Annotated in this window: 94 protein-coding genes and 3 tRNA genes (2 of these 97 cut by a window edge); 50 read left to right on the top strand and 47 right to left on the bottom strand. The window is 53.5% G+C overall.

Features of this window, described 5'->3' with window-relative positions; genetic code table 11:
• A protein-coding gene (locus tag ACFPMF_RS00685; protein ID WP_379840492.1) for a DUF349 domain-containing protein crosses the window boundary here: on the bottom strand, nucleotides 1-1,341 show its 5' portion. It extends 873 nt beyond the left edge of the window; the window shows 1,341 of its 2,214 coding nt (coding positions 1-1,341); it begins with the start codon at nucleotides 1,339-1,341; the stop codon falls past the left edge of the window.
• Between the two features lie 95 nt (nucleotides 1,342-1,436).
• On the opposite strand from ACFPMF_RS00685, the gene pdxH reads away from it, so the two are divergent.
• A complete protein-coding gene (pdxH, locus tag ACFPMF_RS00680) occupies nucleotides 1,437-2,078 on the top strand; it encodes a pyridoxamine 5'-phosphate oxidase (protein WP_379840491.1) in 642 nt (213 codons plus the stop codon).
• Between the two features lie 48 nt (nucleotides 2,079-2,126).
• Here the strand turns inward: pdxH and bshB1 are convergent, their stop codons facing one another.
• The 5 genes from bshB1 to ACFPMF_RS00655 form a co-directional block, all read right to left on the bottom strand.
• Complete coding sequence (gene bshB1, locus ACFPMF_RS00675; protein ID WP_379840490.1) at nucleotides 2,127-2,861, bottom strand: bacillithiol biosynthesis deacetylase BshB1; 735 nt, start codon at nucleotides 2,859-2,861, stop codon at nucleotides 2,127-2,129.
• Nucleotides 2,862-2,942: 81 nt separating this feature from the next.
• Nucleotides 2,943-4,016 (bottom strand): peptidoglycan DD-metalloendopeptidase family protein, encoded by a 1,074-nt coding sequence (locus ACFPMF_RS00670; protein ID WP_379840489.1) that lies wholly within the window; start codon nucleotides 4,014-4,016, stop codon nucleotides 2,943-2,945.
• Nucleotides 4,017-4,147: 131 nt separating this feature from the next.
• A complete protein-coding gene (gene trxB, locus ACFPMF_RS00665; protein ID WP_379840488.1) occupies nucleotides 4,148-5,101 on the bottom strand; it encodes a thioredoxin-disulfide reductase in 954 nt (317 codons plus the stop codon).
• 214 nt (nucleotides 5,102-5,315) lie between these two features.
• Nucleotides 5,316-7,319, bottom strand: a complete 2,004-nt coding sequence (locus tag ACFPMF_RS00660) for an OmpA family protein (protein WP_379840487.1) — start codon at nucleotides 7,317-7,319, stop codon at nucleotides 5,316-5,318.
• Nucleotides 7,274-7,906: a 7-carboxy-7-deazaguanine synthase QueE gene (locus tag ACFPMF_RS00655; protein WP_379840486.1), complete on the bottom strand. Its 633-nt coding sequence runs from the start codon at nucleotides 7,904-7,906 to the stop codon at nucleotides 7,274-7,276. The genes ACFPMF_RS00660 and ACFPMF_RS00655 overlap by 46 nt, the downstream gene beginning before the upstream one ends.
• A 63-nt stretch (nucleotides 7,907-7,969) precedes the next feature.
• On the opposite strand from ACFPMF_RS00655, the gene ACFPMF_RS00650 reads away from it, so the two are divergent.
• Together ACFPMF_RS00650 and ACFPMF_RS00645 are read left to right on the top strand one after the other, a co-directional pair.
• Nucleotides 7,970-9,352 carry a sulfatase family protein gene (locus ACFPMF_RS00650; RefSeq protein WP_379840485.1) on the top strand — a complete coding sequence of 461 codons (1,383 nt, stop codon included), beginning with the start codon at nucleotides 7,970-7,972 and terminating at the stop codon, nucleotides 9,350-9,352.
• Between the two features lie 65 nt (nucleotides 9,353-9,417).
• The gene (locus tag ACFPMF_RS00645; RefSeq protein WP_379840484.1) at nucleotides 9,418-10,113 is read left to right on the top strand and encodes a head GIN domain-containing protein; all 696 of its coding nucleotides are present in this window, start codon (nucleotides 9,418-9,420) and stop codon (nucleotides 10,111-10,113) included.
• Here the strand turns inward: ACFPMF_RS00645 and ACFPMF_RS00640 are convergent.
• From ACFPMF_RS00640 to ACFPMF_RS00610, 7 genes are all read right to left on the bottom strand, one after another.
• Entirely contained in the window at nucleotides 10,110-11,111 is a 1,002-nt protein-coding gene (locus ACFPMF_RS00640) for an ABC transporter ATP-binding protein (protein ID WP_379840482.1), read from the bottom strand. The two genes, ACFPMF_RS00645 and ACFPMF_RS00640, sit on opposite strands and share 4 nt — an antisense overlap.
• Nucleotides 11,112-11,335: 224 nt before the next feature.
• The gene (locus tag ACFPMF_RS00635; protein ID WP_379840480.1) at nucleotides 11,336-12,436 is read right to left on the bottom strand and encodes a TFIIB-type zinc ribbon-containing protein; all 1,101 of its coding nucleotides are present in this window, start codon (nucleotides 12,434-12,436) and stop codon (nucleotides 11,336-11,338) included.
• An 82-nt stretch (nucleotides 12,437-12,518) separates the two neighbouring features.
• Complete coding sequence (locus tag ACFPMF_RS00630; protein ID WP_379840479.1) at nucleotides 12,519-13,502, bottom strand: SPFH domain-containing protein; 984 nt, start codon at nucleotides 13,500-13,502, stop codon at nucleotides 12,519-12,521.
• Between the two features lie 161 nt (nucleotides 13,503-13,663).
• A complete protein-coding gene (locus ACFPMF_RS00625; protein ID WP_379840478.1) occupies nucleotides 13,664-14,497 on the bottom strand; it encodes a hypothetical protein in 834 nt (277 codons plus the stop codon).
• A 56-nt stretch (nucleotides 14,498-14,553) separates the two neighbouring features.
• A complete protein-coding gene (locus ACFPMF_RS00620) occupies nucleotides 14,554-15,618 on the bottom strand; it encodes an NADH:flavin oxidoreductase/NADH oxidase (protein WP_379840477.1) in 1,065 nt (354 codons plus the stop codon).
• Between the two features lie 85 nt (nucleotides 15,619-15,703).
• Nucleotides 15,704-17,893 (bottom strand): alpha-galactosidase, encoded by a 2,190-nt coding sequence (locus ACFPMF_RS00615; RefSeq protein WP_379840476.1) that lies wholly within the window; start codon nucleotides 17,891-17,893, stop codon nucleotides 15,704-15,706.
• Between the two features lie 69 nt (nucleotides 17,894-17,962).
• Nucleotides 17,963-19,438, bottom strand: a complete 1,476-nt coding sequence (locus ACFPMF_RS00610; RefSeq protein WP_379840475.1) for a M48 family metalloprotease — start codon at nucleotides 19,436-19,438, stop codon at nucleotides 17,963-17,965.
• 179 nt (nucleotides 19,439-19,617) lie between these two features.
• Here ACFPMF_RS00610 and ACFPMF_RS00605 point away from each other — a divergent pair, with 179 nt between their 5' ends.
• Nucleotides 19,618-20,763 (top strand): redoxin domain-containing protein, encoded by a 1,146-nt coding sequence (locus ACFPMF_RS00605; RefSeq protein WP_379840474.1) that lies wholly within the window; start codon nucleotides 19,618-19,620, stop codon nucleotides 20,761-20,763.
• Between the two features lie 129 nt (nucleotides 20,764-20,892).
• Here the strand turns inward: ACFPMF_RS00605 and ACFPMF_RS00600 are convergent, their stop codons facing one another.
• The gene (locus ACFPMF_RS00600; protein WP_379840473.1) at nucleotides 20,893-23,313 is read right to left on the bottom strand and encodes a PAS domain S-box protein; all 2,421 of its coding nucleotides are present in this window, start codon (nucleotides 23,311-23,313) and stop codon (nucleotides 20,893-20,895) included.
• A 10-nt stretch (nucleotides 23,314-23,323) separates the two neighbouring features.
• The gene (locus tag ACFPMF_RS00595; RefSeq protein WP_379840472.1) at nucleotides 23,324-23,725 is read right to left on the bottom strand and encodes a response regulator; all 402 of its coding nucleotides are present in this window, start codon (nucleotides 23,723-23,725) and stop codon (nucleotides 23,324-23,326) included.
• A 174-nt stretch (nucleotides 23,726-23,899) separates the two neighbouring features.
• On the opposite strand from ACFPMF_RS00595, the gene ACFPMF_RS00590 reads away from it, so the two are divergent.
• Nucleotides 23,900-25,606: an IlvD/Edd family dehydratase gene (locus ACFPMF_RS00590; RefSeq protein ID WP_379840471.1), complete on the top strand. Its 1,707-nt coding sequence runs from the start codon at nucleotides 23,900-23,902 to the stop codon at nucleotides 25,604-25,606.
• A 93-nt stretch (nucleotides 25,607-25,699) separates the two neighbouring features.
• On the opposite strand, the gene ACFPMF_RS00585 is transcribed toward ACFPMF_RS00590, so the two are convergent.
• The 3 genes from ACFPMF_RS00585 to ACFPMF_RS00575 all read right to left on the bottom strand — a co-directional run bounded on the left by ACFPMF_RS00585 (nucleotide 25,700) and on the right by ACFPMF_RS00575 (nucleotide 28,565).
• Nucleotides 25,700-26,635 (bottom strand): sugar phosphate isomerase/epimerase family protein, encoded by a 936-nt coding sequence (locus tag ACFPMF_RS00585; RefSeq protein WP_379840470.1) that lies wholly within the window; start codon nucleotides 26,633-26,635, stop codon nucleotides 25,700-25,702.
• Nucleotides 26,636-26,806: 171 nt separating this feature from the next.
• Nucleotides 26,807-27,712, bottom strand: a complete 906-nt coding sequence (locus tag ACFPMF_RS00580; protein WP_379840469.1) for an EamA/RhaT family transporter — start codon at nucleotides 27,710-27,712, stop codon at nucleotides 26,807-26,809.
• A gap of 166 nt (nucleotides 27,713-27,878) precedes the next feature.
• Complete coding sequence (locus tag ACFPMF_RS00575; protein WP_379840468.1) at nucleotides 27,879-28,565, bottom strand: fasciclin domain-containing protein; 687 nt, start codon at nucleotides 28,563-28,565, stop codon at nucleotides 27,879-27,881.
• Nucleotides 28,566-28,788: 223 nt separating this feature from the next.
• Here ACFPMF_RS00575 and ACFPMF_RS00570 point away from each other — a divergent pair, with 223 nt between their 5' ends.
• Together ACFPMF_RS00570 and ACFPMF_RS00565 are read left to right on the top strand one after the other, a co-directional pair.
• Complete coding sequence (locus ACFPMF_RS00570) at nucleotides 28,789-29,259, top strand: FKBP-type peptidyl-prolyl cis-trans isomerase (RefSeq protein WP_379840467.1); 471 nt, start codon at nucleotides 28,789-28,791, stop codon at nucleotides 29,257-29,259.
• A gap of 90 nt (nucleotides 29,260-29,349) precedes the next feature.
• Complete coding sequence (locus ACFPMF_RS00565; protein ID WP_379840466.1) at nucleotides 29,350-29,943, top strand: hypothetical protein; 594 nt, start codon at nucleotides 29,350-29,352, stop codon at nucleotides 29,941-29,943.
• An 89-nt stretch (nucleotides 29,944-30,032) separates the two neighbouring features.
• Here ACFPMF_RS00565 and ACFPMF_RS00560 read toward each other — a convergent pair whose 3' ends face one another.
• Nucleotides 30,033-30,773 (bottom strand): EcsC family protein, encoded by a 741-nt coding sequence (locus ACFPMF_RS00560; RefSeq protein WP_379840465.1) that lies wholly within the window; start codon nucleotides 30,771-30,773, stop codon nucleotides 30,033-30,035.
• 21 nt (nucleotides 30,774-30,794) lie between these two features.
• Complete coding sequence (locus ACFPMF_RS00555; RefSeq protein ID WP_379840464.1) at nucleotides 30,795-32,240, bottom strand: pectate lyase family protein; 1,446 nt, start codon at nucleotides 32,238-32,240, stop codon at nucleotides 30,795-30,797.
• A 93-nt stretch (nucleotides 32,241-32,333) separates the two neighbouring features.
• Between ACFPMF_RS00555 and ACFPMF_RS00550 the strand changes: the two genes are divergently transcribed.
• Nucleotides 32,334-33,023 carry a murein L,D-transpeptidase catalytic domain family protein gene (locus ACFPMF_RS00550; protein ID WP_379840463.1) on the top strand — a complete coding sequence of 230 codons (690 nt, stop codon included), beginning with the start codon at nucleotides 32,334-32,336 and terminating at the stop codon, nucleotides 33,021-33,023.
• Here ACFPMF_RS00550 and ACFPMF_RS00545 read toward each other — a convergent pair.
• Nucleotides 33,011-34,219, bottom strand: a complete 1,209-nt coding sequence (locus ACFPMF_RS00545; RefSeq protein WP_379840462.1) for a L,D-transpeptidase family protein — start codon at nucleotides 34,217-34,219, stop codon at nucleotides 33,011-33,013. The genes ACFPMF_RS00550 and ACFPMF_RS00545 overlap by 13 nt on opposite strands.
• Before the next feature lie 146 nt (nucleotides 34,220-34,365).
• On the bottom strand, nucleotides 34,366-35,328 hold the full coding sequence (locus ACFPMF_RS00540) for an MBL fold metallo-hydrolase (RefSeq protein WP_379840461.1): 963 nt from the start codon (nucleotides 35,326-35,328) through the stop codon (nucleotides 34,366-34,368).
• 369 nt (nucleotides 35,329-35,697) lie between these two features.
• Here ACFPMF_RS00540 and ACFPMF_RS00535 point away from each other — a divergent pair, with 369 nt between their 5' ends.
• The gene (locus ACFPMF_RS00535; protein WP_379840460.1) at nucleotides 35,698-36,000 is read left to right on the top strand and encodes a hypothetical protein; all 303 of its coding nucleotides are present in this window, start codon (nucleotides 35,698-35,700) and stop codon (nucleotides 35,998-36,000) included.
• Here the strand turns inward: ACFPMF_RS00535 and ACFPMF_RS00530 are convergent.
• The gene (locus ACFPMF_RS00530; RefSeq protein ID WP_379840459.1) at nucleotides 35,997-36,749 is read right to left on the bottom strand and encodes a DeoR/GlpR family DNA-binding transcription regulator; all 753 of its coding nucleotides are present in this window, start codon (nucleotides 36,747-36,749) and stop codon (nucleotides 35,997-35,999) included. The two genes, ACFPMF_RS00535 and ACFPMF_RS00530, sit on opposite strands and share 4 nt — an antisense overlap.
• A 67-nt stretch (nucleotides 36,750-36,816) precedes the next feature.
• Here ACFPMF_RS00530 and nudK point away from each other — a divergent pair, with 67 nt between their 5' ends.
• Together nudK and ACFPMF_RS00520 are read left to right on the top strand one after the other, a co-directional pair.
• On the top strand, nucleotides 36,817-37,398 hold the full coding sequence (gene nudK / locus ACFPMF_RS00525) for a GDP-mannose pyrophosphatase NudK (RefSeq protein ID WP_379840458.1): 582 nt from the start codon (nucleotides 36,817-36,819) through the stop codon (nucleotides 37,396-37,398).
• Nucleotides 37,399-37,503: 105 nt separating this feature from the next.
• The gene (locus ACFPMF_RS00520) at nucleotides 37,504-39,213 is read left to right on the top strand and encodes a serine hydrolase (RefSeq protein WP_379840457.1); all 1,710 of its coding nucleotides are present in this window, start codon (nucleotides 37,504-37,506) and stop codon (nucleotides 39,211-39,213) included.
• 72 nt (nucleotides 39,214-39,285) lie between these two features.
• On the opposite strand, the gene ACFPMF_RS00515 is transcribed toward ACFPMF_RS00520, so the two are convergent.
• On the bottom strand, nucleotides 39,286-39,489 hold the full coding sequence (locus tag ACFPMF_RS00515; protein ID WP_379840455.1) for a hypothetical protein: 204 nt from the start codon (nucleotides 39,487-39,489) through the stop codon (nucleotides 39,286-39,288).
• A gap of 243 nt (nucleotides 39,490-39,732) precedes the next feature.
• Between ACFPMF_RS00515 and ACFPMF_RS00510 the strand changes: the two genes are divergently transcribed.
• From ACFPMF_RS00510 to ACFPMF_RS00495, 4 genes are all read left to right on the top strand, one after another.
• A complete protein-coding gene (locus ACFPMF_RS00510; protein ID WP_379840454.1) occupies nucleotides 39,733-39,996 on the top strand; it encodes a hypothetical protein in 264 nt (87 codons plus the stop codon).
• A 115-nt stretch (nucleotides 39,997-40,111) separates the two neighbouring features.
• Entirely contained in the window at nucleotides 40,112-40,303 is a 192-nt protein-coding gene (locus tag ACFPMF_RS00505) for a cold-shock protein (RefSeq protein ID WP_379840453.1), read from the top strand.
• A 166-nt stretch (nucleotides 40,304-40,469) separates the two neighbouring features.
• Entirely contained in the window at nucleotides 40,470-42,602 is a 2,133-nt protein-coding gene (locus ACFPMF_RS00500) for a Tex family protein (protein ID WP_379840452.1), read from the top strand.
• A 140-nt stretch (nucleotides 42,603-42,742) separates the two neighbouring features.
• Nucleotides 42,743-43,318: a C40 family peptidase gene (locus ACFPMF_RS00495; RefSeq protein WP_379840451.1), complete on the top strand. Its 576-nt coding sequence runs from the start codon at nucleotides 42,743-42,745 to the stop codon at nucleotides 43,316-43,318.
• On the opposite strand, the gene ACFPMF_RS00490 is transcribed toward ACFPMF_RS00495, so the two are convergent.
• The 9 genes from ACFPMF_RS00490 to ACFPMF_RS00450 all read right to left on the bottom strand — a co-directional run bounded on the left by ACFPMF_RS00490 (nucleotide 43,315) and on the right by ACFPMF_RS00450 (nucleotide 49,733).
• Nucleotides 43,315-43,932 carry an NUDIX hydrolase gene (locus ACFPMF_RS00490; RefSeq protein WP_379840450.1) on the bottom strand — a complete coding sequence of 206 codons (618 nt, stop codon included), beginning with the start codon at nucleotides 43,930-43,932 and terminating at the stop codon, nucleotides 43,315-43,317. The two genes, ACFPMF_RS00495 and ACFPMF_RS00490, sit on opposite strands and share 4 nt — an antisense overlap.
• Nucleotides 43,933-43,982: 50 nt before the next feature.
• Nucleotides 43,983-44,663: a ClpP family protease gene (locus ACFPMF_RS00485; protein WP_379840449.1), complete on the bottom strand. Its 681-nt coding sequence runs from the start codon at nucleotides 44,661-44,663 to the stop codon at nucleotides 43,983-43,985.
• A gap of 94 nt (nucleotides 44,664-44,757) precedes the next feature.
• Nucleotides 44,758-44,976 (bottom strand): hypothetical protein, encoded by a 219-nt coding sequence (locus ACFPMF_RS00480; RefSeq protein WP_379840448.1) that lies wholly within the window; start codon nucleotides 44,974-44,976, stop codon nucleotides 44,758-44,760.
• 5 nt (nucleotides 44,977-44,981) lie between these two features.
• Nucleotides 44,982-45,542, bottom strand: a complete 561-nt coding sequence (locus ACFPMF_RS00475) for an RNA polymerase sigma factor (protein ID WP_379840447.1) — start codon at nucleotides 45,540-45,542, stop codon at nucleotides 44,982-44,984.
• Between the two features lie 591 nt (nucleotides 45,543-46,133).
• Nucleotides 46,134-46,207, bottom strand: a tRNA-Pro gene (locus ACFPMF_RS00470).
• Between the two features lie 307 nt (nucleotides 46,208-46,514).
• The gene (locus ACFPMF_RS00465) at nucleotides 46,515-47,603 is read right to left on the bottom strand and encodes a serine hydrolase domain-containing protein (RefSeq protein WP_379840446.1); all 1,089 of its coding nucleotides are present in this window, start codon (nucleotides 47,601-47,603) and stop codon (nucleotides 46,515-46,517) included.
• A 305-nt stretch (nucleotides 47,604-47,908) separates the two neighbouring features.
• Nucleotides 47,909-48,802: a bestrophin family protein gene (locus tag ACFPMF_RS00460; RefSeq protein ID WP_379840445.1), complete on the bottom strand. Its 894-nt coding sequence runs from the start codon at nucleotides 48,800-48,802 to the stop codon at nucleotides 47,909-47,911.
• A 179-nt stretch (nucleotides 48,803-48,981) separates the two neighbouring features.
• Nucleotides 48,982-49,506 carry a DUF4468 domain-containing protein gene (locus ACFPMF_RS00455; protein WP_379840444.1) on the bottom strand — a complete coding sequence of 175 codons (525 nt, stop codon included), beginning with the start codon at nucleotides 49,504-49,506 and terminating at the stop codon, nucleotides 48,982-48,984.
• Nucleotides 49,507-49,645: 139 nt separating this feature from the next.
• Nucleotides 49,646-49,733: transfer RNA gene (locus ACFPMF_RS00450), tRNA-Ser, on the bottom strand.
• 207 nt (nucleotides 49,734-49,940) lie between these two features.
• On the opposite strand from ACFPMF_RS00450, the gene ACFPMF_RS00445 reads away from it, so the two are divergent.
• Genes ACFPMF_RS00445 through ACFPMF_RS00425 form a run of 5 tightly spaced genes read left to right on the top strand, consistent with a single transcriptional unit; the run spans nucleotide 49,941 to nucleotide 54,298 of the window.
• Nucleotides 49,941-50,903, top strand: a complete 963-nt coding sequence (locus ACFPMF_RS00445) for a VWA domain-containing protein (protein ID WP_379840443.1) — start codon at nucleotides 49,941-49,943, stop codon at nucleotides 50,901-50,903.
• Between the two features lie 58 nt (nucleotides 50,904-50,961).
• Nucleotides 50,962-51,669 carry a tetratricopeptide repeat protein gene (locus tag ACFPMF_RS00440; RefSeq protein WP_379840442.1) on the top strand — a complete coding sequence of 236 codons (708 nt, stop codon included), beginning with the start codon at nucleotides 50,962-50,964 and terminating at the stop codon, nucleotides 51,667-51,669.
• Nucleotides 51,670-51,711: 42 nt separating this feature from the next.
• Nucleotides 51,712-52,887 carry a thiolase family protein gene (locus tag ACFPMF_RS00435; protein WP_379842731.1) on the top strand — a complete coding sequence of 392 codons (1,176 nt, stop codon included), beginning with the start codon at nucleotides 51,712-51,714 and terminating at the stop codon, nucleotides 52,885-52,887.
• Nucleotides 52,888-52,909: 22 nt separating this feature from the next.
• Nucleotides 52,910-53,869 carry a phosphoribosylaminoimidazolesuccinocarboxamide synthase gene (locus ACFPMF_RS00430; protein ID WP_379840441.1) on the top strand — a complete coding sequence of 320 codons (960 nt, stop codon included), beginning with the start codon at nucleotides 52,910-52,912 and terminating at the stop codon, nucleotides 53,867-53,869.
• Between the two features lie 21 nt (nucleotides 53,870-53,890).
• Nucleotides 53,891-54,298, top strand: coding sequence for an STAS domain-containing protein (locus ACFPMF_RS00425; protein ID WP_379840440.1), 408 nt, complete (start codon nucleotides 53,891-53,893; stop codon nucleotides 54,296-54,298).
• A 205-nt stretch (nucleotides 54,299-54,503) separates the two neighbouring features.
• Here ACFPMF_RS00425 and ACFPMF_RS00420 read toward each other — a convergent pair whose 3' ends face one another.
• The 3 genes from ACFPMF_RS00420 to deoC form a co-directional block, all read right to left on the bottom strand.
• Complete coding sequence (locus tag ACFPMF_RS00420) at nucleotides 54,504-55,532, bottom strand: Gfo/Idh/MocA family protein (protein ID WP_379840439.1); 1,029 nt, start codon at nucleotides 55,530-55,532, stop codon at nucleotides 54,504-54,506.
• A gap of 121 nt (nucleotides 55,533-55,653) precedes the next feature.
• Complete coding sequence (locus ACFPMF_RS00415; protein WP_379840438.1) at nucleotides 55,654-56,568, bottom strand: sugar phosphate isomerase/epimerase family protein; 915 nt, start codon at nucleotides 56,566-56,568, stop codon at nucleotides 55,654-55,656.
• A 108-nt stretch (nucleotides 56,569-56,676) separates the two neighbouring features.
• On the bottom strand, nucleotides 56,677-57,444 hold the full coding sequence (deoC, locus tag ACFPMF_RS00410; protein ID WP_379840437.1) for a deoxyribose-phosphate aldolase: 768 nt from the start codon (nucleotides 57,442-57,444) through the stop codon (nucleotides 56,677-56,679).
• Between the two features lie 57 nt (nucleotides 57,445-57,501).
• Here deoC and ACFPMF_RS00405 point away from each other — a divergent pair, with 57 nt between their 5' ends.
• On the top strand, nucleotides 57,502-58,413 hold the full coding sequence (locus ACFPMF_RS00405; protein WP_379840436.1) for a ribonuclease Z: 912 nt from the start codon (nucleotides 57,502-57,504) through the stop codon (nucleotides 58,411-58,413).
• 78 nt (nucleotides 58,414-58,491) lie between these two features.
• Here ACFPMF_RS00405 and ACFPMF_RS00400 read toward each other — a convergent pair whose 3' ends face one another.
• Together ACFPMF_RS00400 and ACFPMF_RS00395 are read right to left on the bottom strand one after the other, a co-directional pair.
• Nucleotides 58,492-61,752, bottom strand: coding sequence for a M4 family metallopeptidase (locus ACFPMF_RS00400; RefSeq protein WP_379840435.1), 3,261 nt, complete (start codon nucleotides 61,750-61,752; stop codon nucleotides 58,492-58,494).
• Between the two features lie 35 nt (nucleotides 61,753-61,787).
• Nucleotides 61,788-62,228 (bottom strand): FAD-binding oxidoreductase, encoded by a 441-nt coding sequence (locus tag ACFPMF_RS00395; protein ID WP_379840434.1) that lies wholly within the window; start codon nucleotides 62,226-62,228, stop codon nucleotides 61,788-61,790.
• 784 nt (nucleotides 62,229-63,012) lie between these two features.
• Here ACFPMF_RS00395 and gltB point away from each other — a divergent pair.
• The 5 genes from gltB (at nucleotide 63,013) to ACFPMF_RS00370 (ending at nucleotide 72,299) form a co-directional block, all read left to right on the top strand.
• Nucleotides 63,013-67,587 (top strand): glutamate synthase large subunit, encoded by a 4,575-nt coding sequence (gene gltB, locus ACFPMF_RS00390; protein WP_379840433.1) that lies wholly within the window; start codon nucleotides 63,013-63,015, stop codon nucleotides 67,585-67,587.
• A 31-nt stretch (nucleotides 67,588-67,618) separates the two neighbouring features.
• Nucleotides 67,619-69,106, top strand: a complete 1,488-nt coding sequence (locus ACFPMF_RS00385; RefSeq protein WP_379840432.1) for a glutamate synthase subunit beta — start codon at nucleotides 67,619-67,621, stop codon at nucleotides 69,104-69,106.
• Between the two features lie 141 nt (nucleotides 69,107-69,247).
• Nucleotides 69,248-70,459 (top strand): pyridoxal phosphate-dependent aminotransferase, encoded by a 1,212-nt coding sequence (locus ACFPMF_RS00380; RefSeq protein WP_379840431.1) that lies wholly within the window; start codon nucleotides 69,248-69,250, stop codon nucleotides 70,457-70,459.
• 117 nt (nucleotides 70,460-70,576) lie between these two features.
• Nucleotides 70,577-71,362 carry a queuosine precursor transporter gene (locus ACFPMF_RS00375; protein ID WP_379840430.1) on the top strand — a complete coding sequence of 262 codons (786 nt, stop codon included), beginning with the start codon at nucleotides 70,577-70,579 and terminating at the stop codon, nucleotides 71,360-71,362.
• Nucleotides 71,363-71,411: 49 nt separating this feature from the next.
• Entirely contained in the window at nucleotides 71,412-72,299 is an 888-nt protein-coding gene (locus tag ACFPMF_RS00370) for a YybH family protein (protein ID WP_379840429.1), read from the top strand.
• Between the two features lie 189 nt (nucleotides 72,300-72,488).
• Here the strand turns inward: ACFPMF_RS00370 and ACFPMF_RS00365 are convergent, their stop codons facing one another.
• From ACFPMF_RS00365 to ACFPMF_RS00340, 6 genes are all read right to left on the bottom strand, one after another.
• Nucleotides 72,489-72,932, bottom strand: coding sequence for a hypothetical protein (locus tag ACFPMF_RS00365; RefSeq protein WP_379840428.1), 444 nt, complete (start codon nucleotides 72,930-72,932; stop codon nucleotides 72,489-72,491).
• A gap of 229 nt (nucleotides 72,933-73,161) precedes the next feature.
• A complete protein-coding gene (locus tag ACFPMF_RS00360; protein WP_379840427.1) occupies nucleotides 73,162-74,703 on the bottom strand; it encodes a SusD/RagB family nutrient-binding outer membrane lipoprotein in 1,542 nt (513 codons plus the stop codon).
• Between the two features lie 23 nt (nucleotides 74,704-74,726).
• Nucleotides 74,727-77,921, bottom strand: coding sequence for a SusC/RagA family TonB-linked outer membrane protein (locus tag ACFPMF_RS00355; protein ID WP_379840426.1), 3,195 nt, complete (start codon nucleotides 77,919-77,921; stop codon nucleotides 74,727-74,729).
• A 276-nt stretch (nucleotides 77,922-78,197) separates the two neighbouring features.
• On the bottom strand, nucleotides 78,198-78,848 hold the full coding sequence (locus tag ACFPMF_RS00350; RefSeq protein WP_379840425.1) for a response regulator: 651 nt from the start codon (nucleotides 78,846-78,848) through the stop codon (nucleotides 78,198-78,200).
• A gap of 124 nt (nucleotides 78,849-78,972) precedes the next feature.
• Nucleotides 78,973-82,203, bottom strand: coding sequence for a ligand-binding sensor domain-containing protein (locus tag ACFPMF_RS00345; protein WP_379840424.1), 3,231 nt, complete (start codon nucleotides 82,201-82,203; stop codon nucleotides 78,973-78,975).
• A 180-nt stretch (nucleotides 82,204-82,383) separates the two neighbouring features.
• The gene (locus tag ACFPMF_RS00340; protein ID WP_379840423.1) at nucleotides 82,384-83,139 is read right to left on the bottom strand and encodes a TrmH family RNA methyltransferase; all 756 of its coding nucleotides are present in this window, start codon (nucleotides 83,137-83,139) and stop codon (nucleotides 82,384-82,386) included.
• Here ACFPMF_RS00340 and tamL point away from each other — a divergent pair.
• From tamL to ACFPMF_RS00305, 7 genes are all read left to right on the top strand, one after another.
• Nucleotides 83,138-85,858, top strand: coding sequence for a translocation and assembly module lipoprotein TamL (gene tamL / locus ACFPMF_RS00335; RefSeq protein ID WP_379840422.1), 2,721 nt, complete (start codon nucleotides 83,138-83,140; stop codon nucleotides 85,856-85,858). The two genes, ACFPMF_RS00340 and tamL, sit on opposite strands and share 2 nt — an antisense overlap.
• Before the next feature lie 193 nt (nucleotides 85,859-86,051).
• The gene (gene miaB, locus ACFPMF_RS00330; RefSeq protein WP_379840421.1) at nucleotides 86,052-87,476 is read left to right on the top strand and encodes a tRNA (N6-isopentenyl adenosine(37)-C2)-methylthiotransferase MiaB; all 1,425 of its coding nucleotides are present in this window, start codon (nucleotides 86,052-86,054) and stop codon (nucleotides 87,474-87,476) included.
• 18 nt (nucleotides 87,477-87,494) lie between these two features.
• Nucleotides 87,495-88,799, top strand: coding sequence for a sigma-54 interaction domain-containing protein (locus tag ACFPMF_RS00325; protein ID WP_379840420.1), 1,305 nt, complete (start codon nucleotides 87,495-87,497; stop codon nucleotides 88,797-88,799).
• A gap of 28 nt (nucleotides 88,800-88,827) precedes the next feature.
• The gene (locus tag ACFPMF_RS00320; RefSeq protein WP_379840419.1) at nucleotides 88,828-89,343 is read left to right on the top strand and encodes an LptE family protein; all 516 of its coding nucleotides are present in this window, start codon (nucleotides 88,828-88,830) and stop codon (nucleotides 89,341-89,343) included.
• 129 nt (nucleotides 89,344-89,472) lie between these two features.
• Entirely contained in the window at nucleotides 89,473-90,345 is an 873-nt protein-coding gene (locus ACFPMF_RS00315; protein WP_379840418.1) for a hypothetical protein, read from the top strand.
• 54 nt (nucleotides 90,346-90,399) lie between these two features.
• Nucleotides 90,400-90,774, top strand: a complete 375-nt coding sequence (gene secG, locus ACFPMF_RS00310) for a preprotein translocase subunit SecG (protein WP_379840416.1) — start codon at nucleotides 90,400-90,402, stop codon at nucleotides 90,772-90,774.
• A gap of 175 nt (nucleotides 90,775-90,949) precedes the next feature.
• Entirely contained in the window at nucleotides 90,950-91,540 is a 591-nt protein-coding gene (locus ACFPMF_RS00305) for a hypothetical protein (protein ID WP_379840415.1), read from the top strand.
• Between the two features lie 104 nt (nucleotides 91,541-91,644).
• Here the strand turns inward: ACFPMF_RS00305 and ACFPMF_RS00300 are convergent, their stop codons facing one another.
• Nucleotides 91,645-92,037, bottom strand: a complete 393-nt coding sequence (locus ACFPMF_RS00300) for a DUF4870 domain-containing protein (protein WP_379840414.1) — start codon at nucleotides 92,035-92,037, stop codon at nucleotides 91,645-91,647.
• An 89-nt stretch (nucleotides 92,038-92,126) separates the two neighbouring features.
• Here ACFPMF_RS00300 and ACFPMF_RS00295 point away from each other — a divergent pair, with 89 nt between their 5' ends.
• From ACFPMF_RS00295 to ACFPMF_RS00285, 3 genes are all read left to right on the top strand, one after another.
• Nucleotides 92,127-92,693: a Crp/Fnr family transcriptional regulator gene (locus ACFPMF_RS00295; protein ID WP_379840413.1), complete on the top strand. Its 567-nt coding sequence runs from the start codon at nucleotides 92,127-92,129 to the stop codon at nucleotides 92,691-92,693.
• 87 nt (nucleotides 92,694-92,780) lie between these two features.
• Nucleotides 92,781-93,500, top strand: coding sequence for a sterol desaturase family protein (locus ACFPMF_RS00290; protein ID WP_379840412.1), 720 nt, complete (start codon nucleotides 92,781-92,783; stop codon nucleotides 93,498-93,500).
• Between the two features lie 22 nt (nucleotides 93,501-93,522).
• On the top strand, nucleotides 93,523-93,801 hold the full coding sequence (locus tag ACFPMF_RS00285) for an Rdx family protein (RefSeq protein WP_379840411.1): 279 nt from the start codon (nucleotides 93,523-93,525) through the stop codon (nucleotides 93,799-93,801).
• Nucleotides 93,802-93,831: 30 nt separating this feature from the next.
• Here ACFPMF_RS00285 and ACFPMF_RS00280 read toward each other — a convergent pair whose 3' ends face one another.
• Nucleotides 93,832-97,284 carry a pyruvate carboxylase gene (locus ACFPMF_RS00280; RefSeq protein WP_379840410.1) on the bottom strand — a complete coding sequence of 1,151 codons (3,453 nt, stop codon included), beginning with the start codon at nucleotides 97,282-97,284 and terminating at the stop codon, nucleotides 93,832-93,834.
• A gap of 295 nt (nucleotides 97,285-97,579) precedes the next feature.
• Nucleotides 97,580-98,965, bottom strand: coding sequence for an MATE family efflux transporter (locus tag ACFPMF_RS00275; protein WP_379840409.1), 1,386 nt, complete (start codon nucleotides 98,963-98,965; stop codon nucleotides 97,580-97,582).
• 449 nt (nucleotides 98,966-99,414) lie between these two features.
• Between ACFPMF_RS00275 and hflX the strand changes: the two genes are divergently transcribed.
• The 14 genes from hflX to ACFPMF_RS00205 all read left to right on the top strand — a co-directional run.
• Entirely contained in the window at nucleotides 99,415-100,683 is a 1,269-nt protein-coding gene (hflX, locus tag ACFPMF_RS00270) for a GTPase HflX (RefSeq protein WP_379840408.1), read from the top strand.
• Between the two features lie 77 nt (nucleotides 100,684-100,760).
• A tRNA-Arg gene (locus tag ACFPMF_RS00265) sits at nucleotides 100,761-100,832 on the top strand.
• Nucleotides 100,833-101,250: 418 nt separating this feature from the next.
• Nucleotides 101,251-102,609 (top strand): sigma-54-dependent transcriptional regulator, encoded by a 1,359-nt coding sequence (locus ACFPMF_RS00260; RefSeq protein ID WP_379840407.1) that lies wholly within the window; start codon nucleotides 101,251-101,253, stop codon nucleotides 102,607-102,609.
• Between the two features lie 322 nt (nucleotides 102,610-102,931).
• Nucleotides 102,932-103,012 (top strand): K(+)-transporting ATPase subunit F, encoded by an 81-nt coding sequence (kdpF, locus tag ACFPMF_RS00255; RefSeq protein ID WP_379842730.1) that lies wholly within the window; start codon nucleotides 102,932-102,934, stop codon nucleotides 103,010-103,012.
• Nucleotides 103,013-103,029: 17 nt separating this feature from the next.
• Nucleotides 103,030-104,760 (top strand): potassium-transporting ATPase subunit KdpA, encoded by a 1,731-nt coding sequence (gene kdpA, locus ACFPMF_RS00250; RefSeq protein WP_379840406.1) that lies wholly within the window; start codon nucleotides 103,030-103,032, stop codon nucleotides 104,758-104,760.
• Nucleotides 104,761-104,808: 48 nt separating this feature from the next.
• On the top strand, nucleotides 104,809-106,893 hold the full coding sequence (kdpB, locus tag ACFPMF_RS00245; protein ID WP_379840405.1) for a potassium-transporting ATPase subunit KdpB: 2,085 nt from the start codon (nucleotides 104,809-104,811) through the stop codon (nucleotides 106,891-106,893).
• A gap of 39 nt (nucleotides 106,894-106,932) precedes the next feature.
• Nucleotides 106,933-107,496, top strand: a complete 564-nt coding sequence (locus tag ACFPMF_RS00240; RefSeq protein ID WP_379840404.1) for a K(+)-transporting ATPase subunit C — start codon at nucleotides 106,933-106,935, stop codon at nucleotides 107,494-107,496.
• A gap of 10 nt (nucleotides 107,497-107,506) precedes the next feature.
• Nucleotides 107,507-108,646, top strand: coding sequence for a porin (locus tag ACFPMF_RS00235; RefSeq protein WP_379840403.1), 1,140 nt, complete (start codon nucleotides 107,507-107,509; stop codon nucleotides 108,644-108,646).
• Between the two features lie 37 nt (nucleotides 108,647-108,683).
• The gene (locus ACFPMF_RS00230) at nucleotides 108,684-109,814 is read left to right on the top strand and encodes a sensor protein KdpD (RefSeq protein ID WP_379840402.1); all 1,131 of its coding nucleotides are present in this window, start codon (nucleotides 108,684-108,686) and stop codon (nucleotides 109,812-109,814) included.
• Nucleotides 109,811-111,598: a sensor histidine kinase gene (locus tag ACFPMF_RS00225; protein WP_379840401.1), complete on the top strand. Its 1,788-nt coding sequence runs from the start codon at nucleotides 109,811-109,813 to the stop codon at nucleotides 111,596-111,598. The genes ACFPMF_RS00230 and ACFPMF_RS00225 overlap by 4 nt, the downstream gene beginning before the upstream one ends.
• A gap of 407 nt (nucleotides 111,599-112,005) precedes the next feature.
• Complete coding sequence (locus ACFPMF_RS00220; RefSeq protein WP_379840400.1) at nucleotides 112,006-112,707, top strand: ABC transporter ATP-binding protein; 702 nt, start codon at nucleotides 112,006-112,008, stop codon at nucleotides 112,705-112,707.
• 15 nt (nucleotides 112,708-112,722) lie between these two features.
• A complete protein-coding gene (locus ACFPMF_RS00215) occupies nucleotides 112,723-113,676 on the top strand; it encodes an HlyD family secretion protein (protein ID WP_379840399.1) in 954 nt (317 codons plus the stop codon).
• Nucleotides 113,677-113,679: 3 nt separating this feature from the next.
• A complete protein-coding gene (locus tag ACFPMF_RS00210) occupies nucleotides 113,680-114,816 on the top strand; it encodes an ABC transporter permease (RefSeq protein WP_379840398.1) in 1,137 nt (378 codons plus the stop codon).
• Nucleotides 114,817-114,832: 16 nt separating this feature from the next.
• Nucleotides 114,833-115,343 carry the 5' end (the start) of a TolC family protein gene (locus tag ACFPMF_RS00205; RefSeq protein WP_379840397.1) on the top strand. 827 nt of this gene lie beyond the right edge of the window, so the window shows 511 of its 1,338 coding nt (coding positions 1-511); it begins with the start codon at nucleotides 114,833-114,835; its stop codon lies off the right edge, out of view.

The following is a 115,343-nucleotide window of genomic DNA, read 5'->3' as shown; positions in this document are numbered from 1 at the left end:
TTCGTTCCAGTCGTTGATACTGCTGGACGTAAAGGTGGTAAACGGCACGAGTCCTTCGTAAAGTTTCGATTTTTCTTCGTACAACTGGGCACCTTCCCGCCGAATCTCCTCATTCTGGCCCCGGCGACGATCGTAAAGCGTATCCAGTGCTTTTTTGAAACGCTGCCACAGTGCCTCCTGCTCCGATTTCGGGGCCGGGCCAACGTGTTTATATTCCTCGAAAAGGGCGTTAGCCTCGTCGATGATCGCTTTGGTTACCGGACTGCCTTCGTTGGCTGAAACCAGCGCTTCCACCTTCTCGCAGAGTTCGGTTTTCAGCGTCTGATTCTTTTTCCGATCCAGCTCTTTTAACTCAAAATAAATATTGCGATTGCTGTAATAACGGTCGACCAGCGCGTGGTAGGTAGCCCAGAGGGTCGCATTATGCGGAGACGACACATTTCCGGCTGCTTTCCATTCGTCCTGAATCTGTTTAAAACCGTTCCAGCTGGTTTTGGGATCACCGGCATTGTTTTCGTCGGTTTCCACCAGTTCACGCAACCGGCGCAACAAGTCGGTTTTGACGTTAAAGTTGGTATCCTTCGCCTTTTCTACCTGCTGAAAATACTGGTTTTTCTGATCCTTAATCTGTTTATACAGACTTTCGAATCGACTCACCACCTCATCGTGCTTGTATTCAAACCCTTCTTCGGAACCGGTGTCCTGAATATAACGCTGCAATGCTTCAGCCCGATCAGCGGCTTTCGACTGATCAAACAAGGGGCGAATCTCTTTCAATACCTCGTCAGCCCGGCGGTAATCCCCGGTCGACACGGTGTCGGTTTTGAGCGACGACAACTGTTTTTCCAACACACCCACCAGTTCCACCTTCGATAACTGGCTGTAATCGACGGTCGGCGCAGCATCCTCCAGTTCCGATTCTGCTCCGTCGGATGGATCGGCATGCATTTCCAGCACCTCCGCCGATTCCGGGGTTTCCACCGTCGGTTCTGACGGTGCCGGCTCAACGGAATCCATGGGCCCGGATTCGGCCATAGCGCTGGGTTCCGGAACCGTTTCGTCCGCAACGACGGGTTCTTCCCCTGGCCATTCGCTACCGGGCGATGGTTCTTCGGCCAACGCAGGCGCTGCCAGGTCTGCCGTAGCAGCTGGTTCCTCCGTCGGCTCGGGTGCCGCATCACCGGTTTCGACCGCTTCGGCGGACACTTCCGGGCTTGCTTCACCCATCGGCTCTTCGGTGGGTATTACCGCATCAGTCGGTTCAGTTTCCGGTTTTTCTTCCTGGACAGGGTTCGGATTCTGGTCCTTGCGTTCAGTTATTTCTTGCTCTTCGCTCGCCATACGATTTTTTAGGAATCGTTACTTTTGCAAAAGTAAGAAAAAAAGCGGATTATTATTTTTTTGCACACCGTACTATAGTTAGACCTCCAACTTCCATGTTATCTCCCCTGGCTGATCTCCGAAAAGAGTATACCCTAAACGGTTTAGACCCGAAGGATGTTTCCCCAAGTCCGTTCGCTCAATTTCAGCGCTGGTTCTCGGAAGCCCTGACGGCTGAAGTCCCGGAACCCAACGCCATGCATTTGGCCACGGTGGGAGCCGATGGGCGGCCATCCGGCCGGATTGTCTTATTGAAAGGGTTTGACGAAGGCGGTTTTTCGTTTTTCACCAATTACCAAAGCCGGAAAGGCTCGGAGATTGCCCTGCATCCGTTTGCCTCACTCACCTTTTTCTACCCGGAACTTGAAAGACAGATTCGGATTGAAGGCTTCCTTACGAAAGTAACCGACGAGGAGTCCGATCGGTATTTCCAAAGCCGACCGCGCGGCAGCCAGATCGGGGCCTGGGTTTCGCACCAAAGTTCCGTTGTCGAAAACCGGACGGTTCTGGAAGAACGACAAATGGAACTGGAGCAGCAGTTTGCCAATCAACCCATTCCTCGCCCACCGCATTGGGGCGGTTATCAGCTTGTTCCCGACCGGATCGAATTCTGGCAGGGCCGCCCCAGCCGGCTGCACGACCGGGTTCTGTACCGGAAAGAAGACGAAAACTGGCGAATTGAGCGACTTTCGCCGTAGATGAAGGCCGCAGGAGCACGTAAACCGACGAGCCCAATTCGCCAATCCTTATTTCAAATCAAAGAGATTCGTGACCCCAATGGTCCGGTCTACCGTGAAGCCTTCGCCATATTTTACCCCGATCACGTGACCGAACTCTTCGGCGCGGGCGCGCAGAAACTCCATGAATTCCTTGCTGGCGATATAGCTCATGGGTTCTTTACTGGTCGGATCGTAAAACTGGCTTCGGTAGGCCAGCAGGGATTCCTGCTTTTTGTCGTAAAAATCAGTGATATCGACAATAAAATCCGGTTTGATATACCGGTCCTGAATAAGATGGTAAACGTGTTTCGGACGCCAGGCAACCTGGTCTTCCCCCGTGGCATCCGCTCCTAGATTATCCACGGTTTTGATTTGCCGCAGGCCGGAATAAAAACAGGCATCGACCACCAGCGCCGACGCCCGTCCGTGGTCAGGGTGGCGGTCGGTGATGGCATTCGTAATCACAATTTCCGGCTGGTATTTCCGAATGGCCGCAATCAGCGCCAGTTGGTGTTCTTCGTCATTTCGAAAAAAACCGTCCCGGAAATTCATGTTTTCCCGGGCCGACAGTCCGAGAATTTCGGCGGCCGCTGCGGCTTCCTGCAACCGGATTTCGGGGGTTCCACGGGTGCCCAATTCGCCCCGGGTGAGGTCCACGATACCGACCTTTTTACCTTGCGCAACCAGCGAGAGAATAGTTCCGGCGCTGCCCAGTTCAGCATCGTCGGGGTGAACAGCAATGACAAGCAAATCCAGTTTCATTCGTTGTATCAGCAGGAAGAGGTTCGGTTCGAGCCCAGGGGGCCGTTTTATACTTGAAATAAAATGAAAGCCCGTGGTCAATCAGTGAACCCGCAGTTTCTGGCCGGGCCGTATCCGGGAGCGGGTCGACAGGTGGTTTTTACGGGCCAGTGTTGACGCCGACAACCCGTAGCGCCGGGCGATGCTACTCAGGGTTTCCCCGGAACGAACCCGGTGCAAAACCGTCCGCTTGTACCGGGGTTTGAAACCCGCCAGGTTCACATTTTTGCCCCGCAGGTAATCCCAAACGGAAGCGGTCAAAATAAAGTGGTCCGAAATCAGGGAGTTGGTCGGAAAATCGTAGAGGTGTACGGGGCTAAACGGGTTGCCCTCATACCGGGTTTCAAAGTGCAGATGCGAACCAAAGCTCCGCCCGGTATTCCCACCCAGCGCAATCTGATCACCGGCTTTGATCAATTGACCCGATTCGACCAGCGTTTTGGACAAATGGCCGTAAATGGTTTCCAGGCCGTTATAATGCCGGAGCAGCAGGTAACGACCGAAACCGCCCCCGTCCCATCCGACCACGCGGACGATGCCATCAAAAGCCGCAAAAACCGGGTCGCCGGTCTCCAGATCCAGGTCCATTCCCTTATGCCAGCGACCCCAGCGCGGGCCAAAAATAGAGGTCACTTTACCGTCCACCGTCGGGGCCGACCAGAACCGGTTTTGGGCCGGGTCGTATAATTTCAGATCAATTACTTCATCAAACTGAAGCGGGTCGATTCCGTACGGATCGACGTTATGCGGGTCCCAGATGGCAAAATAATCGGCAATTTTTACCCAATCATCCCCAACCTGAACGGAATCGATGTATTCGACCACCGCCGGTTCCCCTTCGTCGATCGTGGAAGTATCTTCGGCTACGACGGGATTGATTTCTTTCTTGGGTTCGAACTGACTGTTAAACCGTAGGTTGGAGGGTTCCTGTTCAAATTCCTCCTCCGGCTCTTCAGTCGATTGTTTTGCGGAAGACTTCGGATTTTCGCTCTCTGTTTTCTTGGGCTTGATGCTCAGGTTCTTTTTAAACTTTCCTCGCTCCTGTGCTTCTACGGTCGTGACGCTTGCCAACAGGCAAACGCTGGCGAACAGCCACCAGACTGCCAGTTTTCTCATCCTTGGGGATAAAGTTTGCCAAAAGGGAGTTACGCGTTATGGGTTAAGAAGGAAGCGTTAACATGCCTTGGCCAACGTTTCCTTCTTAACCCATAACGCGTAACTCCTTTCTGTGGTGGTTACAAATTCGGTTACACTTCAGCGTGCATTTCAACTTCTTTCATGGCCAGGTACCGCTCGGCGTCGAGGGCGGCCATACAACCCGTACCGGCGGCCGTGATGGCCTGACGGTACACATTATCCTGAGCATCACCGCAGGCAAACACACCCGGCACGCTGGTTCGGGTACTGCCTTTTTCGGTGATGATATACCCCGTCTCGTCCATTTCGACGAACGGCTTGAAAATCTCGGTATTGGGCTTGTGACCGATCGCAACGAAAAAACCGGAAATGTCCAGCACCCGTTGCGCACCCGTCACGGTGTTTTTAATCAGCGCACCCGTCACCCCTTCTTCGCCTAACACCTCTTCGGTTTCACTGTTCCACAAAATCTCAATATTCGGCAGTGACTTCACCCGGTTCTGCATGAATTTCGACGCCCGCATTTCATCCCGGCGGACAATCATGTATACCTTCCGGCACAGATTGGCCAGATAGCTCGCTTCTTCGGCGGCCGTGTCACCGGCGCCAACGATCGCAACATCCTTACCCCGGAAGAAAAAACCGTCACAAACCGCACAGGCCGAAACGCCCAGGCCGTTCAGCCGCATTTCGGACGGCAAACCCAGCCACTTGGCCGAAGCACCCGTGGAGATAATCACCACATTGGCACTGATTTCCAGCTGATCATCCACGACGGCTTTGTGAATCGGGCCGGTAAAATCGACCGCCGTCACGAGCCCGTAGCGAATATCGGTTCCGAATCGACGGGCCTGCTGTTCGAGGTCCATCATCATTTGCGGGCCGTTTACGCCTTCCGGATAGCCGGGGAAATTATCAACTTCATTGGTGATGGTCAATTGACCGCCGGGTTGCATTCCCTGGTATAAAACAGGCTTCATGCCCGCGCGGGAGGCATAAATGGCGGCAGTATATCCGGCCGGGCCGGAACCGATAATAAGGCAATTGACGTGTTCGGTGGTCATTGGCTGACAAAAATAGATTGTTTAAACCCGCTGGGGCATTACGGAAAAACCACCCCAGTCACGGAAAAAACAAGCGCAAAGATGCAAAAAATTCCCCGGCAAACCAAGTTAACGGTTTATGAACAATTAACAACGAATAATGAACAATTCGGGTTAAAAACCGCATTGCGCGGTCTGGCTCCCCGCTATCCGATAGCCAGACCGGCCGCATTCCTTACAGGATTTTCCACTCAATCCGCCGGTTCAGCTTGCGGTTTTCGTCACTGGTATTGGGCGCTACCGGGCGGGTTTCACCATAACCGGCTGATTTTATACGGGCAACCGGAATGCCAGCGTTGACCAGATACTCAACGACCGACTGCGCCCGTTTTCTGGACAACTCCAGGTTGTTGGCCGCCCCGCCCTGATCGTCGGTATGTCCGGAAATTTCGATTTTGACGGATGGATTCACCTCCAGGAATTTGGCCAGCCGATCGAGTTCCGTCCGTGATTTCTCGGCCAGATCGTACCGCCCGGTTTCGAAGAAAAGGTTGTTCAGCGTTTCTTTCGAAGCCGCTCCGCCATCGGCCGGTTTGATCGGTTCGAGCGGTACGCTCATGGTTAACCCTTCGCCTTCACGCTTCTGCGTAAAATCGAACGACACGCTTTTGAACAGATAGCCCGGTCCAACCACGTACAGGGCGTACTCGCCACCCGTCGGCAAAACCGCCGTATACTGCCCGGTCTGGGGGTCGGACTGCACGCGCGTCACGAGCTGATTGGTGGCCAGATCAATCAGTTCGATGGTGGCATTGAGCGGTTTTTTCGTACGGGCATCGGCCACCAGTCCTTTCAGGTAGCTAACCGGACGAACTTTCTGGCGCAACGACTCCGGCAGGTCGAACCGGTACAGTTTGGACCGTTGTTTGCCATCGCCCGACGCCTGTTCCTGCGAATAATAGGCGTGGGCGCCATTGGCCGACACAAACAAGGCTGCCTGATCATCGGACGTATTGATAGGGTACCCGAGATTCTGCGGATTTGACCAGCCCGCAGCCGTGCTGTCGGCTACGAACAGATCGTAACCGCCCATCCCCATATGTCCGTCCGACGCAAAAAACAGGCTCAGCCCGTTGGCGTGAATAAACGGCGAGGCTTCGTCGAAGGGCGTATTGATGTTTTTCAGGTTGTACGGCGGTTTCCACTCGCCATCGTCGCCCAGTTCGCTGCACCAGATGTCCCGCCGACCCAAGCCGCCTTTCCGATCGGAGACAAAATACAACCGGCGGCCATCGGCCGAAAGGGCCGGCTGTGATTCCCAGGATTGCGTATTGATTGAAGGGCCAAGATTCTGCGGTTCGGACCAGGTGTTACCGGTTTTGTGGCTGATGTACAGATCACAACTACCATAGCCGGTTCGTCCCTGGCAGGCCGTAAACACCAGCGTTCGCCCATCGGCCGAAAGCGATGGTGTTCCTTCATTATTGATCGTGTTGATGCGCGGGGAGATGGATTCGGGCGGACTCCAGGTTTCGCCTTTTTGGGTAGAAACCATCAGATCTTCATCCCCTTCGGGTTTCAGAACCGTGTAGACGAGTGTCTGCTCATCGGCGGTTAAAACCGGAAAATACTGCGAAGGAAAGGCCTGTACGGTGGCCGGCAAGGGTTGCGGTTTGACGGCCAGCGGATTCAGAATGGCCTGCGCCCCAAAATGGGCGGTTTGCAGCAGGCGATCCACTTTTTTCCACTGAAGGGTATTCGGGGTAAACTGCTTCCGGTACTGTTCGATGTATGGAATCGCCACCTGGTAGTTTCCTTTCCTGAGCAGATAAGCGGTAACAAATTGATACGCCAGTCCCGCAATCGGTTTATCGGGCTGTTGGCGAATGACCCGCTGGTAAAGCTGGAACGCCTGATCGGGTTTACGCATAAATTCGTAGACCTGTCCCAGTTTCACATACGCTTCGGTATACCCGGTATCGCGTTCAACGGCCTGATGAAACAATTCCAGTGCTTCGGGCATTTGCCGCTGCTCCAGCGCACTCATCGCCTTTTTATAGGATTCTGCGGCTTTTTTGTTCTGAGCAACGGAAGAAAGAAGGAAAGGAGGAAACAAGAAAAGGAAGAACAGCAGGCGGATTAACCGGATGCCTCCCATCCGGTCATCCTTCCCCCCTTTCGTCCTTTCTTCCGTTACGGAATATCCATGTACTTGTGTGTTTGCAACGAAACGTGCCATTGCGGATGCTGTTTTACATACTCAACGATAAGAGGTAGCATTTCATTGGATCGGCTCCACTCCGGTTGTAAAAACAATTTACACTGCGGTTGCAGCAATTCGACAAAGGACTCCGCAAACGCAAAATCGCTTCTGTTGTACACGATTACTTTCAGTTCATCGGCCCGTTGAAAAATACCCGGATGCGGTTCCTTGAATTTCTTGGGTGAAAAGCAAATCCAGTCCCATTCGCCACTGACCGGGTAAACGCCCGAGGTTTCGATATTGGTGCGAAAACCGGCTTTTTTTAAGGCCAGGGTCAGGTCGGTCAGGTCGTGCATGAGCGGTTCTCCCCCCGTGATAACGGCCATTCGACCGGGATACTGCAAAGCCTGTTCCACCATTTCGGGAATGGTCCGTTTCGGATGAACATCCGCATCCCACGACTCCTTGACGTCGCACCAGTGACAACCCACATCGCAGCCGCCGAGCCGGATGAAATAGGCCGCTTTCCCCGTATGCGCTCCCTCGCCCTGCAGGGTATAGAACGCTTCCATCACCGGAAGCCGGTTAATCATATCCGTTTGTTGATCCAGCACTTGATTCATGCCACAAAGTTACGGAATTTGCGGCCGATGCCTCATGTGTTCCAGCGGCTTTCCGTAGCCTTTATGAAATACCACCCTTTTATTTTGGCAGGCACGCTGCTGCTGGCCGGAATCAGCGTTTCGCTCGTTCCCCATTCCCCGAACGCCCCGGCACCAAAGCCTAATATCGTTTTCATCCTGGCCGACGATCTGGGCTGGGGCGACCTTTCCGCTTACGGGGCCACCGATTTGAAAACGCCGACCATCGACAGTCTGCTGCGGGCCGGCCTGCGGTTTACCAGTTTCTACGCCAACAGCCCGGTTTGCTCGCCCAGCCGGGCGTCGCTGCTGTCGGGGCGCTGGCCGGAACAGATGGGGGTGCCGGGCGTCATCCGGGATGATTCGACCGATAGCTGGGGGTATCTGGCGCCCGGGCCCCTCCTGCCCGATTACCTGCAACAGGCCGGTTACCACACGGCGTTGGTCGGCAAATGGCATTTGGGTCTGGAATCGCCGAACACCCCCAACGAACACGGTTTCCTGGAATTCGACGGTTTTCTGGGCGACATGATGGACGATTATTATACCAAACGGCGGAACCGGCATAATTTCATGCGTCATAACCGGCAGATTACCGATCCGCCCGGCCACGCTACGGATGTGTTTACGGACGGTGCCATCCGGTACGTGAATACCCGTAAAGGCAAGGCCAATCCGTTTTTTCTGTACCTCGCCTACAACGCTCCGCACAACCCGCTGCAACCACCCGCCGAGTGGCTGGAAAAAGTCCGGCACCGCGAACCGGCCCTTGATCCGACGCGGGCGCGGCTGGTGGCGCTGATCGAACACCTGGACGCCAGCATCGGGCGGCTGCTGGCCACCCTGAAAGCCAACGGCCAATTGCAAAACACGCTGATCGTTTTTACGAGCGATAACGGCGGCTGGGGACCCGCCAAGGCGAATAATGGTCCCGTGCGGGCCTTTAAGGGAACCATGTACGAAGGCGGCATCCGGATTCCGGCGGGGGTCGTCTGGGCGAATCACATCAAACCGGGTCGGGTGTCGGACGAACGGCTGCAACTCATCGACTGGTTGCCCACGTTTCTGGAGCTGGCCGGTCGGAAAGCGACGGCACCGATCGACGGGAAATCGCTGGTCAGCCTGTTACTGAACGAAAAACCGGACGATCCGGCCCTGGAAAGCCTCCGGCAACGGCCGCTGTTTTTCATCCGGCGCGAAGGCAGCGACGCCTTCAAAGGCCTGACCACGCAGGCCGTTCGGCTGGGCCACTGGAAATTGTTACAGGCCAGTCCGTTCTCGCCGTACGAGTTATACAACCTGCAGGACGATCCGAAGGAAACGACCGATCTGGCCGGGAAGGAAAAAACCAAAGCCGCCGAATTAACCCGTCTGTTGATGGAGCATATCCGGCAAAGCGGCTCGGTTCCGTGGCAAAAAAGAAAATAAAACCGGTGCAACTTTCGGCCGAAAGTTTGCATCTTCTGAGCACCAACCCCAACTCGATACCGAACATGCGTACCCCATCGTTTTATTTTTTTGTCCTGTTTGTGGCCGTAACCGTGGGTAACTCTCAGGCTCAATCCGTTACGAAGCAATTCAAGATCAAGTCGTTCGACCGTATCGATGTGGCCAATGCCATTGATGTGGAAGTCCGAAAAGGGAGTTTCGAGGTGGTGGCCGACCTTTCGCCCGGCGAAACCGACTACCTATCGATCAATAGCGAAAACGGCGTCCTGACCGCCCGCTTCAACCGACCGGCCGGGCAATGGCTTCCGGGCAAAAACCGGCGGTCGCCACGCCTGATCATTACCATGCCGGCTTTACGCGGCATTACACTGTCCGGCGCGTCGGATGCTGACGTAAACGATTCATTCGATAGTCAGGATCTGGAAATTAATCTCTCCGGCGCGGCTGATCTTTCGATGAAGGACATAACGGCCAACCGCATCCGGCTGAAAGCGTCCGGGGCCTCGGACACAAAACTACGGGGGAGAACCCGGCTGCTGGACGTGGAGATTTCGGGCGCTTCCGATTTATCGGGGTATGACCTGACCGCCGAAGAAGCCATTATCCGGGCATCGGGTGCCAGCGATGCTTCCATCACCGTTACCAAACGACTGGAAAAGACAACGCGCGGGGGAGCCGATGTGTCGCACCGGGGTAATCCGCAAACCGTCGTTTCCAACCAGAAAAAATCCGACGACTAGGACGAACCCCGCATCCAGTGAACCGCATCCGGAGCCATTTCCAGCCCCAGAACATCCCCCACTTTGATTTTTTCGTTGGAGGGAGCGAGGAACGTCAAATTCACAAACCGATTCATTTCGACCTCCACTTCACAATACGCCCCCTTGAAGAACACATGGCGCACGGTTCCGCCGAAGCGGCCGCGATCGCTCAACCGAATATGTTCGGGACGAATGCAGGCCAGGGCGTTGGGCTGATACGCGTGAATAATGCCCATTAAGGGCAAATGCTTCGCCCGAACCAGATTGGCCGGGCCGGTCATCTGCGCGACGTACGCATTGTAGGGACGGCGGTAAACATCCATCGGGGCGCCCATCTGCACCAGCTGGCCTTCCTGCAAAATTCCGATGCGGTTCGAGATAGAGAGGGCATCCATCGAATCGTGCGTCACGAACAGACAGGCGGTTTTTTCATTCCGTACCAGATCCAGCAACATACTCCGAATCAGTTCCCGGTTGGGCAGATCGAGGTGGCTGAACGGTTCGTCGAGCAACAGAACCGCTGGTTTTTCGGCAATGGCGCGGGCAATGGCCGTCCGCTGCTTTTCTCCGCCCGACACCTGCCGGGGCACACGGTGCTGCACCGACTCCAGGCGGCACAGACGAATCAATTGCTCAACCCGGAAATCCTGGTACCGTTTTTCGTAAAACCGAAGCGCGTATGAAATATTTTCCCGAATGGAAACATTCGGCATGAGCTGGTACTCCTGATGCACCAGCTTGATATGAGCATGTCCCGGAACCAATTGCTCCGAGGGGCCTTTCACCCGTTCGCCATTGAGTTTAACGACGCCTTCCGTTGCATCGACCAAACCGGCCAGCAGATTCAGCAAGGTACTCTTTCCCGACCCACTGGCTCCAATCAATCCGACTACCTCACCCGGTTTTATGACCAACGAAACACCCCGAACGGCTGTCACGTCCCCGAAAGACTTTACAAGTTGGATTGCTTCAAGCAAGGATAGTTGACCTTTTCAAATTGTGCAAAACTCTACAAATCAGCTTATTATTGATTCTTTTACAGAAAACAATGTTCGCCGAGCCTGCAAAATTAACCATTTATAGGAACAACCGGGCGATCAGAAATGACGGAATGGCAAAAATATTTTCCGTCTCTTCGCGCATACTGTTGGTATGAATAAATGATCAATTATTTGAAAAGACACCCTTCAGAAGGCGCATTTTATCGTTTCCCGAGCCAGTAGAAGAACAGGATCAAGAGGAGAAATCCGCCTACCAGCATCGCTATTTTCCAGGCCGATTTGGGGCGTTCTCCCGCAATCTGACCGGTTTGCCCGTTGACCAGGAAACGGTACTGCTTGCTGTTGTACACATAGGTACAGATCCAGAGCGGCAACAGAATGTGTTTGAACGTCTGGTTGGTCAGCGTGGTATCGACGTTCAGGTTCCGCTGCGTATCCCCGCCCAACTGAGAGGCACAGGCATTTTCTTCCCGGTTTCGGATCTGCGCTTCGGCTTTGCGGGCACTTTCGGCCAAATCGATGCTGTAGACCTCAGCCTCCCAGCCCAGCATGATGCGCGGATCGTAATCGACCACCTCCTGCAGGTTAAACCGGCTGGTTTCCTGCACCTGGCTTTCCCGCTGCGACAGTTTCCGCGACGCCATTTCGAGCATATCGTCGTAAAACGCCTGGTGCGAACCCCGGCGGTATTCCCAGCGGACGCGTTGCTGCTGTTGCGTCACGATCTTTCCGTTCGCGTCGCGCACCTGTACCGGCACGTAATAATAAAAACCGGCTTCGCCCGAATACTCCGAATACGCCTGCGCATCGAAGGTCCAGAACGGTATATACATCCCGTGCAGGTTGTCGAGCATGGCTCCCGCCGACAGATCCGACGGCGACAGCCAGCTATCACCCACCCAGCTCTTGAACCGTTGCAAGGCCTGCGGCTTCGAAATCCGAAATGGTAACAGCCCAGCGGGTTCGATCAGCCGGGTTTTCTGGGCGTCGGGGTTAACGTTTTTAGAATTACAAAAAGCGCAGCTGATGGTCGGCGCATCAAAATTCACCATCGTTTTGGCCCCGCAGTTCTGGCAGGTAAACAGCCGTTTTTCTTCCGTCGGCGCGTTGGGTAACTGGCGGTCCTCCACCCGAAAGGTGAGGGGATTTTCGTGCAGGTTGTTTTTGGTAAACAGAATATCTTCCGTATTGCCGCAATAATCGCAGCTAAGCTTCTGTTTTTCGGCCGAAAATTTTAACTGCGCCCCGCAGGTTTTACACGGCGCCCGGACCAGATCGGAAAGTTCGGAGGGAGATTGCATTGGAACGGAAGAAAGGGCGAAAAACAGGAAAGGACGAACGGGAAGTGTTTATCCTTTCCCCTTTCTCCTCTCCGGCTTTGCCTTATAGTCGGGCTAACAGTTCGGCTTTTTTGGCGTTGAATTCTTCGTCGGTCAGAATGCCGGCGGCTTTCAGTTCACCGAGTTGCTTGAGCAGGTTCATGACCTCGGCTTTATCTTCTTTCGGGGCCGGCTGGGGCGCATTGGCGGCACTCGTGTTCTGCATGAAATTGCCCAACCCGCCCAGCAAAACCGCAGCCCCCCCGGCTCCCCCGCTCTCGGCGGCATCTTCCAGCGCAATACCGGCCTGAAACTGTTGAAAACGCGCCATGTCGCCCACCATGTTCATCTGGGTTGTTTTGTCCAGGAACGCTTCGACTTCGGGCGGTAGGCTCGTGTTTTCGACGTAAAACTTGGTCAGTTCCAGGCCGTAACCCGTAAAGTCGTTCTGGAGCAGGGGCAGAAGTTTATCCCCAATTTCCTTGTAATTCCGGGAGAGGTCATACACTGAAATCCCGGCTTCGCCGATGGTGTCGGTAAAGTTGGTCACGATGGCCGACCGAAGCTGGTCTTCTACGTCGCCGATCCGGACAATGGGCGTGGTTCCAGCAAACTCCTTGATGAATTTTCCCCCATCCGTCACCCGCAGGGCAAACACGCCGAAGGCCCGGACGCGCACCTGCTTCAGTTCGGGATCGCGGACAATGAACGGATTTTGCGTTCCCCACTTCAGGTTGGTAAACTGCCTGGTCGACACAAAATAAATATCGACTTTGAACGGCGACTCGAACCCCATTTTCCACGATCGCAGCGTGGTCATGATCGGCATGTTCTGGGTCGTCAGCTCGTAACGGCCCGGCTGATAGATATCCGCAATCCGGCCTTCGTTCATAAAAACCGCCACCTGCGATTCGCGAACGGTCAGTTGCGCCCCGTATTTGATATTGTTACCGTTGTCCGGAAACTTCCAGATTACCGTATCGTTCGAGGTATCGACCCAGTCGATAACTTCGATAAATTCATTGCGGATAAAGTCAAAAAGTCCCATGTGCTAGCTCCCGACCGTTATAAAACCGTCGCATGAAGGGTTTTAAGATTTACAGACCCAATTCTACACAAAAAAAACGAACCCGCAGAGATTCGTTTTTTTGAACGGTCCGAAAGGTCTTTCAGCGTGTTGATTTTCAGGAAAAGCGGAAGCCCAGCCAACTACTCCCGCCAATCATAGCGAGCTTTATCGAGTAATACGAGACCCATCAGCCGGCAAATCCGCAATTCTTCGGGAGGCATTTCCCCAATCGTGAAACGAAAACCGGTCCAGTCGCTGAAGTAGTTTGCTTCGTTTTTCTGATTAAAAACCGTCAACGCATCAAACTTCTTCCGAACGAATTCGTAGGTTCGGTCGTCCAGGTAATCCACTTTCTTTTCCAGGTACTCCGCAACTGCTTTCGTGGACTCATCCATTTTTCGCTTGAAATAAAAATAGTCCGGCCACAGGTGATTTAGTTTGAGTTGCAAAAGGGAAATCCTCAAAAGATTCGGCCGGAACGTGCGGGCATACCGGAAATGGCCAACCAGAACATGTTTGCGGTATTCGATCAAATACCGACGGTATTCGGCCTTTAGAAAATCAACCTTTGTTTTTGTTTCCGGCAAAATGGCAAGCGGCTGTAAAAACCGGTCGTTGAAGAAATCAGGCAGAAACTCGTTTTCGTAATACCCAATCAATTCCTGGTGGTAGTCAATCTCAACGGCCCTGGCACGGTCTGCCTCCTTCAGGCCGGTTTCCATTTGCTGAATGAATCCCTTTCGTTTTTCTTCATAGGTTTCAAACTGCTGTTCCGTAAGAATGTCTTTGAAGGAAGCCCATTCAAAATCCCATTCTTCCCATTCCGAAAAAAAGTCGGTGGCTGAATAAACATTTTTATCGTCTTCGAACTGATGGATACGTTCAGCCTGTTCGTCGGTAAGTTCCAGACCGTACATGTTCTGGAAGCGATCCTTTATGATGTCAATAAGCCACTGATGTTCCTCCTGTTGCATGAAATTGATGGATCAAAAGCGTTACCTGAGCTTTCCGAAAACGGCCACAAATCGTTTCATTTCGCCCGCAGATACTGCGACGGCCAGGCGGTTTCGGCCTCGAGTTGCTGAGCGGCATGGAGCGGGAAATACGGATCGCGCAGCAGTTCGCGGGCCAGCAACACCAGATCGGCCTGGCCGCTGGCAATGATCCCGTTCGCCTGCTCGGCGGTGGTAATCAGGCCCACGGCACCGGTCAGAATCCCGCTTTCTTTTTTGACTCTCTCGGCAAACGGAACCTGATAACCGGGACCGATCGGAATTTTAGCCCCCGCCACATTCCCGCCAGACGAACAATCGATCAGATCAACACCTTTCGCTTTCAAAACCCGCGCTAACGCCACGGCATCGTCGGGCGTCCAGCCCCCTTCGGTCCAGTCGGTGGCCGAGATCCGGACAAACAGCGGAAGCTCCGGCGGCCAGACGGTTTGCACCCGTTCGAGCAATTCGAGCAAAAACCGGATGCGGTTTTCGAACGACCCGCCGTACTGATCCGTCCGCTGATTGCTCAGGGGCGACAGAAATTCGTGAAGCAGATAACCATGGGCCGCATGCAGTTCAATCACTTTAAAACCGGCTTCCAGTGCCCGCGCAGCCGCAGCCACAAAATCGGCGATCACCTTTTCAATGCCTTCGGCGGTCAATTCCAGCGGGATTGTTTCCGTCGGAATAAACGGAACCGGGCTGGGTGCGACGGTTTGCCAGCCCCGTTCAGCATCCGGCGGAATCATCTTCCCGCCCTCCCAGGGCCGGACGTGGCTGGCTTTCCGACCCGCGTGAGCCAGCTGCATACCGGGCACTGCCCCATGCGCTTCCAGAAAGGTGGTAATTCGCTTCAGAAACGGCAGGTGCTCGTCCTTCCAGATGCCCAGATCGTCGGGCGAAATCCGGCCTTCGGGCGAAACCGCCGTGGCTTCGGTCATCACCAGAGCCGCCCCACCCACGGCCCGGCTCCCCAGATGAACCAGGTGCCAGTCGTTGGCAAACCCGTCTTCGCTGGAATACTGACACATGGGAGAAACCGCAATCCGGTTTTTGAATTGGATACTTCGTATGGTTAACGGACTGAACAACTCGGACATGATTGTGATTGATTAATGTGCCTTTTTAACCAAGCCACCCGGGAAGGAGTTCGGCCCACCCGCTCACTTTTCGCAAGCTTCGCGCTCACCGGCCTTCCACCACGAGCCACTGGTAACTTTCCGGGGCTAGGTCAACGGTCAGCTCCACGTCGTAATTCCGGTTCAGCCGGTAGGTTTTTGCGGTGCCCTCCCCCACCCGAACGGCAGCCGAATCCGTCAGCCCGGTGTAGTAGAGCGGCAGTTTGATCGTCCGGCTGATTTTGGTTTTCAGCGGATTATACAGCATCACCAACCCTTTCTCGTTCAGGGTCGGGTTGACGTGCATGATGCCATCCCAATCCCGGCCATCGGGCCGACGAAGGTGAATGAGGTCAGAGTTGAGAATGGGACGGTATTTTTTATACCAATCAATGACGCGTTTGACGGTTTGTTTCGTTTCTTCCGTATCGTACAGCCGGGGTCCGCGGTAACAGGCCTGCACGCCCGCGCCGTAGTACTGCATCATCAGTTGTTCGTAATCGCCCAAGTGTTCGCTGAGCGGCTCCAAAACCGCTTCGGGTCCTCCCCCCTGATACCTGGTCAACGGCACAAACCCCCAGCCCATCGAAGGCGTTTTCTCCCAGGTTCCGTCGTAGATGTTCTGCCGGTTCAGAAGCTTCTGCTGCTCGCGGGAGAGCGAAAAATTTACTTCGCGGTAGCCCACGGCAATTTTGTGCGTACCGTCCATGAAATACCAGTCAGGCGCGTTGATGTAAACGCCTTTTTCGTTCAAAAACCGGTACAGCCCCTTCTGCATTTCCATCTGCACCCACTGCGAATCTTCCAGCCCTTTGTGGCCGAGATGTTTCACCGACGCGCACACGTCGCCGGGGTACGGGCCGTCGTGCTCGAGCAGATCAAAACCGGTTTCGGTGATAAATTTCCTCAGCTTATCGAGGTAGGCAATGCCCCAGGCACTGGCCAGACAGGGCGCGTGGCCGAAAAAAGCCGCTTTATTGGGCAGGCCGGTTTTGGGATCGATCACGTCGGTTTCGTCGTCGATCCGGCGGCTGCTAAACAGTGAATAACCGCCCAGCAGAATGTTTCTGGAATGGGCGTAATCGGCCAGCTCCCTGAATTTCTGAATATTGGCCGGACTGACGTCTTCCATATTCAGCCCACTGCCAAAGCTGAGAATGACCATCTCATACCCGGTTTCGGCGCACTGGTCGATAACGTTCCGAACCACCGCCGGGTCCGTGCTGATGAGGTGCATGAAGATCGGATTCTGCGTCGTCCACGGCGCCACGGTTCGGTAAAATTGTCGGCGCGCCAGCCCGTTGCGCTCCCGGTCGTAGGAATCCAGCAGCAATTCATACGTTCGGATAGAGGTATACGTTTGACCGTTTTCCAGGTCAATGCCGACACCCAGCGTTGGGTATACTTCAAGGAGGCACGGCGTTTCAAAATTGTAGTTGACCTGGGAGGTGTAAAGCGAATCGATTTTCCAGTGCGTAGCCTGATCGGACAGGTCATACCGCATGGCGTTGTTGAAGGCGAAGTTGTTTTCGATGTAAATCCGCTGCGGTTTCTTCATCTGCTCCGGCTTCCCGACCACCGCCGATTCTTCTTCGGGCGTGGCCAGCACCTCGTTGACCACCTGATCGATATGCAGCGGTTTTCCGCTCCGGTTCTCCACCGTCACCCATTTGCAAAGGGTCGGAATCCGGTCGTATAAGGCATAATGCACCACGATGTCAATCCCCTGTACTTCCGGCTGGTGGGCGGTAAATACCAATTGCAATTCCTGACCGGTAGGTTGATTCCGGTTCATCGTCCAGGTTCTGGCCTGCCCGTTCAGCGTCGGTTTGAGGGCAGAAACCCGAAAGCTTTTATACTGAAAATCCGAAGGATTGGCCGTAAATCCGGCAAGCCATTCCTCCTTCAGATAGGCGTGTTCTTTCTGCCCTTCCAGCCCGCCGACCCGGTATTTTTTTCCGTTCAACACCACCACGGCTTCCGGTTTTACCGACCGAATCAACTGTTCATTGGTCGTTAGATTCCGGAAGTCAACCGTCGCCAGATTGGGCGAAATCCGAAACCGCCGAAGAATCAGGCCGTTCGACAGCACCAGTTCCCGGCCCTGACTGGTCTGGTAAACCCCCGCTTTCCTCGCTACCGGAGCCACCAGCCAGTCACCCCTAAAGGCATCGGGACGGTAAACCGGGAGGCTGGAAATCTGGGCAAAGCAGGGGAAACTCAGGAGCCAAAACAGCCCCCACAAGGTCAATTTCATCGGATTTAGTAGATTTGAAAACCGGGTCATTCCTTTTTTAACCCATTCGGCAAACGACTCTTCGATCGATTAACGACCGATGATTTTGATCAGCGAGCCGCGTGCTACCTTATCGTCGGCTTTCAGGCTGTTCAGCACCCCGAGTTCTTCGAGCCGGTTTGCGGGCATTCCCAGATTGCCCATCACCTCCCTGAAGGTTCCATCGCGCGATACCGTCCGGATCTGCACCCGCTCTGGTTTGCGATTAATTTTCTCCTGATCGGTGAGCGCCCGAAAATTTTTGGCTACCGGTTCGAACGTGCGGAAAGCCGTCGCAAAATCACCCGCCGTTGCCAGCCCGTGCAGGGCGTAAATGGTATTGTTGTATTGAATCAACCAGGTCCCCAGTTGAAGAACTGATTTCGGATCCTGCTGCGGCTGGGGCTGTCCCTGTTGTTGCTGCGGTTTCTGTTGTGAAATCATCACCAATGCCGGAATGCCATTGAGCGTGGTGCGACCGCTTTCCAGTACGTTCAGGTTCAGTTGCTGCACCAGCGTCTGGGAAGCCTCCTCGAGCGTATTGCCTTTGGCCAGCATCAGAATCATCGCCGATTTACCATCCTTGGCCGCCATCTGAAACTGCGAAGGGGAGTTCTGATGCTGCCAATCTTTCGGAACCGGAAACTGAAACTTTAGCTCCGGGTGGTAAAACATATTATTCTCCACAAAACCCTGACGCGGGTCTTCGCCGTAGATAATTCCGTCGATCATGCGCAGGTACCGATCCCGCTCAACCCGGTAGTTCCCCTGGTTCTGCTGCTGGTAGGCCGTAGCCATTTCGTTCACCTTCACATTTCGATTGGCCGGATCCGGGTGCGTGGACATAAACGTGGGCACCTGTTGCCCCGAATTGTCCGAAATACGTTTGATGGTCGAGAAAAAGTGGGCCATCTGGCGGGCGTCGTAGCCGATTTTGCTCGAATACTCCACCCCGATTTTATCCGATTCCGACTCGTGATCCCGGCTGTATTTCAACATAAACAAGCCTAGGCCCTGTTGCAGGGCTTCGATGCTTTGCCCCAGTTGCGGCACCAGCACCGCCCCCGCAATGACGCCGATTGTACCCAGCATCTGGCTGGTTTGCTGACGAACCGAATGCCGGGCCGTGATGTGTCCGATTTCGTGCCCCAGTACCCCCGCAAACTCCGCTTCATTGTTAAAATGGGCCAGGATGCCACGGGTAAAGTAGACATACCCGCCCGGTACGGCAAAGGCGTTAACAACCGGTGAATCAACGATGTAGAACTGGTAAGGCAGGTCCGGCCGGTGCGAGATTTTGGCCATCGCCTGGCCTTTTTCGTTGATGAAGTCATTCAGTTTTTTGTCTTCATACAGGCCCATTGTTGTCACCACCGACGGATGGGATTCTTTCCCCAGCGCAATTTCCTGCTCGGTCGACATCAGCGACAACTCTCGTTTTCCCGTTACGGGGTTCCGGGCACAGCCCGACAATCCAACCAGAGTACCCAGAAGAAGCGCTCGCAGTAGAAAGGATTTTTTATCCATATTTTTGAATTACGTTATGGTTTTGATATGAACTATCGGCCACCACCCTTTTGTTTGGAAGAAAAACAGCAACACTTACCACATTTTCCTGATAAAAAGCAAATTAGGCAATAAATTTGCTAAGATTCCAACCGATAACCCCCGTTGCGTCCCGGGCAATCGCTTATCATACCTTGCTTATGAGACTTTTCATCCTGTGTATCATTCCGTTATTTTTGTATTTCGAGGCTACTTCCCAATCCAAACCCGTTAAAAAACAATCCGGCCCGGATATTTCGGATGGGTATACCATTACGGGGTCGTTAAAAAATGCGGCCAACCGCAAAATTATCCTTACCGAGAACTCCTTTTACAAAACCCGGCAGCATTCGGATACCACCGTTGCCAACGCCAAAGGGCAGTTTTCGTTTAAGGGGAAACTGGATGAAGTGGCGTTTTACAACCTCAAGGTCGCCGGAAAACAGGGTCAGCAGCATTTCTACCTCGAAAACGCCCCCATTACCATCCGGGGCAATGCCGACTCGCTCTGGGCCGTTCAGGTGACGGGTTCGAAAGAGGAAAATCTGCGGAAAGTACTCGAAAAAATGATTTTGGATACCGCCAGCACCAATCGCTACAAACGAGCGGAAATCAAGTTCAGTAACGCCCGGGCCGTTAACGATCAGGAAACCATGCAGGCCGCCATCCGGGATCAGGAGGAGGCCGTCAGACTGGACCAGAATCGCTTCAAACAGTTTATTGCAGAACACCCGAACCATGCCGCCAGCGTCAATGTGCTGGGCATGCTGATGAACCTGAACGATGTGGCTGGGGCAGACAGTATGCTGACCAAACTCGAGACGATGGAGATTGGGAAATCACAGCAGGCGAAGTTTTTCCGCCAGCAGATCGATCAGCTCAGCCGCCTGACGATCGGCAAAATTGCTCCGGAGTTTGCCCAGACCGATACGTTGGGCAATGTGGTCAAGCTGTCGGCGTTTCGGGGGAAATACGTCCTGATCGATTTCTGGGCCAGCTGGTGCGGACCCTGCCGGGCCGAAAACCCGAATCTGGTGCAGACGTACCGCACGTTCAAAGACAGGAATTTCACTATTTTTTCTGTCTCGCTCGACAATAACAAAGAAAACTGGCTGAATGCGATCCGGAAAGACAACCTCACCTGGGCGCACGTCAGCGATCTGAAAGGCTGGAAAAATGAAGTGGCGCAGCAATACAACATCAGCAGCGTTCCGGCCAACTTGCTGCTCGATCCCACGGGAAAAATCATCGCCCGCAACCTCCGCGGAGAAGCCCTGAACCGAAAAATCAAGGAGTTTATTCCGTAGAGGGGGACGGTATACGGTTTTTGGTACAGGAAGATCAACTTGTTTACGGCAACCTGTAAACCAAAAACCGTTACGAAATAAAATACCGTAAACTGGATACTGAAAACCGTATACCGAATACCGTCCCGCTTACCGATGTCTGGGCAGGAAAACGTGAAAGGTCGCGCCTTTATTCGGTTCGCTTTCGGCCCGAATCAGGCCGCCGTGGTTTTCGACAATTTTCCGGCACAGCGCCAGACCAATCCCGGTTCCGGCGTAGGCTTTGCGGTGATTCAGGCGTTGAAAGATCGTGAATACCCGCTCGGCATACGCCTGTTCAAAACCAATTCCGTTGTCCGCAATTTTAAGGTGAACGTACGGTCGGCCGGAAGGTAACCCGGAACCCGGGGGGATGCTGTCTCCCGAAACCGTTTCGGCCGTAATCGTAATGAGCGGTGCTTCGGCCGAAAACTTGAGCGAGTTGCCGATCAGGTTGGCAAACAGCTGGTTCAGATGGGTCGGAATGCCTTCAATGATCGGCAAAACCATTCGTTGAATAACCGCCCTCTTCTGCGCAATGAGCAATTCAAAATCGGACTCCACGTCGGCCAGAACCTGATTCAGATCAGTCTCCACAAAGCTTTCAATGGTCTGCGACAAGCGGGAATAATTCAGAACCGACTTGATCAGTTCCGCCATTCGTTGGGCCGAAGTACTGATTTTTTCCAGGTATAGCTCCGCCGACTGCGCATCACTGAGGTTCAACCGAAGCAGTTCGGAAAATGACTGGATTTTTCGCAACGGTTCCTGCAGGTCGTGGCTGGCGATGTAGGCAAACTGTTCCAGTTCCTGATTGATTTTGATCAGTTCCTGGTTGCTCTCGTGCAGTTCCTGCGTCCGCTGCTGCACCATCCGCTCCAGTTCGTCGGCCATCTTTTTCTGGTCGTCGATATCCGTGCTCGTGCCGATCCACCACTGGATGACGCCCTGGCTATCCTTCATCGGAACGGCCCGGCTCAATTGCCAGCGGTATTCGCCGTCGTACCGGCGGAAGCGGTGCTGAAAGACAAAATCCTGGCCGGTTTTGATGCAGAATAGCCAGGCATCAAGGTTCGCCTGCCGTTCGTCCGGGTGAGTAATCTGAAGCCAGATATTGTCCTGCACCGCATCGCTCGACAAACCGGAATACCGGAAAACCGACTGGTTGAAATAATTCAGTTTGCCGGTCGGTTCAGCCGCCCACACGAACTGGGGCATGAAATCGGCCAGGAGACGGAAGCGTTCGCGGCTCTCCTCTAGGGCTTTCTGGGCCGCCAGTTCCGGGCGCAAATCCCGCATCACCGCGCCGACTGCCAGCGGCAAACCGGTACTGGGGTCATCGATCCGAAGGCAATTGTTGTAGAGCGGCAGAATTTCGCCCGTTTTCTTATTGCGGGCGGCAAACTGCCCCGACCACCGGCCGGTGGCCATTACCGACGGGATGATTTCGGAACTAACAAAAGTAAACTGTTCCGGAGTGTGTAAATCCGTGATCGGAATCCTCGAAACGTCTTCATCCGCATCAATGCCCAGCAGCGCTTTTCCCGCTTTGTTAATGTACGAGTTTCTGCCATCCAGTTCCAGAATGGACATCAGATCGACGCTGTTTTCAACCAGCGTCAGCAGTTTCTGCTCTTTCTCCCGGGCGCGAACTTCGTCGGTGATATCCTGCAAAATGCCGTTAAACCGGATGGCCGCCCCTGACTCATCAAAAATCGCTTTGCCCTTCGCCCGAACCAGTCGCTCCGGCTTATCACCTGTATTCAAAATAGTATATTCTACATCATATTGCCCGCCGGAACTCGCCTGCAGCGCGGTTTTGATGGCGTCGGCCACCCGGTTTCGGTCTTTTTCGGCCATGGAAGCCAGCGCCTGACTCAAATCGATTTCCTCTTCCTGCCGCCGGCCAAACCAGGCTTTCAGCCGGTCATTGCCCGTAAACCGGTTAGTCGCCGGATTCAGATCCCAGGCCCCCAATTCGGCGGCTTCGATGGCAAACTGAAGCTGGGCCTTGCTTTCTTCGAGCGTTTTCAGGTTCAGAATTTTCTCAGTGGTTTCCGTGCAGGTCACAAAGACACCACCCACCTCACCCGACTCACTATGCACCGGGCTGTAGCTAAACGTCCAGTAGACATCCTTGATCTGACCGTTGCGGTAAATCGGAAGCAGTTGGTCTTCGTTCCAGGTGGCCCCGTCCCCGTTCATCACCTGATCGATCAGTGGTTTGATAGCCGGCCAGACTTCGGGCCAGATGATCTCGCCCCGCTGCCCGAGCGCGGAAGGATGTTTGCCGCCCGCTCCCAGACTCGGGCGGTAGGCGTCGTTGTAAAAACAGATCAGATCCTTTCCCCAAAACAGAAACATGGGAAACCGGGAATGCAGGATTATGCTGAGCGTCGTTCGCAGGCTCTGGGGCCAGCCTTCAATCGGCCCCAGGGGGTGCGCCGACCAGTTTCTCAAACGAATCAGCTGGCCCATTTCGCCCCCACCAGCCAGAAACGGGTGGGTTATTGGAGGAGGTTTCGTTTCCATGGAAAACCGCTTAAGCCATCGGTCTGTCGAGCAATAATTGTGATAATCGGGCGGTGAGCATTGAAATAAGGGGCGGTTTGGTCAAAAAGGCCGACGCGCCCAACGCCTTGGTTTCCTGAATATCACGGGGTTCTGAGGAAGTTGAATAAATAATGATCGGAATGTTTTCAATGCGGGCGATTTTTTTGAGTTCGACCAGACACTGTTTCCCGTGCATCCGGGGCATGTTCAAATCCAGGAAAATGTACTGGGGACAGAAGTTTTCTTCCTGTTTCAGCATTCGCAGGGCTTCCCCGCAATCGTCGGCAACCACACACGTCAGGTTGGGATCTACTTTTTTCAGCGCCAACGCAAACAATTCCTGATCATCTTCATCGTCATCAATCAGGAAACAAGTCACAGGTTCGTTCATGCCGTCAAGTGGTAGTGGTATGGGGTACGCCTTGCGAATATATTAAATAGTCGTGACGAAATGGGTGAGCACGTTCATTTACCGAAAACTTTCTAACTTACCGCTCCAACGGCCCGCCGGGTCGGTTCGTTCTTTTTTCTTTCATTGCTTTACTCACTAACACCCTGTTTTAAAATGCACCTCCGATCGCAAGAATGGTTTGGCCGTACCGGTAAAGACGGTTTTATTTACCGGGCCTGGATGAAAAACCAGGGATTTCCTCACCATTTGTTCGAAAGCAGGCCGGTTATCGGCATATGCAATACCTTTTCGGAATTAACGCCCTGTAATGCCCACTTCCGCGATCTGGCCGAAGCCGTGAAGCGGGGTGTCTGGGAAGCCGGCGGTTTCCCGCTCGAATTTCCGGTCATGTCGCTGGGCGAATGCCAGATGAAACCGACAACGATGCTGTTCCGCAACCTGGCCAGCATGGACGTGGAAGAATCGATCCGGGGCAATTCGATTGATGCCGTGGTGCTGCTGTGCGGCTGCGACAAAACCACGCCGTCGCTGGTGATGGGCGCGTGCAGCGTCGATCTGCCGACACTGGTGGTCTCGGGCGGTCCGATGCTCGCCGGGAAATACAAAGGCCGCAATATCGGCACTTCCGATCTGTGGCGGTTTGCCGAAGCCAACAAAAAAGGCGAAATGTCGCAGGAAGAATTTGTGGCCGCCGAAGCCTGTATGGCGCGTAGTCAGGGCCACTGCGCCGTGATGGGAACGGCCTCCACGATGGCGGCCATGGTCGAATCCCTCGGACTGGCCTTGCCCGACAACGCCACGATTCCGGCAGCCGATTCGCGCCGGAAAGTGCTCGCCCACCTGGCCGGGATGCGGGCCGTCGAAATGGCCCGGCAGAACATTCGCCCTTCGCAGATACTGACCCGACAAGCCTTCGAAAATGCGATTATGGTCAATGCGGCCCTGGGTGGCTCGACCAATTTCATCATCCACCTGACGGCCATTGCCGGCCGGATGGGCGTCGAACTTTCGATTGATGATTTCGATAAACTGTCGGCAAAAATCCCGCTGCTGGCCAATCTACAGCCTTCGGGAGAGCATTTTGTGGAAGATTTGTTTTACGCGGGTGGTCTGCCGGCGATCATCAAGGAACTGCAGCAATTCCTGCACAACGACGCCATGACCATCAACGGCCGGACGCTGGGCGAGAACTGCGCCAGGGCCGAATGCTACAACCGCGACGTGATCGCATCCGTCGACGAACCCTTCAAACCCGAGTCGGGCGTGGCCATTCTGAAAGGAAACCTGTGTCCAAACGGGGCGGTTCTGAAACCGTCGGCGGCCAGTCCGGAACTGATGAAGCATACCGGCCGGGCCGTGGTGTTCGAGAACATCGACGATTACAAAAAACGCGTTGATGATCCCGATCTCGACGTCGATCCTTCCTGTGTGCTGGTGCTGAAAAATGTGGGACCGAAAGGCTATCCGGGAATGCCGGAAGTAGGCAATATGCAGCTCCCGGCCAAGGTGCTGGCCCAGGGCGTCCACGACATGGTCCGGATTTCGGATGGCCGGATGAGCGGTACCGGTTTTGGGACCGTCGTTTTACACGTTTCGCCGGAAGCGGCAGTCGGCGGTAATCTGGCCCTGGTACAGAACGGCGACCTGATTACGCTCGATGTCGAACAACGCCTGCTGCACCTCCACGTGGAAGAGGAAGAACTGGCGCGTCGGCTGACCCATTTCAAACCGATTGATCTCGGGTATGACCGGGGCTATACGCGCATGTATATTCACCACGTACTCCAGGCCCACGAAGGGGCCGACTTCGACTTCCTGCAAGGCAGCTCCGGGCCGGTTGTCAAGCGCGATTCGCATTAATGGGGAACGTTCATTGGGTAAGTTATTTCGCGGAGTTGAGCGGGGATTAATAGAGTTAACCAGCGACTCCGCTTAACTCCGCGAAATAATTTTTCATACCCCCTCGGCCACTTTCTTCATTTTCTCCAGGCCGGTTTTGGCGACGGTCAGCGCATCCTGCGCGTAGTAGGTTTTGTTAAACAGCTCCAGCGATAACACAATGGTTTTGCCGGGCGTTTTGATTTGCTTCAGCGTTTCGCGCACCGGCCCGATGCCATCGCCGGGGTACACGCGATCGGCGTCCACGATGGTTTCGCGGGGCGGATTGGTCGGGTAATCGTTGAGGTGAAACACTTCAATACCCGGTTTACCCACCAACGGCAGGCTCGCCGGGCTGGAACCGCCCTTGTAAAGGTGATAGATATCGAGCAACACCCGCGCCGACGGGTGGCCGCTTTCGATGGCGACAAACATGACCTCGCTCAGCTTATTCATATTTTTGGAACCGCCCCATAATTCGAGTTGCGGCACCACCCCGGTTTTATCCCCCAGTTCCAGAATGGTCCGGTAGCGTTCTGCGGCTTTGCGCAGATCCAGCCCGGGCTGGTTGGTCGCGCCCATCGGCGGAGCTGCCGTTCGTTTACAGCCAATCTCGGCCAGCAGTTCCATTTCCTTTTTGAGCTGATCGACACCTTTGGAGCGGGTGGCTTCATCATCCACAATCCACTGCGCAAATCCGATGGCGTTCTCCACTTTCAGGCCCAGGTCGCCCAGCAGTTTACGAACATCGGCGGTGGTATGGCTCTTCAGATAATCCTGAAACGAGTTCATCCAGATTTCGACGTGCCGAAAACCGGCTTTGGAAGCCACTTCCAGTTCTTTTACAAACCCGAGATTCTGACCCCGGATCGTACTGACATTCAAAGCATAAGCAAACGGTGGCGGATCCTTAGCGAGAGCGGGAGCAACAGTGGCGGACATAACGGTTGGCGATAGAACAGCTCCGCCAGTCGTGGCGGCTAAGGCGGCAAGGGTCTGACGACGGTTCATGAAAGGTTTGGGAATTAGAACGTTTAATTACGTACTGGCGGATCAGGCCACGCAGGCTTCCGTCCGTCAGGCTCGAAAAATACGGAATTCTGCGGAAATAGCAGACAGAGAATCGCCAAGCGCAAAAAGACATGCCTGTTTCCGCTTCGCTCGCTTTCCTGCTCCGGCCTTTTATCGCACCACCTGCGCCAGCTCCTGCCACGAAATCAGGCCGATGGCCAGAACCGCCAGCAGAAGCCCGACGCGATTGACAACCAATAACTTTTCCCTGAAAAACAAGGTCGCCGACAGGGCCGCCACCAGAATAACGCCAATGTTGTAAAGCGGATAGACAAATGCTCCGTTGCCGCCAAACTGCGACAGCGCCAGAAGGAGCGTGTAAAAACTCAGGAAATTCGGCACGCCCAGCGTAATGGCCCCAATCAGATTCCGGCGGTCGATCGTTTCTTTTCCCTGAATCAACCGGATGACCAGCATCAGCAAACCGGCCGCAATGGCCCCCAGCACCATCGTCAGCGTGACTTGCAGGGTTTTATCGGCGGACGGAATGTAGCGGATGTTCATATAATTAATCATCGTGTTGGTGGTGCCATACATCAGAAAAACCGCCACCGGCAAGAGCGTATTCCAGCCAAACACCCGGACAGTTTGTCCTTCTTCTTTCTTAAACGTGCTCAATCCCACGGCAACCACCGCCAGCACCAGCCCGGTGTAATTCAGTACATCGAAGGATTTGCCTTTCGACTGAAACAGAAACAGACTAAAACAAACCGGAATGACCAGCGACATATTGTTTGCCAGCGAAGTGGCCGTAATGCCCATCCGTTGCGTTGAAATCCCCGACAGAATGAAGGTAATGATGAAGCCAACGCCCAGGCCGAACGCCAGCCAGGTCCAGGTCTGGAAAAAATCGACGGAAAAAGCCTGGTCGCGCGGAAGCAATAAAAAACCGGTCAGGAAGCAAACCGGGTAGTTGAAGACGATGGCCTGAAATGTATTGACCTGAAACCGGGGAAAAATTCGAAAATTGAGCAGCAGAAGAACCGAAAGCAGAATGCTTAGACAGAGAAACAACATCTCAACGGGTGGGATTTAGTTCAGTCCAAAAAGGATTTTTTTGAGCCTGTCTACCTTCCACGGGGCTAACTATTTCGACCGGGGTCGGTTTTACCCCGAAAACGAAGAAATGATGAACGATGAATTCATTGCGCTGCGGCCGCCATTCATCGTTCATCATTCAGGCTCATTTTCCCTTCGGCATCAACACCGTATCGATGGAATGAATGGTGCCGTTGGTGGCTTCGAGGTCGGCACGGTCGACCGTGGCGGCATGGCCCTGTTCATCGGTGATGGTAATCGTGTCGCCCTGTTTTCCGACGGTCAGCGTGCCGCCGGTCACGGTTTTCAGCTTCTGGCCGTCCGTCAATTGATCCGACGAATAATTGCCTTTCACCACGTGGTAGGCCAGCAATTTCACCAGCTTCGACTTCGACGCGGGTTGCATCAGTCCGTCCAGGGTTCCGGCTGGCAGTTTTTCGAAGGCTTCGTTCGTCGGCGCAAAAACCGTGTACGGTCCTTTTCCGGCCGCCTGATCATCCAGTCCGGACACGCGCAAAGCCCGGAACAAAACCGTATGCTCCGCTGATCTGGCGGCACTGATGGCCAGGTTGCGATCCGTTGAGCCACCCGGTTTCATGCCCGTCCGCGATTCGCGACCGGCTCCCATAGCGCCGTACGCATTTCCGGTCGTCTGGGTTGAGACGGAGGTGTTGCTTCCCGTTGCGCCCGATGGCGGGGGTGTCGTTGCCGGTTGCGGCATCGAAGTGCGGTTCGAAGTGGTATCCTGAACGGTCTGACCAACAACGACTTGGTTAACCCCGGCCAGCAAGCCCAGGGCCACCCCAACTGCAACTACTGCTTTTTTCTGCATGATAAAAAAGGTTTGGTAACAAAACGTTGAGAGAATAGTAACATCTTCTAACACATTCAACCCGTGAATTGTTGTCAGGATGTAGAGGGACTAACGGGCTGACCTTCGCGGTTATTTCAATCCATGAACCGGAAAACCCGGAATCTTATCGTAGAAATGGACATCCCATAGTTTCCTTTGTCAAAAAAAATATCACCTTTGTTCTTTATTCAATTCGATTCACATGCAAATTTCCAAACACAAAGTTGCCGGCATCCACTACACACTGCGCGACAACGACGGTAATATTCTCGATTCGAGCGAAGGACGCGATCCTCTATATTACCTCCACGGCGAAGGAAACCTGATTCCGGGAATGGAAAATGGACTGGATGGTAAGTCCCCCGGTGATAAGTTCCAGATCAAGGTTCCGGCCGAAGAAGGATATGGAGTCCGCGATCCGCAAATGATCCAGACGGTACCGAAAAGTGCCTTTGGCGGTCAAACGGTTCAAGTGGGCATGCAATTCCAAACCAATCACGGTCAAGTAGTTACCGTAACAGAAGTTGGAGCGGACAGTGTTACAATCGATGGCAACCATCAACTGGCAGGTCAGGAACTGAACTTCGACGTCGAAGTGATCGAGGTTCGGGATGCCACCAACGAAGAGGTCATGCACAAGCATGTGCACGGCCCCGGTGGGCACCACCACTAAGCTTTTTGAATTCATCCCCTGTCGGTCACCGGCTTCCCGCTTGGACGAGGCAAACGGTGATCGACAGCTTTATGCCTAAAACCTTTCGCTATGAAAACTTTTACCTTTCTCCTCGTGGCCGGTTTTTGTACGGCGCGGGCTTTCGCCCAGACCACGGCTCCCACGCCCGACATTCAGATCAAAACCGCCGTGCTGGCCGCTCCGGCCGACAAACGCGATGGCGCGATGGTGTACGGTTATTCCGGGAACAATGAACTGATCGTTTTGCGGAAAGGAACGAATGAATACGTCTGTCTGGCGGATGATCCGGCGCAGAAAGGACTCAATGTTTCCTGTTACCACAAAGGGTTGGAACCGTTCATGGCGCGCGGACGGGAATTGAAGAAAGCCGGCAAAACCACGGCCGAAATCATGAAAATCCGGGAAGAGGAAGAAAAAGCCGGGAAATGGAAAATGCCAAAAGCCCCGTCTTCGCTTTTTGTGTATTCTGCTCCTGATTCCAGTTATAACGCGTCCACCGGTGCGGTGAAAAACGGGTATCTCCGCTACGTTGTCTATATTCCGTACGCGACCGCCGAAAGCACCGGTTTACCGCTCAAACCCGAGTCGCCCGGTATGCCCTGGATCATGGACCCCGGCACCCACCGCGCCCACATTATGATCAATCCTCCGGCGGGAAAATAAACCGTTTTCAGTTTACGGATTACCGTATTCGGTTTACGGTGGCTGCCGCATCTCCGATTCTCAAAAACTAAACCGAATGCCGTAATCCGTCATTTCATTTCCAGACTCCGGGCTTCCACCCACCGCATCCGGTAGGCGTTCATGGCGGTTTTGCCCAGCGAGTCGAGCAACCGGTAGTTGACCACCAGGCCGACGGCGGCTCCAATGCCCGGTACCAGCTGGGCCATCTTGGCCAGATCAATATAATCCCGGTATTCCTGCTGAAACGTTCGCCAGTCGAACTGGTTGATATCGTCGGGTAATTGCTGACTTTGGGCGTCCCAATTCGTCATCTGCTCGTAAACGGCCTGCCGACGTTCCTGACTCGAGAAGGCCAGCTGGAAAATGTGCATGATATACAACCGTTCCTTGTACTCGTTGATGGGGTAGCCGTAAATACCGGCAATCTCGAACAACAGCTTCATTTTCAAGGCGAGCAGAATCGGAAAATCGGCCAGACCGAGCAGAATCCCGCCCGCTCCCGTCACACCCCCTTCCGCAGCGCCGGCGGTTTTGTAGAACGCAATTCGGTCGAGGGCCCGCTTTTCGCGCTCTTCCAGCGTCAAATGATGCAGGATTGGCTCGCGGGTCAGGAACTCCGCACCGAACAAAACCGCCCTTGTCATCTGCTTGATCGCCAGCGTAATGGCCTGGTGGACTTTCTCCGGAATGATCCGATTGAGCCGGACTTGAACATTTTTTGAAAGCCGGTTCATCGCCGATGGCTTCCGCATCATCTTCAGCCGCCAGGTATTCAATTCGCGCACAACGGCGTCTTCGTAAGGGGACATAACAGGTGCTAGGTTTCGGTATTAGCGCGGGCCGGGGCGTCGATGGGTCTGTCGAATACCGGTTCCCAGTTTGGCATGGTTGGTTACACTCTTATACCCTTCAAACGTTGAATTTTCGACGGTCGTATTATACGAGTCCAGACTTAGCTGAATGGCGGTTCTGGTGCTATCCGTGGTTACAAACCGGCTGCCCTCGGTAATCCGGCTTTGCTTGATCCGGGCGCCCACGATACCGCTGTTGATGAACTGACTGTTTTTGACCAGCAATTCGGTCAAATGGCCGTTATAATAGCGGATGTTGGCCCCCCGAAACGTCGCCCCGTTGACCGTAATCCGGCGCGAACCGGAATTCTCGTAACTAATGTACGCATCTTTGTCAAACTCACAACCGGGGCCGATGATGGTTTCTTCGTTGGTGGAACTACCTCCGCCGTAGTTTGCAAAGGCGTTACGGGCCAGCGTATTGACGGTTTTGACCCGCGCCATGGTCACCGGCCCGCTGAAAACCAGCGCACCGTCGGTATCGGTTGCTTCCAGGGTTTTCCCGCAGTTTCGGGCCGTGAAGGTATCAATTTGAATCCGGTAATGATGATTCAACCCCTTGATGGCATTGACACAATTTTCGGCTTCTCCGTTGCGAATCGTTGCTTTCGCCCGCTCCGAAACCCCGAATCCAACCCGAAAGCCAACGGCTTTGCAGTGCAGCCAGGTAACCTGGTGATCGGAGTCGGACTGTTCGCCTTCCGACCAGAAACCGGCATAGGGACTGATTCCCTTGGTTGTACGAGCCAGACAGTGCAAAAACACCGTCCCCGGCGCATTGTCGCTGTCGAAGGCATCGCCCACACAGTCGGTGGCGGTACAGGATTCAAAGCGCGTATTCCGGGCGTAGCCTCCGGCAATAAACGGAGATTTCCCTCCTGCTTCATGATACCGCTTCTGGCCCGAAGCCTGACAATTCCGTAAAGTATTCCGGTCGGAAACCGCTTGTTCGCCATTTCCATTAAAAAGCAGGTTTTCAACCACAAACGAAGACGCGTCAGCATTCTGAACCGCTACCCGATCCGCCCCGCTGGCGGTGCAACCACCCCAATAGAGCCCGCCTTCAACCGGGCTTTGGTCACAATTGATCGAAAGATCCCGGATAAAAACCCCTTTTTTCCGGTTGGCCCAGAACGCGTAACCCCGCTGGGCGTTGCGGACGATAATCGTTCTGCCGATGCCCGCGCCCTGGAGGGTGATGGACGATCCGATTATTTCAACGGGTCCCTGAACAAACCGCCCGGCCGGGTACTTGATGGTGCCTCCTCCCCGCTTCGCCAAATCGGCAATGGCCCGGTTAATGGCCGGCGTCAGCTCGGTTTCACCCGGTTTTCTGTACGTCAGGACCGAGACAACGGGCAGCGCGAAACCATCTGATAACCAGACCGTAACCAATAATACGGTCATCAACGTTCTGCGAATCATCCTGAAATTGAGTTGGTCAATGAATTATTTCGGGCCGTCTGGCGTTATCTTTCTACATCCCTTTTTACATACGAACCAGTTATTCAACGTTTTATGAAAAAAGCGCTGCTGATTTTCTTTGCCCTATTACCCCTTAGCCTCGCCAGTATTGGCACCACGGTAAAACCGGCTTCCCCGGCCCCACTCGATCACGCGAGCCTGTGGAGCGGTATTTACAATGAACTGAAGCTGGACAGTAACGGCCTTCGGAAAGAAGTGTTCGATTATGCCGTGCGCGGTTTGCAGAAAATCGACTTTCCGAAATCGGTTCTGAGTATTGTCGATTTAAGCCAGCCATCGAACCGGAAGCGGCTCTACGTCATTGATTTGAATTCGCATAAATTATTATTTCAAACCTACGTGGCCCACGGCCGGAATTCGGGTGAGCTGATGGCGGCTTCGTTTTCGAATGTAGCCTCTTCCTTCCAGTCGAGCCTCGGTTTTTACCAGACCCTCGGCACCTACCAAGGCAAACACGGTCTGTCGCTGCAATTGAAAGGACTCGAACGCGGTTTCAATGATAACGCCTTTAGCCGCGCAATTGTCATGCACGGGGCAGATTATGTGTGCGAAGATTTTATCCGGCGCACCGGCCGGCTGGGTCGCAGCCAGGGGTGCCCCGCCATTGAAAACGGCCTGAGCAAAGCCATTATCGAAGCCATCAAGGGCGGTTCCTGTCTATTCGTATTTTCGCCGGATTCCAATTATATGCAGAAATCGACGTTTCTGAATTACATCGGATGACCGCCATCCAGTCCGTAAACATCTTTGTAAAACCGGATCTGGCCTTTGTCGTCGACGTCCACGCGGTTGTAGACCACAAAAACCGGAAAGGGTTTCGGTAATTTCAGGGTCTGCGGTTTCTGGTCGATCATGCACCGGTTCATAAATCCTTCGTCCAGCACGGGTTCTTCCATCAGGTAATTGGCCAGTTCGACCGGCTTCTGGACCCGCATGCACCCGTGGCTCCGCCAGCGGTCGGAGGTCTGATCGAACAGGTCGCGGGCGTTGGTATCGTGGAGGTAAATAGCGCCCGGCCCCGTCAGGTTAAATTTAATCAGTCCCAGTGAATTGCTACAGCCCGACGCCTGCCGAAACCGGTACGGAAAATTGTCGGCCGACATTTCCTCCCAGTTGATGTCCGACGGGTCAACGATCTGCCCTTTCTCATCCAGCACCTCCATGTTCTGACTTTCGAGGTAATCGAGATTGGCCTGAACCTTGGGCAAAATTTCCTTAATGCCGATGCTGCGCGGCACGTTCCAGTACGGATACGTGATAATATCTGTCAGGTAGGTTGTAAAAAACGGAGTACGGCTGTCTTTCTTACCGGCAATCACATCCATCGGCAGCAGGCACTTACCGCTCCGGTCGTAGATGTTCAATTGGGCCGCCGGGATATTGACCACCAAAAACCGGTCGAACGCAAAGCGGTTGAGATACCGGTAAAAATTCAGCGTCTGGCGCACATGTTTAGCGGTATCGTAAGCAGCCGCTTTCCGCAGCCGGGTATACTGATTCACCAGCGTGGTGTAGTGACCGAAAACCGGTGTTTTTTTAAGGGAGTCCAGCGCCGACCGGCCCTCGTCTTTTTTCAACATGGCGATGGCCCAGGCGGTATCAATTTTCTCCGGTAGCTTTGTATAATTAATCCGCGACGGTTTCAAACCGTAGCGAAGTTCCAGCAATAACCCGGTAAATTTCTCCCCGAACTCTTTTTTGGTATCGCTGGCAACAAATGAATAGCGGTTGGTATCGATGCCCACGGAATCGGCCGCCCGGCACAACTGGCGCATCACCAGTTCGGCCTGTTCCCGGTTCCAGCCCTCGGCGGGCACTTCGTTTTTATCCAGTACGCCGAAGTGTTTCAGCGCAAACCAGGCCACAAACAAAACTACGACACTACTCCCAATCAGGATAATCAAATTACGACGTTCCATTCGTTCAGATAGGTTGTACTCTTCTGTAAAACTCAGATGTAGACGTTGGTGTTTGGAAATCGGTGCGGTTTTTCCACCCCTAACGGAAGAAGAACGGCCCAACAGTTTACCTGTCGGGCCGCCATTCTGCGAAATCAACGGTTTTCTTACTTTTTGCGAAGGCCACCCACCAGCATCATCACGGTTCCCACGATCAGGCCGATGCCCAGCGCGCGGGCGACATGGTAAGAAACCGGTGGGGGCATATCGACCACGCCCTGCTCATCCGTATGCGCGGGCTGTTTTGTATACCGCCCCCCTTGAGGCACTTCCCGACCCTCGAAATTATGAATCAGGTCCTCCAGCAATTGCGGCAACTGAATCCCCCGAATGGCTTTGCCGTGTCCGGTTCCGGCTGCGGTTGGATTCAAGGCAGCCAGCGTCTGGATGGACCGTTTGGCAGCGCCCCAATCAATCGTAAAATACGCCGGAGGACCGTGCAGTTCTTCTTTTTGGGTCATAACGGCAAAAGCCGAATTCTGATTGGTATTGGTAAACGCATCCCCCGCAATCAATACCCGATCCCGTTCCCGGAACAACGAGATATGACCCGGTGCATGCCCGGGCGTGTGGAGAATCCGCCAGTCGGGCAACTCGGGAAGGCTGCCATCCGCCGGCATCGACCGCAACCGGTCGCCAAAATTGAAAGGCCCGGTCGGGAACATCCACGATAAATAGGCCATGGCCCCTCCGCCCACGCCGGGGTCCGGGGGCGGGTATTGGGCCTTTCCCCGAAGAAACGGCAATTCCAGTGGGTGCGCATACACCGGAACCTGGGGCCAGTCCTTCAGCAACGTGTCCAGCGAACCCACATGATCAAAATGCCCGTGGGTCAGAACAATCGCCTGAGGAGGGTTATTTTCCCCAAACCAGGCCTGTGCTTTTCGGCGGATCTGGTCCGCTCCGCTCGACGTACCGGCATCAACCAGTACCCATTTTCCGCCGGGCTGGGCTTCACCAATAAAGTAAATATTCACAAACACATCCTTGATTCCCCGAACATCCTCCGCAATATCATACGGGCCCCATTCGTCCGTTAGCGTCTGATTTTCAATCGGCTGATTCTCCATACCCCTCGTTGGTTTTTGTTTTCATTTTTAACCGGAGAGGAACCAAAATGTTGGCATTAGTTATTAACCGTTTCATCCGATGCAAACCGTCTTTCAGGCTTGTCTCCTCCCGGTTCCCCCTGCTGCTGGGAGCAGAATGCCCACACGCTACGAATCTAAAACGGGCACCCGCTCAAACGTTTCGGACTCCGCCCCCTGCGGTGATCCCAAAGCCTCACCGGTTACACAAGGCTGAACCTGACGGGAAATACCGGGCCGCTGGTTGGACCGAAAACCGCCTGCCGAAAACTGAAAACCATAAACTCTTGATTGACGAACTGATTCGGCCATAAATTTATATATCTTTGCGAGCGAAAACCGCCGTTAAGAATGCGCGTTCTGAAAGTGACCAAATACAGCCCGATCCTGCACGAACTTCGCGCATCGTGGGGCGTCCTCCAGGCCGGTAAATACCTCTTGACCGAGTCGATGCAAAACCGGGGTCCGCATGAGGATTACTTTGCTTACCAAAATGCCGTTGCGGAAATCGGGCGGATCGAGCGAAAACTCGAAATCCTGTACGATGAAATTCAGGCGGTTGAGCTCCTGCACCAGGCCGCTATCCTGACCGGAAATTATGAAGACTTAAGCACCCGCAAACGCCCGAACGATCGTTCTTCCGACCTTAACTAATTCCGTACCAGAATCCCCTGTTTACGGTACATTTCCAGCACCTTCGGATCGGCCTTCGGATCGGTAATCAATACCTGAACCAAACGCAGGGGGGCAAATTGGAAATACCGGTCCTGCTCCAGTTTCGTCGAATCACACAAGAGATAGACGCTGTCGGCCTGGCCGGCCATGGCCAGCGTCATGCCGGCTTCGGTTTCGCTGTGCGCCGTTAACCCGTTTTGCGCGGAAACGCCATCCACGCCCAAAAATGCCTTATTCGCCCGGTAGCGTGCCACGTGTTCGTGCGCGATCAGGCCGTGAACAGCCTGCCGTTTTGCATCCACCTCACCGCCAACCAGGTTGATCGTCACCTCCGATTGCAGCAGTTCATTCACCACCGGCAATGAATTGGTAATCACCTGAATTCGTTTATTCCGAATAAACTGGCAGAGCCGAAAAACCGTGCTGCCGCAATCCATGAAAATGGTGTCGCCTTCCTGAATGTCCTGCGCGGCCAACCGGCAAATATGGTCCTTATTCTCCGCATTAACGGCCGTTTTGTTAACAAACTGCACGGGATTATTTGCCAGACTCACCTTCATGGCTCCTCCGTGGGTGCGGTAAATCAGGCCATCGTTTGCCAGGATTCCCAAATCCCGTCGCACCGTGATTTCGGACGTTTGCAGCAGGTCAGCCAGTTCTTTTACCTCAATGGATCCGCGTTCGTCAACCGTTTGTAAAATAAGCCGCTTCCGGTTTGGGAAATTCATAAAGCCGTTTTTTATTTGCAATAATAATCAATTTTGATCAAAAATTACCAAAAACAATCAAATCAAGATGAACAATTCCCGAATCAAACTGGTCAAAGAAGAAATTTTATCCGATAACTGGTACATTCTGAGAAAGGTAACCTTTAATTACTTACGCAAAAACGGGGTCTGGGAAACGCAATCCCGGGAAGCCTACGATCGGGGGAATGGCGCCACCATTCTCCTGCACAACACCCAGAAAAATACGGTCATTCTCACCCGCCAGTTCCGGATGCCAACGTACGTTAATGGCAACGCCAGCGGGTTGCTCATCGAAGCCTGCGCCGGTTTGCTCGACAACGACCAGCCCGAGGACGCCATCCGGCGGGAAACCGAGGAAGAAACCGGTTTTGTGGTCACCAACATCCGCAAGGTATTCGAAGCGTATATGAGTCCCGGGTCCGTTACCGAGAAGCTTTATTTTTTCACCGCCGAATATTCCGACGCCACCGAAAAACGAACCGGTGGCGGCATTGAAGAAGAAGAAATCGATGTGCTGGAGCTGCCGCTTCCGCAGGCGATGCAGATGATTGCGCGCGGTGAAATCATGGATGGAAAAACCATTATGCTCCTGCAACACCTCTCCCTGCAACAACGGCAGGCTGCGTAAAATTTACCGAAAAAACGGCCTGAAATCGGGCCGGAATGCGTATTTTTCTGGAACGAAAACGGACGACGCTTCGTCGTTGAGCCGTCCCATCCAACCTGTTTTCCGATGCGCTTCCGGTTTTGCTTTCGATTGATGGTTTTACTGCTGCCCCTTTGGATACCGCGACAGCCGGTGTTCGCCCAGCTGACCTTACCGGCCCGGATCGACCGGTTTGTTCAGCAGGTGATGGACAGTGCCAACGTGCCCGGTTTGTCTCTCGCCCTGATTCGGAACGGCAACATTGCCTATAGCCAGGGTTACGGGCTGGTCAGGAGCGATTCGTCGCAGAAAGTGACAGCCGCGACGGTTTTCGATGCGGCTTCGCTCAGCAAGCCGGTTTTTGCCTACGCCGTCCTTCAATGGGTCGACGAAGGCCAATTTGACCTGGATAAGCCCCTTTATCAATACCTGCCCTATCCCGACATTGAATCCGACGAACGGTATAAGGCCATTACGGCCCGCATGGTGCTGAGCCACCGAACCGGTTTTCCGAACTGGCGGGGATCGCAGAAACTTTCCATCAAAAATCCGCCGGGGCAGCAATTTGGCTATTCGGGCGAAGGGTTTGTGTATTTGCAGAAGGTGATCGAAGCCCTCACCGGGAAACCGCTCAATGAGTGGATGAATGAGCGCGTATTCCGGCCCCTCCATATGACGCGCAGCGGATACGTCTGGCGGCCGGATTTTGATTCAGACTTTGCCTATCCTCACACCCAGTTGGGTCGCCCGCGACCCAAACAAAAACCGCGTACGGCCAACACCGCCTACTCGTTGCAAATCACGGCCGACGATTATGCGAAGTTTATTCTGGCAATTTTACGCAGCCAGGGCTTAAAACCGGCCACCCGGTCTCAGCTCCTGACGCCCCAGACACCATTACCCACCCGGTTTGGCCGTGCCGACACCACGCGCTCGAAGGCCCTGTTCTGGGGGCTGGGATTCGGACTGGAAAAAACACCTTCCGGCGATTATTTCTGGCATTGGGGCGATAACGGCACGTTTCGTTGTTTTGTGGCCGCCCGCCCGGCCACATCTGCCTCGAAAACCGACGCGGCCCTGGTTTATTTCACGAACAGTTTCAACGGATTAGCCATTACCGACACCATGCTGGCGAACCTGCTGGGCGGTCAGCATCCGGCGGTAGCCTTCCTCAACTACGATTCGTATACTTCCCCTGAGAACCGGCTGGCGCAGAACATTCTCAAAAAAGGTGTTCAGCCGGCCATTCAATCGTATTTGAGCACCACCGGAAAATCGCCCATCCCGGAGGAACTGATGAATCAGATCGGCTACCAGTTACTGGACATGGGTCGCCTGGATGATGCCGTTGCGGTCCTGAAATTCAATGCCGAATCGTACCCCGCTTCGGCCAACGTGTACGACAGTTACGGTTATGCGCTTTTACGCGCCGGAAACCCGGCGGAAGCCATCCGGAATTACCGCCGGGCCCTGGAACTGGAAGCGGATCTTGGGGATGCCAAAACCGTACTGGCAGGACTGGCAGCCGCCCGGAAAGCAGCCGGAAGCACAAAAATTACGCTGAAAGGCTACCCAAAGGCCAAGCTGGTTACGCTGGCCGGTGCTTTTAATGACTGGAATCACCTAAGCACCTTTTTTACCCAATCGAGCGATGACTGGGTTTGTACCCTCGACCTGAAGCCCGGAACCTACGCCTATAAAATTGTGGTGGATGGCCACTGGATGACCGATCCGGGCAACCCGGTTACCCAAAAAACCGGGGACGGCAACACCAACTCGGTATTGACCGTCCCTTAGTCACCCAACGCTCCCACCTCCGGGGTGGCGATCGGAGCGAATCAACACGTGTACGGTGAAAACGGAATCACATCAATACGCATTATTACGCCTAGCATTTTGCCGAATAATCGGGGGCAAACCGCTCAGGTAGAAGTCATCAATTGGCTGGTCACAGACCTGATTAAATCGCGCCATCAGTTGTTTGTAATCGACCGGTTTATTCCGGTTGAAATTCAATTTGTACAATTCGTCACCGAGAATACAGGAGAGAAAGAAAAAAGGATCGTAGTGCATACCGACGGGATGATTTCGACCACAAAGGAACCGCAGGCGAATTAAATCCGTATGTAAATGATATTAAACCGGTTTTAAAAAGGGATACATTTTAAGACCCCAGATTAAAACGGGATTAAATTTACTTGAAGTCCGACTCCCAATCCCGTAAAAATTAAATTTCTGCCCGACGAAGAAAAAACCGGAACCGGAAAGATTTTTGGGTAGAAATTTGTTATCCAGACAGGAATTAAACCGAACTGTATGACGACGCACTCAGAAACGTTCACGGATATGCTCCGCTCACTGATAGCTTTGCGGAAGTATGTGAAGGTATTTTACTCGACCGATCTTAACGAATTACTATCGGTCACCTCCATTATTTCGGACTGGCAAACCGGCCCGGACGGAGAGGCTATTGTGCTGGCATCCGGCGAATCCATTCGACTGGACCAGCTGGTGAACGTAAACGGTGTTTATGCACCGGGGCATGAAGATTATGAAAGTTGTCTGGATTGCCGAATATAAGAAGGTGTTTGAGAAATCAGAACCCGAAAAAAATCCTTCCCAGTAAAAAAATGTAATAAAATTTGGATACAACGGTAAAAAACGAGTCCTTTATCCAAATTTTAATCACAAGTCAATGCAAACAGGAGTAGTAAAATTTTTTAATGAAACCAAAGGATTTGGCTTCATTAAGCCGGATGCCCCCGGTGAGGACATTTTTGTTCACTCTACGGGCCTGATCGATCAAATCCGTGAAAACGACAAAGTTAAATTTGAAGTGGAGCGCGGCCGAAAGGGATTGAATGCCGTAAACGTCGAACTGGTTTAATCGAAAGATATAACTAATTAGATTTGAAAAAAACATGCCGATGGCATGTTTTTTTTGCTTCCTGACTACGAACGGGTTACCCGGGAGTGCCCCCATTTCGGACCAGTCCGGTTTGACAAAACCGCCTTTCCTGCTTTTTTTGCGACTTCATTCCGTAAACAGATACATGAACGCAGTCTCCGAACAAGGCCGGATTCCCTCCCGGGTTGCTGAAATTCTGAACCTGAATCACCGGCAGGTGACGAATACCATTCAATTGCTGAACGACGGCGCAACCGTACCGTTCATCGCCCGGTATCGCAAAGAAGCGACTTCTCAACTGGACGAAGTTCAGATTGGTGCGATCAAAGACACCTACGAAAAGCTGCTGGAACTGGACAAACGGCGGGAAGCCATTCTGAAATCCATCGACGAACAGGGCAAACTCACCGCCGACCTTCGCCAGAAGATCGAGGGTGCCAGTTCCATGAACGACCTGGAGGATTTGTATCTTCCCTACAAACCCAAACGGAAAACCCGGGCGACCATCGCCATTGAAAAAGGGCTGGAACCCCTGGCCAACCTGCTGTTTAGTCAGCGGGAAAACGCCATCGAGCGGAAAGCAGCAGCGTACCTGAACGATCAGGTGATTACGGTGAATGATGCCCTCCAGGGCGCCCGCGACATTATGGCGGAATGGATCAGCGAAAACGCCGACGCCCGCCAGCGCATCCGAAACCTCTTCGAACGGGAAGCCATTCTCAAGTCGACCGTCAAGAAAGGAAAAGACACCGAAGGCCTCAAATACAAAGATTACTTCAATTTTGCTGAACCGCTCCGACGGATTCCCTCTCACCGGTTGCTGGCCATTCGGCGCGGAGAAGCGGAAGGTATTCTGGCGGTCAGTATTTCGCCGGACGAAGACGCGGCACTCGAACGGCTGGACCGACAGTTTTTGCGCTATGGTTCATCCGAAAGTACCGATCAGGTGGCCCTTGCGATCAAAGATAGTTACAAGCGGCTCATCAAACCGTCGATCGAAACCGAGTTTGACAATGCGTCAAAACAGAAAGCGGACCAGGAAGCGATCAAGATTTTTGCTGACAACCTCCGGCAACTGCTGCTGGCTCCCCCGCTCGGTCAGAAACGGGTGCTGGCCATCGACCCCGGTTTTCGGACCGGCTGCAAAGTGGTTTGCCTGGATGCGCAGGGAAATTTAGCAACCAACGACGTCATTTACCCGGATTCGCGCCGGGAACAGGCCGCACAAACCGTGCTGAAGCTGGTGGCCCAGTTTCAGATCGAAGCGATCACGATCGGCAACGGAACCGCCGGACGGGAAACGGAAGCATTCATTCGCAGCCTGAATTTCGGCAAAACCGTACCGGTATTCATGGTGAGTGAACAGGGCGCATCGATCTATTCGGCCTCGGAAGTGGCCCGTCAGGAGTTTCCGGATCAGGATGTAACCGTCCGTGGAGCCATTTCAATTGGCCGCCGGCTGATGGACCCGCTGGCCGAACTCGTTAAAATTGACCCCAAATCCATCGGGGTGGGCCAGTATCAGCACGATGTGGATCAGCAGGATCTGAAAAACAGCCTGGATCGCGTCGTTGAAAGTTGCGTGAACCAGGTAGGCGTTTCGCTCAATACCGCCAGCAGCCATCTACTCCGGTACGTCTCCGGCCTGGGGCCGCAACTGGCACAAAACATTGTGACCTTCCGGGCGCAGAACGGGCCGTTTCAATCGCGGGATCAACTGAAAAAAGTGCCGCGACTGGGTGCCAAGGCGTTTGAGCAATCCGCCGGTTTTTTGCGCATCGATCAGGCGAAAAATCCCCTCGATAACAGTGCCGTTCACCCGGAAAGCTACCCGATTGTGGAGCGCATGGCGCGCGATCTGGCCTGTACCGTTACGGATTTGATCAAAAAACCGGAGCTTCGAAAGCAGATAAAGCCCGAATCGTACGTTACGGAAACAGTGGGGTTGCCAACCTTGCGTGATATTCTGGCCGAGCTCGAAAAACCGGGTCGTGATCCCCGCGAATCGCTCACGGTTTTTGAATACGACGACCGGGTTCGAAAACCGGAAGACCTTCAGGAAGGGATGTTGTTGCCGGGCGTAGTCACCAATGTAACCGCTTTCGGTGCCTTTGTGGACATAGGCGTTAAACAGGATGGACTCGTACACATTTCGCAGCTCTCGAATCAATACGTTTCGGACCCGCGACAGGTCGTGAGTGTTCACCAGAAAGTAAAAGTAAAGGTGCTGGAAGTCGATCTGCAACGGAAACGGATTGCCTTAACCATGAAAATTTAATACTTTAAAGCGTCGATTCGCTGCCGATGAGGTGGCATTGCTCCGGGCCCAAACGTTCCCGAAGCAATGCCACTTCCTGAGCCGGTAAACCGGATACGACTCCTAGAAACCCGCCTTTATTACTATTTGTGAAGTTGATTATGCTGAGGACTTACATTCGCCCTATCTGGCCCGCACTCTTTTTGGGGTTGGCCCTGTCGTCCTGTTCGTTTCTAAAAACTTCTCATTACGTCCCGCCCGCCCAACGGAAATCCGTTGCCAGCGCCAATAAGAAAAAACCGGTCGCCAAACCGCTAAAAACAGTTGATACGAAAACCTACCAGCAGGGTTACGTTCCGGAGGTGGTCAAAATTGCCCGAACCTACACCGGAACCCCCTATCGACTGGGTGGTACCGACTCGCAAGGCATCGATTGTTCGGGCCTGATTTTCGCTTCGTTCAATACGGTTGGCTTGCAAATGCCCCGCGTATCCTGGCAACAGTCGGAAGTAGGTTATGAAGTCGAAGTACCACAGATCCAGGCCGGAGATTTGTTGTTTTTTGTGCCCGACGACGGAAAATCCGGATATGTGTCCCATACCGGCATCGTGACGGAAGTGCACGGCCCTTCGGATATTCGGTTCATCCATGCATCGTCATCGCGCGGAGTTCGGGAAGACAACCTGTTTTCGAACTATTTCAAAGGCCGCTTTGTGAAAGCCGTGCGCCCTTTTTAAACACGATTCGTCAGGAAATCAGCCGCCATTTCGAGGGTCTTCAGATACGAATACTGAGGTGGCGTATAAGGAATTGAATTTCCCCCGGCCCGGAATTCGTCCAGGATGGTCGCCAGCGGAACGAGTCGAAGGTCGGCGACTTCGTCGGTCTGCATGACAAACTGGTCCAGCGTTCGGTCGGTCCGAAAGAGGTAAACCGCGGCATGCTCCCGATCATACAGGGAAACCGACTCGTCAATCGCTTCCACATCGACCATCCCGAGAAAATGCAGCTCGCCCGCTGCTGGTCGGACACCAATCTCCTCTTCAATTTCACGCATAGCACATTCTTCATACGTCTCGCCCGGATCGACATGCCCCCCAACGCAGACATCCCAGAAATTGGGCAGATACAATTTATCCGGATGGCGCAGGCTCAGGAGTACTTCATTCGTGGTATTCAGCACCACAATTTCGGACGTACGGTGCCAGTCGCCGTCGCGGTGGGCCTCTATCTTGGGTTTTGTAAAGCCTAAGGGCCGGTTATCGGCATCAAAAATTTCGAGCAAGTCCATAAAAAAAGCCGCACTGCTGCGGCTGTTGTGTTTCCAGAAATCCCGTACGCAGTAGCGCAAAGATGGCCGTTTTGGGTAGCAAAGTCTACTTATTCCCCGAAATTTTGCCGTTAGCCCCGTTGCAGCACGTCATCAATAAAACCGTAGGACCTCGCTTCTTCGGCTTTCATCCAGTAATCGCGGTCGGCATTGCGCTCCAGTTCTTCCACCGACCGTCCGGTATGGTGCGCCATGATTCCATATAACTCCTGCCGTAAAATGACGATTTGCCGGGCCGTAATTTCAATATCGACGGATTGTCCCTGGGCGCCCCCATGCGGTTGATGAATCATCACCCGGGCGTGGGGTAAAGCCGATCGCTTGCCCGGCGCTCCGGCGCACAGCAAAACCGCTCCGAACGAAAGTGCCACGCTGGTGCAGATGGTGGCCACATCCGGCCGAACGTACTGCATGGTATCATAAATCCCCAGCCCCGCATACACCGACCCACCGGGACTGTTGATGTACAGCAGAATATCTTTTTTAGCATCGGCCGACTCCAGAAACAATAATTGCGCAATGATGATATTGGCGACATTATCGTCTACCGCCGTGCCCAGAAACACGATACGGTCGGCCATCAGCCGGGAGAACACGTCCACTTCCCGGAAATTCATCGGGCGCTCCTCGATGACCGCACGGGTCATATTTTCCACCTGGTGTAAATAACGATCGACACTAAGACCATTCAGGTTTTGTCCATGCACCGCGAATTTACGAAACTCGCGCTGGCTAAGTTCAGGGTAATACATAAGAATACGGATAAAATGATTGCGTAAGGGCAAAAGCAGCCCACGGGCTCAGATGAGCCGATTTTAAGATTTGATAAAGAGAAGATGATACGGTTTACCCAAAAAGCCGTCGATAGATACTCTCCAACTCCTGGCGCAGTTGCTGCCGACCGGCCAGCCGTACCGCCTGATACGCCAGTTGTTGGGCCGCCACTTTCTGTTGCCAGTCCTGATTCCAGAGAAGCCGGACAGCTACATCGGTGCGTTGCTCTTCCGGCAAGGTTCCCTGCAGATAGGCTTCCAGCAGTTGAATTTCTTCCAGTTCCGGACGCATCGTGATCAGGATCTAAAATTTTCGATGGAAAGATGGCTCACCGCCTTCCGCAACCGTTCCAGGCATTTATACTTCTGGACGGTGGCTGTGCGAATGTTCTGGTAGCCATGCCAGGCGGCAATCTGCTCGAGCCGCTGGCCAAAATAATAGAAGCTGACCAGAATGCTTTTACAGGTCTGTCCCAGCTGGTCGACAAACGTCATGAGCGTTAGCGAAGGCTGCCGATCGCCCATGTCCGGCTCCTCCCAGCGGATTTCGGCCTGCGCATCCGTCAGCGCCACGCGGCCCGTCGGTTTGTCAAGTTGCTGACGCCATAAGTTCTTGCAGATCCCCATCAGGTAGGTGCTGGCCGACGACGTCAACGTGAGTTGGTCATGAACGGTTTTCTCATAAAACAGGATCATGGCCTCGTGGAACATATCTTTGGCATCTTCTTCCGTACCGCCATGCTCCCTGATATAATGACGTACCATCGGATACGTTCTGGCGTAAATCCGTTCCAATGTCTGTTCCCGGTCCGTCATCAGGGCTTCCTGCATCGCCGGGTGTTGGGTGGTTATATTCATACGTTTTTTACCGGTTTATCGGAAAGACGAGCAACTATCACCCAAGGGTACGAAATTTTTTCAGGTATTGGTTCAACCGCTGAAACGATGTAACAATCTGACGACGGATCAAGTGCAAAAGTGGTGCGTTGGCCAGCGGTCCAATCCCCCGGTTTTTGATAGAGCACATACCGGCAACGGGCTAATAACTGTCTGAGCGTGTCGCCCTTGGCTAGCACCGGGACTCATACGTATTCTCAGGGGGCCTGACTCGATCAAGAACCTGATTTACAACAACTAACGCTTCCTGTCGACACTGAACGCGCATCTCCTGGAGGGCTTTCAGGATGACTGGCTGAACACGGAAACAGTCGTGTACATGGAAGACGGCACCCTGGCATCAATGGACGAGATTTCAAAATTTTCCAGGATGAACGTGGGCAAAAAACGGAAGGATAAGAAACTTCCCAAAACGACTTGGTTTGCTTAAACGCACAAACCCCAAAAAACAATGCCCTTCACAATTTTTGCACCTGATCCCGAAAAACTGCCAAAAATGCCGGTGGGCACAAAAAAACCGCCCAAATCATGCGATTTAGGCGGTTTTTGCAGTCGGGGTGGCAGGATTCGAACCTACGACCTCCTGGTCCCAAACCAGGCGCGATACCGGGCTACGCTACACCCCGAAAATGAAGAATAAAGAAGGAACTCATCCTGCTTAATTCCTTTGCGGAAGAGATGAAAAGACTTTTATTGTAAGAATGCTAGCCTTCAACCCCCTCTTTCCGTTTCGTTGTGCAAAAGTAGTAAAAAACCTCATTCCCCGCTATCCTTTCGCGGAAATAATCTTAACCGGACTGCAACTTGGTGCTAATCAGCAGAGTGGCCCTCTCCCTGAAAGGATTTTACACCGTAAAAAGGATCCCGACAGTCCACAGTCGGCTAGGCTCCCGCGTAAAATTGCTCCATCACTCAGAAACCGTGACGACTTTTTCACCGGTTGGCGACCGACTTCGCAATCCATTGCATGGCCACTTGTGCCCCTTCAGTATCCCCAAGCGCGAGTTTTGCCTCGTTCCAAACCACAATCAAGTCCCATTCCGGAATCACCACCATTTCGCGACGGGGCGTATGCCCACTGGCGATAAAGGTGGAAGGTGGCAACGCTGGATACAGCTGTCCGTTTGGTGGGTTTTCAACATTGAGCCACCAGTTAAAACTGTAACAACCGGGACCAAGCGACGTAATATTTTTTGTCCCCCCAATACTCCGCTGACCGGCAAGCATGAGCGCATCCTGCGCCTTGGTAAGCGGGATTGTAGCCGGAATTGGTGAGGTCGTGGCTAACCGGACATGTTCGGGCGTCAGAAGTTGGCGGTCCTTCCACCTGCCCCCACGGAGATACAACAGCCCAATGCGGGCCAGATCGCGAACCGAACACCCAAGGCGACCGGGACGGTTGGACGCCCCAAAAACCGTAAACGTGTAGGGGTCACTAAATTGAAGCGGCTCGCCCAACCGGGTTTTCAGAATCTCATTACCGGACTGCCCGAAAACTTTTTCGGTAAGCACATCATAATAAAGAGCCAATGCATAGTCATTATAGGCATAGGCTTCACCGGGACGTTCGGATAATCCATACCCCGATGTTTGTGAGGCTAAGTGGCGAAAGGTCATTGCCTTGTCTTTCCCACCATTCAGCTCCCGCAGACGGGGTTCGTAATCAGCCACCTCCGCATCCGGACCGGGAAGCTTCCCTTCCTGCACCGCCATCAGCATCAGGGTGCTTAGAATGGGTTTGAAGGCCGACGCAATATCATACATGCCATCGGACTTTCCCCAGGAATAAACCAGATACCCATGACGCACAACGCAGCCGTGGCCGCCGACAAAATCCCGTAATCGATTCAGGGAAACACTATCGAGTTTTGCCTGAGCGGGCGTTTGAGTTGCCCATTGGTAGTCCGGAAATACAGCGGATGGTTTTGGTGGCCGGCGACCATAGCCCTGAGGTTTCCTGGCGGCAATCTGCTCCGTTAAAGCCTCCCCAGGTGTTAGCGCATCGTGTTGAGTATACCCCATGAGTGTTGCGATACCCAAGATCAACCAGGAGTAAGCGACTTGAATCATACCAGCTTGGAACCTCTTTAAAACTAGTTTTTATCAAAACCCGGGCACCGGTTGATTAGCAGGAATACCCTCCCGGGTACCCGCCTACTTTAACGGACACGTAGCGGCAAGTTATCCAGGATTTGCCTGAATATCAACACAGGCGAACCGAGACGATGGCGCTGCTCCCTCGTACCGAACAGCCAGTTTATGCCGGTTTTTGGTGATTCGTAAAGCACAGGGGCGGTTGGCGGTTTTCTCAAGCCTGGCCGGCGTACTTACAGGATGTAAAAACCATTCGGCTGTACCGGTTCCGGAATCGTCTCCTCACACAGTAACTGCCGAATATTGATGTCAATCGTCCGCGCAATAGCCGTAACCGATACGTCGCTGGGTCGATTACGGAAAGGATCCTGCAAGTGAAAAGCGCTTTTTTCGATCAGCAAAAAACCGGCTGCAATCAAAAGCAGGAGCGGTATTTCAAAAATCATCTCCACATCCTTCAGGGAAATGGCAAGCGTAATCATAAAAAGGTAGATAAGAAAATGCAGAAAATGGCGGTAGGTGGCGGGAAAGACGGTTCCATTGATTCGTTCTGCTTTCCCCATTGAATCGCAAAAACGGACCAGCGTGTTGTCCAGCTGAACGTGCCGGAACACATCAATGGCCCCCTGCAACCGGAGTTCCCGGATATCGCGGGTGTTGAGTTGCAGGATAGCCAGTGGTTTGTTGGTATGGCTCAAGACGGTGGCACAGTCCTCGGCCGACAGCAGCGACTCAACACCTTCCAGCGGATTTAACCCCCGCAGGGACTGACCCAGCGCGTAACACCAGGCTATTTGCCGATGGGCTAATTTTCGGAGAACGTCGGGATCGGTATGGTCTAAAAAGGCTTGTAATTGCAGGACGAAACTGCGGGAATCATTCACGATGGCCCCCCACACTTTCCGGGCCTCCCACCAGCGGTCATACGACTGGTTCATTTTAAACGAAAGTAAAATCGAGATCGCCGTCCCTAGAAACGTGGGGATAGTCAGCGGCATCTCGGGCAAGTATTCGTTGATGAGCACCGTCAGCAGATTGGTCACTAAACCGATCAGAAGAACAATGAACAGGTCAAACCTGACCTTTTTGAAGATATAGGCAAACGAAATTTTTCGGTCTAATAACATAGAACAAAGGACGCTTTTGGGGAAATAACGAGGATTTCCCGGCGATTGTTTGCGAAGAAAAGGCCCCAGGCCGCCCGGAATCGATCAGTCGTGCTCCTGCCAATCAGGGGCGGTTTTGAGCTACCGGCCCGCCCATTCCACGGTTTTTCGCGAGAACCGGGCAGAACAGATCCGTTGCGTCAAAAATCGTCCAGTTTGTTGTTCTGCATGCACGCATTCAGATCGGCGATGAACTTCTGGATCACTTCCTCGACCCGGTTTTTGAACCGGTTGCTAGCGGTTCGTTTGACCCAGGTTTCCAGCGGCACATCATTGGCCGAATTGTGTTCGAGCGCGTAGATATGGGAAATTACGTAACGGTACCGGCCATCCTTGACCCAAACCGACACCGGCAGGAGAAATTCTTCGTAAGGTGCCAACAGGTTGCCAGGTCCCAGATCAAGCCAGAGGACACCTTTGGTGCTTACTAATCCACTCGGGGCGTCAGACTCGATATAGCGTAGGGTTCGTTCGCGAAAAGCGTGGGTAAAATAGTACTTGATCCGACCGGTCAATTGTTCTTTCGTGGCTCCCGCTACGGGAATGACGCGGGAATAGGTGATCAGTTTACTATCCGGATCGACCGGAAAACGATTGTTTTCATCGTCCTGGGCAAAGCTGGTCAATGCAATCAGTAGGCCCAACAGAGGAAGCAGGCTTTTCATGGGGTAGTTTCAAGTTTTGCCAAACGTTTCGAAGGACCGTCGGCCGACTGGAAAACTACACATCTTCAACCCGGATTGCAACCCCAGGCTCTATAAACAAACTAACCCGCTCATAATGAGCGGGTTAGTTCTAATCCTGCGGAGAGGGCGGGATTCGAACCCGCGGTACCCTTTAGGGGTACGACAGTTTAGCAAACTGCTCCTTTCGGCCACTCAGGCACCTCTCCGTTTCCGGTTCCCAAACCGCTTTGTCGTTATTTGGGGTCACAAATATAGAGGTATTCCATTCGTTTCGCCAAGATTTTAAGCAAAAAGTTTCGCGGCATTTTCGTCCAAACGGACCGATAACCGATCATTTCCTCTAATTTCGCCCCGCGAAGGGCGCATCACCACCGTCTCCCATTCCGCGTGAAACGCGTCCGGTATTCACTGGCATGAACTGGAATTATAGCCTGACCCAAACTGAGTATCTGTTCATTGCGGTTTTTGCGCTGCTCTATGGTTACTACTTTTTCCGGACGTTCAGCGTAGCCCGGCAACTCGGCTCCACGGCCTGGGCAACCATTCCGAAATTTTTTCTCCGTACCGGCTATTTGACCCTCCTGCTCATCGCGCTGCTCGGCCCTTCCTTCGGGGTGGTCGAAAAAGAGCTGATTTCGGAAGGCAAAGACATCTACATTGCCGTCGATCTCTCCAAATCGATGGACGCGCCTGACATTCCGCCGACCCGGCTGGAGAAAGTGAAATACGAACTCAAACGACTGGTGGAAGCCCTGCCCGGCAACCGCTTTGGGCTGCTGGTGTTCTCCACGGAAGCGTACGTCCACGCGCCCCTGACATCCGACCAGGGTGCGTTGGCGATGTTTATTCAATCCCTCAATACCCGGCTCGTCCCCGAATCCGGCACCAATTTATGTTCGGCGGTGGCTCTGGCGCTCCGAAAACAATTGGCCGAAACGTCGGATCTCACCCAGACGAAAGTCCTGATCGTACTGACAGATGGCGAAGATTTCGGGGAATGTGATCCCGCGTTATCGGCCCAACTCCGGCGGTATGGGATTGCGCCCTTTGTGGTGGGTGTCGGCACGGAATCGGGAACCACCCTGCCAACGCCCAAGGGCAAACTGCGGGATAAGGACGGACAGATTGTTCGCACCCGCCTGGATCAGAACTACCTGCGGCAGTTTGTCCGGGAAACGCGCGGCTCTTACCTGGAATTATCGTCACCCTCGGGTAATTTAACCCCCCTTATTGCGGCCGTTCAGAATCTGGAAAACCGGCTGGTCGATCAACGAAAACTGGAAGTGACGACCAACAAATACTACTACTTTCTGATTGTTGCCCTGATCCTGATTGCCATCGACATCCTGGTGACGGTGCGAACGTTTAAACTATAAACCGCGTTCCAGTTGTCTGAAAGAGTTCGTATTTTTGCCGGACGATTAACCCCCAACGATGACCTACCTGATTTTATCGGTCTTGCTCTGGTTGTACGACAATCGTTCTTTTGTGAAGATTTCGCACGACAACATCGCCCGCATAGAAGGCCTGCGAGCCTATCAGGCCGGCGACTACAAACGGGCGGCCGAACACTATGTGGCCCTGGTCAACTCTACCCTCTTCGTGGATCCGTCGGCCCGGCTGAACCTCGCCCATTCGTATTTTCACCTCAAGCAGTATACCCAGGCCCAAAAACATTACCGGCTCGTTACCCAGATCAACCAGCCCGAACTGGCTGCGGCCGCCGAAGTCCAGCTGGGCATTATTGCGGTCTTACAGGGCGATTCGAGTACCGCCCTTTCCATGTTCCGAAAAGCGCTGAATACCGTACCCGGTTTTGGGTCTGCCCAGTTTAATTACGAACTGATCAAAAAAACGTATTCGGGCAAACCCAATCCTGCTCATTCGCAGCAGCCCAGGCCTAAAAACCGGCCGACGGAGCAGGAGACGGAAGCCACGACGGAAAGCGGGCAGGAGAGCGGCACCGAGGTCGAACAGGGCGATAACAAAGACGAATTGCTGCGCCGGCTGCGTTCGCTGGACCTTTCGGAAGAACAGGCGCTGGCCATCCTGAACGCGATGCAGGACAACAAGGTGCAATACATCCACCAACGAAAGCAGGCCACCAGCCGCCAGAGCCGGAAGCAGTATAACACGTATTGATCGACGCATTCTCATCAATCCATCCCTATGAACTTACTGGATATGCATGAAGTAGTAATTATATCGGCTGTTCGGACCCCGATTGGCAGTTTCGGCGGAGCGCTCGCTTCGTTGTCGGCAACGGATCTGGGCGCTGCCGTCATCCGGGCAGCGTATAAAAAAGCCGGCCTTTCTTCCGGTTTGGTCGACGAGGTCATTATGGGGAACGTAGTTTCGGCCAACCTGGGTCAGGCACCGGCCCGTCAGGCGGCCCTGAAAGCCGGTTTATCAACGACCACACGATGTACCACGGTCAATAAGGTGTGCGCTTCCGGTACGAAAGCAATCATGATGGCGACGCAAACCATCCAGTTAGGCCAGGCGGATGTGATCATCGCTGGTGGGATGGAAAGTATGTCGAATGCCCCGTATTACATTCCCAAAGCCCGTTTTGGGTATAAATATGGCAATGCCGAACTGATCGACGGCTTGGCCAAAGATGGCCTGGTGGACCCGTTCGGCCACTGCGCAATGGGCGTTTTTGCCGACCAGACCGCCAAAAAATACAACATCAGCCGCGAAACCCAGGACGCGTTTGCCGTTCAATCGTACAAACGGGCCGCCGAAGCCACGGAAAATGGTAGATTTGGCAACGAAATTATCGCGATCGACGTACCTTTGGGCAAGGGTGTCAAAACCGTCCGGGAGGATGAGGAATACAAAAATGTATTTTTCGATAAAATTCCGAACCTGAAACCGGCTTTTACGGCCGACGGAACCGTAACGGCGGCCAATGCCTCCACGCTCAACGACGGCGCTTCGGCGCTGTTGCTGATGAGCCGGAAAAAAGCGGACGAACTGGGCCTCAAACCGCTCGCCCGCATTCTGGGCTATGCCGATGCCGAGCAGGAGCCCGCCGAGTTTACCACGTCCCCCACGCTGGCTATCCCGGCGGCTTTGAAACGGGCGGGCATCAAACCGGAAGCGGTTGATTTTTACGAGATTAACGAAGCTTTTGCGGTGGTGGCACTGGCCTGTAGTCAATTGCTGGAAATACCGCAGGAAAAGCTGAACGTATACGGAGGTGCGGTGTCGCTGGGGCATCCGCTGGGAGCTTCCGGCGCCCGGATCGTTACCACGCTGACGAGCATCCTGCAACAACAGAACGGGCAGATTGGCGCCATTGGAATCTGCAACGGCGGTGGGGGTGCCTCGGCGCTGGTCGTTGAAAAACTATAATTGCTAATTAATTCATTTCGAGATGAGTATCGCCAAACAGGCCGTAAAAGAAACCCGCTTTACATTCGATGGGCAAACCGGTTTTTACCGGGGCAAGGTCCGCGATGTGTACCATTTTGAAGACCGGTTGGTGATGGTGGCTACCGACCGGATCTCGGCGTTCGACGTGGTATTGCCCCGCCCGATTCCGTTCAAAGGACAGGTGCTTAACCAGACAGCCGCCCATTTCCTGCAAGCCACTGCTGACATTGTACCGAACTGGCTGCTGGCGGTACCGGATCCGAATGTGGCCGTCGGTCTAAAATGCCAGCCATACCCGATCGAGATGGTGGTGCGCGGCTACCTGGCCGGCCATGCCTGGCGGGAATACCGCGCCGGGAAGCGGACGCTTTGCGGGGTGGCGTTGCCCGATGGCCTGAAAGAATCCGATAAACTACCCGAACCCATCATTACCCCGGCGACCAAAGCCCAGGAAGGCCACGACGAGGATATTTCGCGGGAAGAGATTCTGGAACGCGGGATTGTTTCGGAAAGCGAATATGTCCAGCTTGAAAAATACACACTGGCCCTGTTCCAGCGCGGCACCGAAATGGCCGCCCGGCGGGGCCTGATCCTGGTCGATACCAAGTACGAATTCGGATCGCTGAACGGCCAGATTTATTTGATCGACGAAATTCACACGCCGGATTCTTCCCGGTATTTTTACGCAGATTCGTACGCCCAGAACCAGGAACGTGCTCTGCCCCAGAAACAGCTCTCGAAAGAGTTTGTCCGCGAATGGCTCATCGCCAACCACTTTCAGGGCAAAGAAGGCCAGACCGTGCCCGAGATGTCGGACGAATGGATCGACCAGATTTCCAACCGCTACATCGAGCTGTACGAAACCGTGACCGGTCAGTCGTTTCAGCGTTCGGAAACGGACAATATTTACCAGCGAATCGAAGAAAATATCCGTCGTTCCCTGACGGTTACGTATTTTTAAATCGGAAAAGGGCTATCCACTATGAATTACTCCATCGAGAAAAACGAGCAATACACCCTCGTCAACCTGAACGAGCCGGTTTTTGGCGGAGAGGTATCGACTACGTTTGAAACGCTCAGCCGCAACCTGTTCCGGGAAGGATACAGCAACATTATTGTCGATTTTAACACCGTCAAGGACATTGAAGATCCGGGTATTTCCATCATTCGGAAAATAAACCGCCAGTGTACCAACGAGTCCGGTCTGTTTATTCTGGTCACGAAACGCGATGACTTGATCGACTTTCTGGACCGCTCCAAAATCCCCGATCTGACCATTTTGCCAACCCTCGAAGAGGCCATTGATGCGGTTTTTATGAACGAGCTCGAAAACGATTTCCGCAGTGAAGACGATGACAGCTACGAATTCGGGGGCAGCGCGGATGATTGATCACCGATTCCGGATCAATACGCCTTGAATGGATTGCTTTTTAACAACGACCTAAAATAGTCCCTGATTTATTTTAGGTCGTTGTTATATTCCGGGCAGGTTTCAAAAGCCATGCAACGATCCAAGCGTACAGAGAACGTTTTTTATGACTCCTGAGCGTATTTTTCAATCCAGCTGCCATAATTCTTTCGCTGGCGTAAGCAAATTACGTAAACCCCGAGGCTGATTTGTAAATCTGCTCGACCACTTCCTGCAAAATTGCTCCCTGCTCGCCCGTACAGACGTTGGACGGTTTTCCCAGACAGGCATCCAGAAAAGCCGCCGTGTTTTTGAGCTGAATGTCCACGTTGTCGAGGTACGGAAAATGGACATTCGCCAGTTCACCGGCCACTTCCGTATACAGCGTAAAGGGAAAAAGCGTCGCCCCGCCCCGACTGCCAAACACTTCCAGATTCCGGTTGATATCGGCCTGCGTATTGAGCGCGAACGACGACGAGAGCATGATCGATGCGTTGTTCGGAAAGGCCAGATACGCCATGCAGGCATCTTCGACGCCGAACGTCTGCGGATTCCAGGACCCCATCAGTCCCTTGCCACCGGTTTTTCCGATGAAATCGTAGGTATTCCCCAGCACCTGCGTCGGAACCGCATAATCCAGCGCGCAGAGGGCCAGATCGAGCACGTGCACGCCCAGATCCATCAGCGCGCCCCCACCCTGGATCGCTTTATCGGTGAAATAGCCCCAGCCCGGAATCCCCCGCCGACGCAGAAAACTCGCTTTAATATGGTAAATATCACCGAGTTGCCCGTCGGCTTTGCTCCGCATCAGTAAGTCCCATTCGCTCGTCTGCCGCAGTTGCAGGTTGTAGGCCAGTACCAGCCCGTTCCGGGTTGCCAGATCGGCCATTTCGCGGGCTTCGTGGGCATGAATAGCGGGCGGTTTTTCGCACAAAACGTGACACCCCTGCTCCAGCGCCTGAATCGTGTAAGGATAATGCAGGTTATTCGGCGTGCTGATCACCACCATGTCCGGTTTGCATTGCTCGTACATGGCGACCGAATCGGTAAACGCGTGCGGAATGCCGTGTTTCTGCGCCAGCGCCCCGGCTTTGATGCCATCGCGGCTACAAACGGCCACGATCTCGACGAGATCCGCCAGTTGTTTTAGGGCCGGAATGTGGTTCTTATCGGCAATATTGCCCCCGCCGATGAGGGCTGCTTTCAATTTCGACATGGGAGTTACGGGGTGGCTAAAAAGTTAATACACAGAGTTTATCAGAGAGGATCAGAGGGAATCAGAGAAACCCCTGATACCCTCTGGTGTCCTCTGATTAACTCTGTGTAACAACCACTAGTTAAAGCACTAAAAATTGGCTCAAATAATTCCGGGAAGTCAGGATGGCGGTTTGCACATCTTCGGGGCTGCCTTCGTAGGCTTTGTCTTCCACCTCGATGCAAACCGGGCCCCGGTAGCGAACGTCGGTCAGGGCCGCGAAGAATTCCCGCCAGCGCACATCGCCCAAACCGGGTAGTTTCGGGGAGTGGTATTCGAGCGGATTAGCCATAATGCCCACACGATCGAGTTTGTCGCGGTATACTTTTACGTCCTTGAGGTGAATATGGTGCAGCCGGTCTTTGTAATCATAAATCGGCCGGACCTCGTTCATCATCTGGAAAATCAGGTGCGAAGGGTCGTAATTCAGGCCCAGAATCGGCGACGGAATGATTTCAAACATCCGGTCCCAGATGGCGGGCGTCGTGGCCAGGTTTTTGCCACCGGGCCACTCGTCGTCGGTGAACCACATGGGGCAGTTTTCGATGCCGATTTTCACGTTATTTTCCTCCGCCACCTTGATAATGGCAGGCCAGTGTTCGGCGAAAAGTTTCAGGTTCTCGGTGATGGTCAGCCCCGGATTCCGCCCAATGAACGTATTTACCACCGGCACCTCCAGGTTGGCAGCCGCCCGGATGACTTTCTTGATGTGTTCGCGGTAAAACTCCGCCTTCACCGGATCGGGATCGAGCGGATTGGGATAATAACCGAGTCCCGAGAGGTAAACGCCGTATTTCTGCGTCAGAAGCTGAATGTGTTTCGCATCGAAATTATCCACATCGATATGCGAAACGCCCGCATACCGCCGGGCATCGGCATTATCGGCTGGCCAGCACATCACTTCGACGCACTTAAACCGTTGCTCCGACGCAAATTCCAGCACGTGTTCCAGATCATATTCCGCCAGAATGGCACTTACAAAACCAAGATGCAGCATTGAATTAGTTTTACAGTTTATGGTTTACACGTATTCGCTTTTCGGTGGCTGACGCATCCGTTAGTAAGTGGGCGTCACCCCGTAAACCGAATACCGTAAACCGTTACATTAATACCCTTTCGATTCGTTAATTTCAATTTCGGATGACCCGGTTTTTCCGCCCCCGAAACGGCGGTAGGCTTCTTCCAGAATGGCCGCCGTGGCACTGGCCCCCAGCCGGGCGACGCCCAATTCCCTGACTTTCAGCAACCCGTCGAGTGTTCGAACCCCACCGGCAGCTTTCACTTTTACCCCCGGTCCGACATGGGCGAGCATCAGCTTCAGGTCGTGTTCCGTGGCACCCTCGTACGCATAGCGGCCATCATCCCCTTTGACAAAACCGTAGCCCGTCGAGGTTTTGATAAACTCCGCTCCCACTTCCGTGCAGATTTCGCACAAGCGGATTTTGAAGGCGTCATCGGGCAGGAAATCATTCTCAAAGATCACCTTCAACACCGCCCCGTGCCGGGCACACACCTCTTTCACCGCCCGGATTTCATCCGTGACATAGACCCAGTCGTTGCCCAGCACTTTTCCGATGTTGACCACCATGTCGATCTCCACCGCCCCGTCCTGGCAAGCCTGTTCGGTTTCGGCCACTTTGATGGCCATCTGGCTGTTCCCGTGGGGAAAACCGATGACCGTTCCCACCAGCACATCACTTCCGGCCAGTTGTTCGACGGCCAGCGGTACGGCATACGGTTTGATGCAGACGGACGCAACGTCGTACGCCCGGGCCAGTTCGCAACCCGCCCGCAGTTCGTCGTCGGTGAGCGTCGGATGCAACAGCGAATGGTCGATCATTTTGGCCAGTTCGCGGGTCAGCGCGGTATCCATGAAAGAATTACGTGAGATTTGGAAACTGTACGGATTCGCGGCAAGTTTACAAAAAATATGACATTCAACCTGACGATCCTTGGCAGCGGTTCGGCAACGCCCGTGCTCAACCGCCATACGACCGCCCAACTCCTGACCATCGAGGGCGATTATTTTCTGATCGATTGCGGAGAGGGCACGCAATACCGGCTGATTGAGCACCATTTCCGGCCCGGTCGGCTCAGGTATATTTTTATCAGCCACCTCCACGGCGACCATTATTTCGGCCTGGTGCCCTTCCTGTCGAGCCTGAACCTCGCCGGTCGGACCGACGATCTGTGGCTGTTTGGCCCGCGCGGATTGTGGGAAATCATTACCGTTCAGTTCCGGTATTCGGACACCAAGCTGAATTATCCGATTCATTTTCAGGAAACCAATCCGCACGAGCCTACGCAGATTCTCGACCATCCGCAGGTCCGGGTCGAAACCATTCCGCTCCAGCACCGGATCGACTGCACCGGTTTTCTGTTCCGGGAACGAAACCGCAAACGGAAACTGATTGCCGAGAAACTTCCCGCCGATTTACCGGTGTCGTATTACCGGCATTTGAAAGACGGTGAGGATATTGTGGATGAACACGGGCAGGTAGTGTACGGGGCGGAGGAATATACCCTCCCCGCGCCCCCGCCCCGCTCCTACGCGTTCTGCTCCGACACCCGCTACAACGAAGCGATGTTCGACCAGATTCACGGCGTCGATCTGCTTTACCACGAAGCGTCGTTTCTGGATGATATGGAAGCCCTCAGTGAACGGTATTTCCACTCTACGGCCCGCCAGGCCGCGCTGACGGCCAAACAGGTAGCCGCCAAACGGCTGCTGATCGGTCATTTTTCGTCGCGCTACAAAGCAACCGACGAGTTTCTAGTCCAGGCCCGGTCGGTTTTTCCGGAAACCTACCTGGCCATCGAAGGAGAAACAACGGATATTTAACCGAGGAAACAAAAACCGCTGCCGTAACCTACGGAAGAGGTCAGGCAGCGGTTACACGGACAGAGATGGTAGGCGGTTTTACGGTTTCACCACTTTCCGGTGGGCGGTTCCTTTCGGCGTCTGCACGTTCAGGACATAAAAACCGGAAGGTACCTGGCTCGTATCCAGGGTAACCCGGTTCGACCGGTTTTTGGTCGGTTGCTGAATCAGCGTGACACCGGAAACGGTGGTCAACGTCAGGGCTTCGAAATATTCGCCCTGCGGTAATTCCACCGTGAGCGACGTTGTCACCGGATTCGGATACAGTTTCAGCGCATCGGCCCAGGTGGGTTCCGTTCCGGTGACGGCCAGCACATTAAACTTCCGTTCCACCGGCGTTGCGGCCAAATACTGATCGTTCCCCGGCTGCGTGGCCCGCACCGTCACCACCCCCGGCTTGGTGGGGGTCAGTTTGTTGCCCGAAAGCGTTGCCGGGCCGGAAACAATCGAAAAGCCGACCGGCAGATTGGACGAAGCCGTGGCCACCAGGGTGAACGATCCGTCGTCGGCGTACCGATCCGGAATCTCGTTGAACGTGATGGTTTGGGACTTTTTGCCGACTTCGGCCCGCGTTCCCGGAGCATACAGCACGGCCCATTTCGCATTATCATACAGCCCTTTCACCTCCCCTTTCGGCGAAATCTTGTCGGCCTGTAATTCAATTGTGGCCACCATTTCGACATCCCCATCCTTGCTTAAGGTATTGAAAACCAGCCGGTCGTCCAGACGCGAATAATCCGGATAACCAATCGTTACGTTGTTGATCACCGCGCTGAGTTTACCAGTTTCCAGATTTCCCGCCAGAATCTGGTAGGATTCATCAATGGAATGATAATAGTCGAAGGCAATGATATTGGGTGAATTCTTGGAAAAACAGGGATTTCCGACACTTTCACCATCTTCCAGGTTGGAGAACAGCTTCAGAATGCTGCCATCGGCAAAGTTTTTCGCACTGGTATCCCAAACGTTCATAAAACCGACGTCCCAGTAGTCAAGGTCCTCGCCATCCGAATTCTTCAGTTTGTTATACGCATCGTAGACCAGAAACCGGCCATCATGGTCCCATTCGAATGAATCCGCGTATTCCACTTCACCGGTCTTGACGCCCTCGGCCGACGTCGGATTATAGAGCGGAAACTGCTTCCATTTTTTGAGGTCATAGCTGTACACCCAGATCGACTTGTCTTTTTCTTTCGTCAGAGCGGCCAGTTTGGTACCGTCGCGGGAAATGGCCACGTTATCCCAGATGGTTTCATTGGAAATAACCACTTCCTCGACCGCGCCGGTCAGCGTCACCGCCCGAATCCGACCATCTTCGGTTACATAATAAGCCACTTTGCCATCATCCGTGATGCTCGGTTTGTGTTTCACCTGCGCTTTCACGCGCGCCGTCAGGTTACCCGTACTCATCGGGGCCGTATACAGCTTCTGGTCGCCCACGCTATAAAGCAGCAGCATATCCGTGCCATTGTTGACCGGGAGGTCTTTCGGTTCGTCCGGCTTGGTGGTCGTTTCTACAATGCCAACGGCATCGAATGCTTCCCGGGCGGCTTTTGCCTCTGCGTTATCCGCGCCGTACAGATCACCGGCGGCCCGGATCACGGCCAGCCGCAGGTCCAGAAATTTGGAGGTCCGGGTCAGGTAATTCGTCATGGCGCGGTAATAAACCTGCTCGGCCTTGTCTTTCCCGATTTTGGTCGCAAACAGGTAAAAGGCGTAATTGGGAATCCCGCTATTGATGTGTACCCCGCCGTTATCTTCTTTCGTGGTCACAAACTGATCCATTGTTTTGGGCTGATACCCGCGCACACTGGCCCCGTTCTGGTTGGGATTCGACATGCTCCGCATGGCTCCGGTCGGATAGGCGCTCTTCAGAACCACATCCTCGCCCACGTTCCAATCGTCGCGGTCGATCAACACGCCGAATACATCGGCCAGCGACTCGTTAATGGCCCCCGATTGATCCTGATAAACCAGGTTGGCCGAATTTTCGATCACGCCATGCGTCATTTCGTGTCCGGCAGCATCCAGCCCACCCGCCAGCGGTTTAAACCGGGTGTTTCCGTTTCCATAGCCCATGTAATCCCCGTTCCAGAACGCATTGTCCATTCCTTTTCCGTCATCTTCCACCACATTGATAATCGACAGAATCGAGCCGCCTTTGCCGTTCAGCGAATTGCGTTTATGGGTTTTCAGGAAGTATTCGTAGGCAAAAGCCGCATTGGCATGGGCCGAAAGTCCCGTCGCATTCCAGTCGGTATTGTTCTTCGAAGTGATGTAATAGAGCTTCATGCTCCCGTCGGCTTCCTGCTTGTTGCGGGCATCATACGTAACAATGGCTCCCACCGGTTTTTGCGGCATGGTCGACGCTTTGGCATCAAACATCGACCGTGAGGCATCGATCAGGTAGTAGGAAGAGCCCGACTGGTAGGTTTGCAGGTTTTGCGTGACGCCGTTCAGATCCTTGCCCGTGGCTTTCACCGGGCCATCCACTCCGCAGGTATGGTTGAATTTATTCAGCACTGCGCCGGTCTGGGCATCGATCACGTACTGCCAGCGTTCGATGAAATTGGGCCGGAGCGTAATTTCGTAGGCCAGCACGGTTTTGTCACCCACCGGATAAAGACAGAGCGAACCGGTCGATGGCTGGGAGCCCAGCAAATTCTGCCCGAACACCCGGACGACGGTTTCTTTGCCAACATCCTGAAACGCCCGATCGGTGGCGGCCTGGAGCGACAACCGGGGCGTTGTGTTAACGTTTTTGATGAGTGTATACTGCCCATTCAACAGAGTAACGGTTCCGTTTGTCAGGTGGGCGATCAGTTCGCTTCCATACACCGGAACGCCCTGAAACGTTTGCGCCATCCGGATGTGGGTCTGCCCGAGTTGATCCGTTTCGGTACGCGTAATGGCAAAATGTTCTTCCGGTTTTTCGAGCTTCAATAAACTTTTCACCTGGTTCATGAACGAAAAAGCCGCTTCGCGGGCATTCAACCGGGCGGCTTTTGTCGTCGCTGGAACGGGCGTACGGTTTTCGATATAAACCGGCAACCGGGAGCTGGTATCGCGAACCACCTTCAGACGGAGCGGCTGGGTCGAAAACTGAGGCCCATTCGCCCCCGCAGCCAGTCGAAAATTCCCGTTCCGGTCCGAAACCGGGCCCACCTCGGCGTTCAGTTTCTGGGCCAGACCGGGTGTTGGGGCCTGGGTTTTCAGCTTTCGGCCAAAACCGCCCTCGGGCGTTTGCGCCATCGCCCCGACCGTGCAGGCCAGTAAGACAGTAGATAAAATTGATTTCATCGTGGTATTTGTTGTTAGTTTAGACGCTCAAAAAATCATTTGGGGGCTGGAACCTGCGCCATAAAGGATTGATAAAATGTGGTAAACCGGTCCGGTGGCGGTTTTTGCCGATCACCCCAGGTAACCCGGAATTCCTGCGGCCCCTTTTTCCAGGCCACAAACCGGTAGCGATTACCCGGCTCCTGAAAATGGGTTGTTTTAATGCGGCAGGTGCTCTCCAGTTGCTTGAAAAGCCGCCGGGTGGTGGCCGCCGATTTTCTCCCCAATGGGGTAAAAAGCGAATCGGTATCCGATTTGACATAGAGATACCCGCTCTCAAGCAGGTAATAGGCTCGGGAACCACCCGTAAAACCGCCCCCTTCGCCGACGATAATCTGGCGGTTTTTGGAGGTCATCGGATAACGCGAACCGGTTTGGGCCTCGCAGTGACCCGTGGATGCCAGGAGCAGCCATCCGGTAATCAGAATTTTAACCATAATCGAGGTTGTTCGGAACGGGAGCGAATGTAAAGCCTGCGTCCGAATCCTGGGCCGGTGGAATGCATGAGCCGTCAAAAATCGATACTGAAGTGTACCTTATTGAGTAAACGGTAAGTTGAGGGTTGCCGAAAGGGAATTTTCGGCCCCAAGGAAGAGCCCTTTCTGTGTCATTTCTCCCCTGAAAACCGCCCGATCAGGGCGCCGGGGAGGGTGGTTTTCTGAGGACCTGATCCGGCCAGCGATGGGCGGATGCACTAAAAAACTAATGACTATACAAATTGAATATAATCCTGAAAACACTTTCAAAATTTAACCAATTTTTCTGCATTTTGGTATAATATTAGCCATTTTAACCTCAAATGCAAACCTATTTTTGGCAAATACTTACATTTTATACATTTTTCACTTATTTATTAAACTTCCACCCAATTTTTTGGAAGTTACTGGCAAAACCAGCCTAATTATCTTTTTAACTATATTTATAGTAGCTATTATTAAATTAAAATTCCTGAAACCCCTCCATTATCATTCCTTCAATTTCATCTCATTTTTAGTAAATTCTATTCACTAACCAAGACAATTTTGTACCAAAATCATAAAATTGGCTATGCAAACGAAATTTCGTATTTTGGACTTTTCACAAAATATATTTTAATGTAACTTGCACTTCCAACGCAAAAACGGTAGTGTCTGCTGTATCTAGCTCGTTTTCCTTTACTCACCTGCCGACCTTTTGATTTGCCATTTTTTTAATATTCAAACCACGAAAGAGTTTACGCCGATGTCTTCTTCTAACGCACCGCAACAGGGCCTTTACCGGTCCGAGTTTGAACACGACGCCTGTGGAATTGGATTCGTCGCGCACGTGAAGGGTCGTAAATCCCACCAGATTGTGGAAGATGCCCTGACGATGCTGACGCGCATGGATCACCGGGGTGCGGTTGGGTACGAAACCAATACCGGTGATGGTGCGGGCATCCTGATTCAAATCCCCCACGAATTGTACGTCGATGAATGCCGGAAGCTGGGTTTTGCCCTGCCGCCGGCCGGTGAGTATGGGGTGGGCATGATTTATATGCCCAAGGACGAAAAACTGCGGAAAGAATGCCGCGACATTCTGAACCGCACCATCAAAAAACTGAACCTGGAACTGCTCGGCTACCGCGTCGTCCCGGTCGATTCATCGGACCTCGGCAACGGGTCCCGCTCCGTCGAACCGCAGATGGAACAGCTTTTTATTCGCAAACCGGACACCCAAACTGCCGACGAATTTGAGCGTAAACTTTACATTATTCGTAACTACAGCAGCCGGATTATCAACGAAACGGTAACCGGCCTGAACAATAGCTTTTATTACTCTTCGCTTTCGAGCCGGGTCATTACGTATAAGGGTCAGCTAACGACCAAACAACTGCGTGATTATTTCCCGGATTTGCAGCGTGAAGAACTGGTTTCGGCCGTCGGTGTGGTTCACTCCCGGTTTTCGACCAACACCTTCCCGTCCTGGCAACTGGCGCAGCCGTTCCGGTATATCGCCCATAACGGGGAAATCAATACCGTGAAAGGCAACGTCAACTGGATGAAAACGGCGGAAGCCATGCTGGAATCCAAGCTGTTCTCGAAGGAAGAACTGGCGATGCTGCGCCCGATCTGTAACCTCAACCAGTCGGACTCGGCCAACCTTGACAACGCCATCGAACTGCTGGTGATGTCGGGCCGCTCGCTGCCCCACGTCATGATGATGCTGATCCCGGAAGCCTGGGACGGCAACGAGAGCATGGACCCCGACCGGCACGCGTTTTACGAATACCACGCGGCCATTATGGAACCCTGGGACGGCCCGGCCTCGATCTCGTTCACGGACGGCCGGATTGTGGGGGCTACCCTCGACCGCAACGGTCTGCGGCCTTCGCGCTACTGGGTCACCGACGATGATGTCGTTATCATGGCGTCGGAAGCGGGGGTCAACGATATCGATCCGGCGAAAGTCGTTAAAAAAGGTCGGCTGCAACCGGGCCGGATGTTTGTTGTGGACATGGAGCAGGGCCGGATCATCAGCGACGAAGAGGTGAAAGCCGACATTTGCTCGCGCCAGCCGTACCAGCAATGGCTCGACGAGTACAAGATTAAAATTTCCGACCTGCCGAAACCGGTCCGCACGTTCAGCCACATGCGGAAACAGGACATTACGCAGCGGCAGCAGGCCTTTGGGTATACCTCGGAAGATCTCCGGATGATTCTGGGGCCGATGTCCGAAACCGGGCTGGAAGCCCTGGGCTCGATGGGGACCGACTCCCCGCTGGCGGTTTTGTCGGACCAGAGCCAGCACCTGGCCAATTATTTCAAACAGCTGTTTGCGCAGGTGACCAACCCGCCGATCGACTCGATCCGGGAGCGGTCGATCATGTCGCTGATTTCGTTCGTCGGCGCCAATGGCAACCTGCTGGACGAAACACCCCAGCACTGCCGGTTGATCGAGCTAACCCAGCCGGTTTTGACCATTGAAGAGTTTGACAAGCTGCGGTTTGTGGACAAAAATCACTTCCAGGCGAAAACGATCAACACCTATTTCCGCGCCGACCAGGGCGGAGTTGGGCTGGAGCGCGCGCTGGAACGGATTTGTCGGTATGCCGAAGATGCCATCGAAGACGGTTTTGAAATCATTATCCTGTCGGATCGGGCCATTGACTCCGACCACGCGCCGATTCCGTCGCTGCTGGCTACGGCGGCCATTCACCACCACTTGATCCGCAAGGGATTACGGGGTCAGATTGGCATTCTGGTCGAAGCCGGTGACGTCTGGGAAACGCATCACTACGCCACCCTGATCGGTTACGGCGCGTCGGGCATCAATCCGTACATGGCCTTCGAAACGATTACCGACATGAAGGAACGCGGCATGTTGCAGGTCGACTACCCGGTTGAAAAACTCCACCAGAACTACATCAAGGCGGTTAATAAAGAACTGCTCAAGATTTTCTCGAAAATGGGGATCTCGACCCTGCAATCGTACCAGGGAGCCATGATTTTCGAGTGTCTGGGGCTGAACAAAGACGTGGTCGATCGCTACTTTACCGGTACGATTTCCCGCATTGGCGGCATGGGTCTGGAGCAGATTGGCCGCGAAATTCTGGTGCGCCACCGGCAGGCTTTCCCCGAAAACAACAAGCTGACCAACCGGCTGGAAGTGGGCGGAGTGTACCAGTGGAAGCAACGCGGAGAAGCGCACATTTTCACACCCGATACGATTCACCTGCTGCAACAGGCCGCCCGGAAAAACGATTACCAGATTTACAAAAAATACGCCAATCTGATCGACGATCAAACCCGCAAAGCCCTGACGCTGCGTGGCTTGATGAAGTTCAGGAAAGGCAGTCCGGTGCCCCTTGAAGAGGTGGAATCCATCGAAAGCATCTTCAAGCGGTTTGCCACGGGTGCCATGTCGTTCGGATCGATTTCGTGGGAAGCGCACACCACGCTGGCGATTGCCATGAACCGCATCGGCGGCAAGAGCAATTCCGGCGAAGGCGGTGAAGACGAGCTGCGCTACAGGCCCCTGCCCAACGGCGACAACATGAATTCGGGCATCAAACAGGTCGCTTCGGGCCGGTTTGGAGTAACGAGTCATTACCTGACCAACGCCCGCGAATTGCAGATCAAAATGGCCCAGGGTGCCAAGCCCGGTGAAGGGGGTCAGTTGCCCGGCCACAAAGTCGATGACTGGATCGGTCGTACGCGCCACTCAACACCCGGTGTGGGTCTGATTTCGCCCCCGCCCCACCACGATATTTACTCCATCGAAGATTTGGCCCAATTGATCTTCGACCTGAAAAATGCCAACCGCGAAGCCCGCATCAGCGTCAAGCTGGTGTCGGAAGCCGGGGTAGGTACGATTGCCGCCGGGGTAGCCAAAGCCCATGCCGATCATATCCTGATTTCGGGTCATGACGGCGGAACGGGGGCATCTCCGCTGAGTTCGATCCGGCACGCCGGTCTGCCCTGGGAACTGGGGCTGGCCGAAACGCACCAGACGCTGGTTCGGAATAAACTGCGGGGCCGCGTAACGGTACAAACCGACGGTCAGATCCGGACGGGTCGCGACCTGGCGATTGCCGCCCTGCTCGGAGCCGAAGAATTTGGCGTCGCGACGGCTGCCCTCGTTACGGTCGGTTGTATCATGATGCGGAAGTGTCATTTGAACACCTGCCCGGTCGGTGTGGCAACGCAGAACAAAGACCTGCGGGCGCTGTTCTCGGGCAAACCGGAACACGTCGTGAATATGTTCACCTTCCTGGCAACCGAACTCCGCGAAATCATGGCGGAACTGGGCTTCCGGACGGTTAACGAAATGGTTGGGCAGTCGCAGCTGCTCGAGATGCGAAAAGACATCAAGCATTGGAAATACGACAACGTCGATCTGTCGGCGGTACTGTTCAAGGATGCCAACAGCCTCGACGTTGCCAACTTCAAGCAGGAAGAACAGGATCACGGCATGGCCGACATTCTGGACTGGGATCTGCTGAAAGCCGCTAAACCGGCGCTGGAATCGGGCGAATCGGTTTACGCGGAATTCCCGATCATTAACCTGAACCGGGCGGTCGGTACGGTTTTATCCAACGAAATTTCGAAAATTTACGAGGGGAAAGGCCTGCCGGAAGGGACGCTGCACTTCAAATTCCGGGGTACAGCCGGTCAGAGCTTCGGCGCTTTCAATACGCACGGCATCAAACTGGAACTGGAAGGCGACGCCAACGACTACTTCGGCAAAGGACTCTGCGGAGCCCAGCTGATTGTCTATCCCGACCGGATGGCGCCGTTCAAACCGGAAGAAAACAGCATCGTCGGGAACGTCTCGTTCTACGGGGCAACCTCCGGTGAAGCCTACATCCGGGGTATGGCCGGAGAACGTTTCTGCGTCCGGAATTCCGGAGCCAAAGTGGTGGTCGAAGGCGTTGGTGACCACGGCCTGGAATACATGACGGGCGGTCTGGTGATCATCCTGGGCTCGGTGGGCCGCAACTTTGCCGCCGGGATGTCGGGCGGGGTGGCCTACGTCTGGGATCAGGAAGGCGATTTTGCTTCCAAAGTCAACAAAGAAATGGTGAGCCTCGAAGCACTGGACAGCGAAGACGTGACCATCATGAAGGAATACGTGGAAAAACACTTCCAGTATACGACCAGCAACGTCGCCTTGCAATTAATTCAGGATTGGGACAATCTTATCAAACAATTCGTCAAGGTGATGCCAAACGATTTCCGCAAGGCGCTGGCCGGACGGGGTGTTTCACTCGCCGACCAGATTCGCGACAAAAACGTCGTCTATCAGGATATCGTGGTCGATGTGGTTCACCAGTAATATTTGAAAACCGTATACGCTTTTAATCTTCATGGGAAAACCCACTGGATTTCTAGAATTTACCCGCGAACTGCCGAAGAAACGGGATGTTCAGCAGCGGATTCACGATTACAAGGAGATCGAAAAACCGTACGCCGAGGAGGATACCCAGAAACAGGCCGCCCGGTGTATGGATTGCGGGATTCCGTTCTGCCATAACGGCTGTCCGCTGGGCAATATCATTCCGGAGTTCAACGACGCCGTCTACGAGCAGAACTGGGAGTATGCCTACGAAATTCTGGCATCGACCAACAACTTCCCGGAGTTTACGGGCCGCATCTGCCCCGCTCCCTGCGAGTCGTCCTGCGTCCTGGGCATCAACAAACCGCCCGTGGCCATCGAATTCATCGAGAAATCGATTATCGAAGCTGCGTATTCGCGCGGGCTGGTGCAGCCGAACAACGCCATCAAACGGACCGGCAAAGCCGTGGCCGTAGTCGGGTCGGGCCCGGCGGGTCTGGCGGCAGCGGCCCAATTGAACAAAGCCGGCCATACCGTAACGGTTTTCGAGCGGGCCGACCAGATTGGCGGTTTGCTGCGTTACGGGATTCCCGATTTTAAACTGGAAAAATGGGTCATCGACCGTCGGCTCGACGTAATGAAAGCCGAGGGCATTACCTTCAAAACCAATACGAACGTTGGTGAACACGTCAAAGCCAAGGAACTGCTGGCCGATTTCGATGCAGTTCTGCTGACGGGCGGTTCTACGGTTCCGCGCGATCTGCCGATTCCGGGCCGGGAATTGAAAGGCGTTCACTTTGCGATGGAATTCCTGAGCCAGCAAAACAAACGCGTTGCTGAACGCCCGGTGGAAGTCGATCATCGCGGGGTGAAATACGCCAGCGGGGATATTTTCGCTACGGACAAAAACGTGGTGGTGATTGGTGGTGGTGACACCGGTTCCGACTGCGTGGGAACTTCCAACCGTCACGGAGCCAAGTCCGTCACCCAGATCGAGCTGATGCCGATGCCACCGGCCGAACGCGCCGAAAGCACGCCCTGGCCGAACTGGCCGATGATGCTGCGGACGTCGACGTCGCACGAAGAAGGCTGCGACCGGCACTGGTCGATCAACACGAAAGCCTTCATCGGCGACGAAAACGGTAACCTGAAAGCCCTCCGGATTGTGGAGTTGGACTGGCAAACCGTGGACGGCAAAATGAAAATGGTCGAAGTGCCGGGCTCCGAGCGGGACATTCCCTGCGAGCTGGCCTTACTGGCCGCCGGTTTTCTGCACCCGCAACAGGAAGGGCTGCTCGATGCGCTCGAACTGGAATACGAACGCGGGAACGTGAAAGCCGTTAATTATCAAACGACTACCAACCCGAAGGTATTTGCCGCCGGGGATATGCGCCGGGGTCAGTCGCTGGTTGTCTGGGCCATTTCGGAAGGGCGTGAAGCCGCGCGAGCGGTGGACCTCTTCCTGATGGGTGACAGCCAGCTGGAAGCGAAAGCGAAGTCGATGTTTGCGACGGTCTGACCTACGGATACTTCTACCCCTAGAGCCGCTGGTTGACCACCAGCGGCTTTTTGTTTTTCCATAACGGCCCACTAAAACCGGCACCTGCCGGATCCATTGAAAACGTGTACCTTTGCCCCACTTTTATTCCAATCACCCACTATGAATTTTTTAAAGTCTGACCGGCTCAATGACTTGCGGTACGAAATTCGCGGGCCGGTTTACGAAAAAGCCCTTGAGCTGGAGAGTCAGGGTTATTCGATCATGCACCTGAACATCGGTAACCCGGCCCCGTTCGGCTTCGATGCGCCCGATGAAATCGTCCACGACATTATTCTGAATATCCGCAATGCGCAGGGCTATTCCGATTCGCGGGGGCTGTTTGCGGCCCGGAAAGCCGTCATGCATTACACGCAGAACCTGGGCATCAAAGATGTTGCCATCAACGACGTGCTGATCGGAAACGGGGTCAGTGAACTGATTCTGCTTACGATGCAGGCGCTGATCAACGAAGGCGATGAAGTGCTGGTCCCCTCGCCCGACTATCCGCTCTGGACGGCTTCCGTCGCGCTCTCCGGCGGAAAACCGGTTCATTACCTCTGCGACGAGGCCAATGACTGGAACCCGGATGTGGCCGACCTGGAAAGTAAAATCACGCCCCGCACCCGCGCCATCGTGGTCATCAACCCCAACAACCCGACCGGGGCGGTTTACGACAAAAAAGTCCTGGAAAGCATCGCCCAGGTCGCCGAACGCCACCAGCTGATTCTGTTTTCGGACGAGATTTATGACAAAATCCTGTACGATGGCGCCGTTCATTACCCGATGGCCACGCTGGTGGAAGACACGCTTTGCATCACAATGGGCGGTTTATCGAAGAACTACCGGGCCGCCGGTTTTCGGGGGGGCTGGTTGATTCTGAGCGGCGCCAAACACCGCGCCAAATCCTATATCGAGGGGCTGACACTGCTGGCCAGCATGCGGCTTTGCGCCAATGTCCCCACGCAATACGCCATTCAGACGGCACTGGGTGGCTACCAGAGCATCAAGGACCTGGTTTTGCCGACCGGACGGCTTTACAAACAGATCCAGCTGGCCCACGACCGCATTACGGCCATCCCCGGCTTGTCGTGTGTCAAACCGAAAGGGTCGCTGTATATTTTTCCCAAGATCGATCTGTCGCAGTTCCGGCTGGCCAACGACGATGAGTTTGTCTTTGACCTGCTGGATGAACAAAAAGTCCTGGTGGTGGCCGGAACGGGTTTCAATTACGTCCACGACGACCATTTCCGCATCGTCTGTCTGCCTTCGCTCGACGACCTCAATCTGGCAATCGACCGCATCGAGGAATTTCTCGAAAGCCGACGTAAATAAATGAAGCGTTAGGAGTTAAGAATTAAGAGTGAAGAGTGATATCTTGTCATTGCGTTCCGGAGCGCAGGCATCCCCCACACAATTCTTAATTCTTAACTCATAACTCTTACTTCCAGAATGGCTTCGTTTACCAGCAAAAAAACCAATCTTTACCTTTTTCTGAGCGCCCTCTTTCTGACCAACGCGGTTATTGCCGAAATCATCGGGGTCAAAATCTTTTCGGCCGAAACCTGGCTGGGTGTGGCTCCGGCCCAGATTCATTTGTTGGGCGATTTTGTCCTGGATTTTAATCTGACGGCGGGCGTGGTGATCTGGCCGGCGGTTTTCATTACCTCCGATATTATCAACGAATACTACGGTGTTCAGGGCGTCCGGCGCATTTCGTACGTCACGGCGGGCTTCATTGCGTACAGTTTCCTTATCATTTACTTCGTAACTTCCCTCCCACCGGCCCAGTTCTGGCTGGAGGTCAACAAAACCGACGCGGTGGGAAATCCCATGAACATCAACAATGCCTTTTCCATGATTTTCCGGCAGGGACTGGGCATCATTCTGGGCTCCATTACGGCTTTTCTGGTGGCCCAGATGCTCGACGCTACGGTTTTTCAGGCTCTCAAGCGAATTACGGGCAGCCGCAAAATCTGGTTGCGGGCCACGGGTTCTACCCTCATCTCCCAGTTGATCGACAGTTTCGTCGTCCTGGTCATCGCGTTTTACATTTTCGGCAACTGGTCGTTCAAGCAGGTGATTGCCGTAGCCATCATCAACTACATTTACAAATTTTTCGTCGCCGTAGTCCTGACACCCGTCCTGTATCTCGCTCATTATCTGATCGATAACTATCTGGGTCACGAACACGCCAAAGAATTGGCAAACGAATCGAGCATGAGTACGTTTATGTAAAGAAACGGTCGCGGCCCAGCCGCTGAATCCGGCCGTTCAACAACAAACGATGACGAAAAACGCTTACCTAACGCTCTGGTTCGTAACGAGTACCCTATCTGCTTTTTCACAAAGCCCGCTCCAGACACTGGTCAATGCGGAGAAGAAATTTGCGCAACTGTCGCGGGACAGCACGACCAAAACCGCCTTTCTTCAGAATCTGGCACCGGATGGTATTCTGTTCGCCAAAGGCAAAGTAACCAATGGCCGGGAACTGTTTGAAACCGGACCCGAACGGCCCGGCAAGTTGACCTGGCAGCCGGTGGCCGCCGATGTGGCAGCTTCGGGGGATTTGGGGTACACCACGGGTCCCTGGGAAGCACGCCCGAAAACACTAACCGATACCCCATCCGGTTATGGGCATTACGTTACACTCTGGAAAAAACAGGCCGACGGCAACTGGAAAATTGCGCTGGACATCGGCATCAGCCATTCCGCCCCGCCAACGCCCCCGGTTAACGCCATCCGGGTGGCAACGGGGATCCGGAGTGTCACCAGTTCGGATACGACCCAAAACCGGGAAGAACTGCTGGCACTCGATAGCCAGTTTATTAAAACGCTGGAGAAAAGCGGGGTAGCCGCGACCTACCGGCAGTATCTGGCTCCGCAGGCCCGGCTGTACCGGATGGACCAGCAACCGTTCATCGACCGGCCCGCCATCGACTCGCTGCTGAAGCAACCCATTACGCTCGGTTTTCTCCCGCTGGGTGCGTCCGTTGCGGCTTCGGGGGATCTGGGGTACGTCTACGGCAACGCCCAGACACTCGCGACGCTGGCCGGAAAACCGGTTAAACGAACGGGTAATTACCTCCGCATCTGGAAAAAAGACAGCCAGGCGCAGTGGAAACTGGTCCTGGATCTGGTCAGTCTGGAACCGGCAGAAGCTCCGGAGAAATGAAGACAGACAAGAGAGAAAAGACCCGCGACAAGCATCCATAACCTACTCTTTCTCAAGCCCTTCCTCTCTTATCTTTCCTCTCTTGTCCGCAAAAAAATCCCCCACCACGAAGCGAGGCAGAAAGAGCGGCATCTTTCGGGTACCTGACCACCGTCGGCGGGGAAAACGTTTGTCGGTAGTTGGGGCTACTCAATCCAGCAGTGAGACAAACCGCGTGGGTTGCTTTACTTCGACTTTCTGAGTTTCAAGCCGGAACGACTTGGTGATGTGCGTATACCCGTCGCTGATCTGGAAGGTATACAAACCATCCTGCATGGTTTCCATGTCAAATTTCCGCCAGTACTTTTTCAGCCGTTTGCCGACTTTTTCGGAATGCAGCACCTCGTTATTTTCGTTCACCAGCGTCACCTGAATCGGCACCTCGATGTAGTTTTCGATCATCAGATTCATCTTGGCCGTGTTAACCGAGCGGTAGATGGCCACGCCCATCGCTTTGGTACGGCTCACGTTCGGAGAGGAGGACGTTCTGTTTTCTTTTTCATCGCCGGGAATGGGATCTATCGACGATAAACCGGCCCAGACCGGCGCGTTCAGGACAAGAAGTAGGGCGAAAACGGTTAACGGGCGCTTCATGGGTATCTGTTGTTTAGTGTGACCTCTGATTGCTTTTTAGCAAACCATCAATGGATTAAAAGTAGTGCGGGAAAACTGCCCCGGAATACCGCAAATGAGGTGATATTGCGGAATGGAACGGCTTTCGGGATGAACGGTCGACAGGCCGGATAAAGAAAAAACCGGCCAGATCTGGCCGGTTTTAATCCCGGGTTTCGTGTTTTCGTTCTCCTAACTAGTCCCGTTGCCTTCAATTGACATCCCACCAAACGGGGGTCAGCACATCGCCGGGAGCAATGCCGGTAGCCGCAATACTCGGGTTACGCTGCAGCTCCGAATCCACATAGGGCAATCGCTTCATAAACTGATTGCCGGTCAGGTTAACCACCGGAATGGCGGGTGCCGGAAAACCGGTCCGCCGTTGCTCCGACCAGGCTTCCACGCCATTCAGGCCGTATAAGGCGAGGTATTTCTGGGTAATGATGGCCTTGATTTTATCCGTCTGCTTGGCGTAATCGACCGTCGGTCTGGTCAGGTAGTCGCCCACCGGAACGCCAAACCGGGCCATGGAAGCGGTGATGGCCTCGTCGTACAGCTTGGCCGCATCGTCGGTGGTGGTTCCGGCCCACCCCCGCGCCACGGCCTCCGCCCGCAACAGCAGGCTTTCCTCGTAGGCCAGCAGCACCACCGGACGCGCCTTGGCCGCATTATCGTCGGCCGCCGTAACGCCACTGGCTGCGGAAGTACCGTTGATCGTTCCGTTCAAAAACCGCTGCCCGATGAAATACTTTCCCGGATAGGAGGTGTACAAAGCCGTATTGGTCGAGGTTGTTCCGTTCGGCGTAAACACATACTCGATTTCGGGCGTCCGCAAATCGGCATCCAGGAAATACACCGGAAGGCGCGGATCATTATCCGGCACCATCAGGTTGCCGATGGTCGTGCTGGCGGTGAGGTTGTTCGATAACCGGAAATTGGCCTGCCAGAGCGGATTTTCGGAATTGGTCGTCGTGCCATTGGCAAACTGGAAGCTGTCGCCCGTGCGCATAAACGCCGTGCCGCTACCCGCATAGAGCGCCTGAATACCCGCCCGGGCGGTGGCGGCATCCACCTGGCTCAACCGCAGATACAACTTGAGTTTGAGCGTATTGGCCAACCGGGTCCAGCGGTCCATTCCGGCTTCGTTAGCGGCCTGATAAACCATGTCCGCCGTGCCCGGAAAACGCCCCTGCTTCTTGGCAATGTCGGCTTTCGCTTCGTCGAGCAGCGTTTGTAACCCCGCATAAATATCTTTCTGAGGGTCGTATTTGGGCGTAATCGTGCGATCCGCGTCAAGGGCTTCCGAAAACGGGATGTCGCCGTACAGGTCCGTCAGCACCTGGAACGCATACGCTTTCATGATTTTCGAAATCCCGACCATCCGCCATTCATTCTGTTGGCTGCCCTGGTTGATGACGTATTGCAAATCCTCCAGCGCCCCCGAATACATCGTGGCAAACTGCCCCCCCTGGCCGTCGAGCGTAGCCGAAGTAATGTTGTACTGATCCCAGGACCGGTATTGATTCCCGCCCTTCGGAATGGTCCAGTACTGGGCCAGCACCCCACCCAGGATGTTTAGCTGTCCCCCCACAATAAACGCCACCTGCGCCTGACCGGCGGGCAGCGACAGCACAATATCCGCTTCGGCCGGGTTGTTCGGGTCCGTATTGATGTCCAGGTAATCTTTTTCGCACGCGGTGGTCAGCCCCGTAAACAGGGTCAGCAACACCACTTTCAGCAGGTTCCGTTTCATATTTTCAGCAAAATCGGGATCGATTATAGAATAATTTTGAGGCTGGCCCCGTAACTGCGGGCCGACGGATACGCCAGGTATTCATACCCCTGGGCGTTACCGGTTCCGAACGAGCTAACTTCCGGATCGACGTTCGGCTGCGATTTGGGGGTCCATAACAGCAGGTTCCGGCCAATCAGCGACAACTGAATGGTCGTGAACGGCGTTTTGCCAATCAGCGATTTCGGCAGCGCGTAGCTCAGACTCATTTCGCGCAGCTTCACGAACGATGCATCGAACAGGTTGTTTTCGCCGAAATTGGAAACCGTCGACCAGTATTCGAATCCGCCATTGGTTTTAATCGTCGTGTTGGGCGTAAACGTACCATCCTGGTTCTGCACGACGGAATTCGGGTAAACAAACGGTTCCCGGTCGTTGTAGGTCGTTTCTTTCAGGTAACCGCCAAACCGGCCCAGACTCGTCGTTTGCGAGAAGAACTTACCGCCCTGCCGCGTATCGACCAGCACATTAAGTGTTAAGCCCTTGAACGAAACCGTATTACTCAAACCGGCCGAAAAGTCGGGTTGAATGTTCCCCAACACCTGCAAAACCGGGTCGGCCAGCGGACGGCCCGTGGTGGGGTTAATCACGACACGCCCTTCGGGATCACGCAGCATTTTACTCCCGAAGAACGTCCCGTAGGGTTCGCCCAGCCGGGCCTGCAAACCGGGTGTCGACAAACCGCCCAGCCCCACCGGCGCCAGGGGATTATACAGTTCTGTCACTTTATTGCGATTCCGGGTAAAGTTCAACGAGACATCCCAGCGGAAACCGGCGGTTGATTTCACCGGCGTACCCGTCAGCAACAGCTCAATGCCCTTGTTGGTCATGGCACCCGCGTTCAGCGTCTGGGCCAGAAAACCGGAAGTGCTCGAGATCGGAACGTTGACAATCTGCTGATCGCTCTTCGAGTTGTAGTACGTAAAATCGATGCCCAGCCGGTTGTTGAAGAACAGAATTTCCGTTCCGACCTCCCAGGAAGTCGTCAATTCCGAACGCAGATCCGGATTGCCCCGGATATTGCCCACCGAAAAGCCCGGAATACCGTTCAGCGGAAACTGGTAGGCACCTTGATACCCGTCATTAATCGCCGTTCGCGTAAACACCGGAAGAATCTGGTACGCATTGGCCACTTTCCCTACCTGGGCGACGTTGGCGCGGACTTTGGCGTAACTGATCGGGGTACTCCGCAGGTTGTCGAAGGCCGTCGTCGGGATGAAGCTGACGCTGGCGCCGGGGTAAAAGAAGGAGCGGTTTTTCTTCGGCAGGGTGGACGAATAGTCGTTCCGGCCCGTTACGTCCAGAAACAGGTAATCTTTGTAGGCCACCTGCACATCGCCGTAAATGCCGTATAAACGGGTCCGTGAATCCACCCGCGTGGTGACGATGCTGCTGGCGTTACTGAGGTCGTAGAAACCGGGGACGATCAGCGGCTGGCCGTCGTAAATGCCCCGCGTCGAATTGTAATCCTGCAAATTATGCCCCAGAATGACTTTCAGGTTAAGATTCGGATTCAAATCACGGTTGGCCGTCACGATGAAATCCGACAGCAGGCTCTGGAAGTTCGTATTGTCTTCGACGTACCGCCCGGCCACGTTATTGATCGTGCCCTGCGCCAGTGTCTGTTTCCGCAAATCCGAAAACATGTCCGTTCCGATGCGGTACATGATGTTCAGCCAGGGCGCCGGATCATACCCCACCTGGGCATTCCCGAAAAACCGGTTCACGTTGTCTTTCAACAGGTTATTCTCAAGAAGCCAGTACGGATTGTTCCGAAAACCGGCCAGGTAATAGCCGTCGAGGCTGTAACGGGGATCATTGAAGTCCTTCTGATCGGTGATCTCGATGTCGCGCGGGGTGTTGTAAATGGTCTGGAGAATATTCGACCGACCCTGCCCCTGCACCCCGCGATCGCCCCCGGAACGGACGAAGGTCGCGGAGAGATTGGCCGACACTTTGTTGTTGAAAAACCGGGTGCCGGCCCCCACGTTCACCGAAGTCCGGTGGTACCGGTTTTTGGGAATCATGGATTTGGTATTCACATCCGAAACCGTCAGGATGTAGTTGGACGTGCCGTTGTTGTTACGGACCGAAAACGAATTGTTAAGCGTCACGCCGGTTTCGAAGAAATTGCGGACATTGTTGGGCCGGGCCACCAGGGGCACCGAATCCGGCGCATCCAGCTGGCCGAGCGAATACAGACCGTAGGTGTGCCAGTCGGGTACGGTCTGCCCCTGAATTTTAGGCCCCCAACTAATGTTCCCCCCGTCGAAAAGATCATACACGCCGTCGAAACCGGCCCCGAATGTATTCTGAAAATCCGGCAGCCGGAGCGGGTTTTCGAACGCAACGGAGCTATTGAGGCTGACCTGCGGTTTGTCGGTTACCGCCTTGCTGCGGTTTTTGGTCGTGATAATAATGACCCCCGAAGCCGCCTGTGAACCGTACAGCGCGGCTGCCGCCGGCCCTTTCAGAATCGAAACCGACTCGATGTTGTTGGGATCGATGTCAGCGGCCCGGTTGGTGATGTCCACGCCGTTGTTCAGATCACCGCCCCCGACGGTCGATGTCGTGCCATTCCCGTTGACAATCTGGGTGGTTGTATTGTTGTTGCTCACGATGATCCCATCCACGACGTAGAGGGGCTGGTTGTTTCCGTTAAACGACTGCGCTCCGCGAATCACGACGCGGGTGGCCCCACCGGCCGCGCCCGACGCGCTCGAAATCTGAACCCCCGGTACCCGGCCCTGCAACGACCGCAACAGGTTCGATTCGTTGGCCCGGATCAGCTCCTCCCCTTTCACGTTTGTCACGGCGTAGCCCAGCGTTTTTTTCTCCCGCTCGATGGCCGAAGCCGTCACGACCACTTCGCTGAGAACAGCCGCGCTTTCTTCCAGCACGATGTCGAACGTGGTGCGGTTCCCAACGCTGATTTCCTGGGTGGCAAACCCGATAAAGGAAAAAACCAGGGTGGCTTCCTGGGGTACATTCGAAATCCGGAAAGTCCCGTTGCCATCGGTCGTGGCCCCCTGGGTGGTCCCTTTCAGGCTGACCGTCACCCCGGGGATTGGCAGTTTGTCGGACGAACTCCGTACTGTTCCCGACACCGTTTTAGATTGGGAAAACCCGTACTGACAACCGATCAGCACGAGTAAAACTCCTCGTAGTAGTACTTTCATGGTCTGTTGATTCGTGTATTTTCCACAAAGGTCACGAACCATCCAGCGTCCGAAATCCCGCAATGCGGGGGATTTTTCGGAACGAAAAAAACCAGCCGAATGGACTGGTTTTTCCTTTCACGTTCATCTCATAGATCAGGTTCGGATTGCGCAGAACCTTTCTTCATTGCCTGCCGATGAGCACACGGCTTTTTGCACCGCCTGCGTCCTCGTCAACGATACAAAAATACGCGGCCGGTGAGGAGGCACCCTACCGCATAAGAGGGGATTTTGGCCTTAAATCAGCCGTTCTTTGATGGCTTTCTCGATGGCTTCCGCTTTGGAGTGCACCTCAAGTTTCCAGTAAATATTCTTGATGTGTGTCCGGATGGTTTCCTTGTCGACGAACAATTGTTCGGCAATGGTCGTGTAACTTTTGCCTTTCGACAGCAACTCCAGCACCTCGGTTTCGCGGGCGGTCAGGGGTGAATTCCGGTTTTTCTGGAACGAGGCCACCACCATCCGGGCGATGTTGGTGCTCATCGGTGCGCCCCCCTCCTGAATGTCGCGGATGGCCTCCAGCAAACGGCCGGGCTGCATGTTTTTGGTCAGGTAACCGCCCGCTCCGGCGCACAGGGCCTTGAACACCAGATCGTCGTTTTCGTAAACCGTTACCACAATAATGTTGGTTTTCGGACGGAGTTTCTTGATGCGCGCAATGCCTTCGATTCCGTTCATACCGGGCAACTCGATGTCCATCAAAACCACGTCAGGCGAGTCGGAATGAATGTTTTTGATCGCGTCCTCGCAGCGGTGGTACGTGTTGATAATCTTGAAACCGTATGTACTATTGATCAATAGCGCAAAACCGTCCCGGATCAGATTATCATCCTCCACAATGCATATCCGTATCGTCTGCGGACTGCGTAAAAGTTGAGTTACATGCATACGTGTGTTCATTAGAGTTTGCAAGGGTAAATAACTATTTTTTTAGGGCAAATCGGCCCGTTATTACACCAACGGGATAATAGACTTTACGAAAGGAAGTTGATGAAGCAAAGGCGGTGACACTTCACCCAATGTGCGGGATGTCCATCCGGAACAGGACGGTGGTTCCTTCCATGGGGGCTGAAATAATATCGACTTTCCCGCCAATTTTTTCGGCCCGGCTACGGATGTTGTGCAACCCGTTTCCGACGGAGGACTTGTTACCGGTCAGGATGCCGATGCCATTATCTTTCCACTGCACCTCGATCCGGCGGTTCAGCATCGCAAAATGAATCTGCGCGCTGGTGGCCTGGGAGTGTTTCAGAGTATTACTCATGGCTTCTTTGAACAGAAAAACCAGATGACGGCTGGTCCCCACCGGCAAAACCGCCTTCCGGAGGTCATCGACGATGCCCGTGGCTTCGAACGTGACCCGGCTGCGGTCGAATACGTCGTCGCCAAAATCCTTTAACCGGATGGCAATTTCCAGAAAATTGTCGTGTTCCGGATTAATCGCCCAGATGAAGTCCTTGGTTCCCTGATACAGCCGGTTGCTGTTGTCACTGATTTTGGTCAGCAAGGGAGCGATCTCGGTGCCGTGGCCGTTCAGCTTACTCTTGATGATCTCGGTCAGCATCGAAATCCGGGTGATCGTATTGCCAAACTCATCGTGCAGGTCCTGAGCCGCCATTTTCCGCACCCGTTCGTTTTCGGCCAGCGTGACCCGTTCCAGTTCCAGCAGGTGTTCGACCTTTTTCCGCACCCGGTAGTTATACCCCAGCCAGGTTGCCCCCCCGATTACCGTCACCAGGATGACCAGAAACCACCACGTTTGCCAGAACGGCGGCAAAACCGTAATCGGAATTCGCAGCATATTCGCATCCGTCCACACGCCATCGCTGTTCGACCCCCGGACTTTCAGGACGTAATTACCCGGTTTCAGATTCGTAAAACTCACATACCGGCGCAATCCGCTTTCAATCCACCCATCGTGAAACCCTTCCAGCATATAGGTATACTGGTTTTTGTGCGGATTGGTATAATCCAGGGCGGCAAACGAGAAGGAAAAGAAGTTTTCCCCCGGCCGTATTTCAATGCGTCCCTGGCTGGCCAGCACACTATCGACGTTCACCGGTTTTTCAAACTTCTTGAACGAGGTCAGCACCGTCCGGGGTATATGCCGGTTTTTCACCATATACATGGGCATGATACTCACAAGCGCACCGATTCCTCCAAAAAACAGCTCGCCATCTTCGGCCCGGTGGTAAGCGTGCATATTGAACTCGTTGATCGTCAGGCCGTCGTTGATGTCGTAATTCTCAAATACCTTCTTCTCCGGATCGAAACACGACAGGCCCAGGTTGGTACTCATCCAGATGCGGCCCCGCTCGTCTTCGAGCGCCCCATACACCAGTTCGTTCGGTAACCCGTCGCGTTCGGTATAGTGAATGAATTTTTCCCGGCCGTCGGCACCGTCCACCATTTTGCTGAACCCTTTGTTACTGCAAACCCAGAACCGGTCTTTGCTGTCGCGCAGAAAACCCAGCACCTGCTCCCCGATCAAACTGTTGGGATCGTTCGGGTTGTTGGTGTACAGGGTAATTTTTCCGGTTTTTACCTCGATTTTGTTCAGGCCGAAACCGGTTCCCACCCATAAATTTCCTTTCCGGTCTTCCTGAATCGCGTAAACGATGAAAGCCCGGAGGCTGTTGGCATCTTTCGGATCGTTCCGGTAAATAGTCACGGCCCCGGTTTTTGCATCAATGCGACGCAGGCTTGAATAGCCCCCTACCCACAGGTTCCCGGCCTGGTCCTGATACAGACTCAGCACGCCGTCGCCCCATTCACTGCCTTTCACGCTCAGGTCATGCGGAATTCCCGGTAACCGCCGGTTAAACCGGTTTCGCGGTCGGTCGTAGACGTACAGTCCTTCCATGGTTCCCACCCACAGATTCCCCTGCCGGTCTTCACGCAGGCACTGGATTTTATCACTTCCCAGGCTGTGGGGGTTCGCCGGATTGGCCCGAAACCGCTGAATGGCCGAGGTGAGCCGGTCGATCTGAATCAGGCCTTCGTGGGTTCCGATCCACAATTTTCCGACATGATCGGTCGTCACGGCAAACACCAGACTGGCCGCCGACGACTGCTGGCGACTGGTGATGGTTGGCCACTGCCGAAAACTATTTTTAGAACGGCTGTACAGCTGAACGCCCGCGTCGCCGGTCCCGATCCAGACAATGTCTTCGCGGTCGGCGGGGCCTTCGTAAATTGTGTTGATGGCGTTGGTTTTCAGCCCTTTTTTCCCGAGCAAATCTTCCTGAATGCTATCGTAGTACCGAATGTGCTGGTCGCTGACGATCTTAAACCGGTAGATACCGCTCTGCGGTGTGCCAAGCCACAGGGTTCCATTCCGGTCGATATGAATCGACGAAACCGGACTATCCGCCATCCGCTGGGTAATTTCCGGGAGCATTTCGGACTGCATCAGATTTGGATTGATCCGGACTGTTCCGCTCCCGGTTCCGACCCAAACCGTCCCGAAATCGTCCAGGGCCAGGGATTTAATCCAGGGGTCGGGCAGTTGGTAGACCCGTTTCTGCGCGCAGGCTACGAGGGCGACGGGGGCCGGTTTTGGCGATTTTGCCACCGGTTGGGGGATGATCAATTGGGCCAATCCGCTCCCGGTTCCGATCCAGAGCGTGCCTGTCGAATCGGGGAGTAACGCATTTACAATCTGGGCGCGCCGATCGTCTTCGTTTTCGATTGTGTAATGAATGACCTCGTACTGGCCGGCCTTCTTAAAAATCAGTCGTTTCAGGCCCCTGCCGGTAGCTACCCAGAGCGTCCCAAACCGGTCTGAACGAATGGCGTTGATGGTGGTCAGGTCGTACCGGCGTCGTTTGGGTTCGAGCAAATCCCAGAAGCGCCGAAAATGACCGGTGACCGGATCGTACTGATTCAATCCGTTGACGGTGCCCACCCAGATCTTCCCGCGGGCGTCTTCGTGCAGCGTCATGATCTGGTCGTGCGTGATCGTCGTACTATCGAATGGGTTATGCTTGAAGTGCGTAATCTGGTAGCCATCGTAGCGATTCAGGCCGTCCTGCGTTCCAAACCAGACGTAGCCCCGACTGTCTTTTAATACGCAGTACACCCCGCTCTGGGACAGCCCGTTATCAACCGAAATCTGATCCAGAAATCGCATCACCGGCCCCCGCGATTCGAATGAGTTCCCCCTGGGCAAACTTTTCGTAGCCTGGGGGAACGCCGTCCCCCAATTCAGCACCAGCAGCAGTATGCAAACAATCCTTCTCATCCGGTTTGGGGGATCTCCTCCCCCTCTTTCACAAATTTACACCGCCCGGCGTTCCGAATAAATCCCCCAGATTGGGGTAAATGCGAAGGGAGGTTCCAGTCGTATTTTTGTAAACAATATGTACATTTAGTTTAGGTTAAGAAAGCAGTAAAAGTAGCCTTGCCACGAACAGGGCTATTTTTATTTCCCCCCTGCCGACCGGCGCAGATTGTCACAGATGACCGCCGTCGCAATGCCGACATTGAGCGATTCCGCCCCGCCAAAGCGCGGTATGGTAATGCGCTGGCTGACAAACCGTTCCACGTCTTCACTGATTCCGTTGGCTTCGTTTCCCATCACAATATAACCGGATGGTCCGAAGCGATGGGTATGTACATTCGTTCCGTCCAGAAACGCTCCGTACACCGCAGCGCCCGCCAGGTCAGCCAGGTAGGAAGCCAGCGGGGTATAAAACCATTCGACGCGCGTGAACGACCCCTTGCTGGCCGAAATTACTTTTGGGTTATAGACATCGGCCGTTGAGGGCGAACAAATCAGCTTCCGGATGCCATACCAGTCGGCGATCCGCAGAATAGTGCCCAGATTCCCGGGGTCACGGATGTCGTCCAGCACCAGCACAAACTCGTCGGATTCAGCGACTAAAAACCGGTTTTCTTTCGTTTTAACTACCGCCAGCCCCGTCTCATTGACCACGAGGGAACCAACGCGTTTGAGGTCATCGGGCGAAACCATTTCGAGCCGAACGCGTTGTTTATCCAGCAGTTGGGCATTTTCTTTGTAAAATGATTCCGTCGTCAGGACCAGTTCGATCTGGTAATCCGATGCGCACAATTCCAGCACATTAATACTTCCTTCCACCAGAAAGGCTCCGTGTTCCTGTCGGAATTTTTTCTGTTGGAGGGACTGAATATATTTGCCGAGTGATTTCGAGAGCATGAAGAGAAAAAAGAATGACGACCGGTTTTCCGGTACAGATTTGAACTGCGAATTTCGGAGAAACAACCGGAATCCGGTACTCCTGACCCCAAAATCATCCGCTTCTCTCCTCATTCTCGGCCTGCTGGTTTGGTTGTCGGGCTGCGTTAGCTCTGAAAAGTTACAAAAAAATCAGTATCTGCTCTACAGCCAGTCTGTTCGCGGCAACCGAACCATTTCGGACGGTGAGCTGGAAGCGTTGATTCCGCAGCGGCCCAACCGTCGGATTCTCCGCCTGCCAATCACCCCCGCACTCTGGTTTTATCAGTTGGGTTCGCGCACGTACGACCAGGAAGCCGCCCAGCGTGCACTCGACGCCAAACGCAAGGAGTACGATGCCTTTGTGGAAAATCCCGATTCGACCAAATCGTACCGCAAACAACTCAAACGCTATAATCGCCAGTTAACCCGCCTGCGCCGTCGGGCCGACGAAGGCAACTGGGCCATGCGGACCCTCGGCGAGCCCCCCGCTTATTTCTACGAAACCGATGCCAAAGAAAATGCCCGGAAAATGCAGCGGTATTTGTTCAATAAAGGGTTTCTACGGGGAACAGCCACGTACACCATCGACAGTACCAGAACGCTGGGCCGCCGGATTCGGGTGACCTACACCATCCAGGAAAACATTCCGTTTCACCTCAACCAGATTACGTACCAGATCGCCGATGCGCGGGTCGATTCGATTGTCCGGCCGACGCTCGAGAAGGCCTCCGTTCTGAAAAAAGGCGAGCGTTTCGATGCCGACAAGGTTGAAGCCGAGCGCATTCGGATCGAAGAACTGCTGCGCAATAACGGCTATTACAGCTTTACACGGCAGTATATTCCGCTGCCGCTCGACGTGCTCGATGTGGATTCTGTTCGAAATGACAGCACCGATTCGACCCGGCACCGGCTCAATATGTGGGTCCGGATTGCGAATCCGCCCGGCCAATCCCGGCACCCGGTTTACCGGATCGGCGAGGTTGAAGTGCGCGTGGCCCGGGCCGAAGACCGGTTTTCGATCGATACGGTCCGGTACAACGGCATCCGGTTTCACCTGGGTCGGCAGCAGTATTCGATGCGCCTGCTCGACAGCCGGATTTTTCTGCGGCCCGACAGCCTGTACCGGCTCAAAAATTTCCAGGATACCCAGCGGCAGTTGTTTCTGCTCAACCAGTTCAGCTTTGCCAACATCAGTTTTATTGATACGACGAAACTCCACTTGCGAACCCGCATCAACCTGCTGCCGATCGACAAGTACGAGATGACCACGGAAGGCGGTATTTTCGTTCTCTACCAGGGGCAGGGTTACCCGGGCCCCTTCGGCAACCTTTCCTTCCGGATTCACAATATTTTTAGCGGACTGGGCACGTTTGAAACGTCTTTGCGGTATGGGATTGAGGCCACGACCGGATATGGTTCCAACACGACAATCGGGGTATCGCAGGAGTTTGGCCTCAATACGTCGTTACTTTTTCCGCACATTCTCTTTCCGGGAAAAGTCCGGTTTTTGTTTAACCGGCTGAGTCCCCGAACGCAAATCAGTCTGGGGTACAATTATATCAGCCGACCCGACTACGGACGGAGGCTCTTAAGAACCGCCCTGTCTTATAACTGGCTGAAAGACAATAACAAACAATTTAACTTTATCATTGCCGACATCAACTACCTGAAAGCGACGATTAAGCCCAATGATGACGGAAGAGCCTTTGAGAATTATTTAAAATCCCAGGATTCGCTGGGGAGCACCATTCGGAACAGTTTTCGGAGTGCTTTTGCCTCGAACATTGGTTTTGTTTATACCTATAATACCAATGTTCTGGGGCAGAATCGACGGGCTAATTTTCTGAGGATTTCCCTGGAATCGGGAGGAACAACCCTGAATTTTTTCAGTAACCAGCAGCTTCAGAATTTTTTCAAAACCACCGAAACGAGCGGTTTACAGTACTATAAATACCTGCGTGCCAACGTCGATTTTCGGCATTACATCCCTGTGCAGTCCAAGACGACCCTGGCTTTTCGCGTCAATACCGGGCTTGTTTACGGATACGGAGAAAATAACCACACGGCACCGTACGAAAAATTGTTTTTCGCCGGTGGGAGCAGCAGCATTCGGGCCTGGTTACCGCGTCGTCTGGGAGCGGGTTCGGCGATTCCATACAGCGTCAACGCCAGCACCCTGATTCCTGAGTTCAAGAAAGACCGGAATGGTAATAACACCGGGCAGTTTCGCTACGACTTCGAACAACCCGGTGACATCCTGCTCGAAGCCTCGGCGGAATTGCGCACCCACCTGTTCCATTTGGGGGGGGATATTAACGGCGCCTTTTTCGTGGATGCCGGAAACGTCTGGACGTTGCGGGATCATCCCAACCGATTCGGGGAAAACTTTCAGCTTCGGAAATCGAATAGCGAGTTTCTTTCCCGCAACTTCGTGCAGCAGATCGCCGTCGGAACCGGGATTGGGCTGCGGATTGACTTTTCGTTCTTCATTATCCGGTTTGACGGAGCGATTAAAGTGTACGATCCCGCCCGGTATTTCCTGTACGCTCCGGATGCCAACGGCTATATCGTGGACGGCAAACAACCGTACAAGGATTTCATCGATGAGCGGTTTTTTCTGCCAAAATTCCGTTTTGACAAGATGTTCAAAGGCCCCAACCCACTCGTTATCAACTTTGGAATTGGGTATCCCTTCTGATGCGAGTCGTCGCTCCGATATTCCTACCTGACAAACTGTCACAGTTTCCCTAAAATCTTCGTAACTTTGAGTCCTGGTTTTACAAGCAGCACCGAAGCGTTTTCGGGATACGGTTTTCTGTTTACGGTTAAAAACCGCTCGTCATGTAGCGGAAACGGACAACCGACCAACGCTGCTCAGACACAATTGATTGATGGAACGCATTACGGAGACTTTATCCATATTAACGGAAGCCGACAAAGCGGGCGCCGACGAACCGCGCGTACTGGAGGATGAACTGGCCGTGGGCAAAAAGCGGCTTTATATCGAAAGCTACGGCTGCCAGATGAATTTTTCGGACAGCGAAATCGTCGCTTCGGTGATGCGGAATGCCGGTTTTGCCACCACCGCCACCGCCGACGATGCCGACGTAATTTTTCTGAATACCTGCGCCATCCGCGACAATGCCGAACAGAAAGTACGCAACCGGCTGAAGCAACTCAACATCCTCAAGAAACGTAAACCTGAACTGCTGGTCGGGATGCTGGGCTGCATGGCCGAACGCCTGAAAGCCAAGTTGCTGGAGGAGGAAAAAATGGTGGATATCGTCGCCGGACCCGACGCCTACCGCGACATTCCGAAGCTGGTGGAGGAAGCCGAATCGGGGCAGAAAGCCGTCAATGTCTTTTTATCACGCGAGGAAACCTACGCCGACATTTCGCCGATCCGCCTGAACTCCAACGGCGTAACGGCGTTTATTTCCATTATGCGGGGTTGCGATAACATGTGCAGCTTCTGCGTCGTGCCCTACACCCGGGGCCGCGAACGCAGCCGGGACGCCCATTCGATTGTGCGCGAAGCCCGCGAACTGGCCGAAGCGGGGTATAAGGAAGTAACCCTCCTGGGTCAGAACGTCGACAGCTACAAGTGGACCTCCGAAGATGGCACGGAAAAAGTCAATTTTGCCCAGTTGCTCGAACGGGTGGCGCTGGTTAGCCCCGACCTGCGCGTGCGGTTTTCGACCTCCCATCCGAAAGACATTACCGATGAGGTCCTGTATACGATGGCAAGATACGACAACATCTGTAAATACATTCACCTGCCCGCCCAGAGTGGAAACGACCGGATTCTCAAGCTCATGAACCGAACGTACGACCGGGCCTGGTATATTCAGAAAATCGACCGGATTCGCGCCATTCTGGGCGAAGACTGTGGCATTTCGCACGATATGATTTCGGGTTTCTGCTCCGAAACCGAGGAAGAACACCAGGATACGCTATCCCTGCTGGCTTACGCCCGCTACGACTACGGGTATATGTTTGCCTATTCCGAACGCCCCGGTACGCCCGCAGCCCGGAAGTATGCCGACGATGTGCCCGATGATGTCAAGATTCGCCGGCTGAATGAAATCATTGCCCTGCAACGAAATCTGTCACTCGAACGCAACCAGCGGCATATCGGGAAAGTACAACGGGTCCTGGTTGAAGGAACGTCCAAACGCTCCGACGATTTTCTGTGTGGCCGCAATGATCAGAACAAGATGGTGGTTTTTCCGAAAGAAAACTTCCAGAAAGGTCAGTATGTCAACGTTTTGGTGACGGATTGTACAGCCGCAACCCTGTTGGGTAAGGCTGTGTAAGATCCCCTTTCCTACCCTATGGATTTAAAAGAGATACAGTCGGTAAAGCAGCGGTTTGGCATCATCGGAAACGCCCCGGCGCTGAACTATGCCATTAATGTAGGCATTCAGGTGGCACCCACCGACCTGACCGTCCTGATCACGGGGGAAAGTGGAAGTGGAAAAGAATCTTTTTCGAAGATTATCCACAGCCTCAGCAGCCGAAAACATGGCCAGTTCATTGCCATCAACTGCGGAGCCATTCCCGAAGGCACCATCGATTCGGAGTTATTCGGGCACGAAAAAGGTTCCTTTACCGGCGCCGTCGACCAGCGGAAAGGCTATTTTGAAACCACCAACGGAGGGACCATTTTTCTCGACGAAATCGGTGAAATGCCGATAGGAACGCAGGCCCGACTGCTGCGGGTGCTCGAAAACGGTGAGTTCATCCGGGTGGGTTCGTCGAAAGTATTGAAAACCGACGTGCGGGTAGTGGCCGCTACGAACGTCAATCTGCTGGCGGCCGTCGAGCAGGGCAAATTTCGGGAGGACCTGTATTACCGGCTGAACACGGTCCCGATTTTTGTGCCGCCCCTGCGCGAACGGGGCGACGACATTGAGCTGCTGTTCCGGAAATTCACGACCGATTTTGCCGAGCGGTACCGGATCAAACCCGTCCAACTGTCGGAAGCCGCTAAACTTCTGCTGCTGCGGTATCCGTTTCCGGGTAACATCCGGCAATTAAAAAATATCGCCGAACAAACGTCCATCCTGGAGTCGGAAAGCAACAAGGTAATTGAAGCCGAAACGCTGGCCAAATACCTGCCACCGGTTTCGTCGCAGGCTCCCCAGGCTCCGATGGTCTGGCCCGGTGGTCATATCGACAGCAATTCGATCTCCGAACGGGAGTTGCTCTATAAAGTGCTGTTCGACATGCGCCGGGATATGAATGACCTGAAGCGGCTGGTGCTCGACGTGCTGAAAAATGAGCAGAACGGTCACGAGATCCTGAAAAATAACAAGGAGCTGTTCGAAACGCTCCAGTCCGACGACCTGGTCCGGGAGCCCGAACCGGCTGTCACCCGGCTGCTTCCCGCCGGTAATGTCATTGACGTTGACGAGTACGATCCGGCTGATACGGCCAGCGACGTCACCGTGGAGGACATTACGCACGAAACCGAAGAAGACGATTCGCTCTCTCTCGAAAAAAAAGAGAAAGAGATGATTGTCAAGGCTTTGCGCCGAAACAACAACAAAAGGAAATACGCGGCCCAGGCACTTGGCATTTCCGAACGTACGCTATACCGGAAAATCAAACAGTATGAGATTGATGAAGAAGACTAGGGAAGGAAAGAGTTATGAGGTAAGAGTTATGAGGTATACTGTGAGACTTTGGGGAGTATTCCTAATTCTTAACTCTTCACTCTTCACTTTTTCCTGCGGAAAGTACTCGTTTACGGGCACGACGCTCGATCCGAATATCAAAACGATTACGGTCAATACCTTTACCACTTCGGCTGCGGGCGGACCGGCGAACCTGCCGTTGCAGTTCACCGAAAAACTGAAGGAGTATTACCAGCGGTATACGAACATGAAGGTAGTGCCCGCCAACGGCGACATTGTGCTGGAAGGCTCCATTTCGGGATACGATGTGCTGCCGGTGGCGGCTACGGCTTCCGACCAGGCGGCCCAAAACCGCCTGCAGGTTACGGTGCAGGTTCGTTTTTCGAACTCCAAGGACGAAAGTAAAAACTTCGACCAGCCTTTTTCATTCTACCAGGATTTTCCCGCCAATCAGACCCTGACCCAGAGCGAAAGTCGCCTGTTACCCAAAATTCAGGACCAGCTGGTGTTGGATATTTTCAATAAAACCGCAGCCGACTGGTAAAAACCCGGTTTTTCAATTCAACGGTAAAAGAGACGATTTGCTAAATTTTTAACTGGTAAACGGCGGTTGAAACTGGTTACAATTTGTTACATTTGACCAAAGCGATACCACCTTCCGACCTTTAATCCAATGAACAAATTGGACAAAGAAACGTTTTCGTTCTGGGTTACTCATCCCGAAGAACTGTTACCTGCTGATTTACAACCGCTACAGGAAGCTATTGCTGCGTTTCCCTACTGTCAGTCGCTATACGTACTGGCCGCCAAAGCAACTTCCATTCACCAGAAAAGCCACGCCATCGAATACGTCCGGCAGGCGGCCGCCCACGCGCTGAGCCGCAATGCCCTGCGGAAACTGATCGAGAACGAATTTCAGTGGTCCGAAAATCTGTTGAGCCGCCTGAACGAATTATCGCTGAAACATGTCCCGATTCCCGACGATTACAAGAAAGAGTCGTATGAACTGTTCAAGAAAAAAGCCGAACAGAGTTCAACCTTTTTTGCCAACCCGATTTTCGATTTTGCGAAATCCGTAACGTTTGAACCGCTGCCCACCGACGACAGTCTGGCCGACGAATCGGTTGAAACCCTAAACCCGGTTGATGACATTCTGCCCATCATCGACAAATCGATTCTCACCGAAAACGTGGTTCAGACCACGCTCGAAGAAACCATACAGGAGGTCGCGGAAGAACCGGCCGCGCCGGACAATCCGGAACGAAACCGACAATTGCAACTGATCGAAGAGTTTATCCGGCGCGAACCGACCATTCAGCGCCCGCGGTTGAACAGCAGCGAGCAGGCCGATCAGGAGGACCTCACGCGCCGGATGCCGGGCAACTCCGGTACGCCCGTCACCGAAACCTTCGCCAAAATCCTCGCCAAACAGGGCAAACCCGAGCGGGCGATTGACATTTACGTGAAACTAATGTTGAAAAATCCGGAAAAAAAGGTTTATTTTGCGGAGAAAATCGCTGCGTTAAAGAAACCGCAAGATCAGTAAGTTACTTCTTTCAATACCAATACGCATCTATTAAAACCGCAAGGGCGAACCGAAATGCTAACGGCAATTATTGTATTAATTTGTATCTGTACTGTACTGCTGATTCTGGCCGTACTGATTCAAAATTCCAAAGGGGGCGGCCTGGCCGGTGAATTTGGTGGACTCGGTTCCAACCAATTGATGGGCGTTAAGAAAACCACCGACCTTCTGGAGCAGGTGACCTGGGGGCTTGGCATTGCCATCATGGTCCTGACGCTATCAACTTATATCATCATCGACCGCAACCCCGTTGGTGCCACCATCAACAGTGCGAACGTAGATGCCGCAGCGACGAAAACGGTTCCGGGCGCGGGCCTGCCAGCACCGGCGCAGCAGCAACAACCGGCCGCTCCGGCGACAACGCCCCAGAGCGGAACAGCGGCTAAATAAGGCCGTTGAATGGAAAGCTTTTCCAAAAGTAAACTACCTGACATTCAGACCTGTAGGGCCCTAAAAACCGTACAGGTCTTTTTTTGGACCATAATTTCCGGTACAGAAAGTATAAACCCGCGGATCGGTTTCGTTGTAAAGGAAGGTTTTGCATTCTGAATCTTCGTTCAGCCTGATGAGAAAAAGTGCCCTCGCTCCGCTTGCCGTTGTTTGTTGCCTGTTTACAGCTTCCTGTCATCGTCCTTATGCCCGGTTTCAACCCATGCCGATCGAGTCGTTTCGCCCGGCGAAAAAACCGCAGGCCATCGAAATGATCCGCGATTCGGGGCGGGTTCCGGAGGATGACTGGACCCGTTGGGTCACGGAAGCGGAAAAACCGGACCCTCTAGCGCCGGAAGCCTACGCGTCGTCGGTGGTTGTTCCGCCTACCCAAACCGTTCAGCAACGGGTTCGGCACGCTACGTCCGCACTGGTTAATCCGCCCGTCAGGGCCGCCGAAACCAGCACGCCCGTGCAACAACCCCGCCCTAAACCGGGTCAGAAGAAAACCCTGCGCGAAATTCTGGGACTGAAACCGCGCAAGAAACTAAACTGGTGGCAGCGAATTCCGTGGCAACTCAAAGCGTCCATTCCGGTAATCGGCGTCGCCATCGTTTTCGCGGTGCTTCACATCAACGTCCTGGCGATCATCTTCGGTCTGCTTGGCGCTTTCCTGCTCATTCGGGGCTTAAAACGCACGTTCAAAGTCCGGCGACCCTGGTTTTAGTCTTTGTCGTTTAAGGTTTGAAGTATAACGTCTAACGACTCCCCGATTGCTTCACCCCATAAACGCCAGTTCTTTAAACCTTATACTATAAACGTCTCTCTTCCTCACTTAACAAACTTGATCGAGAACGGATAGGTATAGTGTTCTCCATTGTTGGCTTTCACCCCGGCAATGATGGTAAATGCGAGGCCGATCAGGCCCAGAACGACCAGCATCGGAATGCCGATAAAAATAAAAAGCAGCAGAAACGATACGCAGTAGCCGATCGTCATCGTAATCTGGAAATTCACCGATTCTTTGCCGTGAAAATCAACAAACGTTGATTTATCCTTTTGAATCTGCCAGACGATGACCGGTCCGATGATATTCCCGAACGGAAAAATAAACATCGCCAGCGAACTCAGGTGCGCCAGCATCGCCCACATCCGTTCATCGGACGGGCTCAGCGGACTCACCGGCGGTGGAGGAACCGGGTTATGATACGGTTGGTTTTCCATGATGTAAAGGGTTTGTTCAATCAAGTAAAAATAAAGAAACGATTTTTGCAATTTTTGCTTAAAAATCAGCCGATTGACTGCGCATTGAAATGGAACTTCTGCTCACCACGATCCGACGGTTGCAGGCCATTCCCGAACCGCTGGAAAACGCCCTGCGGCAAACCCTGCGTCGGCAGGCGCTGCCCCGGCGCTCCTGGCTGCTGCAACCCGGACAGGTCTGCGATCGCATCTATTTCATTGAAAAAGGTGTTGCCCGGGGGTATTACCTGAAAGAAGATCGGGAAGTAACGTCCTGGTTCATGAAAGAAACAGATTTCATTATTTCCATCGTCAGCTTTTACTCCCGCAAACCGGCTCAGGAATACATCGAATTACTGGAAGACAGCGTGTTATGGTCGATTACGTACGATCAGCTCCAGCGGTTATACGATGCTTTTCCCGATTTTAACAAAGTGGGGCGGTTACTGACCGAACGGTACTATATGCTGAGCGAACAACGTACCCAGAACCTGCGGATGCAGTCGGCCCGCGAACGGTATGCGCAGTTGCTGGCCGATTTTCCGGATATTTTCCGGCGGGTCCCGCTCAAATACATTGCCTCCCACCTGGGCTTGTCGCCGGAAACCGTGAGTCGGCTGCGGGCCAATATAGCCTAAACCACGGAAGTGGAACTTGATTTTGGTCAATTTTTCGCGGTCTGGCCGTTGGTTCCTTTGGGGTATTCACCAAACCCCGATCCGGTCATGCTACCCGTTATTTTTGCCACCTTCGCTTTTTGTTTCCTGCTGGAACGACTCTTCCCCGGCTGGAAGCTGCCGCCGGTTCCGACCTGGACGATTCGCGTCCTGGCGGTAAACTTCATTCAGTTGCTGGTGGTCCTGCTGGCCGGTTTTACGTGGGAACACTGGCTGTCAGGCCACGCTCTTTTTGCCTTGTCCAACCATGTCAATCCGGTCTGGGGCGGTTTTATCGCCTATTTTATCGCTACGTTTGTATTTTACTGGTGGCATCGCTGGCGGCATACGGTCGATTTTCTCTGGACCCATTTTCATCAGATTCACCATAGTCCGCAACGAATCGAAGTCATCACCTCCTTTTACAAACACCCGCTGGAAATGACCGTCAACTCCGTGATCGGCAGTGTACTGGTTTATTCCCTGCTGGGCCTGAATCCCGAAGCGGGCGGTATTTATACACTTTGCACGGCGCTGGGTGAGTTTTTTTACCACACGAACGTTCAGACACCGCGCTGGGTAGGCTATATTTTCCAGCGGCCCGAAATGCACCGGATTCACCACGAACACAACAAACACAGCAACAATTACGGCGATATTGTCTGGTGGGACATATTGTTTGGAACCTATCGGAATCCGAAGGAGTTCCACTCATCGTGTGGATTTGACAACGACAAGGAGCAGCGGCTGGGCGAGATGCTGCGCTTCCGCGATGTCCACAAAGAATGAGGACCCACAACTAAACCAGTCTATGAAACCCACTGTTACGCTCGAATACTGCCCGAAATGCGGCTGGCTGATGCGCTCGGCCTGGATGGCCCAGGAACTGTTAACCACCTTTACCGACGATGTTCACGGCGTGCTGCTGCACCCTTCCGAATTCAGCGGGCGGTTTTCGGTCTCCGTCGATGGGGTGAAAATCTTCGACCGGAAAGAAGCCGGGCGTTTTCCCGACATTAAAGAGTTAAAGCAACTGATCCGCGACATCGTCAATCCGGAAAAATCGCTCGGGCATTCGGAGAAAAAATAAAGGGGCCGGAAACGGCCCCTTCGAAATCGTTTAGTCCAGTTCAACCACCCAGTCGTCCTGCTCGACCACGGTTCCTTCTTTCAGCACGACCTGTTTGACGGTTCCGGCCTTGGACGCGGCCACGATGCTTTCCATCTTCATGGCTTCGATCACGAACAAGGGCTGGTTTTTGGCCACCTGATCGCCGGTTTTCACCAGAATTTTGGTCAGGCGCCCCTGCAGGGGCGAGCCGACGTCGCCTTCCTTGCTCACTTTCGCATTCGCCTGGAAGGATACTTTCTGCGACTTGTCGCGGACCTGTACCTGGCGGCTCTGGCCGTTGAGCTCGAACGTTACCGTGCGCATGCCCTGCACGTCGGGTTCCGAAACGAACAGCAGGCGCACCAGAATGTTTTTGCCTTCGTCGATCTCGATCAGAATTTCCTCGTTTTCCTTCAACCCATACAGGAAAGCCGGGGTCGGAATGATGCTTACATCGCCGTGTTCCTGAACGGCCTTGTAATATTCTTCGTAGACTTTCGGGTACATCTGGTACGAGAGGTAATCCAGAAAACCGTCGTTCTGCGGAAATTTCTCTTCAAACGTTTTGAAATCCGCATCGAAATCAATCGGTTTCAGTTTCTCGTTCGGACGGCCTGTCAGCGGTTCTTCGCCTTTCAGAACAATCTCCTGCAATTCTTTTGGAAAACCGCCGTAGGGTTGCCCCAACTCCCCTTTAAAGAAACCTTTGACCGATTCCGGGAACGAAAGCGAAGCGCCTTTTTCCATCACATCCTGCGCCGTCAGGTTATTGGAGGTCATGAACAGGGCCATGTCCCCCACGACTTTCGAGGAAGGTGTCACTTTCACAATGTCGCCAAACATCTGATTGACCACGCTGTAGTTTTTCTTCAGCGTTTCAAACTTATCGCCCAGGCCCAACGCAATCGCCTGCGGTTTCAGGTTCGAGTATTGCCCGCCCGGAATCTCGTTCTGGTACACTTCGGCATTTCCGGCTTTCATACCCGACTCGAAGGGCGCGTACCACTCCCGCACATCTTCCCAGTAGTTGGAGTATGCATTCAGCGAGTTCAGATCGATGGCGCTTTCGCGTTCGTGCCCCTGCAACATCGCCACCACCGAGTTGAAGTTCGGCTGGGAGGTAAGGCCAGACAAGGCCCCCAGCGCACAGTCAATAATATCGACCCCCGCATCCACTGCTTTCAGGTACATGGCCGACTGAATCGACGAGGTATCGTGGGTGTGCAAATGAATGGGAATGCTGACGGCTTTTTTCAACTCCCGCACCAGCACTTCGGCCGCCAGCGGTTTCAGCAAACCGGCCATATCCTTGATCGCCAGCAGGTGCGCTCCCTCGTCTTCGAGTTGGCGGGCCATGTCGAGGTAATACTGCAAGGTGTATTTTTTCTGGTCCGGTGCCAGCATATCTCCGGTATAACAGATGGCCGCTTCGGCCAGCGCATCGGTGCGCTCGCGCACGGCCCGGATGCTGACCTTCATCGCTTCCACCCAGTTCAGCGAGTCGAAAATCCGGAAAATGTCGATGCCGGATTCCCACGATTTCTCCACAAACTTTTCGATCAGGTTGTCCGGATACGCCGAATACCCCACCGCGTTGGAGCCCCGGAACAGCATCTGCAACAGCATGTTCGGCATGGCTTCCCGGAATTTCTGCAAACGGGTCCACGGACTTTCGTGCAAAAACCGCATAGCGACGTCGAACGTTGCCCCACCCCACACTTCCATCGAAAACAGTTCCGGGTGGTTTTTAGCAAAGCCCTCGGCCACGTTCAGCAGGTCTTTGGTTCGCACGCGGGTCGCCAGCAGCGACTGGTGGCCGTCGCGGAACGTCGTATCGGTATAGAGAATCGGCTTCTGATCGCGAATCCACTGTACAAATTTATCCCGTCCCAGTTCGGTCAACCGGTCTTTATTGCCTTTCGGACAATCGCCGTATTTATCATAAACCGGAATAACGGGCGTCCGGAATTTGTCCCGGGAGCCCGGTTTCACCTTGACTTCCGGGTTGCCGTTGACAATGACATCGGCCAGAAAATTCAGCGCCCGGGTCGAACGGTCTTTCGGTTTGCGAAGATCGAAGAGTTCGGGATGGTTTTCGATGAACGAAACCCGCGCTTCGCCCTGCTGGAAAATCGGGTGATCGATCACGTTGAGCAGGAACGGGATGTTGGTTTTCACCCCGCGAATCCGGAACTCGACCAGCGCCCGTTTCAGCCGTTGGGTTGCGCCCCGCAGCGTGCGGCCCCGCGCCGAGATCTTGACGATCATCGAGTCGAAATAGGGCGAAATTTTCACGCCGGGATACGAACTTCCCTCGTCCAGCCGGATCCCGAAACCGGCGGCATTGCGGTAGGCAATGATGGTTCCGAAGTCGGGCCGGAAATTGTTGGCGGGATCTTCCGTAGTTACCCGGCACTGGATGGCGTACCCGTTCAGCGGAATCTCGTCCTGGTGATTGATATAAATGCCGTTGTCCGACAATTTATAACCCATTGCAATCAGAATCTGCGTCCGGACCAGATCAATACCGGTTACTTCTTCGGTGATGGTATGCTCGACCTGAATCCGGGGGTTGACTTCGATGAAGTAAATATTTTCGTTGCGGTCGACCAGGAACTCCACTGTTCCGGCATTGGAGTAATTGGCCTGTTTCCCGATTTTCAGGGCGTATTCGTACAGCTTGTTTTTGGTAGCCTGCCGCAGCCCAAACGAGGGGGCCACTTCGACCACTTTCTGAAACCGGCGCTGCACGGAGCAATCCCGCTCATACAGGTGAACGATGTTACCGTGCGTATCCCCCAGCAACTGGATTTCGATGTGTTTGGGATCGACAACAAATTTTTCTAAAAAAATGGTCTCGTCGCCAAACGCGTTCTTCGCTTCGTTGCGGGCTTCATTATAGGCCTTTTGGAATTCTTCTTCCTCCCGGACCACCCGCATACCACGTCCTCCCCCACCGGCTACGGCTTTGATCATGACCGGAAAACCGATCCGCCGGGCTTCCGAAACCGCCACGGCATAGTCCGATAAATCAATCCGGCTATCCGGAATCATCGGCACATCGGCTTCCGTTGCCAGGTTCTTGGCCCTCACTTTATCGCCCAGCGCGTCCATTGCTTCCGGCGTCGGGCCAACGAAGATGATGCCTTCCTCCCGGCACCGACGGGCCAGCGTTACATTTTCCGACAAAAAACCGTATCCCGGGTGAATCGCATCAACTTTCTTCCGTTTGGCCAGCTGAATAATGCCTTCAATATCCAGGTAAGGTTTCAGCGGTTCGTCGTCACGACCAATCTGGTAAGCTTCATCAGCTTTATAGCGGTGAAGCGAATAGCGGTCTTCGTAGGTGTAAACGGCGACAGTGGTAATCCCTAACTCGGTGGCAGCCCGCATGATACGGATAGCAATCTCACCCCGGTTGGCGACCAGCAGGCGGTGAATCGGGCGAATGTAATCTTTCATGTTTCCCAAAAAAGCAGGATGGGGTTTCGAAACAAAGTGAACAATGCGGCAAGTTTATCGAAAAGTTTGTAAAAATCAGGTTTTACCGTAGGTTCATCGGAAAAGACTGGTTTTTCGCGGAATATTGCAGAACGGCCTTCTCTTCGGCTGAATTGGGGCGTTACGTTACCGCATTTGCCCGGCATCCGGTATCCCCATGACCGGTTTGGAGCGAAGGCGTTGACGGATTAATGCTTATTTGCCGTCGATTGGACGCAGCGGCTTTTCATCAAAAGCCGCTGCGTGTCCTCTATTGCTACACCTGTACCCGTTTCCATTTCCCCCGGTGGAATACCAGCACGGCGATCACCGCCAGCAGGGATTCGCTGAAGGCCACCGACCAGAAAACACCTTCCGGGCCCCAGTTGAGCAGATTGGCGAGCAAATAGGCCAGCGGTATTTCGATCAGCCAGAAACAGATGACGTTGATGATCGTCGGGGTTCGGGTGTCGCCCGCACCGTTTAGGGCCTGACTAATCACCATGCCATAGGCGAAAAAAATGTAACCCAGACAGAAAATCCGGAGACAGTTCACAGCAATTTCCACGACGTTCGGATCGCGGTTGAAAAACCCGACAATCTCGGCCGCTCCGAGGTAGAACACAATACCGACGGCCAGCAGAAACAGCATATTGCAGAAAGCCGCCCGCCAGGCCGAGGTTTCGGCCCGATCGGGTTGCTTGGCGCCCAGGTTTTGCCCTACCAGCGTCGAAGCCGCGTTCGCCATGCCCCAGGACGGCATAATCGTGAAGATCATGATGCGAATGGCAATGGTATAGCCCGCCACAACGTCACTGCCGAAGGTCGATAAAATCCGGGTCAGGAAAACCCAGCTGGCCGAACCAACCAGAAACTGGGCTGTTCCACCGGCCGCAAGCCCGAGCAGGATGCGGATAATCCTGGAATCCGGCCGAAAATCGCTGGTTTCCACCTGGATTACCCGGCCACTGCGCATGAGATTATAGAGTTGATACAGTGCCCCCGCCGAACGGCCCATCGTGGTGGCAATGGCGGAGCCCATCACCCCCATTTCGGGAATGGGTCCAAAACCGAAGATAAAAACCGGGCACAGGACGATGTTGAAACCGTTGGCAATCCAGAGGGAACGCATGGCGACCGAAGCCTCTCCGGCCCCGCGCAAACAGCCGCTCAGCGTGTAGAGCAAGACGATCGCGGGCGAGCTGGCAAAAATCAGGCGTGTAAAACCGACTCCGTTGGCAATCAGGTGTTCGTCGCCCCCCATCAGCCGCAAAATATCGTCGGCAAAAACCGCCCCCGGAATGCCAATCAGCAGTGCGATGGCCACCGAAACCAGGATGACCTGCGCGACGGATTTACCGGCTTCGCGGGCATTTCCCTCGCCGACCCGACGGGAGACCAGGGCGGTGGCCGCCGTACTCAACCCAATGGCCAAGGAATAGACAATGGTGAGCACTGACTCCGTCAGGCCGACGGTAGCCACGGCTTCGGTACTGATTTGGGCCACAAAAAAGACGTCCACAATGGCAAACAGCGACTCCATCACCATCTCAAGAACCATTGGCACCGATAGCATGAAAATGGCCCGGTTGATGCTACCGGACGTATAGGTAGTTTCTGAACCGCGCAAAGCGGCTAGTAACAGGCGAATAAACTTCGTCATGGAATAAATAGACAATAACAGGCGACGGAGTCGCCGATAAAACAGCGTGTAAACAGGAAAATGTCGGATCGTCGGTCCCTCAGACAGGACGATCGGAAAAGAAGCGGAGGGGCCCGTTAGTGGGCAGCGGTATTCATCGGCTCTTGAACTTTGAGAAGGCAAAAGTACAGAAAGATTCCTGTCAAAAAAGGACGATTGAGGAAACGGTATTCTTTTTTAAGAAAAGAGTGTTATCTTTGCACCGCTTAAAGGTACTACACACAATGAAAATGTTAGCCGTTTACGGCCCCTTCCGCTTTCGTTAAAAACCGTTTTCCCATCCGACGGTTGTATTCCATATTCTCATTTGTAAATTAAGGTGACAGAATCCGCTGTAGGCTGGTTTTTGCGTGCGTTTCGGCACCAAAACCGCTTTCCGTGTGTTCCATCCCTTTGTAACTCCATTCCATATGATTGAAACCCATAAACAGCCCGAAACCGCCGTGCTGGTTGCCTTGGTGACGCAAAAGCAATCGGCCGAAAAAACGCAGGAATACCTGGAAGAGCTGGCTTTTCTGGCCGAAACATCGGGCGTTATTACCGCCAAATCGTTCGTTCAGAAACTCGACCGGCCCGACACCCGGACCTACGTGGGGAAGGGCAAACTCGAAGAGATCCGGACGTTCGTGATCGACAATCCGGTCGATACCGTTATTTTCGACGATGATCTGTCCCCTTCGCAGGTGCGGAACCTCGAAGCAGCCCTGCCCAACATTAAAGTCCTGGACCGGAGTCTGCTGATTCTGACTATTTTCTCGATGCGCGCGCAGACGGCCCAGGCGAAATTGCAGGTTGAACTGGCGCAATACCAATACATGTATCCGCGACTGACCCGGATGTGGACACACTTGAGCCGGATGAAAGCCGGTGTAGGGACCCGCGGACCCGGTGAAAAAGAGCTCGAAACCGACCGGCGGATTGTGCAGGACCGGATTGCGTTTTTGAAAGAGAAACTCGAGAAGATTGATAAACAGAGCACGACGCGCCGGAAAGAACGCGACCGCCTGGTCCGGGTGGCCCTGGTGGGCTATACGAACGTGGGCAAGTCGACGCTGATGCGCGCCCTGGCGAAAGCCGATGTATTTGCCGAAAACAAACTTTTCGCGACGGTCGATTCGACGGTGCGGAAGGTGGTGCTGGGCAATATTCCGTTTTTGCTGACGGATACGGTCGGGTTTATCCGCAAGCTACCCACGACGCTGATCGAAGCTTTTAAATCGACGCTGGACGAGGTCCGGGAGGCCGACATTCTGCTGCATGTGGTCGATGTATCGCATCCGTCGTTTGAAGAGCATATCGGTGTGGTTAACGACATTCTGTCGGAAATCGGCGTGGGCAGTTCGGCGGGCGAAAAACCGACCATTCTGACTTTCAACAAGATCGACCAGTTTGAACCCCGCGATGAGTGGATGCACGAGGACGACGATTTCGACGACGATCTACCGGTGGCTATCCGGCGACAAACCGCTTTGGCTTACTTAAAAAAGACGTATCTGACGAAAAAATCGGAGCACGTGGTTTTCATTTCCGCCGAAAAGCGCGAGAACCTCGATGAACTGCGTAACCTGCTGTATATCTTAGTGAAAGAGCAGCACTACAAGATCTACCCCAACTGGCTCGAAGTGCCACTGGGTGATTGGCAGGAAGAAACCGACACCAGCACGGATTTTGGTAAATAGCAGATTTCTAAGCATTTTTGCTGCCAACTCTATATTGACAACCCGGTAGGGTCTAACAGACCTTACCGGGTTCTTCTGGTCTCATAGTTCAACGGATAGAATAGAAGTTTCCTAAACTTTAGATCTGGGTTCGATTCCCGGTGGGACCACCCCTCATTACATCAAATAGCTTACTTACGGCTAAGTACCACCAAAATACTCCGACCGGCGCTTGCTAACTCTGAAGAGCCGGGAAATTGCTAGTGCCGACGGACTTACCTATTTTTAAAAGCCACTAATGACGTAAAATTCAAAAGTGGCTTTTTACATTACCCCTCCTAAATTAAAAATTTAAGACGCAACCCGGTTTTCGCATGGCTCACAAGAAAAAACTCCGGACCTTTGTTTCATGCCGCTATCCCGAAAGGAGAACGTCAAGCTTTCCAAAGCATTGCTGCTACCGCAACGCTTGAGCGGGCTATATTGACTGTAAACCTGTACCGGAAAGACACTGACAACTATCAACATCAACCGCAAGCCGATGTGAGACAACATTCTCATTGTACTCCCATTTGATTGGCTCGTTTTATGGCTTCTCCCGCTACCCTCCTGATTATTGATGACGAAGACCGCCTTCGAGGTTTATTAGCACGGCTATTGCAATTGGAAGGCTACGCCGTGCTGGAAGCCGAAAACGCCCGGACCGGTTTAAAACTGCTCGAACTCGAAACGGTTCAGGTTGTTATTTGTGATGTTAAATTGCCGGACAAAAACGGAATTGAATTGACTGAACAAATCAAAACACTTCACCCGGCTACTGAAATTATCGTATTAACGGCCTATGGAACCATTGCCGATGGCGTGATGGCCATTAAAAAAGGAGCCTTCGACTACATAACGAAGGGAGATGACAACGATCGAATTATCCCGCTGGTGAGCCGGGCCGTTGAGAAAGCCCGGCTGCAATTCCGCCTACAGCATTTGGAACAGCAGATGAAGCAGGCCCGCGGTTTCGACACCATTGTTGGGCAATCGCCGGTTATTCGCCAGGCCGTCGAGTTAGCCCGAAAAGTAGCGGTGACCGATGCCACCGTATTGCTTACGGGTGAAACCGGAACGGGGAAAGAAGTTTTCGCCCAGGCGATCCATTACGGGAGTACGCGTCGGTCAGAGCCCTTTGTGGCGATCAACTGCGGAGCGTTAGGGAAGGATATCCTGGAAAGCGAACTGTTTGGCCATCGCGCCGGAGCGTTTACCGGAGCAACCCGCGACCAGAAAGGGCTGTTTGCCGAAGCCCATCGTGGTACGATATTCCTGGACGAAATCGGCGAATTGCCGCTCGGCTTACAGGCCAAGTTACTGCGTGTCCTGGAAATGCATGAATTTTTGCGGGTTGGCGATACGCGCCCTACGAAAACCGACGTAAGGGTCATTGCGGCCACGAATCGTGATCTTGAAAGAGAAGCTTCTCTCGGCAATTTTCGGCTCGATTTGTATTATAGGTTGTCGGTATTTATGATAGGACTACCTTCCCTGCGTGAGCGTCCGGAGGACATTGGCCCATTGGCCGCGTTGTTTGCTCGGCAAATTGGCAGCAAACTCGGTCACCGTAGCATCCAACTTACCCCAGCGTTTATCCAACGCTTACAAGCCCATACCTGGAAAGGGAATATTCGCGAATTGAAAAATGTCATTGAACGAGCGGTCATCCTAACCGATATTCATCCCGATGGCTCTAGCGAACTTACGCCCGACCTGCTTCCCTTCGAGGTTGGACAAACCATTGCCGACCCGGATGAAACAGATTTCCGCCTGACAACGCTGGAAAAGAAACAGATCCAACGGGTGCTCCATTATACGCAGGGGCAAAAGCCCGAAGCGGCCCGTTTGTTGGGTATTGGACTCACGACCCTGTACCGGAAAATTGAGGAATACGGTATCGAGTAAACCAAACCGCCTTTCCTCGATCCGTCCACGGTATTTTTCATTTTGAAAAAAGGGCTTTTCATTCTGAAAAACATACGTATTGCTAACCGGAGCCATAGAAGAAGTTGAAAGCGGCTAACCGATTGACGGTTAGCCGCTTTTTAATTTTCTGAACCATTCTGGCATTCCTGGAATACATTTTGGCATAAGAGCGAGCAACACGATCAACACTGAAATACCGTATGCTCACACTTTTGTTTTTCCTGCTTTCGGCCCTGCTCTGCTTCGCCATTTTTTACAAAACCGTCGACTGGTTCGAACACATTTAATCCCCTTTTTCATCATGATCACGCTCGTTTTTATCGTTGCCGTATTGGTGTTTGGCTACCTGTTCTACGTCCTGATTAAACCAGAAAAATTTTAACCTCTCGTTACGATTCCATGACAACCGAATGGATAGGCATTATGGCCATGTATGGGCTAACCATCCTGTTAGCAATTCCGCTGGGCAACTACCTGGCAACCGTTTTTAAGGGCAAACCCAATTGGTCCGACTTTATGAAACCGCTGGAGCGGCTGGTTTACCGGTTGGGGGGCGTCGACGAAACCGCCGACCTGACCTGGAAACAGAATCTGGCGGCACTCCTCACCATCAATCTGGTTTGGTTTGTACTGGCGTTTGGGCTTTTGCTTGTTCAGGGAAACCTGCCGCTTAACCCGGATGGCAACCCCTCCCAAACACCCGATCTGGCCTTCAATACGGCCATTAGTTTTCTGGTAAACTGCGATCTGCAACACTATTCGGGTGAGTCGGGGGCTACGTATCTGACGCAATTGGCCGTGATGATGTTTCTGATGTTTATGTCGGCCGCAACCGGTATCGCAGCAGCGGTTCTGCTGTTTCGTTCATTTTTGCCGAAACAGTCTGACACAATTGGGAATTTCTACGTCCTGTTCACGAAATCGATCACCCGTCTCCTGTTGCCCGGTTCACTCCTGGTTGCCTTCATACTGGTGCTCAATGGAGTCCCGGCCAGTTTCGATGGGAAAGACACCGTCGTTACGTTGCAGGGCGACACCGTGCAGGTATCGCGGGGGCCGGCTGCGGGCATGATTGCCATCAAGCACCTGGGTACAAATGGTGGGGGCTGGTTTGGCGCCAACTCGGCACACCCGCTCGAAAACCCCAACTACTTGACGAATATGGTGGAGATGATCGCGCAAATGGTCATCCCGATGTCCATGATTTTCGCACTGGGGTTCTTTGTAAACCGCAAACGCTTTGCCTGGGTCATTTACAGCGTCATGACGATTGGCTTTCTACTGTTGGTTATTCCCACCCTTATGGCTGAATTGGGCGGAAATCCGGCCATAACCCGCATGGGAATTGCCCAGCCAACCGGTGCGATGGAGGGGAAAGAGGTTCGGTTTGGGCCCCTGGCCTCGGCCTACTGGAGCATTGCTACCACCGTAATTTCAACAGGTTCGGTGAACGCAATGCAAGATTCATCAATGCCGTTATCGGGAGCGATGGAACTACTGGGCATGATGGTCAACGCCTTTTATGGTGGGGCCGGGGCTGGCCTATTGAATTTCTATTACTTTCTCATCATTGCGGTTTTTATTGCAGGACTCATGGTGGGTCGAACGCCCGAGTTATTTGGGAGAAAAGTAGAAGCCCGCGAAATCAAGATTGCCTCCATCGTGGCACTACTCAGTGCCTTCCTCGTGAAAGGTGGTACTGCCCTCGCAGCCTGGTTATTTGTCAAGGATGGCGGTACAGACGGAATAGCGTCCAACTGGGCCGTAAGGCCATCTTCCTGGCTCAACAACCCGGCCTTTCATGGCTTTTCGGAAATGCTCTATGAAATGACGTCTGCCAATGCCAACAACGGTTCTGGGTTTGAAGGGCTGGGCGATAACAACTTCTTCTGGAATTTCGCTACGGGTATCATCCTCATTTTAGGCCGGTTTATTCCCCTGATCGGCCCGGTAGCCATTGCCGGCCTGCTAACCCGGAAGAAGTATGTTCCTGAATCCTCGGGTACATTGCCCGTCGATACGGCCACGTTTGGCTTCATGCTATTTGCCGTCATTTTCATTATTACCGCCTTATCATTTTCCCCGGCCCTGGCCCTGGGGCCACTCGCTGAATATTTTTCGCTTCACTAACCTTTGGTACGCCAAATTACCCGCGTACCAGGTCTACTCTACCAAAAAATGGCAAAGCAATCCTCTTCCCCCGGTCTGTTCCAACGTGAACTGATTGGAATGGCCATCCGGGCATCGTTCATCAAACTGAATCCCGCTCTTCTCAGTAAAAATCCGGTGATGTTTACCGTGGAGATCGGTACGTTGATTATGGTACTGGTCACCGCTTATATCGCCTTTTCGGATGATACGTCGCAGGGGTCGTTCACGTATAATCTGATCGTTACGATCATCTTACTGATCACCGTGCTGTTTGCCAACTTTGCGGAAGCCATTGCCGAAGCACGGGGTAAGGCGCAGGCCGAATCACTCCGTAAGACGCGTCAGGAAACGCCCGCGAAGGTTGTTCGGACAATAGGCGAAATGACGCTCAATGAGGTACAGCTTATCTCTTCTGCGAACCTTCGAAAAGGCGATATCTTCATTTGTGAACCCGGTGACATCATTCCCTCGGACGGTGAAATCATTGAAGGGTTAGCCACGATTGACGAGTCGGCCATTACGGGCGAATCGGCTCCGGTTATTCGGGAAGCCGGCGGTGATAAATCGTCGGTAACCGGTGGCACCAAGGTGCTGTCCGACCGAATTAAAGTCCAGGTAACCACCCAGCCCGGCGAATCGTTTCTCGACAAAATGATTGCCCTGGTGGAAGGTGCAACGCGTCAGAAAACACCCAATGAAATCGCCCTGACCATTCTGTTGGCGGGCTTTACGCTCATTTTCATGATCGTCTGTGTCGCCCTGAAACCTTTTGCCGATTACGCCCACACCCCGCTCACGATTGCGGCTCTGATTTCCTTATTCGTTTGTCTGATTCCGACGACCATCGGCGGTCTTTTATCGGCCATTGGCATTGCGGGGATGGATCGGGCCTTGCGGGCCAATGTCATTGCCAAATCAGGCCGGGCGGTTGAAACCGCTGGTGATGTCGATACGCTCCTGCTGGATAAAACCGGAACCATCACGATTGGTAATCGCAAAGCCACCCATTTTTATCCGGCATCCACGATTAAGCCGGTGGACATGGCCCGGATTTCGGCCCTTAGCTCGCTGGCGGACGATACGCCTGAAGGGAAATCGATTGTTGAACTGGCCCGTAATGGAGAATGGGGCCAACTCATTACCCCGAACTTACAAACGAATGGTGCAAAGCTGATCAGGTTTACGGCCGAAACCCGCTCGTCGGGCATTGACTTACCGGCGGGTACTGGTAACGAGGTAATCCGGATCAGAAAAGGAGCTACCGATGCCATTCGAACGATCGTTGAACGAGCTGGTAATCATTTTCCGGCCGACATCGATCAGAAGGCGAAGGAAATTGCCGCCAATGGTGGAACGCCCCTGGTTGTTACCGAAAATGAAGTGGTAAAAGGGGTGATTGAGCTGCAGGATATTATCAAGCCCGGTATTGCCGAGCGCTTCGGGAGGCTTCGTAAAATGGGCGTCAAAACCGTGATGGTAACGGGCGACAACCCGTTGACCGCCCAATTTATCGCCCAAAAAGCCGGCGTCGATGACTTCATTGCCGAAGCCAGACCCGAGGATAAAATGCACTATATCCGACAGGAACAACTGGGTGGAAAACTGGTGGCGATGATGGGCGACGGCACCAACGATGCCCCCGCGCTGGCCCAGGCCGATGTGGGTGTAGCCATGAATTCGGGTACGCAGGCCGCCAAGGAAGCCGGAAATATGGTCGACCTCGACAATGATCCGACGAAACTGATCGAAGTGGTTGAGATTGGCAAGCAACTCCTGATTACGCGGGGCACGCTGACAACCTTTTCCATTGCCAATGACGTAGCGAAGTATTTCGCCATTGTCCCGGCTCTGTTCACCGCTTCGATTCCGGCTCTGCAGGCGCTGAATATTATGAACTTGCATTCGCCCGAATCAGCGATTTTATCGGCGGTCATCTTCAATGCAATCATTATCCCCATGCTGATTCCCCTGGCACTGGGCGGGGTCGATTACAAACCGATCGGGGCCAGCGCGCTGCTGCGTCGAAACCTGTTCATCTACGGTTTGGGCGGCATCATTGCCCCGTTCATCGGCATCAAACTGATTGATCTGGTCATTGGGCTATTGATCTAACTCAACTTTAATTCGCATTACGTCGTAAATCACAAAAACATGAAATTCCCTATTGGAACCGCCATCCGGCTCACACTGGTCATGCTGGTAATCCTGGTCGTTATTTATCCGCTGGTCGTAGCCGGTTTTGCCCGCCTAGCGCCCGGAAGCGGTAAAGGAGAAACCGTTACGGTCAACCGAAAAGTAGTGGGATACAGGCTGATTGGTCAGAAATTTACCGAAGACCGGTATTTCAACAGTCGCCCTTCGGCTGTCGGGTATAACGCTGCGGGTTCGGCTGGATCAAATAAAGGGCCTTCGAATCCTGATTATTTAAAAACCGTGCAGGCTCGTATCGATACGTTTCTGGTCCACAATCCTGAAGTTAAAAAAGCAGACATTCCCGCCGAGTTAGTAACCGCTTCGGGTTCCGGTTTAGACCCGCACCTATCGCCCCCGGCTGCGAAAATTCAAGTTCCGCGAATCGCCAGAATCCGCGGAATATCAGCCGAGCGACTGAATCAACTGATCGACGACCACACCGAAGGACCGCTAGTGGGTTTATTGGGTCCGGCAACGGTAAACGTATTGAGCTTAAATAGGGCACTCGACGCCCTCAACTGAGCATAAAATCATGAAATCAGGTATAATGGTTACCCTAGGGTTGGCCTGTATGTCCGCGGCCGCAGCGCAAACCATCGACACCACCGTTATGGCGTCAGGAGTCAAAACAAATGCATTCACCTTGTCGGGGTATATAGAAGCCTATTATGTTTACGACCTGACGGCTCCGAAAACCGCTCAGGAACGGCCAGGGTTCCTCTATAATCACAAACGGAATCGGGAAGTGAACATCAATTTGGCCTATCTTAAAGGCTCGTATTCGGGGGAGCGCATTCGGGGAAATTTTGCGCTACAGGCCGGCACCTATCCGCAGTACAATTATGCTGGCGAGCAGGAACTGGTTAAAACGATCTACAAAGCCAACGTTGGGGTAAAGCTCAGCCGGACCCAGGATCTCTGGTTCGACGCGGGAATTTTTCCGTCACACATCGGTTTTGAAAGTGCCATTTCAAAAGATTGCTGGACCCTTACCCGGAGCCTTATGGCCGAAAATTCACCGTATTATTTGTCGGGCGCTAAACTGACCTACAACAGTCCCAATCGCAAGTGGACACTGCTGGGCATGGCGACCAACGGCTGGCAACGCGTTCGCAAATTACCGGGATATAGCGGTATGGCGGTGAGCACCCAGGTACAGTACCGCCCCTCGGCAAACGTAACGCTGAACTGGAGCAGCTTTCTGGGTTCCGACCGACCGGATACATTACGCCAAGGCCGGTTTTTTAATAACTTCTACGCCATACTAACCCTGGCTGATCGGTTCGGTCTGACCCTTGGGTTTGATCTGGGAGCCGACCATAAACCGGTTGTTGCCACGGGCGATACTACCCGCGTAGATGGAGGTGGTAGTTATCGTTGGTTCTCACCCGTCGTTATTGCCCGCTACCAAACATCCGGGCGAAGCCATCTGGCAGGACGAGTAGAATATTACGATGATAAAAACGGCGTAATCATGGGCACCGCCGGGTTTCAGACGATGGGGTATTCACTGGGGTACGATTATGTACTTTTTTCCAGCCAGAACACCGGATCGGCGCTGTTTCGTATCGAAGGGAAAGCGTATCAGAGCCAAACGTCGATTTTTGCGTCGGATAATGGCGCAAAAAGGGTGAATTTGTCCATTACGACTAGCCTGGCAATCAGCTTTTAGGCAGCAATTTGACCGGAATAAACGTAGACATAAAGCGATGCAGGCCGATAACCGCGATGAGTCCGCAGAACACTTTCTTCGGCTGATTCAGGAGTCGAAACGGGGAAAGTTTAAAATCTATATCGGGATGAGCGCGGGCGTTGGTAAATCATACCGGATGCTCCAGGAAGCGCACGCCCTGCTGAAAAGCGGCATTGATGTCCGGATTGGTTTTATCGAAACGCACGGCCGGACGGAGACCCAGGCACTCGTGGCAGGGCTCCCCGTTATGGCCCGTCGAACGCTGTTTTACAAAGGCCGGGAACTGGACGAAATGGATGTTCAGGGTATTCTGAACCTGCGTCCCGAACTGGTGATTGTCGACGAACTGGCCCATTCCAATATTCCCGGTTCTAAAAACGAAAAACGCTGGCAAGACGTGCTGGAGATTCTGGATGCAGGAATTAGCGTCATTTCGGCGGTCAACATTCAGCACATCGAGAGTTTATACGATGACGTTTTTGCCATTACCGGCATTGAGGTGGCCGAACGAGTCCCTGACAAGCTGCTTCAACTGGCCGACGAAGTGGTGAATATTGACTTAACCGCCGACGAACTGATTGCCCGCTTAAAGGAAGGCAAAATTTACGATCGGGCCAAGGTGGAGATGGCCTTGACCCATTTTTTCCAGAGTCAGAAAATTCTTCAGTTACGTGAGCTGGCGCTGCGGGAGGTGGCTTCGGCGGTCGAGCGCAAAATCGACACCATCTTACCCCCGTCGGTCCAGGCACGACCTGACCGGTTTTTAGCAGCCATCAGTAGTAATCATATCGTCGCCAGGCGGGTGATTCGCAGAACCGCCCGCCTGGCGGCTTTTTACAACTCACGCTGGTATGTGCTGTATGTGCAGACTCCCGCTGAGTCGCCGGACCGGATTCGACTCGATGTGCAACGTCACCTGATCAATAACCTGAAACTGGCCACCGAATTGGGAGCGGAGGTCATCCAGGCCAGGGGCCGGGATGTGGTCGATTGCATCATGCAGGAAGTAGAGAAACGGAATGTTACCACGGTTTGCATGGGAAAACCCCACGTCACTCTGGTGCAGGTCATTTTACAAACGTTTGTATTTAACCGTCTGCTGAACAAACTTTCTGCGTCCAACATTGACTTGATTATCGTCTCATGAGTATCAAGACCAAGCTATCGTTCGCCCTGACTTTTTTGTTCCTTGTACTCCTGCTCATGGGAGGGCTGTGTGCCTATTTTCTGCACCAAACCACTACCGAAGCGCAAACCATTCTGGAAGACAACGGAGTTACGCTGGAATCCGTTAGCAGCATGCAACGAGCCATGACGGATCCCCATGATCCCGATGCACGGGCCGAATTCGATGCGGCCTTGCGACGGCAGGAAGTAAACGTAACGGAAGTGGGCGAAGCCGGTGCTACCCAGCGGCTCCGGCAGGAGTTTGAACGATACCGCCGGGGAGCTACCGATTCATTGACCATCCGGCGAATACAACAAACGTTGCTGGTGATCGACGACATGAACCGGCAGGCCATGATTCGAAAGAACGAAACCGCCAAGGAAAATGCCAGACAAGCCCTGCAATTGCTTACCCTGGTCGGTACGTTTGGTTTTCTGGTGTTGTTTTCCTTTATCATCAATTTCCCGGGGTACATCGCCAATCCCCTCCGTGAGCTAACCCGGGGCATTAAACAGGTAGCCAGTGGAAATTTTGAGGAACGGCTTCACTTCCGTTCCGACGACGAATTTGGCGAGTTAGCCCGGTCGTTTAACTCGATGGCCCAGAAATTAGATGAGTATGAGCACTCGAATCTGGCTCGCGTTCTGTTCGAGAAACGGCGAATCGAAACGCTTATTCAGATCATGAGCGAAGGCATCATCGGCCTGGATGAACAACGGCGTATTCTCTTTGCCAACCCTGTAGCGTGTCGGCTGCTGGGTACTGACCAGGCCGCCCTCGTTGGTCAGTACGCGCCTGATGTAGCTACCCAAAACGATCTGTTACGGACCCTTATCCAGGGCATCATGAGTGATGAACCGGGCGGGCCGGTGTCCGAAACCGGCGAGTTGCGAAGCCTTCTGAAGATTTATGATAAGGGCTCGGACGGACAGGGAAAAGAAAGTTATTACAACCGGCGAACGCACCGGGTGGAGGTGACCCGAACCGGTGAAGAGTACGCGACCCTGGCGGGCTACGTGATTGTGCTGGAGAATATTACCTCGTACAAGGAACTGGATTTAGCCAAAACTAACTTCATCGCCACGGTTTCCCATGAGTTAAAAACACCTTTGTCGGGGATTAAAATGAGCCTGAAACTGATTGAAGATGCTCGGATTGGTTCGCTGAATTCCGAGCAAAAACAACTGGTAGAAAACGTTCGGACCGATGCCGATCGTCTGCTGAATCTGACGGGTGAACTCTTGAATATGGCTCAGGTTGAATCCGGACAGATTCAGTTAACCATCCAGCCTATTGCTCCCGCCGACATCATCCACTACGCCACGCACTCCCTGCGGGTACAGGCTGAACGAAAGCAGATTCAGTTCCATTGTACCGTTGCCCCTGACCTGCCCCCTATCCTGGCCGATGCCGATAAAGCGTCGTGGGTACTCATCAATTTTTTATCAAATGCCCTACGGCACAGCCCCGACGAAAGCACGATCGACATCACAGCCACTTCGCTCCCTGCATTAGGTAAGGTCGAGTTTCGCGTCCGCGACCACGGAACCGGTATTCGACCCGAACATCAGGCCCGGGTTTTCGACCGCTATTTCAAGGCGCCGGGTCAAAACGGGCAGGCTACCGGAACCGGACTCGGCTTATCGATTTCCCGCGAATTTATTCAGAGTATGCAGGGCAACATCGGGCTGGATACGAGTGTGACGGACGGAGCGGCCTTTTATTTTCAATTACCCACCGTAAGTTATAATTCCATCCATTAACGCTCCCCTCCCCCAATTGGGCCCACTAGGCAGCAAAAAAACGGCACGAAGTCATCGATGGCCCGGAGGATGGCTCCGGTTCTCCGATTCATACTGCTTTTAAAATTCATCACGGATCAGTACCTCATGCCTTAAAAGGCTATGCAACAACTCGTGCAGCATGAAGCTATCGATCCTATTTTGAAATCAGCGCTTCTAACGTTGTCCGGTTTTTATTGCTCGCCCTCGGAATTATTTAAGCATCATCCGCAGACGTATACGAGCATGTGTTACCGAAACTCGTTACATTGGCAATTAAAAACAATAAATGACCGGCTGGTGTTAATGATCGGGGCAAGTTTCAGGAGGGCGCGGAATTTTGCAGTCATACCAAAACCTATTCTAAAGACCGTTCATGTAGTAAATTTATGACCGTAGTAGCGGAAGTCCGTGGTGCCAGCAAGGAATACAAAACTGGCGACACCACAATCGTTGCCTTACAGCCCACCAACGCTGAATTTAAAGAGAAAGAACTTACCTTGATTATCGGCCCGTCCGGTTCCGGGAAAACAACTTTGTTATCCCTGATTGGCTGCGTAATTTATCCTACTGCGGGCGAGGTATACATCAATGGACAAGCCATTACGACACTCTCTGAAAAGGAACTGGCTAAAATCCGGCTTCAGAACATCGGCTTTGTTTTTCAGAGTTTTAACCTGCTGGCCCCTTTACCCGCCCTCGATAATGTGATGCACCCGATGCTGCTGATGGGAATCAGCCGGAAAGAAGCGCGCCAACGGGCCGAAACGGCTTTGGAAAAAGTGGGTATGACCGACCGAATGTTCAACTTGCCCAAAATGCTGAGTGGCGGCCAACAGCAACGGGTGGCCATTGCCCGCGCGCTGGTGACCAATCCCCGCATTATTCTTTGTGACGAACCGACGGCTTCACTGGATGTGAAGAGTGTTAGCGTGGTGATGGCTGAACTTAAACAACTGGCGGAGAGCGGAAAATCCGTCACGGTCGTCACCCACGACCTGCGCTTAAAGCAGTACGCCGACCGGATTATCTATGTGAATGATGGGGTCGCCAGTGATACGCCCTCCGAAGATGAAGAATTCGTAAAATAATTTGCTAACTACCGTATGAGAAGTAACGCCTTCGTTTACCTGAGCTTTTGCCTGATCATCCTGTTCGGTTGCAATTCCGGTGACCAAAAGAAAGCATCCAAAGACGGGGTAGACAGCACCCAGATTTTCACCCCCGATAAAGTGCGCGAAGTAACCGGAACCGGGAAGGTAGAACCCGAAAAGGGCATCGTGGCCCTGGCAGCTACGTCGGCGGGCGTTGTCGTAAAGCAATTCAAATCAAGGGGCGACTCCGTGCGGAAAGGCGAGCCGATCCTGCAACTGGACCAGGTGCTGGAACAGTCCCGTTTGGAGCAATCAACCAGCCAGGTAGCTACGCAGCAATCGGAAATTGAGATGGCCCGGGAAGCAGCCCGGGAAGCCGAAGTGACCTACCGCTACAACCAGGAACAACTGGCCACGGCCCGAAACCTGTTGCAAAAAAACGCCGAAACGAAGCAGAATGTCGATGACCTGGAGCAAACGTTAAAAAAGTCGGAAATAGAACTGGCCAATAAACAACTAGCCATCCGGCAGGCCCAGCAGCGTCTTCGCGAAATTCAGAAACAGGGCCAGGTCAGTAAGGATGAAAAAAACCTGAAAATGCTCCGGGCACCGGAAGATGGGGTGATTCTGGATCTGTTTCCAACCGTCGGGAGCGCCATCAAACAGTATGACACCTACGCTGATTTTGCGGCTAAAGGCCCCGTCCTGGTGCGGGCTGAGGTGGATGAATTATTCGCGAACAAGGTAAAAACCGGACAAAAAGCCGTCATCCGGCTGGTGGGCAATACCGACACCCTCGCGACGGGAACTATCCAGTTTGTGTCGCCCTATCTGAAAAAGAAATCCCTGTTTCAGGAGCAGGCCAGCGATCTGGAAGACCGCCGGGTGCGGGAAATCAGGGTAACAATCGATCAAATCGACCGGTTGTTACTGAACACCAAAGTAGAGTGTATCATTAGCCTGTAATCTATGCTGCGAACGGCGTATCAATTCATGAAATTTGATAAATCCAAGAGCATTGGCATTATCATCGGCATCGTCATCAGCATCTTTCTGATTGGGCAGCAGGTGGGCATTCTTTCCTTCCTGACGGGTCTGATGGGCGGGTTGGTGTCGAGCAGCCGGCAGGATCTGGGCGAAATCTGGGTGGTGGACAACATCACCAGCAACGCGAACGAACTGGCCCAACTCGACGAACGGATCGTTCGGGAGATCCGAAGCATCGACGGTGTGCAGGAAACCTACGCGGTGGTCGTGGCGTCGGGATCTATCAAGTTTGCCGATGGGAAAACCGCCATTGTCAGCCTCATTGGCAGCGAAGCTCCGAACTTTGTGGCCGGTCCCCGCCCCGATCTGGTCATGGACGGCAAGATCAGCAGTCTGCTCGACGAGGGGGCGGTTTCTGCCGAGTTTTTTGATGAGAGCACATTTAACAACAGCGTGGCACCGGGCACTTCGGTGGAAATCAACGGGAAGAGTGCGATTATTAAAGTACGCACGAAAAACGCCCGTGGCTTCGGCGGTTCTTTTTTTTACACCACCCTGTCCAAAGCCCGCTATTATGGCGGTTTTCCGGCCAACAAAATATCCTGCGTGGCCGTGAAAGTGAAACCGGGTTTCAGCAAAGAACAGGTGATCGCGAACATCGATAATACCATTGTCGGGGTGAAAGCCTGGGAGAGTAGGGATTTAAAAAACACCACCATTCGCTTCATTACGATCACCTCCAACATTGGCACGAGCATTGGCTCGCTGGTTGTCTTTGCCATCATCAGCGGTTTTTTTATCATTGGCCTGACCCTCTACTCCGCAGCGCTGGATCGCTTAAAGGATTACGGAACCCTCAAGGCCATCGGGGCCACCAACGGGTACGTCACCAAATTGATTCTCATGCAATCGTTCCTATTTGCCATTCTGGGATTTATGATTGCCATGCTGCTGTTATTTGGTTTCCAGAAGGGGGTAGCCGGTGCCGGACTTATTCTAAACTTTCCGCCGATTTTCGTACTGGGACTTTTTCTGGTTACGCTCTTTATTTCGATGGGCGGTTCGCTGTTTGCGATTCGCAAGATCAACAGCGTGGAACCTGCTTCGGTATTCAGATAAAACAGCTATGAATGGATTGAAAACATATACTGCCCTTTTTCTGCTTTGTCTGACCGGCTTCGGCCTGCCTGCGCAAACCCCGCTGTCGCTGGACAGTTGTATACGCGTCGCTCTTAAAAACCGGGCAAGTATTAAAGCGTTGTCGCAGGATCAGCTCCTGGCGGCTTTGAAAACGGCTGACCTGAGGGCAAAGTACTGGCCGCAGGTGTCGCTGAATTACAATTACCGGTATAATCCCATCATTCAAACCTCCATTGTACCGGTCGGCCAGTTTTTTCAGCCAGCAACCGATGAAGTACGAGCGATTCGGTTTGGGACCCCCTGGCAGCAAAACGCGGGAGCAACGGTTTACCAGCCACTCTGGGATGCGTCGATTGCCAGCCAGGTGGCGGAAAGCAAAATTCAGGACCGCCTGAAACAACTCGACCGCGAAAATGCTGAAAACGAATTGCGCTACGAGGTCGTGAAAACCTACGCCAACATCTGGCTAAATCAAACCCGGATTACCGATAGCGCCCTGGATACCC

The sequence above is a fragment of the Larkinella bovis genome, assembly GCF_042655385.1.
Lineage (GTDB): Bacteria > Bacteroidota > Bacteroidia > Cytophagales > Spirosomataceae > Larkinella > Larkinella bovis.
The sequence above is the reverse complement of the archived record's forward strand: the minus strand, read 5'-3'. Positions and strand labels throughout refer to the sequence as shown.

Coding starts and splice junctions, on each gene's coding strand:
- ACFPMF_RS00600 (WP_379840473.1), bottom strand. CDS start 23,313: ATGGAAACGAAACCTCCTCCAATAACCCACCCGTTTCTGGCTGGTGGG.
- ACFPMF_RS00555 (WP_379840464.1), bottom strand. CDS start 32,240: ATGATTCGCAGAACGTTGATGACCGTATTATTGGTTACGGTCTGGTTA.
- ACFPMF_RS00325 (WP_379840420.1), top strand. CDS start 87,495: ATGGATTTAAAAGAGATACAGTCGGTAAAGCAGCGGTTTGGCATCATC.
- ACFPMF_RS00650 (WP_379840485.1), top strand. CDS start 7,970: ATGAAATACCACCCTTTTATTTTGGCAGGCACGCTGCTGCTGGCCGGA.
- ACFPMF_RS00530 (WP_379840459.1), bottom strand. CDS start 36,749: ATGAATTTCCCAAACCGGAAGCGGCTTATTTTACAAACGGTTGACGAA.
- ACFPMF_RS00510 (WP_379840454.1), top strand. CDS start 39,733: ATGACGACGCACTCAGAAACGTTCACGGATATGCTCCGCTCACTGATA.
- ACFPMF_RS00260 (WP_379840407.1), top strand. CDS start 101,251: ATGGCTTCTCCCGCTACCCTCCTGATTATTGATGACGAAGACCGCCTT.
- ACFPMF_RS00395 (WP_379840434.1), bottom strand. CDS start 62,228: ATGGTTAAAATTCTGATTACCGGATGGCTGCTCCTGGCATCCACGGGT.
- kdpB (WP_379840405.1), top strand. CDS start 104,809: ATGGCAAAGCAATCCTCTTCCCCCGGTCTGTTCCAACGTGAACTGATT.
- ACFPMF_RS00460 (WP_379840445.1), bottom strand. CDS start 48,802: ATGTTATTAGACCGAAAAATTTCGTTTGCCTATATCTTCAAAAAGGTC.
- ACFPMF_RS00430 (WP_379840441.1), top strand. CDS start 52,910: ATGAGTATCGCCAAACAGGCCGTAAAAGAAACCCGCTTTACATTCGAT.
- ACFPMF_RS00385 (WP_379840432.1), top strand. CDS start 67,619: ATGGGAAAACCCACTGGATTTCTAGAATTTACCCGCGAACTGCCGAAG.
- hflX (WP_379840408.1), top strand. CDS start 99,415: ATGATTGAAACCCATAAACAGCCCGAAACCGCCGTGCTGGTTGCCTTG.
- ACFPMF_RS00595 (WP_379840472.1), bottom strand. CDS start 23,725: ATGAACGAACCTGTGACTTGTTTCCTGATTGATGACGATGAAGATGAT.
- ACFPMF_RS00550 (WP_379840463.1), top strand. CDS start 32,334: ATGAAAAAAGCGCTGCTGATTTTCTTTGCCCTATTACCCCTTAGCCTC.
- ACFPMF_RS00605 (WP_379840474.1), top strand. CDS start 19,618: ATGAGACTTTTCATCCTGTGTATCATTCCGTTATTTTTGTATTTCGAG.
- ACFPMF_RS00500 (WP_379840452.1), top strand. CDS start 40,470: ATGAACGCAGTCTCCGAACAAGGCCGGATTCCCTCCCGGGTTGCTGAA.
- ACFPMF_RS00345 (WP_379840424.1), bottom strand. CDS start 82,203: ATGAGAAGGATTGTTTGCATACTGCTGCTGGTGCTGAATTGGGGGACG.
- ACFPMF_RS00495 (WP_379840451.1), top strand. CDS start 42,743: ATGCTGAGGACTTACATTCGCCCTATCTGGCCCGCACTCTTTTTGGGG.
- ACFPMF_RS00485 (WP_379840449.1), bottom strand. CDS start 44,663: ATGTATTACCCTGAACTTAGCCAGCGCGAGTTTCGTAAATTCGCGGTG.
- ACFPMF_RS00400 (WP_379840435.1), bottom strand. CDS start 61,752: ATGAAATCAATTTTATCTACTGTCTTACTGGCCTGCACGGTCGGGGCG.
- ACFPMF_RS00660 (WP_379840487.1), bottom strand. CDS start 7,319: ATGGCACGTTTCGTTGCAAACACACAAGTACATGGATATTCCGTAACG.
- ACFPMF_RS00630 (WP_379840479.1), bottom strand. CDS start 13,502: ATGGGACTTTTTGACTTTATCCGCAATGAATTTATCGAAGTTATCGAC.
- ACFPMF_RS00615 (WP_379840476.1), bottom strand. CDS start 17,893: ATGAAATTGACCTTGTGGGGGCTGTTTTGGCTCCTGAGTTTCCCCTGC.
- ACFPMF_RS00355 (WP_379840426.1), bottom strand. CDS start 77,921: ATGAAAGTACTACTACGAGGAGTTTTACTCGTGCTGATCGGTTGTCAG.
- ACFPMF_RS00575 (WP_379840468.1), bottom strand. CDS start 28,565: ATGCAGAAAAAAGCAGTAGTTGCAGTTGGGGTGGCCCTGGGCTTGCTG.
- ACFPMF_RS00305 (WP_379840415.1), top strand. CDS start 90,950: ATGAGAAAAAGTGCCCTCGCTCCGCTTGCCGTTGTTTGTTGCCTGTTT.
- ACFPMF_RS00405 (WP_379840436.1), top strand. CDS start 57,502: ATGACATTCAACCTGACGATCCTTGGCAGCGGTTCGGCAACGCCCGTG.
- ACFPMF_RS00340 (WP_379840423.1), bottom strand. CDS start 83,139: ATGCTCTCGAAATCACTCGGCAAATATATTCAGTCCCTCCAACAGAAA.
- ACFPMF_RS00535 (WP_379840460.1), top strand. CDS start 35,698: ATGCGCGTTCTGAAAGTGACCAAATACAGCCCGATCCTGCACGAACTT.
- ACFPMF_RS00545 (WP_379840462.1), bottom strand. CDS start 34,219: ATGGAACGTCGTAATTTGATTATCCTGATTGGGAGTAGTGTCGTAGTT.
- kdpF (WP_379842730.1), top strand. CDS start 102,932: ATGATCACGCTCGTTTTTATCGTTGCCGTATTGGTGTTTGGCTACCTG.
- ACFPMF_RS00670 (WP_379840489.1), bottom strand. CDS start 4,016: ATGAGAAAACTGGCAGTCTGGTGGCTGTTCGCCAGCGTTTGCCTGTTG.
- ACFPMF_RS00275 (WP_379840409.1), bottom strand. CDS start 98,965: ATGACGAAGTTTATTCGCCTGTTACTAGCCGCTTTGCGCGGTTCAGAA.
- ACFPMF_RS00590 (WP_379840471.1), top strand. CDS start 23,900: ATGCACCTCCGATCGCAAGAATGGTTTGGCCGTACCGGTAAAGACGGT.
- ACFPMF_RS00475 (WP_379840447.1), bottom strand. CDS start 45,542: ATGAATATAACCACCCAACACCCGGCGATGCAGGAAGCCCTGATGACG.
- ACFPMF_RS00235 (WP_379840403.1), top strand. CDS start 107,507: ATGAAATCAGGTATAATGGTTACCCTAGGGTTGGCCTGTATGTCCGCG.
- deoC (WP_379840437.1), bottom strand. CDS start 57,444: ATGGATACCGCGCTGACCCGCGAACTGGCCAAAATGATCGACCATTCG.
- ACFPMF_RS00620 (WP_379840477.1), bottom strand. CDS start 15,618: ATGTCCGAGTTGTTCAGTCCGTTAACCATACGAAGTATCCAATTCAAA.
- pdxH (WP_379840491.1), top strand. CDS start 1,437: ATGTTATCTCCCCTGGCTGATCTCCGAAAAGAGTATACCCTAAACGGT.
- ACFPMF_RS00625 (WP_379840478.1), bottom strand. CDS start 14,497: ATGCAACAGGAGGAACATCAGTGGCTTATTGACATCATAAAGGATCGC.
- ACFPMF_RS00375 (WP_379840430.1), top strand. CDS start 70,577: ATGGCTTCGTTTACCAGCAAAAAAACCAATCTTTACCTTTTTCTGAGC.
- ACFPMF_RS00520 (WP_379840457.1), top strand. CDS start 37,504: ATGCGCTTCCGGTTTTGCTTTCGATTGATGGTTTTACTGCTGCCCCTT.
- ACFPMF_RS00645 (WP_379840484.1), top strand. CDS start 9,418: ATGCGTACCCCATCGTTTTATTTTTTTGTCCTGTTTGTGGCCGTAACC.
- ACFPMF_RS00295 (WP_379840413.1), top strand. CDS start 92,127: ATGGAACTTCTGCTCACCACGATCCGACGGTTGCAGGCCATTCCCGAA.
- ACFPMF_RS00465 (WP_379840446.1), bottom strand. CDS start 47,603: ATGGGGTATACTCAACACGATGCGCTAACACCTGGGGAGGCTTTAACG.
- ACFPMF_RS00570 (WP_379840467.1), top strand. CDS start 28,789: ATGCAAATTTCCAAACACAAAGTTGCCGGCATCCACTACACACTGCGC.
- ACFPMF_RS00320 (WP_379840419.1), top strand. CDS start 88,828: ATGAGGTATACTGTGAGACTTTGGGGAGTATTCCTAATTCTTAACTCT.
- ACFPMF_RS00585 (WP_379840470.1), bottom strand. CDS start 26,635: ATGAACCGTCGTCAGACCCTTGCCGCCTTAGCCGCCACGACTGGCGGA.
- ACFPMF_RS00515 (WP_379840455.1), bottom strand. CDS start 39,489: ATGCACTACGATCCTTTTTTCTTTCTCTCCTGTATTCTCGGTGACGAA.
- bshB1 (WP_379840490.1), bottom strand. CDS start 2,861: ATGAAACTGGATTTGCTTGTCATTGCTGTTCACCCCGACGATGCTGAA.
- ACFPMF_RS00420 (WP_379840439.1), bottom strand. CDS start 55,532: ATGTCGAAATTGAAAGCAGCCCTCATCGGCGGGGGCAATATTGCCGAT.
- ACFPMF_RS00560 (WP_379840465.1), bottom strand. CDS start 30,773: ATGTCCCCTTACGAAGACGCCGTTGTGCGCGAATTGAATACCTGGCGG.
- ACFPMF_RS00425 (WP_379840440.1), top strand. CDS start 53,891: ATGAATTACTCCATCGAGAAAAACGAGCAATACACCCTCGTCAACCTG.
- ACFPMF_RS00445 (WP_379840443.1), top strand. CDS start 49,941: ATGAACTGGAATTATAGCCTGACCCAAACTGAGTATCTGTTCATTGCG.
- ACFPMF_RS00365 (WP_379840428.1), bottom strand. CDS start 72,932: ATGAAGCGCCCGTTAACCGTTTTCGCCCTACTTCTTGTCCTGAACGCG.
- ACFPMF_RS00415 (WP_379840438.1), bottom strand. CDS start 56,568: ATGCTGCATCTTGGTTTTGTAAGTGCCATTCTGGCGGAATATGATCTG.
- ACFPMF_RS00580 (WP_379840469.1), bottom strand. CDS start 27,712: ATGTTGTTTCTCTGTCTAAGCATTCTGCTTTCGGTTCTTCTGCTGCTC.
- kdpA (WP_379840406.1), top strand. CDS start 103,030: ATGACAACCGAATGGATAGGCATTATGGCCATGTATGGGCTAACCATC.
- ACFPMF_RS00315 (WP_379840418.1), top strand. CDS start 89,473: ATGAACAAATTGGACAAAGAAACGTTTTCGTTCTGGGTTACTCATCCC.
- ACFPMF_RS00540 (WP_379840461.1), bottom strand. CDS start 35,328: ATGGAGAATCAGCCGATTGAAAATCAGACGCTAACGGACGAATGGGGC.
- ACFPMF_RS00455 (WP_379840444.1), bottom strand. CDS start 49,506: ATGAAAAGCCTGCTTCCTCTGTTGGGCCTACTGATTGCATTGACCAGC.
- nudK (WP_379840458.1), top strand. CDS start 36,817: ATGAACAATTCCCGAATCAAACTGGTCAAAGAAGAAATTTTATCCGAT.
- ACFPMF_RS00435 (WP_379842731.1), top strand. CDS start 51,712: ATGCATGAAGTAGTAATTATATCGGCTGTTCGGACCCCGATTGGCAGT.
- ACFPMF_RS00370 (WP_379840429.1), top strand. CDS start 71,412: ATGACGAAAAACGCTTACCTAACGCTCTGGTTCGTAACGAGTACCCTA.
- ACFPMF_RS00280 (WP_379840410.1), bottom strand. CDS start 97,284: ATGAAAGATTACATTCGCCCGATTCACCGCCTGCTGGTCGCCAACCGG.
- ACFPMF_RS00285 (WP_379840411.1), top strand. CDS start 93,523: ATGAAACCCACTGTTACGCTCGAATACTGCCCGAAATGCGGCTGGCTG.
- ACFPMF_RS00290 (WP_379840412.1), top strand. CDS start 92,781: ATGCTACCCGTTATTTTTGCCACCTTCGCTTTTTGTTTCCTGCTGGAA.
- secG (WP_379840416.1), top strand. CDS start 90,400: ATGCTAACGGCAATTATTGTATTAATTTGTATCTGTACTGTACTGCTG.
- trxB (WP_379840488.1), bottom strand. CDS start 5,101: ATGACCACCGAACACGTCAATTGCCTTATTATCGGTTCCGGCCCGGCC.
- ACFPMF_RS00220 (WP_379840400.1), top strand. CDS start 112,006: ATGACCGTAGTAGCGGAAGTCCGTGGTGCCAGCAAGGAATACAAAACT.
- miaB (WP_379840421.1), top strand. CDS start 86,052: ATGGAACGCATTACGGAGACTTTATCCATATTAACGGAAGCCGACAAA.
- ACFPMF_RS00350 (WP_379840425.1), bottom strand. CDS start 78,848: ATGCATGTAACTCAACTTTTACGCAGTCCGCAGACGATACGGATATGC.
- ACFPMF_RS00610 (WP_379840475.1), bottom strand. CDS start 19,438: ATGGATAAAAAATCCTTTCTACTGCGAGCGCTTCTTCTGGGTACTCTG.
- ACFPMF_RS00360 (WP_379840427.1), bottom strand. CDS start 74,703: ATGAAACGGAACCTGCTGAAAGTGGTGTTGCTGACCCTGTTTACGGGG.
- ACFPMF_RS00300 (WP_379840414.1), bottom strand. CDS start 92,037: ATGGAAAACCAACCGTATCATAACCCGGTTCCTCCACCGCCGGTGAGT.
- ACFPMF_RS00380 (WP_379840431.1), top strand. CDS start 69,248: ATGAATTTTTTAAAGTCTGACCGGCTCAATGACTTGCGGTACGAAATT.
- ACFPMF_RS00215 (WP_379840399.1), top strand. CDS start 112,723: ATGAGAAGTAACGCCTTCGTTTACCTGAGCTTTTGCCTGATCATCCTG.
- ACFPMF_RS00505 (WP_379840453.1), top strand. CDS start 40,112: ATGCAAACAGGAGTAGTAAAATTTTTTAATGAAACCAAAGGATTTGGC.
- ACFPMF_RS00480 (WP_379840448.1), bottom strand. CDS start 44,976: ATGCGTCCGGAACTGGAAGAAATTCAACTGCTGGAAGCCTATCTGCAG.
- ACFPMF_RS00655 (WP_379840486.1), bottom strand. CDS start 7,906: ATGAATCAAGTGCTGGATCAACAAACGGATATGATTAACCGGCTTCCG.
- ACFPMF_RS00440 (WP_379840442.1), top strand. CDS start 50,962: ATGACCTACCTGATTTTATCGGTCTTGCTCTGGTTGTACGACAATCGT.
- ACFPMF_RS00240 (WP_379840404.1), top strand. CDS start 106,933: ATGAAATTCCCTATTGGAACCGCCATCCGGCTCACACTGGTCATGCTG.
- ACFPMF_RS00565 (WP_379840466.1), top strand. CDS start 29,350: ATGAAAACTTTTACCTTTCTCCTCGTGGCCGGTTTTTGTACGGCGCGG.
- ACFPMF_RS00210 (WP_379840398.1), top strand. CDS start 113,680: ATGCTGCGAACGGCGTATCAATTCATGAAATTTGATAAATCCAAGAGC.
- gltB (WP_379840433.1), top strand. CDS start 63,013: ATGTCTTCTTCTAACGCACCGCAACAGGGCCTTTACCGGTCCGAGTTT.
- ACFPMF_RS00225 (WP_379840401.1), top strand. CDS start 109,811: ATGAGTATCAAGACCAAGCTATCGTTCGCCCTGACTTTTTTGTTCCTT.
- ACFPMF_RS00635 (WP_379840480.1), bottom strand. CDS start 12,436: ATGCAATCTCCCTCCGAACTTTCCGATCTGGTCCGGGCGCCGTGTAAA.
- tamL (WP_379840422.1), top strand. CDS start 83,138: ATGAAGAGAAAAAAGAATGACGACCGGTTTTCCGGTACAGATTTGAAC.
- ACFPMF_RS00230 (WP_379840402.1), top strand. CDS start 108,684: ATGCAGGCCGATAACCGCGATGAGTCCGCAGAACACTTTCTTCGGCTG.